This window comes from Arthrobacter sp. efr-133-R2A-120, assembly GCF_030209835.1.
Lineage (GTDB): Bacteria > Actinomycetota > Actinomycetes > Actinomycetales > Micrococcaceae > Arthrobacter.
The window spans coordinates 170,177-285,519 of record NZ_JARVRF010000003.1; the positions used below are offsets into that span (position 1 = coordinate 170,177).

The window sequence follows — 115,343 nt, forward strand, 5'->3', positions numbered from 1 at the left end:
CGCATGCGTTTTCCGAGACAAAGCATGTCTTCGGCGCGCGCTGGCACGTGATCGTGCCGGATTCAGCGTTCAAGCGCTACTTCTACTACCGCAACCGGGGCTATTTGATCCGCCGCTACCGGCGCGGCAAGTCGATGGTGGCCGACGTCGGAGGCTACTTGGGCTATTTCCTCCCCCGTGGTGACTTCCGCGGGCTCGCGGAGTGGTTCCGGGCATTCTCCGCCGGTTTGCGGGACAAGGGCTTCGGCCCGTTGGAGGATCAGAAGTTCTAGCGGTCCGCCGGGCGCGGCGTGCTTTTCCGGCCTGTGAGCCGACGGCGCAAAAGCAGGCCGAGGAGCACCCACGGCTCGCCGAAGACCCTGTAAGCGACGCGTCCCGGATGCAGGACGAGCCGCCACGCCCATTCGAGCCCGAGGCGGCCCAGCCAGCGTGGAGCGAGCTTCTGGAGGCCTGCCAGCTGCTCGATGGCCCCTCCGACGGTGCAGTAGACGGCGGGTGGAAGCTCATCCAGGCGACGGTGCAGCACCGATTCCTGCAACGGCATTCCAAGGCCAAGAAGCACCAGCTGGGGACGGAATTCCGCCAGCCAAGCAACGGTGGCCGCTTCGCTGGCATCGTTCCAATTCTCACCGGGCCGTCCGGAGACCTCGGCGCCGGGCACGATTTCGCGAAGGCGTTCCACCGTCTTGCTGTTGGCCTCGGGGCCGGCGCCGACGACGGCGATCCGGCGTAGTCCTTCGACGCCGCCGAGCGCCGGCACCCAGTCCGTGGATCCCAAACGGTATTCCATCAACCCCGCGCCATCGTCCCGCGGACCTCCGCGGCGTCCAAGCCCCCAGAGCATTGCGACCGGCGCACCATCCATGAGCACCACATCGCTGCGTTCATAGAGATGCCGGAAGTCGGAACTCGAATGAAACAACGTGACGCTGTGCAGATTGTGTCCGAGGACAACCTTGGTAGTGCCGTCCGAAACGTACCCGCTGATGGCTTCTATAAGTTGCTCGGCGCACAGGGCGGTGACGTCTACGTCCAGTAGTGGGACACGGTCCCGGACCAGGCTCATTCGGCCCTGGTCTCCGTGTGGACAGCGGTCTCGCCCGGTATCGGGGCCTCGCCGGGAGCAAGAGCCTCGCCGGCGACGGGGGCCTCCGACGCTGGCTCAGGCGCGGCTTCCCCGAGGGCCAGCACTCCGGGAACAACCTCGCGAAGTCGTTCCAGGGAAATGGCACCATCGCGAACCACACGGAGTGGCACGGTGGTGGCGTCAACAATCGTGGATGCCACGGACTCGGACCCCTCAAGGGGCCGGAACCCACCCTCAAGGTATACCTCGACCGATTCAGCAAGCTGGGTCCTCGCCTCGGCGGCTGTCTGCGCGGCCGGTTGACCGGTGCGATTAGCCGAGGACACTGCCAGTGGGCCGGTGCGGTTGAGCAGTTCAAGCGCAATATCGTCGTCGGGCATCCGCAGGGCCACGGTTCCGCGGGTCTCCCCCAGGTCCCAATCCAAGGACGGCTGGGCATGGAAGATGAGCGTCAGGCCGCCGGGCCAAAAGGTATCTGCCAGCTTACGGGCATCTTCCGATACATCAGTTGCCAGCCCGTCCAGCGCATTGGGCCGCGGGATCAGCACCGGGGGCGGCATATGGCGGCCGCGGCCCTTGGAGACAAGCAGCATGGTCACGGCTTGCGGCGAGAACGCGTCGGCGGCAATGCCGTAGACGGTGTCCGTCGGCATGACGACACACTTTTTCTCGCTGATGGCGCGCTGCGCATGCTCCAGGCCTTCGGCGCGTTGTTCCTCTGACGTGCAGTTGTAGCTTGTGGTCACAGCGCTATTCTTTCATTTCCCGGAGGCAGCGATTGCCAACACTGCGCTCGTGGCACGTTCCTTGCCGTTGAGATCGAGGTGGGTAGTGACCTGCGTCCAGCAGCCTGCAGCCTTCAGGTGTTCGGAAATCCACCCTGCCTGCACCTCCGCGTGCTCCATCACGAAGAACCCGCCGCTCTTGAGGAGGCGGGCAGCCGAGGCGGCAGCCGCCGTCGGAAGCTCCATTCCGTCCGCTCCCCCGCCGTACAATGCCTCCGGCGGATCGTGCAGTGCCACTTCGGGTTCGTTCGGAATGGCTTCAGCCGGAATGTACGGCGGATTGGAAACGACGACGTCGAACGTTCCGTCGTGTTCGGGCAAGGCATTGCGGAGGTCGCCCTGCACGAGCTTCACACCGAGTGGCTTCAGGTTCTTGGTGGCCCAGGCATGGGCGAAGGTGCTGAATTCGACTGCGTGGACCTCCGCCCCGGGCACTTCGTAGGCGATCGAAGCTGCAATGGCGCCGGAGCCTGTGCCAAGATCAACCACCTTGGGGTGCTGGAGTCCCTGGAGGTGGTCGATGACAAGCTGGACCACCGATTCCGTTTCCGGCCTCGGAATGAACACCCCCGGGCCGACAGCCAGCGTGAGGTATCGGAAGTGCGCGACGCCGGTAATGTGCTGGAGCGGAACGCGCTGTGCGCGCTCGGCCACCAAATCCGCGTAGCCTTCCGGGGCCTCGGAATCGCCTAGCAGCATGGCCCGCAGTCGGCCGAGGCCGACACCCAGGAGGTGTTCCGCGAGGAGTTCAGCGTCCACTCGCGGAGTGGGGACTCCGGCGTCGGACAGGACGGCTGTTGCCTCGCGGACGGCGTCGGCGAGGCTTTGGCCCGGAAAGAACGTCATGAAGATCCTTGCAGGCTGTTACTCGCCCAGGGCATCCAGGCGCGACTGTTCATCCATTTCGATGGCCGATTGGATGACCGGCTCCAGGTCGCCGTTCATGACGGCGTCGAGGTTGTAGGCCTTGTAACCGGTACGGTGGTCGGCAATCCGGTTTTCCGGGAAGTTGTACGTGCGGATGCGCTCCGAACGGTCCATGGTGCGGATCTGCGACTTGCGCTGGGCCGAGTTCTCGGCGTCGATCTGCTCCTGCTGGTGTGCCAGGATACGGGCACGAAGGACGCGCATGCCGGCTTCACGGTTCTGAAGCTGGGATTTTTCGTTCTGCATGGCCACCACGATGCCCGTAGGGAGGTGGGTAATGCGGACCGCCGAGTCCGTGGTGTTGACGGACTGGCCGCCAGGACCCGAGGACCTGTAGACGTCGATCTTGAGGTCGTTCTGGTTGATTTCGAGCTCTTCGGGCTCATCCACTTCCGGGAGCACCAGTACACCGGCTGCAGAAGTGTGGATGCGGCCCTGCGACTCCGTGACGGGAACACGCTGGACGCGGTGCACGCCGCCTTCGAACTTCAAGCGGGCATACACGCCTTCTGCGGGATCGTTCGAGTTGCCCTTGACGGCCATCTGGACGTCCTTGTAGCCGCCCAGGTCCGATTCCGTGGCCGAGATGAGTTCGGTCTTCCAGCCGCGGGACTCGGCGTAACGCATGTACATCCGCAGCAGGTCTCCGGCGAACAAGGCAGCTTCGTCGCCGCCTTCGCCGCCCTTGACCTCGAGGATGACGTTGCGGGCGTCGTCTGGATCGCGCGGGATCAGCAGCCTGCGCAACCTCTCCTGCGCTGCCGGAAGCTTCGCCTCGATTTCGTCGACCTCGGCGGCAAATTCGGCGTCCTCGGAAGCCATTTCCTTGGCTGCTTCGAGATCGTCCATGAGCCCGCGCCAACGGTTGTACGCCTCAACGATGCCCTGCAACTGGGCGGAGCGCCGCCCCAGCTTACGGGCCAAAGCCTGGTCGGCATAAACGGCAGGATCACTCAACTGCGCCTGGATAGCAGCATGCTCATCAAGCAATCCCTGTACGGACTCAAACATTTTCAGAACCTCTTTCGACTTCTACAAGTCTAATAACTGCAACGCGGGGTCACTTACGGCCCATGCCGAGGGCCAAGATGGGCCGTATCTGACCCCGCGTTGCAACGGGAAGGGGCGGGGCGGAACATCCGCGCGGCACCAACCGCACGAACGAACCAGCGCCCGCCCCTAAAACAGCTACTTGTCGTTATCCGACTTGGCTCCAAGAGTCGTCTTCTGTACCTGCATGAGGAACTCGACGTTGCTCCCGGTCTCCCGGATCTTGTTGGTCAGGAGTTCAAGGCTCTGCTGGGTCTCGAGTCCGGACAGGACACGGCGCAGCTTCCACATGATCTTGACCTCTTCGGCCGAAAGCAGGTTCTCTTCGCGACGGGTACCCGAAGCGTTGACGTCCACGGCCGGGAAGATGCGCTTGTCCGCCAGCTGGCGGGACAGGCGGAGCTCCATGTTGCCCGTGCCCTTGAACTCTTCGAAGATGACTTCGTCCATCTTGGAACCGGTCTCCACGAGCGCGGTTGCCAGGATGGTGAGCGAGCCACCGTTCTCGATGTTGCGGGCGGCACCGAAGAAGCGCTTCGGCGGGTAGAGCGCAGCGGAGTCGACACCACCGGACAGGATACGGCCGGAGGCCGGTGCTGCCAGGTTGTAGGCGCGGCCCAGGCGGGTCATGGAGTCCAGGAGGACCACCACGTCCATGCCCATTTCCACGAGGCGCTTGGCGCGTTCGATGGAAAGCTCGGCAACCGTGGTGTGGTCATCGGCGGGACGGTCGAAGGTGGAGGCAATGACCTCGCCCTTGACGGTGCGCTGCATGTCCGTGACTTCTTCGGGACGTTCGTCAACCAGCACCATCATGAGGTGGACCTCAGGGTTGTTGGTGGTGATCGCGTTGGCGATGGACTGCAGGATGAGCGTCTTGCCTGCCTTGGGCGGGGAGACGATCAGGCCGCGCTGGCCCTTGCCAATCGGGGCCACGAGGTCGATGACGCGCGGGCCGATCTTCTTGGGATCCGTTTCGAGGCGCAGGCGCTCCGAGGGGTAGAGCGGGACGAGCTTGGCGAATTCAACGCGGTCCTTGAGCTCTTCTGGCGTCTTGCCGTTGACCGACGTGACACGGACGAGCGCATTGAACTTCTGGCGCGCGGACTGCTGGTTGCGGTCCTCGCCGTCACGTGGGGCGCGGATTGCGCCGACCACGGCGTCGCCCTTGCGCAGGTTGTACTTCTTGACCTGGGCGAGGGACACGTACACGTCGTTGGCGCCGGGCAGGTACCCCGAGGTGCGGATGAACGCGTAGTTCTCCAGTACGTCCAGGATGCCGGCGACCGGCAGCAGGACGTCGTCCTCGGTGACCTCGACGTCGTCGACGTCCGGGCCTTGGCCACGGCCGCGGCGGCGTTCGTTGCGGTCGCGGAAGCGGTCGCTGCGGGTGTTTCCATCACGGTTGTCACGGTTGTCCTGAGGACCCGGACGATCGTTGCGGTCGCGGCGGTTGCGACGATTGCGGCGGTTGCCGGCGTCATCGCCTTCGGTAGTGTCTTCGCGACGCGTACGGGTGTTGTCGCGGCGTTCGCGCTGGGCGGGTTCGCCGGCCTCGACCGAGGCCTGCTCGCCCTGGCGCGGCTGTGCCTGGCGCTGCTCGGGCTGACGCTGCTCGGGCTGACGCTGCTCCGTCTGGCGCTGCTCAGCCTGACGCTGTTCTGCGCGGGGCTGTTCGGCCTGGGGCTGCTCCGGCGCGCGGGTCTCGGCGACTTCACCGGTCTCCACAGGAGCAACGGCCTCGCCACGACGACGGTTCCGCGTGCGCGGCTGGCGGCGTTCGCCGGCCGCCTCGCTTGCTTCGGCGGCGGGAGCGCCAGGAGCCTCGACGGCGACGGCGGGAGCCTCCGCGGTTTCCGCGGCGGCAGGAGTGGCAACAACGCCGTCGCTGGTGGCGCGGCGGCTTCGGCCACGGCCACGTGCCCGGGTGCCTTCCTGCGCGGGAGCTTCGGTGGACGCTGCGGCAGCGGTCTCAGCTTCCGGAGCTGCGGGCGCGGCCTTTGTTGCTACGGCCTTGGCCCCGGTGGGAGCCTTGCTGGTGGTTGCGCCGGCACGGTGGGCTGAAATGGCCGAGACCAAGTCCCCCTTGCGCATCCGGGATCCGCCCGAAATGCCCAGCTGACTGGCGAGAGCCTGGAGCTGCGCGAGCTTGAGGCCTGCAAGGCCGCTGCTCTTAGCGGTTGCGGCCGTTGATTCAGCTGCAGAAGATGTGGTGTCCACAGCTGAAGCCAGCTCAGTGGTTTCTGTCACGAAGGATCCTTCCCCCTCGACGGCGTCCAGACCTAGAGCTGGACGCGATGATTTGTTCTGGACTGCAGTTCAGATCTGCAGCCGTGATTTCGGTCTTGCCGGTTTAGTTTCAGCAGGGCCGGATACTAATACGTCTTCGATGCTCCGGCGGGCGGGGCGCGGGCTGACGGTTCGGGTAACAGAAAGGGTTCTGTGGCACCTGCGACAGGCCGATAAGGAGACGACACCGGCAGACTTCGACACAGTAGGAGACGGGAACGGCGTTAAGCCGGGATCCAATGTCAGGGAACTGCCCGCGGTTCTACCGCCGGTGCAAGTCCACTCTAGCACCTTCAACGTCCACTGCCAGTGTCATCACGCGCCAAGCCACGTCCGGAGTGTTGTCCGCAGTGAACGCAATGATCATTTCGGCAATCGTCTCGGCCTCGTCCGCGCCGTTGGCCAATGCGAGAACTGTGGGTCCTGCTCCCGAAACGACGGCTGCATGGCCCGAAGACCGCAGTGTCTTGATCAACGCCGCACTTGGCCGCATTGCCTCTGCACGGTAGCTCTGGTGCAGATAGTCCTCGGTTCCGGGAAGCAGGAAACGGGGGTCGGCCGTCAATGCGTGGATCAGGAGCGCGGCGCGTCCTGAGTTCATGGCCGCTGCGTGGTGGCCGATGGAAGCCGGCAGCAAGCCGCGTGCGGTTTCGGTGGACAGTTCGTAGTCAGGCACGGCGACGATCGGGATGACCGACGGGACCACTTCTGCGCGGGTGCTGCTGTACTGCTCGCTGTCCTGCCACGACAAGGCCAGTCCGCCGAAAATCGCGGGTGCGACGTTGTCCGGGTGACCTTCCATCTCGCTCGTGAGTTGCAGAATCCATTCGCGGTCGCGCTGTGCGGATTCGGGCACCAAGGCGTTGGCCGCGGTCACGGCCGCAACCACTGCCGAGGCCGAGGAGCCAAGCCCGCGGCCGTGCGGGTTGACGTTGTCCGCAGTGATCTTGAGGCCGCTGTGCCGGAAACCGAGGCGCTCCAAAGCCGTGCTTAGGGCACGCACGACGAGGTGGCTCGCATCGCGGGGAAGGGTATCGGCTCCCTCACCGGAGAGCTCGAACTCAAGCTCTCCGGTGGTGAGAGTTTCGACGGTCAGGGTGTCGTAGATCGACAATGCCAGGCCCAGGCTGTCATAGCCGGGGCCCAGGTTGGCGCTGGTGCCCGGGACCCTGACGGTCAGCTGCTGGCCTGCCGCGACGAGCTTAAGACCGGTCGCGGTGGGCTGCGTGGTTTCCACTCTTAGTTTTCTTCCAGTCCCAGTTCGGATGCCACGGTCACGACGTCGTTCGGCACCTTGACCGGCTGAACCTCGCTGCCGTCTTCGGTGCGGAGGGCCCACTGCGGGTCTTTGAGTCCGTGTCCGGTGACCGTGATGACGATCGTCTTGCCGGCGGGAACCTCGCCTGCGGCGTGCTTCTTGATGAGACCGGCAACGCCTGCCGCGGAACCGGGTTCCACGAAGACGCCTTCCTTGGCGGAGAGCCAGCGGTGGGCATCGAGGATTTCCTCGTCAGTTACGGCGTCGATGAATCCGCCGGATTCGTCACGTGCCGCGATGGCCGTGTCCCAGGACGCCGGGTTGCCGATGCGGATGGCCGTCGCGATCGTGTCCGGTTCGGTGATGGGGTGGCCTGCCACGAACGGTGCGGCGCCTGCTGCCTGGAATCCCCACATGGCCGGCGTCTTGGTGGAGACGGCGGGAAGGGTGCCCGCGGTTGCCGACTCGAAGGGCGCGGAATACTCCTTGTAGCCCTTCCAGTACGCGCTAATGTTGCCCGCGTTGCCCACCGGCAGGACGTGGATGTCCGGGGCGTCTCCGAGGGCGTCGACGATTTCGAAGGCACCCGTCTTCTGGCCCTGGATACGCGCCGGGTTGACGGAGTTCACAAGGAACACCGGGTAGGACTCGCCGAGTTTGCGGGCAATGTCCAGGCAGTTGTCGAAGTTGCCGTCCACCTGCAGGAGCGTGGCGCCGTGCGCGATGGCCTGGCTGAGCTTGCCCATGGAGATCTTGCCTTCGGGAACCAGCACGGCACACTTGAGCCCGGCGGCCGTGGCGTAGGCTGCTGCCGAGGCCGAAGTGTTGCCCGTGGAGGCGCAGACAACCGCCTTGGCGCCCGCTTCGACAGCTGCCGTCATGGCCATCGTCATACCGCGGTCCTTGAATGAACCGGTCGGGTTCATGCCCTCCACCTTCAGGTACACGGTGGATCCGGTGAGTTCGGAGAGCTTCTGCGCGTGGACGAGCGGGGTTCCGCCCTCGCCGAGGGTAATGACCTTCGTGGCTTCAGTTACAGGCAAACGATCAGCGTATTCGCGGATTACTCCGCGCCATTGGTGAGCCACTTAGACCCCTTCTACCCGCAGGACGGATGTCACAGAATTGATGACGTCCAGGCCCTTGACGGCCTCGACGGTTGCCGCGAGTGCGGCTTCGGATGCGCGGTGGGTGACGATCTTCAGTTCGGCCGACTCAACATTCGAGGCGGCATCGCGGTGGATCGTCTGGCGCATGATTTCGATCGATACGCCGTTCTCCGCAAAGATGTGGGTGATCCGGGCCAGCACGCCGGCCTGGTCGGCGACGTCGAGCCCGATGTAGTAGCTCGTGGTCGAGGCATCGATCGACAGCGCGGGCACGTAACCGGTGGTGGTCTCGGTACGACCGGGACCACCAAGCACCACACGGCGGGCCGCCGAAACGAGGTCGCCCAGGACGGCAGACGCCGTCGGGGTTCCGCCGGCGCCCTGGCCGTAGAACATCAGCTGGCCCGCGTTCTCGGCTTCGATGAAGACGGCGTTGAACGCACCGCGAACGGCTGCGAGCGGGTGTTCGCGGGGCAGGAGGGTGGGGTGGACGCGGACTGAAATGCCGCCGTCGCCGTTTGCGTTGGTGATCTTCTCGGCGATGGCAAGCAGCTTGATGACGAAGCCGGCTTCCTTCGCGGCGGCAATGTCGGCTGCGCTGACCTTCGTGATGCCTTCGCAGTAGACGTCTTCGAGGGCGAAGCGCGTGTGGAAGGACAACGACGCCAGGATGGCGGCCTTCGCCGCGGCGTCATGGCCTTCGACGTCGGCAGTCGGGTCGGCTTCCGCGTATCCAAGCCGCTGGGCCTCGGCCAGCGCGTCGGCGAACTGTGCACCGGTGCTGTCCATTTGGTCGAGGATGAAGTTGGTGGTGCCGTTGACAATGCCCAGGACCCGGGTGATGCGGTCGCCGGAGAGGCTGTCGCGGATGGGACGCAGGATCGGAATGGCTCCGGCGACGGCGGCCTCATACGAGAGCTGGACGCCGGCCTTGTCAGCCTCCTCGTAGAGGGTCGGGCCGTCCTGTGCCAGGAGCGCCTTGTTGCCGGTCACGACGCAGGCGCCGTTCTGCATGGCGGTCAGTATGAGCGAACGGGCCGGCTCGATGCCGCCCATGAGCTCGATCACCAGATCGGCGTCCTTGACCAGGGTGTCGGCGTCTGTGGTGAACAGATCGCGCGGCAGTTCGACGTCGCGCTCTGAATCAAGGTTTCGCACGGCGATGCCGGACAGCTGCAAGCGCGCGCCGGTGCGGGCCGCAAGGGCGTCGGCGTCGTCAAGGAGAATCCGCGCTACCTGGGCTCCCACGTTGCCACAGCCCAGCAGGGCCACCTTCAGGGTTCGCACTTCAGACATTCGCCACTCCCATGTCGCGGTTCAAGAGATCTTCTTCGGTTTCCCCGCGGACGATCAGCCGGGCGGATCCATTGCGCACAGCGACAACGCCAGGCCTGGCCAGATAGTTGTAGTTGCTTGAGAGGGCCCAGCAGTAAGCGCCGGTTCCCGGTACAGCGAGCAGATCACCGGCTGCCACGTCTTCGGGCAGATATACATCTCTAACAACTATGTCGCCGCTCTCGCAATGTTTGCCCACTACTCGGGACAGTTGCGGGGCAGCGTCCGAGCTCCGCGAGGCGAGAACGGCCGAATAATCCGCGTCGTACAGCACCGGACGGGGGTTGTCGCTCATGCCACCGTCCACCGACACATAGCGACGCGGGAACGTAACGTTTTGGTTGCCACCGGCATCTACAGGCGCTTCTGCAGGCGCGTCCACGCGGACCGTTTTCAGCGTCCCGACCTCGTACAAGGTGAAGGTGCTGGTGCCCACGATTGCACGGCCCGGTTCGATCGAAATGCGCGGCGGGGTGATGCCCAGTTCAGCGCACTTCGAGCGTACGACGGCGGCCATCGCCTGCGCGATTTCGGCCGGCGGGCGGGGGGTGTCCACCGGTGTGTAGGCGATGCCGTAGCCACCGCCCAGGTCCAGTTCCGGCAAGGCGATGGAGTACTTCGCTTGCATCGCGGCGAGGAATCCCAGAAGCTTCTCGGCTGCCAAGGCGAAGCCGTCAGGCTCGAAGATCTGGGAACCGATATGGCAGTGCAGGCCCAGGAGTTCCACATTGGAATACGAGGTGGCCGCAGCGACGGCTTCCTCCGCGGCCGAGAGGCCGGCGGACTCCGTGGAATCCCCGGCCATGGAGAGCCCGAATTTTTGGTCCTCGTGGGCCGTGGCGATGAATTCGTGCGTGTGGGCGTGGACACCGGGAGTCAGCCGCAGCATGACCTTCGCCGTCTCGCCGCGTCCGGAGGCGATCTTTGCAACCCGCTCAAGCTCGTCGAGGCTGTCCACCACGATGCGGCCGAGCTTCATGTCCAGTGCGCGGTTGATCTCGGCGTCGGACTTGTTGTTGCCGTGCAGCCCCAAATTGGCGCCGTCGATGCCGGCGCGGGCCGCGACGGCGAGTTCGCCGCCGGAGCAGGTGTCCAGGCGCAGGCCCTCCTCGGCCACCCAACTGGCCACGGCAGTACACAAGAAGGACTTTCCGGCGTAGTAGACGTCCACTCCCCCGCAGATGTCCTCGAAAGCTGCGTCAAAGGCATCCTTGAAGGAGCGGGCGCGGGCACGGAAATCACCCTCGCTCATGACGAACAGCGGTGTGCCGAACTGTGCCTTGAGCTCACTGACGGGAACCCCGTCAATGGCGAGCTGGCCGTCGTCGTTCCTCTGAACTCCTTCGGCCCACATCGGTGCGTGAAGCGCGTTCGTGTCCTCCGGCAGGGCGAGCCATTCGGGGGCAAGGGGCGAGGCTGCGGCGTTGTTTTGCACCCTGATCACATCCGTTCCGGAGCTGAAACGCCGAGGAGTTCAAGCCCGTTGGCCAGCACCTGGCTCGTGGCGTCGTTGAGCCACAGCCGCGTGCGGTTGACGTCCTGGACCGGTTCATCGCCAAGCGGCGAAACGCGGCAAGCGTCGTACCAGCGGTGGTAGGCACCGGCGATGACTTCGAGGTGGCGGGCCACGCGATGCGGTTCGCGGAGCTCCGCGGCCTTGGCAACGATGGACGGGTAGCTGCCGAGGTAGGACAGCAGCTCGTTCTCGGTGGCGTGGTCCAGCAGGGAGGCGTCGAAGGCGCTGTGGTCCACGCCGGCCTCGATCGCGTTGCGTGCCGTGCCGCGGGAGCGGGCATGCGCGTACTGCACGTAGAACACAGGGTTTTCGTTGCTGTTCTTCTTCAGCAGTTCCGGGTCCAGTGTCAGCGGCGAATCAGCGGGGAATCGCGCCAACGAGTAACGCACAGCGTCCTTACCGAGCCATTCGATAAGGTCCTTGAGCTCGATGATGTTGCCGGCACGCTTGGACAGCTTGGCGCCGTTGACGGAGACCAACTGTCCGATCAGGACCTCGATGTTGACCTCGGGGTCGTCGCCCGCACAGGCGGCGATGGCCTTGAGCCGGTTGATGTAGCCGTGGTGGTCGGCACCCAGCAGGTAGATCTTCTCCGTGAAGCCGCGGTCCTTCTTCGACAGGTAGTAGGCGGCGTCGGCGGCGAAATACGTGGGTTCGCCGTTGGCCCGGATCATGACGCGGTCCTTGTCATCGCCGAAGTCGGTGGTGCGCAGCCAGACCGCCCCGCCGTCGTCGAACACGTGGCCCTGCTCCCGGAGGCGGGCGACGGCGGACTCGATCGCACCGCCGTCGTGCAGTTCCTGCTCGGAGAAGAAGACATCGAAAGCCACGCCGAATTCGGCCAGGGTGTCCTTGATATCCTTCATCTGGGCCTGGTAAGCGGCGGAACGGATCACCGGCAGTGCTGCCTCGTCGGTCAACTCGCGGATTGCCGGATGAGCCTTGAGGACCTCGTCGCCGAGTTCCCGGATGTACTCACCGGGGTAGCCGCCCTCGGGAACGCCGCGTCCGTGCAGGCGGGACAGCACCGAGTTCGCGAAGACGTTCATCTGCGAGCCGGCGTCGTTGATGTAGTACTCAGCGGTGACGTCCGCACCGGAGGCGCGGAGTACGCGGGCAATCGAATCACCCAGGGCGGCCCAACGCGTGTGGCCAATGTGCAGCGGTCCAGTGGGGTTCGCCGACACGAATTCCATGTTGACCACGTGGCCTGCGAGCGCCTGGTTGGTTCCGTAGGAGCTTCCCGCCTCGACGATGGCCTTGGCCAGCGCGCCGGCGGCGGCTGCATCCACAGTGATGTTAAGGAAGCCCGGGCCCGCGATATCCACGGCGGTGACGCCGTCGATCGCCTCCAGTCGCTTACTCAGGATCGTGGCGAATTCACGGGGGTTGGTCCCGGCATGCTTGGCAAGCTGCAAGGCGATGTTGGTGGCCCAGTCTCCGTGCTCCCGGTTCTTGGGTCGCTCCACGCGCACGTCCTCGGGGAGGGCAGATTCGGAAAGCGCGAGCTCGCCGGCGGCGACAGCGTCTTTCAGGCAGGCGGATATGGCGGCGGAGAGTTCTTCGGGAGTCACCCGTCTAGCCTACCGGTGGGGCTTGCAACTGGTGGAATTCTTATGCTTAGTAATGCGCACACGCATGCACCAGCGCGCACCCAGCCGACGCCCAGCTTCGGCCAGTAGAGCTCCCAGACTGAACCGATAGGCTGAAATCCACGTCAATGGTGCGGGCGGCCACCGTCCGGAGCACTTTGCATTGACCATTTTTCTTGTCCAGTTGACGAGTCCAGTTGAAACGAGCAGAACCATGACTACGCCACTCCGCAAGGGCCTCCTGGTGGGCGCCGCCGGCCTCTCCCTGGCCAGTTCGGTGGCAGCTTGCGCCCCTTCGGCCCAAGGCAGCACGCCGCAAAAGACCTCCACAATTTCCGGCCCGTACAAGGACGGAACCTACAGTGCGGACGGTGACTACATCTCACCCAACGGCGGTGAAACCGTGGGCGTCCAGTTGACCTTGGCTGGTGGGACTATTTCCGCGGTGGACATCACCGTCCATGCCAACAACCCGAACACCAAGGAATTCCAGGGGCAGTTCAAGAACGGCATCGCCGCGCAGGTGGTCGGCAAGAAACTGGATGAGATCAACGTCTCAAAAGTAGCCGGCTCCTCCCTGACGAGCGAAGGATTCAACAAGGCCGTGGAAACCATCAAGGCCGAGGCCAAATAGGCGCATGACGCACACGGGCTGGAGCGTTTTCGGCTTCGACGGTATCGGGACCACGTGGGAAATCTCGACGCCGGAGGAACTCCCGGAGGACGTGCGCGCCGGCTTGCTCGACGTCGTGGAGGACTACGACCGAAGCTACTCGCGCTTCCGGGACGACTCCATGCTTGCCGCGCTCGCCCGTGAACCCGGCACCGTCACCCTCCCGGCCGGGGCCGGCGAACTGGAACAGCTTTTCAGGAAGCTGTACCGCCTCAGCAACGGCGCCATGACGCCCCTCATCGGCGGCAGCCTCGAGCGGCTGGGCTATGGGGCGGACTATGCCTTGCGGCCCGTCGGCCATCCGGTGCCGGCACCGCGCTGGGAAGACGTCCTCGTATGGAGCGGCACGGAGATGTCCGTTTCCGCTCCGGTGGTCCTGGACATCGGAGCCGCCGGGAAGGGCCAATTGGTGGACATTGTGGCTGCAGTCCTGCGAGGGGCCGGAATCACTGAGTTCCTGGTCGATGCCAGCGGCGACATGCTTCATTCCGGGGCGGAGCCGTTGGGCGTGGGCCTCGAACACCCTTACGACCCCACCCAGGCGATCGGCGTCGTCGAACTCCACGACGGCGCGCTCTGCGCTTCCGCCGCCAACCGCCGCGCGTGGGGCGACGGCCTCCACCATGTCCTCGACGGCGCCACCGGGCGCCCGGTGGAGACGGTGGTGGCCACGTGGACGATGGCTGCAACGGCAATGGAAGCCGATGCCCTGGCCACGGCGCTCTTCATGGTGGATCCGAAAGTGCTTGAGGGAGAATTCGAGTTCTCCTGGCTCAAGGTCTTTTCGGACGGACACGCCGCCTATTCGGCCGGCTTCGAAGGGACACTGTTCTCATGATTGCCATCAAAGCGCGAGTGGATGCCTGGCTCGGCCATTTCACGATGTACCGGCTGATCCTGTGGGTCCTTGCCGTGCTCGCGGCGTACAGCCTCGTGCTGAACGCCTTGGGCTGGCTGAGCTTCGGACTGCCCGAAATGCTTTTCCACCTTGTGCTGTGCCTGGGCCTGACATACGCATCCAACCGGCTCATGGCCATGCTCTTCAAGGTCCAGCCGCACTCGGAATCCTCGCTCATCACGGGCCTTTTGTTGTACTTCCTGTTCTGGCCCACCGCGCTGATTCCCGCGGTCCAGATCCCCGATCTCGCCGGAGTCGCCGTGGCATGCGTCCTGGCCTCGGCATCCAAATACGTCTTGGCCTTCCGCGGCCGGCACATTTTCAATCCCGCTGCGGCGGGCGCCTTCATCGCCGGGCTCACCGGCTTGAACATCGCCACGTGGTGGGCAGCGACTCCAGCCATGTTGTGGCTCTTGGTCCCTGGTGTGCTGCTGGTGCTGTACCGGACGCTGAAGGTGCTCATGGCCTGCGCTTTCCTCGTGGTGGCGCTGTCGGTGGTGTGCGCCGTGCTCCTGCGGGGCGGCATGACCTTCGGACCCGCTTTGTGGCAACCGATCGCGCAGCAGCCGCTTCTCTTTTTCGTCGGCTTCATGCTCACCGAGCCCCTCACCCTGCCTCCCCGCCGCTGGCAGCAAGTGGCACTGGCCGCCGTCGTGGCCTTGTTTTTTGCTGTGCCGTACAACGTGGCTGGCGTGGCCAATTCGCCGGAACTCGCTCTGCTGATCGGGAACCTCCTCGCATTCCTCGTGGGACAGCGGGGCGGAATCATGCTGATGTTCAAGGGTTCGCGTCCTCTGACGCCGTTCACTACCGAATTCCGCTTTGAACCACGACGGCCCGTCCGTTTCCTCCCCGGGCAGTTCATGGAACTCAACCTTCCGCACTCGCGCTCGGACGGTAAAGGGCGGCGACGGGTTTTCAGCATCACCAGCCCGCCCGACTCGCCCGAGATGACATTCGGCGTCGGCACGGCGGAACCAGTCTCCGCCGCCAAGCGCGCGTTGCTCGCGCTCGAGCCTGGAGAGTGCGTCAGCGGAACCGCGGTGGGTGGCGACTTTGTTCTGCCGCCCGACGCCGGCAAACCCGTGTTGCTCATCGCGGCGGGAATCGGGATTGCGCCTTTCCTTTCCCAGCTGGCGTCCGGCGACTCCGCGCGAAGGGACATCGTCGTGCTGTATCTCGCCCCCAGCGCCGCAGAACTCGCCGGGAGCGATGTCCTGGAGGCCTCGGGCGCACGGGTCATCGCCCGCCTTTCGGACGGTTCCCCGCCGCCGTCGTTCATGCACGACGCCGGGCGGAGCCGCATCGACGGCGACTCCCTGCGTGAGCTCATCCCCGATGTGGCCGAGCGGGACGTGTATATCTCAGGGTCTCCGGCAAACGTGGACACCCTTCGCTCCGCCGCCCGCCATGCCGGAGCCCGGCGAATCCACGTGGACGCTTTCGCGGGCTACTGACGGCTCGCCGCGCCCGTTTCCATTGCGGCGCGGTGACCTGCTAAGCTCGTGGACGTCCCTCCGGCAACGGACGGGAGCCCCGGATGCCCTCGTAGCTCAGGGGATAGAGCGTCTGCCTCCGGAGCAGAAGGCCGTAGGTTCGAATCCTATCGAGGGCACAACAGAAAACCCCGCCAGTTCAAGGAACCGGCGGGGTTTTTCTTTGCGTGGCCACGTTGCGCCTGGCAGGTTCCGTACCAGGCAACAAAAGGTGGAAAACTGCGTCACGTTTGGCCGTCTGCCAACACAAGGTTCTTGTGCAGACGACAAAAAGACTTGAGCAGACACCTCAAGAGGAGCCCGCGGCAGCGTTCCCCGAGCTCGATGCCACGGCCCCGGTCCTCGCCGGGAAACTCTCGCGGCTCCCAGCAGGGTAACTCGCAACCATCCTTTGCCCACAACCCGAGGACACCCATGCCTGAATGTGAAGCCGCCCGCCGCAACAAACAAGCCCTCCACGAAATCGAGCTGGCATGGGGCAATGGCATCGTGAACCTCGGCAAGCTGCAACGGATCCTGAAGGGCCCCGAAGGCGACGCGGAACCGTTGCCGGCATGCCCGCATGAGGCCTCATCGTCGTCGTGAAGCGGACATGCCGCGCCGGGCCGGCTATAAAGTCAGTGGCCGCTCCTAAGCTGTTCGTACCCGTCCAACAGGTACGAAAGGGTTCGCCGTGATCTGTTCCATCATTCCTCCCTACATGCTGCGAAGGCTGGCGGCACAGCACGAGCCCCGCCTGAGGGTGATTGCGCGCGCGGCCAAGGAGTCCCTGCTCCACATCAAGAACCTCCAGGCCGCCCGCTCGCTTCCGGTGCCGGTCCCGGTGCCCACAGCGCGCCAGGCCAAGCCCGGTCCGCCCAAGAGGACCATCTACGATGCCAACTCCACCGAAGCCTTGCCCGGCAAGCTCGTCCGCAAGGAGAAGGGTCCGGCGACGGGCGATGCGGCCGCGGATGAGGCCTACGACGGATTGGGCGAGACACACGCGCTTTATGCCGAGGCGTTCAGCTGGAATTCGATCGACGGCGCCGGGCTGAAACTCGATGCCACCGTCCACTACGGCGAGCTGTACGACAATGCCTTCTGGAACGGCAGCCAAATGGTCTTCGGTGACGGCGACGGCGAGATCTTCCAGAGATTCACGAAGTCGCTCAGCGTGATAGGGCACGAGCTCGCCCACGGCGTCACCCAGTACACGGCAGCCCTCGCCTACCGGAACCAGGCCGGAGCGCTCAACGAGTCCATGTCGGATGTTTTCGGGGCGCTCGTGGAGCAATATGCCAAAAAGCAATCTGCCGCCGAGGCGAGCTGGCTGATCGGCGAGGGCTTGTTCACCGACGCCGTCCAAGGCGCCGCGCTCCGGTCCATGAAAGCACCAGGGACCGCGTATGACGACGACGTGCTCGGCAAAGATCCGCAACCGGACTCCATGGACACCTACGTCCGCACCACCGCGGACAACGGCGGTGTCCACATCAACTCAGGCATCCCCAACCGGGCGTTCTCCCTTGTCGCCCTGGAGCTGGGTGGCAATGCGTGGGAGGCCCCGGGACAGATCTGGTACAACACGCTGACTAGCGGCTCACTGCCTGCCACGTGCACCTTCGGGCGCTTCGCCAAGGCCACAGTGGCGTCGGCAGAGGAACTCTTCGGCGCCGGCTCAAACGAGCATGACGCAGTCCGTAAGGCATGGGAAACTGTGAAGGTAAAGCTCTAGCAACACCTCTCAGAGCAGTGGAAGCCGCAGAACATGAAAATCACTGTCCAGCGCAGCGGTGGCGTCGCTGCGATCACACGCGTCTGGACCGTGGATGCCGCCACCTCCGAAGATAAACGGCGCTGGATGCCGATCGTGGAGGCCTGCCCTTGGGACCAGGTGCCATCCGGCGCGCAGGCCAAAGGGCAAACGCCCGCGCGGGCAGCCGGGAAAGCGTCCGGGCAAGCCGACCGGTTCATGTATTCGATCCGCGCCGGACAACACAGGGCCACCCTTCCCGAGACCGATGTCACCGGACCTTGGCACACCCTCGTTGAGAATGCCAAGGTAGAGGGCCGGGAGACCCTTCGCCGCTAGCCAACCTCCGCCAGCTGGCCGCGGAAAGCCCTCCTGTACGACTGCGGGCTCGTGTCCAGGACCTTGGCGAAGTGGTGCCGCAGCAGCACGGAATGTCCGAACCCGGCTTCGCGCGCGACCTCGTCGATATTCAACTCCGTGGTTTCAAGGAGCTCCTGCGCCCGGAGCACCCGTTGCGAGTTGAGCCACGCCGCCGGTGTGGCACCCGTTTCGGCCCGGAACCGGCGTGCGAAGGTCCGGGCTGACATGTGCAGCCGGGACGCCAACTCTCCGACGCTGTGTTCGTGCTCGAGGTTCTCCACCATCCAGCGAAGCAAGGCCTCCATGGGCGCGGAGCCGCACGTGGGCATGGGCCGGTCGATGAATTGGGCCTGGCCGCCGTCGCGGTGCGGCGGAACCACCATGTCGCGGGCGATGGCGGCGGCAACGTTGGCGCCGAGCTCGACGCGAATCAGATGCAGGCAGGCGTCAATGCCGGCCGCCGTGCCGGCACTTGAGATGATCGTTCCGTCCTGGACGTAGAGCACATTTTCGTCCACGTGAACCTTCGGATACCTACTGGCCAGGTCCTGTGAATAGTGCCAGTGCGTAGTGCAGCGGCGCCCGTCCAAGAGCCCTGCGCGCGCAAGCGCGTAGGCCCCGGAGCAAATCGACATGACCCAGGCACCCCGTTCATGCGCCGCCCGCAGCGCATCCAACACAGATTCCGGAACATCCTCATCCCGTCCGTACGGGGCCATGATGACCAGGTCGGCATCGGCCGTAGCCTCCAGCCCCAGGTCGACATACATCGACAGGCCGGACTTCATCTTCACGTCTCCCGGGACGGGAGTACAAACCCTGAAGTCAAAGCCGGGAACGCCGCTCCCCCGGTCCGCCCGGTCAATCCCGAACACCTCGTAGGCGGTTCCGAATTCGAAGATCGAGAAGTTGGGAACAACAATGATCGCCACCGTTTTCAACATAGATCCAGTGTGGCAGAAAATTGCCTAAATGGGTCGTTTCTGCCACTGTTTCTTGAAGGGGATGAGGAACACGATGGAGTCATGGAATTCATCGGAGTCTTACTCTTCATCATTCTCATCATCACTGCCGCCGCTTCCATCTCAGCGGTCCTTCGGGACGGCCCCGGCCGCCTTCCCGACCGTTCCGAGCCTTGGACCGCGAGGGACCTGCCTAACAACTCATGCTGGACACTGCGCGCCTTCTAAGCACAGTCTGCCCCTGAACACGGACGACTTTTGTCCGCATCGTGGGCTAGATTCAATGCATGATCCAAACGTCCGCCAGGCTGCTGCAATTGCTGTCCTTGTTGCAGGTCCGGCGCGAATGGACCGGCCCGGCATTGGCCAACCGGATGGGTGTCACGGAGCGCACCGTCCGCCGCGATATCGACAAGCTCCGGAACCTTGGCTATCCCATCCATGCTTCGCCGGGCATGGCCGGCGGCTACCAACTGGGCGCCGGAGCCCAGCTCCCGCCGTTGCTCCTCGACGACAATGAAGCTCTCGCCGTCGCCTTGGGGCTGAGCTCGGTGGCGGCGGGTCCCGTGGCCGGTATCGGCGAAGCATCGGTTCGCGCCCTCGCCAAACTTGAGCAGGTGCTGCCCTCACGTCTCCGCCCGAAGTTCGCGATGCTCAAGGCCGCGGTCACCACACTGCCCAGCAACGCGGCGTCGGTAGACCCTCAACAGCTCACGGTGGTCTCTGCGGCGATCGCGGACAAGCGACAACTCAGTTTCGACTACGTCAAGGCCGACGGCGACGCCGGGCGGCGCCTGGTGGAACCATACCGGCTCGTCGACACCGGGCGGCGCTGGTACCTCGTCGCGTGGGATGTGGACCGGGAAGACTGGCGCACGTTCCGCGCCGACCGCATCGCCTCGTTGCCGGCTGAACGGAAGAAGTACGTGCCGCGCCCCCTGCCCGCCAAGGACCTCGCGGACTACGTCCAGCGCTCCGTGACCCGCTCGCCTTACCGCTACGACGTCGTCGTGCGCCTTCACGCCCCCATCGGCGAGGTGGCCGCCGTCGTCGGCCCGCAGCTCGCGAGCTTGAGCGACGACGGCGGGAACGCCACCCTGCTCCGCGCCGGCTGGGACAGTCTGGCGCAGCCGGCGGCACACCTCGCAGCGCTCGACATGGACTTCGAGATCATCTCTCCGGAAGAGTTCAAGGAGTACGCCCGCACCATGGCCGGGCGATTGGAAAAAGCCGCGGGGAACCACGCAATGCAAGGCGACGCGCCGCCACAGTAGACTGTCAGCAGCCATGACACTTCATATTTCCTACCCCGCAGAGCTGCCCGTCTCCGAGCGCCGCGAGGACTTGATGGCGGCCATCGCCGCAAACCAAGTGACCATCATCGCCGGCGAAACCGGTTCCGGCAAGACCACGCAGATCCCCAAAATGTGCCTGGAGCTCGGCCTCGGGGACAAGGGCCTGATAGGCCACACCCAGCCGCGCCGCCTTGCCGCGCGTACCGTTGCCGAACGCATCGCCTTCGAGATGGGCGTGGAGATCGGGCAGGAAGTGGGCTTCCAGGTCCGTTTCACCGGCGAAGTCAGCAGGGCTACCAAAATCAAGCTGATGACCGACGGCATCCTGCTGGCCGAGATCCAGCGGGACAAGCTGCTACGGAAGTACAGCGCCATCATCATCGACGAGGCACATGAGCGCAGCCTCAACATCGACTTCATCCTCGGCTACCTCAAGCGGATCCTGCCGCAAAGGCCGGACCTGAAAGTCATCATCACCTCGGCCACCATCGACCCCGAACGTTTCGCGAAGCATTTCGGCAGCGAAGAAGAACCCGCGCCGATCATCGAGGTCTCGGGCCGCACCTACCCGGTGGAAATCCGTTACCGGCCGCTGTCCCAACCGGCCGGCGGTGCACCCGGTGAAGACGAAGACGCGTCCGACGACGAGCTTGAGGAAGACCGCGATCCCCTCGACGCCGTGTGCGACGCCGTCGACGAGCTTGCGCTTGAGGCTCCGGGAGACATCCTGGTGTTCTTCTCCGGCGAGCGCGAGATCCGCGACGCCGCGGAAGCCTTGAACGGCCGGATCCAAGCCAACCGCAGGTTGGCGGGCACGGAAGTCCTGCCGTTGTTTGCCCGTTTGAGCTTGCAGGAGCAGCACAGGGTCTTCAACCCGGGCGGCAAGAGGCGGATAATCCTTGCCACCAACGTCGCGGAAACGTCCTTGACCGTTCCCGGCATCAAGTACGTCATCGATACCGGCACGGCCCGCATCTCGCGCTACTCGCACCGCACCAAGGTGCAACGGCTGCCGATTGAACGTGTTTCACAGGCCTCGGCAAGCCAGCGCTCCGGCCGCTGCGGCCGCGTGTCCGAGGGTATCGCCATCCGGCTCTATTCCGAGGAAGACTTCGAGTCCCGCCCGCAGTTCACCGATCCGGAGATCCTGAGAACCAACCTTGCCGCCGTCATTCTGCAGATGACGGCCATGGGTGTAGCCCGCGGCCCCAAGGACGTCGAGAACTTCCCGTTTGTTGAGCCGCCGGACTCCCGTGCCATCAACGACGGCGTCACGCTGTTGCGCGAACTCGGCGCCTTGAGCGCTGCCCGCACGAGCGGCGCCGCCGACAACCTGGGCGGCCTGACCGCCGTCGGGCAGAAGTTGGCCCAGCTCCCGGTGGACCCCCGGCTCGGCCGGATGATCGTTGAGGCCGGAAAGCGCGGTTGTGTCAAGGAAGTCATGATCCTGGCAGCTGCTCTGACTATCCAGGACCCGCGCGAGCGCCCGACGGACAAGCAGCAGCTTGCCGCGGAGAAGCACGCACGCTTCCGGGACGAGAACTCGGACTTCACCGGATTCCTGAACCTGTGGAACTACATCCAGGAAAAGCAGCAGGAGCTCTCCTCCACGCAGTTCCGCCGGCTGTGCAGGAACGAGTTCATCAACTACCTGCGCGTCCGCGAATGGCAGGACCTCTTCCAACAATTGCGCCAGCTCGCCAAGCCGCTGGGCATCACTATCGACAACAAGCGCGAGGCCGACCCCGTAGGAAACAACGAGGGAATCCACATCAGCTTGCTCTCGGGACTGCTGAGCCACATCGGCATGCTGGACGAACGCAAGCGCGAATACGCCGGAGCACGCGGCAGCCGTTTCGCCATCTTCCCGGGCTCGGCGTTGTTCAAGAAGTCGCCCGCCTTCGTCATGGCCGCGGAATTGGTTGAAACAAGCCGGCTCTGGGCCCGGGTCGCGGCGAAGTTCGATCCCTTGTGGGCCGAGCAGGTTGCACCGGACCTCGTGAAGCGCTCCTACAGCGAGCCCCACTGGTCCAGCCGTACGGGCTCAGTCATGGCGCACGAGAAGGTGATGCTCTACGGAGTCCCCATCATCCCGAACCGCCGCATCAACTACGGCAGGATCGATCCGGAGCTCTCCCGCGAACTCTTCATCCGGCATGCCCTCGTAGAGGGAGACTGGAAGACCCACCACAAGTTCTTCCACCGCAACCGCGCCTTGCTCCTCGAAATCGAGGAACTCGAGACGCGCATGCGCCGCCGCGACATCCTGGTGGACGACCACACGCTTTTCGAGTTCTACGACTCCAGAATCGGCAAGGACGTGGTCTCCGAACGCCACTTCGACAAATGGTGGAAGGAAGCCCGCCAGCAGGAACCCACCTTGCTGGACTTCGACCAATCGCTGCTCATCAGCGAGGACGCGGAAGCCCTGGATGATTCCGCCTACCCGAAAACCTGGCTGCACAAGGGCTTTGAGCTGCCCCTGAGCTACGAGTTCCATCCAGTCGCCCCCGGCTCGCCGCCCAATCCCTCGGATGGTGTCACGGCCGAGGTTCCCGTTCTGTTCCTCAACCAGCTCGATGACGCCGCTTTCCGTTGGCAGATACCCGGCCAGCGGGTGGAGCTCGTCACGGCCTTGATCAAGTCGCTGCCAAAACACCTCCGCAAGAACTTCGTGCCGGCCCCGGATGTCGCCCGGCAAGCGGCGGCTGCCTTGGAGGCCGACTTCGATCCTGCCTCGGACGATCTTGAGGCCTCACTTGAGCTGGTGCTGCGCCGAATCCGGGGACACATCATTCCTCCGGGATCGTGGAATTGGGACGCCGTTCCGGCGCACCTGCGTGTCAGCTTCAAGGTAGTGGACAGCCGCGGCAAGGTGCTCGACGAAGGCAAGGACCTCGCCGCTCTCCAGGAGCAGCTGGCTCCGGTTACCCGCCGTGCCATCGCCGAATCCCTCGGGGCAACACCCGCGACGACGGCACGCGTCAACGGTCCGAAGGGCGCTGCACATGCCGGCGGTGCCGGATCCCCCAGTGGAAACGGCAGCGGCGGCGCGACCCCTCAGGCCACCGGTTTCCTCTCAGAGCAAACCGGGCTCACCGCGTGGACTTTCGGAGCTATCGAACGCCAAGTGACGCGCACGGTAAAGGGGCACGATGTCACGGGTTTTCCCGCTCTCGTGGACGAAGGCAAATCGGTAGCGTTGCGCGTGTTCCAGACCCGCGCGGAGCAGGAGTCTGCAATGCGGGGCGGGGTTATCCGGCTGCTCGCCCTGCGTGTTCCCGCCCCGGACCGCTACGTCCTCGAACATCTGAACAACACGGAGAAGTTGACGTTCAGCCAGAATCCCCATGGTTCGGTGAGCGCCTTGATCGCGGACTGCGTCCTGGCGGCCATCGACAAACTGACTCCAGCCGAACTTCCATGGGACAAGGAGGCGTTCGATGCCCTGTACGAGCTGGTCCGTGCGGAACTGATCGACACCGTCTTCACGGTGACCGCCGTCGTCGAACGCGTTTTGGGGAGCACCCGGCGGATCGAGAAGCAACTCAAGGGCAGCACGAGCCTCGCCTTGATCAGTGCACTCAACGACATGAAGAGCCAACTGGAGCAACTCGTGTTCCCCGGTTTTGTAGCACGGACGGGCTACGCCCAATTGAGCCAGTTGCCCCGGTATTTGGCCGGAATCGAGAAGCGCCTCGAAAAGCTCCCGAACAATGTCCAGCGCGACGGGCTGAACATGTCGGTGGTGCAGGCGCTGGAGGACGACTACGACGACGCCGTCTCCGCACTGTTGCCCGGCCGACGCGCAGGAGCGGAGTTAACACGGGTGCGCTGGATGATCGAGGAACTTCGCGTGAGCCTTTTCGCCGTCGAGCTCGGCACGGCCTACTCGGTCTCGGAAAAGCGCATCCGGACGGTCCTCAACCAGGCTCTGGCACCCGCGTAGCGCGGTGACGGGCGGAAAAATACCCGCCACCCCGCTCCGCTCCTCCCGGGATGCGTCGGGTTGCCACGAGGATACCGACGCTCGCTCACCTCTATGGCCAATTCCCCCGACGCTCGCTCACCTCTATGGCCAATTCCCCCGACGCTCGCTCACCTATACAGGCATTCCTTGCCAAAGGTAAGCGAGCGTTCGGGAAAACACCGCCAAAGGTGAGCGAGCGTTGCCCAGGAGCAAACCTCAGTCCGCCGGAACGAACTCTCCGTGTCCGGCGGCGACGAGGCCGGCGCGGAGTTTCGCCGCGTTCGCGTCGAGCCGGGCAGGGTCCGGGTTGTGCTCTACGGTTCCGAAGTCGAAGTCGGCCAGGGACGTTGCCGGGAAGACGTGGACGTGGAAGTGCTCCACTTCGAAGCCCACCACGGACAGTCCCGCCCGTGGTGCGCCAAACGCCTCCACTTGTGTCTTGCCGATTGTCTGCGCGACGGACATGACCTTGTTGAGGAGCTCGGGAGGGACGTCGGTCCAGCGGTCCACCTCTTCGCGCGGCACCACGAGCGTGTGGCCGTCGGTAAGCGGGGCGATGGTCAGGAAGGCCACCACGTCGTCGTCCTTCCAGACAAAGCGTCCGGGGATCTCGCCGTTGATGATCTTGGTAAACAGGGTGCTCATACGTCTGCCTTTTCCGAAGCGGGCTGAAGGGTCTTGGTATCGAGGACGAATCGGTATTTTACGTCGCCGGCAACCATGCGGTCGTAGGCTTCGTTGAGTTGCCGGGCAGTGACGACTTCCACATCGCTGACTACGCCGTGCTCGGCACAGAAGTCCAGCATTTCCTGGGTCTCGGCAATGCCGCCGATCAACGAGCCCGCGTAGGAGAGCCGGCGTCGGATCAGCACCCCGGGACTGACCGGAGGCATGGCGGTGGGAGGGAGTCCCAATTGGAAGAGGGCGCCGTTCAGCCGCAAGGTCCGGAAGTACGGGTTCAGGTCATGGGGCGCCGCGACGGTGTCGATAATGACGTCGATAGTGCGGTCGGCGCCTTCCATGGCTTCGGGGTCCTTCGAGAGGATCACGTCGTCCGCACCGAGCTCTATTGCCGCCTCGACCTTGGCATCCGAGGTGGTGAAGACCACCACCTGCGCCCCCATGGCCTTCGCGATCTTGACCGCCATGTGGCCGAGTCCGCCAAGTCCGACGACGCCCACAACGTCCCCCTCCTCGACGTCGAAGTAGCGAAGCGGCGAGTAGGTTGTGATGCCCGCGCACAGCAAGGGCGCCGCCGCGGCCGGGTCAAGGCCCTCGGGCACGCGCAACACGAAGCGGCGGTCAACCACCACCGACGTCGAATAACCGCCTTGGGTGATGGCGCCGCCGTTCCGGGCGTCTTTCACCCCATAGGTGCCGACGTTTCCGCGTTCGCAGTACTGCTCGAGGCCTTCGAGGCAGCTATCGCACTCGCGGCAGGAATCCACCAAGCAACCGACTCCCACGAGGTCTCCGGGCGCGAAGTCGTCGACGGCGGAGCCCACCCTGCTGACCCGGCCCACGATTTCGTGGCCTGGGACGAGCGGATAGTTCTGGGTCCCCCATTCGCCCCGTGTCGCGTGGACATCGGAGTGGCAGAGGCCGCAGAAATCGATCTCGATCTCGACGTCGTCTTCCTTGGGAACGCGGCGGGCCACCGTCAGCGGGACAAGCCCGCTGTCCGCAGAAGTGGCGCCGTATGCGGCCGCGAGTGTCGGAGTGCGCTGCGCGGCCACGCGTGTTGATGGCGTGGCAGGGGTGGGGTCCGCTGTCTCGTCACTCACGACGAGCGGCTTGCCAAGGGGCGGAGGAACGGGGCGTCCGGGAGTCATGCCTCGACGCTACCCCCGCGGGCTGATTTTTTGCCACTCTGCCCCGTGACGCCAGCCAGCTGCACCGCGGCCAAGTCTCAGTGGCCCGGAGTACCCAGCGGCGCTGCACCGGTGGCGACCGGGTTGGCGTCGAGCGAGGACCATTGCGAAAACGAGCCCGGGAACAGGGCTGCCCTGAATCCCGCGATTTCGAGGGCTGCGATTTCGTGGGCTGCCGTTACCCCCGAGCCACAGTAGACCGCTACCTTGCTGCCCTCGTCGATGCCCAGGGCCGCGAATCTGTTGCGGAGCTGCGCTGCGCGAAGGAATGTGCCGTCCGGTCCGAGGTTTCCGCTGGTGGGGGCGCTCAGCGCGCCCGGTATATGTCCCGCGCGGGGATCAATGGGTTCGAATTCGCCGCGGTAGCGCTCCCCCGCCCGGGCATCGAGAAGGATTCCCCTGCTGTGCCAATCAGCCGCATCCTCCATGCTGATGGCATCCATGTGGCCGTGTCCAAGCACGACGTCGCCCGGAACCGGCGGTTGTTCGTCCTGCGCCAGCGGGTAGCCGGCAGCGCGCCAGGCACCCAATCCGCCGTCGAGCAGGAAGACGGAATGGAAACCGGCGTCGCGGAGCAGCCACCACAACCGCGCCGCGGCGGTGCTGCCGCTGTCGTCGTACGCAACCACAGTGTCGCCGTCGTTGATTCCCCAGGCGCGGGCACTCCGCTGCAACGCAGCGGTCGGGGGCAACGGGTGCCTGCCTTGGCCCTCGGCCGTGGGATCGGCGAGCTCGTTATGCAAGTCCACGTAGACTGCCCCGGGAATGTGGGCTTGGCGGAAGTGCGAATGACCGTGCGGATCGCCCAACACCCACCGGACGTCGAGCAACACGGTCCGTTTGCCCGCATCCACGCGGTCCTTGAGCGCGGCTACGTCAATGAGGGTGGCCATCAAATCTCCTTCGTTTTGCTGCGTCTACCAAACCATTTCGAAGCTGCCGCCATGCAGCTGCCGACCGGCTACCAGCCTATCCTTGGGCGGCAGCCTCCGCCGGTAGGCTGGATCGGTGAGCACTCTACGCAACCAGGACCGGGCATGGGCCAGCGAGGCAATCCGACGCATCGAGGCCGAGAACAACCGATCGGCGGACACGCACCTCTACGCGGTGCCGCTCCCCGAGCATTGGGGTGTCCAGCTTTACCTCAAGGACGAGTCCACCCACCGCTCGGGCAGCCTCAAGCATCGCTTGGCCCGCTCGCTCTTCCTCTACGGCCTGGTCAATGGATGGATCACGGAAGGGACCACCATCGTGGAGGCTTCCAGCGGGAGCACAGCGGTGTCCGAGGCATATTTCGCCAGGCTGATCGGGCTTCCGTTCATTGCCGTGATGACCCGGACCACGAGCCCCGAAAAGATCGCGCTCATCGAAGAGTTCGGTGGCGCCTGCCTCCTCGTAGACCACGCCTCGGAGGTCTACGCGATGGCCGAGGAGGTTGCCCGGACGTCCGGCGGCTACTACATGGACCAATTCACTTTTGCTGAGCGCGCCACCGACTGGCGGGGCAACAACAACATCGCGGAATCGATCTTCGAGCAGCTCGCGCTTGAGGAGCATCCGGTGCCCGAGTGGATCGTGGTGGGCGCCGGCACCGGGGGAACCAGCGCCACCATCGGCCGGTACCTGCGGTACCACTGCCACTCAACCCGGCTGGCCGTGGTCGATCCGGAAAATTCCGCGTTTTATCCCGGCTGGCGCGACGGCGTATCGGACTACTCCACGGGCATGCCATCCAGGATCGAAGGCATCGGGCGGCCGCGCATGGAGCCCAGCTTTGTCCCGGCCGTCATCGACACCATGATCCAGGTTCCCGATGCCGCCTCGGTGGCTGCCATGCGGCACCTGCGCCGGCTGGCAGGGCTCCACGCCGGGCCCTCCACGGGAACCAACCTATGGGGTGTTTGCCAACTAATCGGCGAGATGGTGGCCCAGGGAAAGCGCGGCAGCGTTGTGTCACTTATGTGCGACGCCGGTGATCGCTACACGGGGAGCTACTACAACCCGGACTGGATCGCCGAGCGTGGCCTGGATCCTGCACCGTATGAGGCTGTCCTGGCCGACTTCTTCGAGACGGGCAAGTGGCCAAGCAGCATGTAGGCGGCGCAGCGGAGTGAGCTAGACCTCCACCGATTCGCGCGGCGACAACCTTGCATAGCTGGTCCCGTACTTCGCGCCGATCCGGGTTACGTGGCCTTCCACCAAACCGCGTCCGAGTTCGTTGAGCAGGCCATCGTGGACCGGGTAGGCCTTGGGTGCGCGGACCGCGATCACGAAGTCAACCACTTCGCCCACCTTTGACCACGGCGCGTGGATGGGCACCAGCAGGGTTTGCACGTCGATGCCATCGGGGACGACGAATGAGTCCCCGGGGTGGAAGACATTTTCGTCCACGAGGTAGCCGATGTTGGCCACCACCGGAATCTGCGGGTGGATGAGGGCATGCTGCCCTCCGAAGGAACGGATCGCGAAGCCCCCGGTTTCAAAGGAGCTGCCGGGTTCGACGGCGTGTACACGCTCGCCGTCGTCGCCCGCCTTCTCGGCAAGTTGGGACGCGACACCGGAGGGTGCGTGCACCTGCAGCACTGGGTTTCCCTTGAGGGCACCAACGACGGCGTCGGCGTCCACGTGGTCGGCGTGCTCGTGGGTGATCAGCACAGCATGGGCGCCCGCAAGGGCTTCCTCGGACTCCGAAAATGTCCCGGGATCAATCACGAGGACCTGGTCATCCTTTTGCAGACGGACACAAGCGTGGGTGAACTTGGTGAGCTTCATGGAGCCAGCCTAGGGGCGGGCCTCCGATGGTGTCCACGAACCGGCGTCCAAGCGTGGCCGGCTGGTAACGTTGGTGTTTGCGAACATCCACATCGAAATGAGTCCACGAATGTCACAGGGCGCCAATGCCGCCACGTCCGGGCCCTCAGCCGAGCCGCTTCCGGCCGCCAAGGATCCCGCCGTCAAAGAGCAGCGCGTCACCAAGCAACGCCTGGCCGTCAGCGCCGCCCTGGACGAACTCGACGACTTCGTGAGCACCCAGGAACTGTACCGGCTGCTCCAGAACCAGGGCGTCTCGGTATCCCTGGCCACGGCTTACCGCATTCTTCAGTCGCTTGCCGACGACGGCCTGATCGATGTCCTTCGAAATGCCGATGGTGAAGCCGTCTACCGCCGCTGTGCGGTCACGGGCCACCACCACCATTTGCTGTGCCGCAATTGCGGCAAGGCCGTTGAAGTGGAAGCTCCGGCAGTAGAGACGTGGGCGGCCCGCGTGGCTGCCGAGAACGGCTACACCGAAGTGGCGCACACGGTGGAGATTTTCGGGCTGTGCCCTGAGTGCACTGCCAAGAAGGCTGCGGGCCTGCTCTAGCCGGCTACCGGCTGGTCTTCCACTGCCTGGCCCATGGCAGCGTGGGGACGGACTACCCTGCCGTTGATTCCGCGTTTGGCGCGTACGTTGCCGATGATCCGGCACACCACATAAATCAGGAACGACAACGTGGTGACATACGGGCTGATGGGAATCCTGCTGCCGAGCGCCAGGAGAATGCCGCCTACAGTCGCGGTGATCGCAAAGACCACGCTCAACAAGACCACGAGCCGCGGCGAAGTGGTCACCCGCAGGGCAGCAGCCGCGGGCGTGATCAGCAGGGCCAGCACCAGAAGCGCGCCGACTATCTGGATGGACAAGGCAACGCTCACTCCGAGCAACACCATGAAGGCAATTGCCAAACCGCGGACAGGCACTCCCCTGGCTTCCGCCATCTCGGGATCCACGCTGGCGAAGCTGAGCGGGCGCCATATCGCGGCCAGGGCGAGCATGACCACCACGGCCGTGCCTGCCAGGACCTGGAGCTGGACGGTGTCCACCGAAACGATCTGGCCGGTCAGAAGCCCGAACTTGTTGGCCGCCCGGCCCTGGTAAAGGGCAAGGAACAAGATGCCTAGGCCTAGCCCGAACGGCATGATGACGCCGATGATCGAGTTCTTGTCCCGCGCCCGGACGCCCATGAGTCCCAGAAGCAGCGCAGCCGCGACGGATCCCGCGAGCGAACCGAAAATGATGTCCGCCCCGATGAGCAGGGCGAAGGAGGCGCCGGCGAAGGACAACTCCGAAATCCCGTGCACCGCGAAAGCGAGGTCCCGCTTCATGACAAAGGTGCCTATGAGCCCGCCGAGCAGGCCAAGGACCGCACCGGCCCAGATGGAATTCTGGACCAGCGCCAGCAGTTCGCCGTAGTTTTCAAAGTTGAAGATGGTGTGCAGGATGCTGCCGAGATCCATTTAGTGGCCTTCTTCCACACCGGCGTGGGCGTCATCGTGGTAGTGGGTAGTGGCGTCCGGGAGTCCGACGACGACGATCCTGCCGTTCGCGCGGATGACCTCAACGCGGCTGTTGTACAGCTCGGAGAGAACCTCGGTGGTCATGACCTCCTCCGGTGTTCCCACCCGGAACCTGCCGCCGGCAAGGTAGAGGACGCGGTCCACGTAGTCGATGACCGGGTTGATCTCGTGGGTCACGAAAACCACGGCGCTGTTCCGCTCATGGCATTGCTGGTTGATGAGGGCACTCACGGCCTGCTGGTGATGCAGGTCCAAGGACAGCAGCGGTTCGTCACAGAGCAGGAGTTCAGGCTCGGCGGCAAGGGCTTGCGCAACACGGAGCCGCTGTTGCTCTCCGCCGGACAATTGACCAAGAGGCACGCGGGCGTAATCACTCGCCCCCACTAAATCCAGGAGGGCGTCGACACGCTCATTGACGGCTTTGGCCTTGATCCGCAGGCCCCAGCGGTGGCCGTCGACGCCCAGGGCAACCAAGTCCCTGGCACGCAAGGGCGTATCCGGAGCAAAGGACTTCTGCTGCGGTATGTAGCCGATCTTCCGGCTGCCACGCTCCACGGGGTGTCCCGCCACAGTCACCGTCCCCGAGTGAAGCTGCTGCAAGCCGAGCAGGACCTTGAGGAAGCTCGTCTTGCCGCTGCCGTTGGGACCGAGCACAGCGAAGAACTCACCCGCCTGGATGTCCACGTCGAGGTCCTTCCAGAGGGCCCGTTGGCCGAACTGGAGGCCCGCGCCGCGAAGGCTCACTACCGGTGTCAAAAAGATTCCTCGATCCATGGGGTTCGCGAAGCTATGTTGCTGGTGGCCTGCACTTGGATGAACAGAGAGGGCCCCGCAGCCGCCCTGTACATCTTAGGACGATTGCGGGGCCCGTCTGTTCTTAACTTGTCGGCGCCGTCTACTTGCTCAGGGCAGCAGCAACGTGGCTCACGTTGTCCGTCATCCAGGCAACGTAGTCCTTGCCCTCGGGAAGTGTCTCGGTGAAACCGACCACCGGAACACCGGCAGCAGTTGCTGCGGCCTTCAGCTTTTCCGTCTCGGCGCTGGCGGTCTGCTCGTTGTACGCGAGGAAGCGAACGGACTTCGAGGAAATCAGATCGCTCGTTTCCTTGACCGCTGCCGGCGGAACGTCCGAGCCGACCTCAATGGCGTGGCTGAATTCCTCAGGCGTCTTGTTCTCCAAGCCGGCGGCTTGAAGCAAGTAGCCCGGGACGGGCTCGGTGATGGCGACCGGAGCGGAACCCTTGGATGACTTGATTTCAGCGACTTTGGCGCTGAGTCCGGTCAGCGAGGACTTGAACTTGTCAGCGTTGGCGGTAAAGGCCTTGGCATCGGCGGGGTTCAGGCTTCCGAGCTTCGCAGCGACAGCATCGGCCACTTTCGCCATCGCGTCGAAGTTGTACCAGACATGCTCGTTGAACCCTTCCGGCACCGCTGCGGGAGATGCGCCGGCCGTCGCCGTGGGAAGGAGCCCGGAAACATTGACCGCGGTGACGGTTTTGTCCGCCGCCACCTTGCTGTCATCGGCCAGCTTGCTGAAGAAGTCGTCGTAGCCCGCACCATTGTCGATCACCAGTTGGGCCTTGGAGACGGCCAGCTTGTCCTGGGTGCTTGCCTCGTAGGAGTGCGGATCCTGGCTGGTCTTGCTGATGATGGAAGTGACAGACACTTTGTCACCGCCGACGCTCTTGGCGATGTCGCCGTACACGCTGGTGGAGGCCACCACATCGATCACTCCGGAGGACGACGACGGCGCAGTCGCGGCGGGTGCCGCGCATGCGGAAAGCAGGACGGCTAGGCCGGCGGAAGCGGCAAGCGAAAGGCGGGTGGCAAGGGAAAGTCGGGCGGCTGTACGACGCACGGGAAACCTCGGATCTACCGAATCAAACACAACAGGGACTCAAATGAGTGTACCCACAAATGGGAATGATTCCTATTTAGAAAATCTGAGGGACTTGCTGGCCCCCTCGGGGGCCAGCAAGAGGTTACGCCGACTCGGTTCCGCCCAGCCGTCGGATTCCCCTGGCCTGGGTGGCGTCACGGATTTCACCCACAAGCTGCTCGATCACGTCTTCCAGGAACAACACACCGAGGGTCGCGCCGCCCGTCCCCACAACCCTGCCCAGGTGCGAGCCGGTCCGTTGCATCACGGACATGGCATCTTCAATCTCGTCCTCGGGTGCGAGGTTCACGAGGGACCGGATCCGGCTTTCCGCAATCGGATAGCGGCGTCCTTCTTCGGGGATCGAGAGCACGTCCTTGATGTGCAGGTAGCCTGTCAGCTCGCCGTCGTCGTCCAACACCGGGAAACGGGAGAAACCGGTACGGCTGACCGCTTTCTCCAGTTCGCGCGGCGTGGACCCGGGCTTGAGCATCACGAGCTTGTCGAGCGGCACCATGATGTGAGCCGCGGTGTGCTCGGAAAATTCGAGCGCGCCGCTCAGCAGGCCGGCGTCGTCATCCACCAACCCGTGGCGGGTCGATTCCTGGACGATCGATTGCACCTCTTCAAGCGTGAAGGAGGAGGTCACCTCGTCCTTCGGCTCGATCTTCATCAGGCGCAGAATGCGGTTGGCCAACCAGTTCAGCGTCCAGATAACTGGTTTCACGAAACGGGCGATGTGAACCAACGGCGGCGCCAGCAGCAAGGCGGCCTTGTCCGCCACGGAAACCGAGATGTTCTTGGGGACCATCTCGCCAAAGGTCACATGCAGAAACGTGACCGCCAGCAAGGCAACCGCAAAAGCGATGACGTCTGCCAATTCAACAGGGATGCCCACGGACTCCAGCGGCGCCCCCAGCAAATGGTGGATGGCAGGTTCGGCCACAAGGAGAATCAGCAAGGAACACACGGTAATGCCAAGCTGGGCGCACGCCAGCATCAGCGAGACGTGCTCCATCGCATACAGGGTGGTCTGCGCGCGCTTGGAACCGCCTTGGGCCAAAGGCTCTATCTGGCTGCGGCGCGCGGACATCACGGCAAACTCGGCGCCGACAAAGAAGGCATTGCCGATCAACAGCGCCACGAGCCACAGGATTCCTACCCAGTCGCTCATGCGGCACGTCCCTTGCGGTTGGTTTTGGCTACGGGGTTGCCAACGGCATCGCCTGCCGAACCGCCGGAGCCCCTACCCAGCCGCTTGCCGGCTTGCTTCCTGCTTTGCCATCCGCCCGAATCGCTTTCCGCTGTGCCATTTTCGCCGGTGCCGTCACCGTCGTCGCCGTCATCGTTGGTGTCGGGCGCCGTGGGGTGGAAACAAATGCGGTCGATCCGGCGGCCGTCCATCCGGGTGACGGCCAGCGTGCCGCCGCCCGCCTCGACGACGTCGCCGACCATCGCGATCCGTCCCAGTTGGCTCATGACGTAACCACCCACGGTTTCGTAGGCGGGGTCGTCGGGGACCGTGAGGCCCGGGATCTGTTCGCTAACCTCGTCCGGACGCAATAGTCCGGGGAAATACCAGTCGCCCGAGGCGCTCTGGAGCAATCCGGGCCGGACTCTGTCGTGTTCATCCGCCACTTCGCCGACGATTTCCTCCACCAAGTCCTCAAGCGTAGCGATTCCCGCGGTTCCTCCGTACTCATCGAGCACGACGGCGAGTTGCAGGTTGCCCTCGCGGAGTTCCAGGAGCAGGGCGTCAAGGTGGATGGTCTCAGGAACGCTCAGGACCTCGGACATGATGGCTCCGGCCTCGAGCCGGCTCCTGCGTTCGGACGGAACGGACACGGCTTTCTTGATGTGCACCACGCCCCGGATGTCATCGGCCGATTCGCCAATGACCGGGAAGCGCGAATACCCGGTCCGCCGGGCCGCTTCGATGATGTCCGATACCGGTTGGTCGGCATCGATGGTTTCCATGCGGATGCGCGGGGTCATGACATCGGCCGCCGTACGCGCCGAGAAGTTCAGGGTCCGGGCAACAAAGTTGGCCGTCCCGGCGTCGAGGGTTCCCAGCTCTGCCGAACGGCGCACCAGGGAGGCCAGTTCAGAAGGCGAGCGGGCACCGGAGATCTCTTCCTTGGCCTCGAGTCCCACGAGGTTGAGCATCTTGTTCGAGAAGCCATTGAGCACAACGATTGCGGGCTTGAACACGGCCGTGAACAGCAGTTGCGGGCGGGCCAGCGCCCGGCCCAGCGGGAATGCCAATGCCAGGGCCATGTTCTTGGGGACGAGTTCGCCGATCAGCATCGACAAGGCGGTGGCGAACGTCATGGCCAGGACGAGCGACAAGGACTGCGCAGCAGCCTCAGGCAGCCCGGCCCAGAGCAGCGGTCCGTGCAATAGGGAGCCAACGGACGGCTCCATGACGAAACCGGTCAGCAGGGTAGTGAGGGTGATCCCCAATTGGCAGCTTGAGAGCTGGGTGGAAAGGGATTTGAGGCATTTGAGCAACGCAGCGGCGGCGTGGTCGCCGCCGTCGACCGCTCTTTGGACGGTTGACTGGTCGAGTGCCACGAGCGAGAACTCGACGGCGACAAAGAAGCCGGTGCCCAGAATCAGGAGTATGCCGGCGAGAAGGAAAAGCCACTCCATTAGAGGCCGCCGGATAGCGCGGACGGCTGGAGCAGGGCACCAGGAGGGCTAAAGGCTTGTTGACCCGGCGGGGGTTGGTCGGACGCAGCGGATGAATGATCCGCCGACCGGCCGGCCAAGAGCTCCGGGGTGCGATGGGCATGTGTACGGGCATTGCCGGCTCTGCGGGTGCGTTGCGCGGAGATTGCCGAACGGCTTCCCCTGCAGCTCCCAGGCCGGCACCTAGAATTACTGTCCATAAGAATTCAAGTCTACAGTCCGGCCGGCGCACGACTTCACCGGCAGGGGCACGGTTCCCGACGCGTCAAACGGTAGGAAAAACCCGTGGAAGAAGACCCCTCCCAGGACGTAAAGGCCGGGCCATATCGCGATTGGCATGATTTAGGTCACCACTATTGGCAGATAGCCTCCGCTCGTCACTAGACTGGCTAGGGTCTGAGTTCGCGGGACCCAGACCCTGGCTCGCCTTTGCACCCCTTGCAGTTCCCCGGGCCAGCTGGAAATCAACACTCATGGAAGAGGCGTATTTCAAGTGCCAGAGCAGCCAAGCCACCGTCTACCCGAGGAATTTGGCGGAAACGAGTGGCTCGTTGACGAACTGTACGAGCGGTACCAGCAGGACAAGAATTCGGTCGACGCCAAGTGGTGGCCGCTTTTCGAGTCCTTCGACACCGCTGACGGCACTTCCTCCAACGGAACGTCCGCAGCCCCTGCAAACCCTCCCACTCGCGAACTTCCCCTCGTGGCACAGGCCGCGGCAACGGCAATGACGCCGGTTGCGCCCGCGGTTGCCCCGGCAGCTGCCCCTGCGGCACCGGCTCCGGCCGCACCTGCGGCACCGGTCAAGAAGGCTCCGGCCACTGTCGCCAAGGACGGCGCTCAGAAGCCATCCGACGGCAGCCAGTCCCAGCCGATCCCGGCACAGCTTCCCAAGAGCACCAAGGCTCCCACCCCGCCGGAAGAGGACGTCGTCTCCGTCCTCCGTGGCCCGGCCAAGGCCATCGCTTCCAACATGGTCCTGAGCCTCGAGGTTCCTACCGCCACGAGCGTCAGGGCCGTTCCCGCCAAACTCCTGATCGACAACCGCGTTGTCATCAATTCCAACCTTGCCCGCGCCCGTGGCGGCAAGGTCTCCTTCACCCACCTCATCGGCTACGCAGTGGTTCGCGCCCTGTCCCAGTTCCCGTCGATGAACGTCTACTACGACGAAGTAGATGGCAAGCCCGTTGCCGTGCAGCCCGCACACGTCAACTTCGGCATCGCCATTGACATGCCCAAGCCCGATGGCACGCGCCTCCTGATGGTTCCCAACATCAAGAAGGCCGAGACCATGAACTTCGCGGAGTTCTGGCACACCTACGAAGACCTCATCAAGCGCGCGCGCAACGGCAAGCTCACGGCGGACGACCACGCGGGCACCACCGTCTCCCTCACAAACCCGGGTGGCATCGGTACCGTGCACTCCGTGCCCCGGCTTTCGAAGGGCCAGGCCGCCATCATCGGCGTCGGAGCCCTCGACTACCCGGCTGAATGGCAAGGCGCGAGCGAGAAAATCATCGCCCAAAACGCCATCAGCAAGATCCTCACGCTGACGTCCACGTACGACCACCGCGTCATCCAAGGCGCCGGAAGCGGCGAGTTCCTCAAGCTCGTCCACCAGCTCCTCCTTGGTGCCCAGAACTTCTACGACGAAATCTTCGAAGCGCTGCGCATTCCCTACGAGCCCGTCCGTTGGAGCCCCGACCTCCAGGTGGACCCGGCCGACGAGATCAACAAGGTCGCCCGCATCCAGCAGTTGATCCACTCCTACCGGGTCCGCGGCCACCTCATGGCAGACACGAACCCACTCGAATATGTCCAGCGCAAGCACCCGGACCTTGACGTCCTGACCTACGGCCTCACGCTGTGGGACCTGGACCGCGAGTGGCCCACCGGCGGCTTCGGCGGCAAGCCGATGCTCAAGTTCCGCGACATCCTGGGCGTTCTCCGCGACGCCTACTGCCGCACCACGGGCATTGAGTACATGCACATCCAGGAGCCTGAAGAACGCAAGTGGTTCCAGGACCAGGTGGAGCACCCGTACTCCAAGCCGAGCCGCGAAGAACAGCTGCGCATCGTGTCCAAGCTCAACGCGGCAGAGGCTTTCGAAACCTTCCTGCAGACCAAGTTCGTGGGCCAGAAGCGATTCTCCCTCGAAGGCGGGGAATCCCTGATTCCGCTGCTGGACACCATCATTTCGGACGCCGCCGACGACGGACTCGACGAAGTCGCTATCGGCATGGCACACCGAGGCCGCCTCAACGTGCTCACCAACATCGCGGGCAAGACGTACGCCCAGGTGTTCCGCGAGTTCGAAGGAACCCAGGACCCGCGCTCCGTGCAGGGTTCGGGCGACGTCAAGTACCACCTCGGTACCGAGGGCACGTTCACCTCGGACAACGGCAACGAGACCAAGGTCTACCTCGCGGCCAACCCGTCCCACCTTGAAGCGGTGGACTCCGTGCTTGAAGGCATTGTCCGGGCCAAGCAGGACCGGCTGGACCAGGGCGAGGCGTTCCCCGTTTTGCCCATCATGGTTCACGGCGATGCCGCCTTTGCCGGCCAGGGCGTTGTGGCGGAAACGCTCAACTTGTCCCAGCTGCGCGGTTACCGTACCGGTGGAACCATCCACATCATCGTGAACAACCAGGTCGGTTTCACCACCGCACCGTCGTCATCGCGTTCTTCGACGTACTCCACCGACGTGGCCAAGATGATCCAGGCGCCGATCTTCCATGTGAACGGCGACGACCCCGAGGCCGTGGTGCGCATCGCCCAGTTGGCCTACGAGTTCCGCCAGCGCTTCCACAAGGACGTCATTGTGGACATGGTGTGCTACCGCCGCCGTGGACACAACGAGGGCGACGACCCCTCGATGACGCAGCCGCTCATGTACAACCTGATCGAAGCCAAGCGCTCCGTCCGCAAGCTCTACACGGAATCCCTCATCGGCCGTGGCGACATCACCGAGGACGAAGCCGAGCAGTTGCTGCGCGACTACCAGGAACGCCTCGAACGCGTCTTCGCGGAGACCCACGCCGCGCAGACTTCGCCCATCCCGATCATCACGGCGGACTCCGCCGCGGTTTCGGACATCGAGCGCCCCATCGCCCAGCAGGCGGACTTCGGTACCAACGCGCCCGCCACCACCGCCATTTCAGCCGAAATGCTCCAGCGGATCGGCCAGGCGCACCTCGATATTCCGGAAGGCTTCACGGTCCACTCCAAGCTCAAGCAACTCCTTGAGAAGCGCGAGCAGATGTCCCGCGAAGGCGGCATCGACTGGGGCTTCGGCGAGATCGCGGCCTTTGGTTCCCTCGTCATGGAGGGCGTACCCGTCCGCCTTGCCGGCCAGGACTCCCGCCGTGGCACTTTCGTGCAACGTCACGCCGTCTTCCACGACCGCGCCAACGGCAGCGAATGGATGCCGCTGGGCAACCTGAGCGAGAAGCAGGCCAAGCTGTGGATCTACGATTCCTTGTTGTCCGAATACGCAGCCATGGGCTTCGAATACGGCTACTCCGTGGAACGCCCGGACGCCTTGGTGTTGTGGGAAGCCCAGTTCGGTGACTTCGTCAACGGTGCGCAGACCATCATCGACGAATTCATCTCCTCGGCCGAGCAGAAGTGGGGCCAGCGCTCCTCGCTCGTGCTCATGCTGCCCCACGGCTACGAAGGCCAGGGACCGGACCACTCGTCCGCACGCATCGAGCGCTTCCTGCAGCTTTGTGCCGAGGACAACATGATCGTGGCGAACCCCACCACCGCCGCCTCGCACTTCCACTTGTTGCGCCGGCAGGCCTACAGCCGTCCCCGCAAGCCGCTCATCATCTTCACCCCGAAGCAGCTTTTGCGCCTCAAGGGTGCAGCCTCCGCGGTGGAGGACTTCACCACGGGCGGCTTCAAGCCGGTCATCGGCGAACACGAGCCCCTCCAGGCCCAGAGCGTTGACCGCGTGATCCTGGTTTCCGGCCGTCTCTACTACGATCTTCTGTCGAACCGCCAGAAGACCGGCGACACCTCGACGGCAATCATCCGACTGGAGCAGCTGTACCCGCTGCCCCAGGCCCAGATCGAGGCGGAACTGGCCAAGTACCCGAACGCCGACATCGTCTGGGCGCAGGACGAACCGGCCAACCAGGGTCCGTGGCCGTTCATCGGTTTGAACCTGCCGCAGGCACTGGACCGCAAGGTCCGACTCGTTTCGCGTCCGGCATCGGCTTCGACGGCAGCCGGTTCCATGAAGCGCCACAGCGCCGAGCAGGCCACGTTGCTCAAGCAGGCATTCGAACGCAAGTAGGCCCTAATATAAGAAGGCTGCCCGGCTGGAGGTTCAATACCCGCTTCCAGCCGGGCAATTCTGTTTAATGGAACAAGTGTCCGGTGATCAAGCCGCCCGGCCGGGCACAGTGCAAGGACCGCAACGTTTGGTGAAGAGGTAACTGTGGAAGACAGGAAGCTGCGCATCGCAGCTGTTGGTGATGAACTACTCGCCGGGCTCGGTGACCCCAGGGCTTTGGGCTGGCTCGGACGGGTTCTTGCGCGAACTCCCCAGGACTCCGTTCTTGTGGAGAGCTACTCTCTTCCCTGCCCCATGGAGGGCACAGAAGGCCTTGCGGGGCGCTGGCTCGACGAAGCCGGGAGGCGCTTCAGCAACGTCCACGAAAACCGCCTCGTGATCGGCTTGTCCGGCCGCGACATCGAATTCGGCGTCTCCACGGCACGCAGCCGCCTCAATCTGGCCAATATCCTGGACGGGGCGTCCCAAAGCAACATCGAAGTGTTCGTCGTCGGTCCGCCACCCACGCTGGACCCGGCCAAGAACCGCAGGATCGCCGAACTGAACGCAGCATTTGCGGACGTCACCACCCGCCGCAACCACCAATACGTCGACACGTTCTCGCCGTTGCTCAACCACGAACAATGGCGCACGGACCTCGCAGCGAATGGCGGCACACCGGGCCAGGCGGGCTACGGGCTCATGGCCTGGCTTGTGTTGCACCGCGGCTGGTTCCAGTGGCTGAGGATCGCCCAGCCGGAATAACCGGGGCAAAAGCCCCCTCTCCAAGCGGGACCCATTGCCAACTTCGATATCGAGATATATCGTGAATCCATCAACGCGATATATCGCATTGGCGATGACGCATCATTGGAGGGGTCATGTCAGAAGAAAACTGGACCGTTACCGGTCCGCAGACCATCGACGTCGACGGCGTCCGCTCACTCAAGCTGGGGATCGTCAAGGGCCGCTTCGACGTCGTCACCCACGACGAAGCAATCACCCGGATCGAAGTCTCGGAAATCGGCGGCGATCCGCTGAGCGTGAGCCTCATTGACGGCCGGCTCGAAGTCCGCCACCAGTTGCACGGCCCGCAGGGCTGGTTCCGCAACCTGATGGGGACCGTCAACAACACCAGCACCAACACGATCGTCATCAGCATTGCGCTGCCTGCCGGCGTCGACGTCGAAGCAGGAACCGTGGGCGGTGACGGCATGGTGTCCGGCGTCAGCGGCCACATCCGCCTCAACACGGTTTCCGGGTCCGTGCTCGCGGACGGCACGCGGGGCGATCTTCACGTCAACACCGTCAGCGGCGAAGTCATCGCCCGGAACCACGACGGCGTCATGACCGCCAAGAGCGTCTCGGGCGAAGTCACGGCTTCGGGCCGTTTCAAGAACATCCGGGCCAATACTGTCAGCGGCGACCTCAGCTTCGACCTTCACGGCTTTACCCAGGATCTCGGAGCCAATTCCGTTTCAGGCGACCTCACCATCCGCTTGCCGCATGACGTGGGCGTGGACATCGTGGCCAAAACGGCCGGTGGGACCGTGATGATCGATGACCAGCTTTACGCCCAGGCAGGCGGCAGGGTCCAGACCATCGTCGGCCCCGACGAACGGCTCATGGTGGCGCGCACCAATTCCGTGTCCGGAAAGACGTCCATCGTCCACGGTAGTGCGCCAGCACCGGGAACAACGCACCCAGTCCCCGGAGAAGAGGAAGCCTGATGCCGCCCGTCTTTGCCCACGGAGCCCTCCGGCTCTACCTGCTGGCACTCCTGGAATCAGGCCCCAAGCATGGCTACGAGCTCATCAAGGCCCTCGGCGAACGCTTCGGCGGGACCTACTCGCCCAGTGCCGGAACCATCTACCCGCGCCTTGGCAAGCTCGAGGAAGAAGGACTCGTAGCTACCAGCAGCGACGGGCGCCGCACCAACTACTCCATCACTGCGGCCGGACTGGCGGAGCTCAACAGCCGCCGGCAGGAACTGGCGGATGTCGAGGACAACATCTCTGCCTCCGTGCGGCGGCTGGCCGATAATCTCCGAGAAGACATCCGCAGCAATATGCGCGGCTTGCGCGCAGACCTGGCAGCAACCGCCGAGGCCGCGCGGGCCACAGCGAAGTCCGCGGAATTCCAGTCGTGGGCTGGAAGCTACTCGCCCGAGGGACACCGCATCCTGAAGGAAGCCGAGATGATGGTCCAGTCCTTCCGGGACGACATCCGCGTCGAGCTGCGAAAGCACGCCGGCTCGAAGGCCCTGACTCCGATGGCCCTTGAAACCGTGCGAACGGTCCTGGACCAGGCCAGGATCTCCATCCGGAATTCCCTTCGGGACTGAGCCGCCAGTTCCCTGCGGGGCTCAGTCCGGATTCCCTGCGGGGCTGAGTCCGGATTCCCTGCGGGGCTGGCCGGCACGGTTCGCGGGGCGGCCCCCGGATGTGGGAGACTGGAGGGCAGCTTTATTGAGTATCAAGAATCTAAGGAGGCCAGCTATGAGCAAGCGTGCACGTAAGCGTCGTGACCGTAAGCGCGGCGGCGCAAACCACGGCAAGCGTCCCAACACCTAAGCCAGCGGCTTAGCGTAAGACTTAATGCGGAGGGCCCCGGAAACCATCAGGTTTCCGGGGCCCTTGCCGTTCCAGGCTCTTAGACGTCCACGGACTTCATAGCGTGGATCCTGTCCAGGATCGAGTTCTTGAGATTCTCAGGAGCCGCTTCCGTACAGGAGCGCTTGACCACGGTGCGGATGACGCACTCAAGGTCGTATTGCTCGGTGCACTCCGGGCAGTCTTCCAGATGCACCTTGATCTCTGCGATGTCCTCGCGGGTCAACGCACCGTCCAGGTACTCGTAGATACGCTGCATCCGAGCATCGTCGCAGTCGCCCAATCCTTGGCAGCTCATTTCCTTTTCTCCTGTTTTTTGCTTGTGGCCGCGCCCACGGCCAATGCCTTTTCTTCCGCGCCGGCGCTGATTCCCCGTTCTGCGGCGTAGTCCGCCAGCAGATCGCGCAACATCTTCCTGCCGCGATGAAGCCGGGACATGACCGTCCCGATCGGGGTATTCATGATGTCTGATATTTCCTTGTATGCGAAGCCTTCGACGTCAGCGAAGTACACCGCGAGCCGGAATTCCTCCGGAATGGACTGCAGGGCGCTCTTCACGTCCGAGTCCGGTAGATGATCCAGTGCCTCCGCCTCCGCAGAGCGGAGCCCCGTGGACGTATGGGATTCCGCCCGCGCCAGCTGCCAGTCTTCGATGGAGTCCGAATTCGACTGGAGCGGTTCGCGCTGCCGCTTCCGGTAGAGGTTGATGTACGTGTTGGTCAGGATGCGGTACAGCCACGCCTTGAGGTTGGTACCCGGCTTGTACTGGTGGAACGCCGAGAAGGCCTTCGTGTAGGCCTCCTGGACCAAGTCCTCGGCGTCGGACGGATTCCTGGCCATGCGCATGGCAGCCGAATAGAGCTGGTCGACATACTGCATGGCGTCGCGCTCGAAGCGCGCCCTCCGTTGTTCGGGAGTCTCCTTCGCGAAGTCCACCGCAATCTCGACGCCGGCCTCAACAGTTGCGTCGCCGTCGGACGTTGCGTCCGCGACTTCCGTCGCTGCTTTGTACATGGCCGCTGCGGCCGGATCCATGGTGCTCATTGCATCCAAGTCTACTGTCACCCTCGGGGAGTCCCCTGGCAGCTTCCGCCCAAGCGCCAAGTGTCCCTCGCGGTCCTTAACCAAGGCCAAAAAACCATCTCCGCTCAAACGACGTGACAAAGCGCGGCACGACACACACGCCACAATCCAAGGTCCAGCCCATACCGCACCTTCTTCTGACAACGGCAAGCTCCGGGCAAATATTCCGCAAAGATGCAAGACTAGATCCGACTGCACCCCGTGAACACCGCACCACTTGAACGCAGCACCACCTGAACACTGTGGCACGCCATCCAGGAGGCAAAACATGTCCCTCGTCCGTTTTCTCGCCAGGCCAATGTTGGCTTCCAGTTTTGTCGTCGCAGGGCTGGACAAGCTCAAGAACGCGGATGACACTGCCAAGCAGCTCTCCCCGCTGCTCCGCCGCGCGTCCGAGTCGTTGCCTTTCCCGGCGGACGAGAAGATGCTGGCGCGGGTCATCGGCGGCACGCAGGTGGGCGCAGGCGCCTTGCTTGCCCTCGGCAAATGTTCACGGTTCTCGGCAACCCTGCTTGCCGGCATTTCGGTCCTGAACACCTTTGTTGAGTGGCGTTCTGCCGACATCAGCACCAAGGAAGGCCGGCTCGCCCGCCGCGCCCAGTTGCTCAAGAACATTTCCCTGACCGGCGGCGTCCTCCTAGCCGCCGTCGACACGGCCGGCAAACCGAGCCTCGCATGGCGCGCCGAACACCTCGCCATGGACGCCAAGAACGCCACGGGCAAGCAGATCAAGAAGACAGACCGGGCCGTCCGCAAGGCCGTAAACAACGCAGTTGGAGCATAAGGAAGCATGCCAGGAACCCCCGCCACGCAGACAGACGATTCAGGGAGCACCATAGCCTCCGCACTCCCCTTGTGGCCGGCGCCCTTCGCCAGCCGCCCTGTGGATGCCACGGTCACGGTTCCCGGCTCGAAGTCGCTGACCAACCGCTACCTGGTCCTGGCGGCATTGGCCGACGGCCCAAGCAGGCTGCGGGCACCCCTGCATTCGCGGGATTCCGCGTTGATGGTCGAGGCACTGCGCCAGCTTGGCGCCACCATCACCGAGGTTCCCGGCGATGGTCAGTACGGCCCGGATCTTGAAGTCACCCCCATCGACCCGGCGGCTGCCGCGTCGGAGACCGCCATCGACTGCGGCCTGGCTGGCACGGTCATGCGATTTGTGCCGCCGCTCGCGGCCCTCCGCAACGGTGCTTCGGTGTTCGACGGCGATCCGCACGCACGCCAACGTCCCATGGGCACCATCATCGAAGCGCTCCGGACACTCGGAGTGGACGTCAGCGCACTGGACGGGCAATCGGCGAGCTCCCTGCCGTTCAAGGTTTCCGGCACCGGCTCTGTCCGCGGTGGCCATTTGGTGATCGATGCGAGCGCTTCGTCGCAGTTCGTCTCCGCCCTGTTGCTCGTCGGTGCCCGGTTCAAAGAGGGCCTTCACCTGGAGCACGTCGGCAAGCCCGTGCCGAGCCTCGACCACATCAACATGACCGTTTCGGTCCTGCGCGGCGTCGGAGTGCAAGTGGATGACTCCGTTCCGAACCATTGGCGCGTCTCCCCAGGCACCATCCAGGCGTTCGACGTGAGGATCGAGCAGGATCTCTCCAACGCGGGTCCCTTCCTCGCTGCGGCACTCGCCACGAAGGGAACCGTCCGCATCCCCAACTGGCCGGTCAACACCACACAGGTCGGGGATCTCTGGCGGGACATCCTTGCCACCATGGGTGCCACTGTCACACTGGACAACGGCACGCTGACCGTCACTGGCGGTTCCGAGATCCTGGGCGCGGACTTCGACGAAACCAGCGAACTCGCCCCTACCGTAGCGGCATTGTGCGCCCTGGCTACCGGCCCTTCCCGGCTCACCGGCATCGCGCATTTGCGTGGACACGAAACAGACAGGCTGGCTGCGCTGGTCGCCGAAATCAACCGGCTCGGCGGCGACGCCGAGGAAACCAGCGACGGCTTGGTGATCCGGCCCGCAGCGCTGCACGCCGGCGTCGTGCACAGCTACGCGGACCACCGCATGGCCACCGCCGGCGCCATTCTGGGGCTCGCCGTCGAGGGAGTCCAGGTTGAAGACATCGCGACGACGTCCAAGACCATGCCCGAATTTCCGCAAATCTGGGCATCGATGCTCACTGCCGGCCCAGCGGCTGCGGACCCCGTTTCAACGGAGACAAGCAACTGACGATGGCTCGCGACGCACGCTCCTGGGATGAGTCCGATGTCCGGATCCGCCCCAACAAGAAGGGCACACGCCCCCGCACCAAGGACCGCCCCAGCCACGACGACGCCGTGATCGGGCGCATCATCACAGTCGACCGCGGCCGCTACACCGCGATAGTGGACGAAAGCTCGGACAACGAGCGCATCGTCATCGCGGCCCGCGCCCGGGAACTCAGGCGCTCCCCCGTGGTTCCCGGAGACTTCGTGGCCCTCGTCGGCGATGTATCCGGAGCCCCGGACACCCTCGCGCGCCTCGTGCGCGTCGAGGAGCGCAAGACGCTCCTGCGGCGAAGTGCCGATGACACGGATCCGATCGAACGGGCCGTCGTCGCCAACGCCGACCAGCTCGTGGTGGTGGTTGCGGCCGCCAACCCGGAGCCGCGGACAGGATTCATCGACCGCGCATTGGTGGCAGCGTACGACGCCGGAATCGAGCCGCTGCTGCTCGTCACCAAAGCGGATGTCAAGGATCCGACGGAACTGCTCGCCAACTATGTGAGCCTGGGTTTCCCGATCATCATCAGCCGCACGGCCGACGCGGGCGCCTCCGGCATCGACGCCCGTTCCGACGACGGCCTGTCCGCCCGCCTCGATGGTGACGCCGTCGGCCAGTTGCGGGACTACCTCGACGGCAAGGTCACCGTGCTCCTGGGCCATTCCGGCGTCGGGAAATCCACCATGGTGAACGCCCTGACCGGCGCCGAACGCGCCACGGGTGGAGTCAACGCAGTAACGGGCCGCGGACGCCACACCTCGTCCTCTGCCCTTGCGCTGAAGCTCAGCGACTCCCCGGGCGGAAGCTGGATCATCGATACGCCCGGCATCCGTTCCTTCGGCCTCGCCCACGTGAACCCTGACCGCATCCTGCATGCCTTCCCGGATCTGGAGCCCGGAACGGAAACGTGCGAGCGGGGCTGCAAGCACGATGCCTCCGCCGTTCGATGCGGACTGGATTCCTGGGTTGCCGATGGCCATGCCGGGGAGGCCGGCCCCGCCCGCCTCGCATCGCTGCGCAGGCTCCTTGGTGCCGACCCGCGCATGGAAGCCCAAGAGGCCAAGGAACTGGGTACGGTCAACTAACTCAGCGCATGCCGGGCTACGTCCCCGGCTCACCGGCGAATAGACGGTAGTTTGGAACCATGACCCAACCCGATTCGAGCTACAACGACGACCTGCGGCTGGCCCATGTCCTGGCCGACTCCGTCGATTCCCTGACAATGGAGCGGTTCAAGGCACTGGACCTTCAGGTGGAGACCAAACCCGACCTGAGCCCAGTCACCGATGCCGACAAAGCCGCCGAGGAAGCAATCCGCGGGCAGCTCTCCCGTTCCCGCCCCCGCGACGCCGTCCTCGGCGAAGAATTCGGCAGCACGGGCCACGGCTCAAGGCGTTGGATCATCGATCCCATCGACGGGACCAAGAACTTCGTGCGCGGCGTACCCGTCTGGGCAACGCTGATCGCCCTCGTGGACGAGGGCGAAGTAGTGGTGGGGCTCGTCAGCGCTCCGGCGCTCGGCAAGCGCTGGTGGGCGGCCAAGGGCTCAGGCGCATACATGGGCCGATCACTGGCCGCAGCCACCCGGCTGAAAGTCTCCAACGTGTCGCGGCTTGAGGATGCCTCGCTTTCCTACTCCGAGCTTTCCGAGTGGAAGCAGCACGATAAGCTCGACAACTTCCTGGGCCTGGAGAACGATGTCTGGCGCAGCCGCGCGTACGGCGATTTCTGGTCCTACTGCCTCGTGGCCGAAGGCGCCGTGGACATCGCGGCCGAGCCGGAGCTCCAGGTCTACGACATGGCCGCCTTGGTACCGATCGTGACGGAGGCCGGCGGACGCTTCACGTCCCTGGACGGCACGGATGGCCCCTTCGGCGGAAACGCCGTTGCGAGCAACTCGATCCTGCACTCCGAGGTCCTCAAGAGGCTCAACCCCGAGCTCGACGACCTCCTCTAGTCACCCTCTTCACTGAATAAACGACGGCGGGCGCCCCTTTTTGGGGGCGTCCGCCACTCTTTCTTCGGCAGAAGGCACATTTTTCCGGCCGTGTAACAATCCGCTTAACAATCCCGGTCACATTGGAACGAGCCTTACCGGTGTCCTAGTCTCTTTACAGGTCACGAGTGCCAGCGCGAAACCCCGGTTTGCTGGCCGGCAACCCTCCATCGCGGCGGGGTGCCCCGGGTGACGACCCGGCCGGTCCGGAACGGATGCGGCAAGCGCGGACCCCCTGTACGCAGGGGTCCCTCTTGAGTGAGGTCCCATGAGCACAGCCACATTTACTTCTCCTGTTCTCCCGCAGCACCACGAATCCGGGCATCAGCACGGTGAATCCCGGACACCGGCATCGCGCCCACTGGCCGCAGTCACCGGCGCGGAGTTGCAGGCACCCCTGATCCAGGGCGGCCACATCCGCTACGCCAACCTTGACTACGGCGCCTCCGCACCTGCCCTGACCGTGGTCTCCGCGTACCTCAACGAAATCCTGCCGTACTACGCGAGTGTGCACCGCGGCGCAGGCTATGCCTCCCAAATCAGCACCTCGGTCTACGAAAACGCGCGCAACATCGTCCGTGACTTCGTTGGCGGCAGGCCGGACGATTCCGTCATTTTCACCCGTAACACCACCGATTCCCTCAATCTCCTGGCCGGCTGCTTGCCGGTCGAGGACGGCAGGCACACCGCCGAAGTCCTTTACCTGGACATCGAGCACCACGCCAATCTGCTGCCGTGGCAAGGCGTCCCCCACCGAAGCATCGTTGCCGCGGGAACCTTGTCCGAGACCGTTGCCAACGTCCGCACGGCGCTCTCCCACGGTGGCGTCAGTCTCCTGGCGGTCACCGGTGCGTCGAACGTGACCGGCGAGATCCTGCCCATCAAGGAACTCGCTGCCTTGGCCCACGAATTCGGGGCGCGGATTGTGGTGGACGCGGCGCAACTCGCCCCGCATCGCCGCATCGATATCGCCGCCGCGGATGTTGACTACTTGGTCTTCTCGGGGCACAAGCTTTATGCACCGTTCGGCGCCGGTGTCCTGGTGGGCCGTCCCGACTGGCTCGACGCCGGCACGCCCCACCTTGCAGGTGGCGGCGCTGTCCGCGAGGCGCGCCTGGATTCCGTCAGCTGGGCCACGGGCCCGGCAAGGCACGAAGGCGGCTCACCGAACGTACTCGGCGCGGCCACCCTTGCCCGCGCCACCCAGGTCATCGCCAGCCTCGACCACGATGAATGGCACGCCCACGAGGCCGCCATCCGCTCGCACCTGGTCGAGGGCCTCAAGGAAATCGACGGCGTCACCGTGCACCAGATCTTCAGCGACACGGATCCCGAGGACACCATCGGCGTCGTGAACTTCTCGCTCCAGGGCTACGACGCCGGACTCGTTGCGGCCTATCTTGCGGCCGAACACGGCATTGGCCTGCGCGACGGACGCTTTTGCGCCCACCCGCTGCTCAAGCGCCTCGGCCTTCCCTCCGGTTCCCTGCGCGCCAGTTTCGGCGTTGGGTCGCGCTTGGAAGACGCCACCCGGCTCATCGCGGGCATCCGGGCGCTCAAGAGCAATGGCCTCGGCTGGGACTACGTGGTTGATGCCGGCCGCTGGGTGCCGGCGAACGACCATCGCAGCTACCCGGAGTGGGCGCCCAACACTCCCGGGACCGCGGGCGCCGCGCCCTGCAGCATCGACTGATTGCGGTAGATTCGTAGGGTATTTTTCCTGTCCTACGAAGGAGTTCCCGCGTGTCCCCGCGACCCAGAGGCACGTCAGCCGGCCCCAAGCTCTTCGAGGAACGGCGCCTTGAACTCGGTCAGAGTTTCCAGGACGGCGGGGAGCACTATGATCGCGTGCGGCCCGGCTACCCCGCGGATTCGGCCGACTGGCTGCTACCTGTAGGCGCGCGGGACGCGGCAGACATCGGCGCCGGCACCGGAAAGTTCACCGCTCTTCTCGTCGAGCGCGGGTTGGCGGTGTCCGCAGTGGACCCCTCCACGGACATGCTCATGCAGCTGCGCAAAACGTATCCGCATGTGATCGCCTTGGAGGGCACGGCCGAGGCAACTGGACTGGCGGACTCAGCATTCGACGTCGTCAGCGTTGCCCAGGCCTGGCACTGGTGCGATCCCCTCGCCGCCAGCACCGAGATCGCCCGGATCCTTCGACCGCAGGGCGTCATCGGCTTGATCTGGAACCAGCTGGACACTTCAGTGCCCTGGGTCCATCGCTTGTCCCGAATCATGCATGCCGGCGATGTCCACAAACCGGACTTCCGGCCTGTGGTGGGCCCGGAGTTCGCCGGCCTCGAAAGCCACCTGACGCGTTGGGAGGATCCCGTGACTCCGGCGGACATCCTCGAACTCGTGAAGTCGCGCAGCTACTACCTGAGGGCGAACGACGCCACCCGGGCCAAAGTCATGGGAAATCTCCGGTGGTACCTCTTCGAACATTTGGAACATGCCGAAGACGAGGCCATCCCCTTGCCCTATCTCACGCAGAGCTGGCGGGCGCGGAAAGTCTGATCCGGCCGGTTCACGATAGGCTTGGAACCGTGAAGACCAGTGCGCCCTCCTCCTCGATCGAGGACTACGTCAAGGTCATCTACTCCTTTACGGAGTGGCAGGACAAACCCATCACGTCCTCACAGCTCGCGCAGCGGCTCGGCGTCGCCAATTCGTCCGTCTCGGAGATGGTCCGCAAGCTCAAGGACCAAGGCCTGGTTGACCACCAGCCCTACAGCGCCATTACGTTGACCGCCCAGGGAATTCAGCTTGCCTTGGGCATGGTCCGCCGGCACCGCCTGATCGAGACATACCTCGTGAGGGAGTTGGGCTACAGCTGGGATGAAGTCCACGATGAAGCCGAGATGCTCGAACACGCCGTCTCGGACACCTTCATCGATCGCATGGCCGCAAAGCTGGGTAACCCCGGACGCGATCCCCACGGTGACCCCATCCCCGCAGCGGACGGCTCAGTGATCCTCCCGCAGGCGCACCGGATGATAGAGCTCGACGACGGCCATTCCGGCAAGATCACCCGGATCAGCGACGAAAACCCGGAGCTGCTGCGCTACCTGTCCGCCGAAGAAATCGACCTCGATGCCAGCATCCAGGTGATTGGACGCAAACCGTTCGGCGGTGCGCTGGTGGTCCGGATCGGAAAAGGCCCGGGCAGCCGCGACTACGATCTCGCCGATGAGGTCGCCTCGGCATTGTGGGTGGCCACCGACGTCGAACACGAAGGCTGCGTCCTCGCGGAACGCTGACGAATCCGTGTTTTAGAAGGCGCTGTTCAGGCGCGCTGGGCGGCCGTCCCGCCGTCGTCGGGAGCTGGGCCTTCCGGGGAGTCCACCACTGCAGCGCCCAGCACCGGGTTCCGAATCCCGACGGCGGATGCCGCCGCCCCGAGGAAGAACAGCACCGCGGTGACCACCACGGCATTCATGAGGCCTTGGCGGCTGAAGACGGGACCGATGATGAGCCCGGCAAAAGCGATGCAGATCAAGCCTGCGATACGGGCCACGGCGTTGTTCACCGCGGAGCCGATCCCGGCCTCCTCCGTGGGTACCGCGCCGAGGATAGCAGCGGTGAGGGGCGCCACCAAGGTGCTGAGGCCGATCCCGAAGACGATCTGCCCGGGCAGCACTTGCGTCCAGTAGTTCAGGGGCTCCTGGACGGCCAGGGTCATGAGAAAACCGATTCCGCAGATGAACGGTCCGGCCGTCATGAACCACCGCGGACCGTACTTTCCGGCCAGTCCACCGAAGAATGAGGCCGTGAGCATCAGGAGGACTGTCGCGGGAAGCAACGCGATCCCCGCAGTGGTCGCCTTCATTCCTCCCACTTGCTGCAAGTAGATGCCTACGGCGAAGAAGCCGAGCGACAAGGCGCCGTAAATGGCCAGTGTGGCGATGTTTCCCCAACCGAAATTGCGGATGCCGAAGAGCCGCAGGGGCAACATCGGTTCCTGGGTCCTGGCTTCGTGGACAAGGAAGAGGACCAGGCCGACGGCTCCGACAGCGAGCGGCATCCAGACCACCATGTTCCCCCAGCCCATGCGCCCTTGTTCAATGAACGCGTAGACCGGGCCACCGAGTCCCACCATGGCCAGGAACGCGCCGAGGTAGTCGATCTTCTTGCTCGTGTCCGTCGCGGCATCGGACTTCCGCAATCCGGCGAGGATCGGCCAGACGGCGACGGCCGGAATGACATTGATAAAGAAGATGACGCGCCAGGACAGCAGATCGACCGATGCGCCGCCGATCAGCGGGGCGACGATAGCGGCCGCGCTGGTCCAACCGGACCATTGGCCGATTGCCTTCGACTGCGCGGGCCCGGAGAAGAACGTGACGATCATCGCGAGCGAACTCGGGACAAGCAAGGCACCGGCGATCCCCTGCAGGGCCCGCGATACCACCAACACCTCCCCGTTCCAGGCAAGACCGCACGTGACGGAGGTGAGGGTGAAGCCGGCGAGTCCCCATTCCAGGATGCGCGCGCGGCCGAAGTGGTCGGACAAGGATCCGGCGACCAGGATCAGCGCGCCCAGGGTCAAAAGGTAGGCATCCACCACCCATTGCTGGATGACAAGGCCACCACCCAACTCGCGGCCAATTGCCGGGAGTGCGAGGTTCACCACGAAGCCATCCAAAATGGCGATGAAGGAAGCCACAATAGCCACAACAAGGACCCGCCTTTGCAGCGGAGTGCTTGGCAGCAGGGCCGCTGCGTCGGTCATGAGCACAGCCTACGCCTGCTAGAACCCTGTCGCCCGGATTCCTGCGGATCCTGTCACGGCGATAGTCCCGTATCGTTGAATGGTGATTAGCAGACGTGACGCCGCATTGGCCCTTGATATCTCGATGGAAATGGCCCAACGCCACGGCATCCCCTCCCGGCTTTCACAAGCCGAGCTGAACGAGCTGCAAGACAATCCACCTCAGTGGCTCGTCCAATCCCGCGCCAACCGCACCGGCAATCGTCCTGTGTGGGTGCACCTGAGCTGCGTCGTGTGCGGTTACACCGAAGCTGCGCGTCCCAAGAAATGGTGGCCGGAGTTCACCTACGTTTTCTGTGGTCACCACCGGAATAGCGAGGTCCCCGGAATCCTGCCCGGCGAGGTCCGCAGCGAGTACGAAGGAATCGGCTCGCGCTTCGTTGGCGTTGTGGACGTCCCGGCTTCCGAAGCCTAGTTCCTTGGGCGTTCAGCGGCCGGTTGCTTTCGCCTGAAACAGGCGTAGCTTACAAGGAGAGGGCCTTTCAGGACCCTCTTTGCAGGATCTGCAGGGAAGATCCGTAGTTAGGGAGCATGACATGCCTGACAAAGCGCCTCACCAGCACGAGACGAAGAAGAGTATCAAGTCCATCAAGGAGAAACGGGCAGTGAAGCGTGCCAAGCACGAATCCGATGCCGCTGTAGATCCCGTGGCCCATTTGAGGATGAGGAAGAAGTAGCAAAAAGCCGGAGCCTTGGCCCCGGCTTTTTAGCGGACTGGTTCCGTCATGGCTGCGGCTCCTCACGAATCCGCGTCGGTCATTTCGCTGGGCACGGCCACTATCGCGTGGATTTTGCCGTCGCGCAGGACCGTCAGGAGGAACGGCTCCCCTATGGCCTGCGAAAACAGGAGTTTCTGAAGGCTCTCGGCACTGGATACGGCCCGCGACTGTGCACTGAGGACCAGGTCGCCCGCGAGCAGTCCCGCCCGCTCCGCGGGAGATCCGGCGATGACTTCCACCACCCGGAGCGCTTCCTTCTGGCCTGTCCGGATCACCGCACTCGCGTCCAGCGGAATAGGGGTACTCACCAACCCAAGGTATGCCCGGCGGACACGGCCGTCCTTCAGCAGGGCGGCAATGATCCGTTGAGTGGTGGTGTTGATGGGCACTGCGAGTCCGAGCCCCAAACCTGCCACAGCGGTGTTGATTCCCACAATCCGCCCCCTGGTGTCGGCCAGGGCTCCCCCTGAATTGCCCGGGTTCAACGCTGCGTCGGTCTGGATGACGTCCTCGATGACCCTGCTGTGCCGGCCGGACCTGACCGGGATGGAACGTCCAAGTCCGCTGACGACGCCCGCGGTCACTGATCCTGCCAGCCCCAGCGGGTTACCGACGGCGATCACCAATTGGCCGACGTGCAGTGACTCCGCGTTGCCCAAGATGGCGGGCAGCGGCGTGTGGTGCCCGCGGACGATGGCGAGATCGGACAAGGGATCCGCACCGACGAGTTCGACGTCGGAATGGGTTCCGTCGGCGAATATTGCCCGCCCCGAGCGGAGGCCTGAGACCACATGGGCGTTGGTCAGCATATAGCCGTCGCCCGTGAACACCACGGCCGACCCACTTCCGATCCTGACCTGGCCGTTCCTGCGGGCGCTGCTCATCTCCAATGCTGCAACATGCGGCGTGACCGTCTCTGCGACGTGCATCACTGTCCGCGAGTAGGCGTCCAAGGCTTCGTCGTCCGACGGGGCGTCAGGGATGTCCTCGGGAAATGTCTGTTCCGGCAACGTACTCATCGTGCACCTCCTGTAACCGGTGGTGTCTATATCAACGAATACACTGCTCCGGTTAGTCCGTTCCGGCCTACGCCGTGGGTGAACTCTGTCACGGCACTAATGAATGGGAAACCGGCCCCTCAGCAGCTAACCCAACAACGCCTAACCCCATAACGCCTTTCGCAGCAGCGCCTTAAGCTGTGCGGCTTCCCGGTCGTCCAGCGCCGCCAGCACTTCGGATTCCGCGTGCCGGGCTGCAATGGCTGCTTGGGCGAGCAATTGGCTCCCCTTCGACGTTGCCGTCACTGTCTTGGCCCTTCGGTCCTGCTTGCCAGGGGCCCTGGCCACCAGTTTCCGCTTTTCAAGTTCGTCCACCAAGGCGACGATCTGGCTGGGGTCAAGGCTGAGGAAGTCCGCCAACTCCCGCTGGGTAGGCTCCAGCCCGCTGTCGGCCAGGATCAACACCGAATAGGACCTCTCCTTCAAGTCGAACTCAGCAAGCGCCCGGTTGTTCACGACCGAGCCGCTTGCATGGAGCTTGGCCAGCAGGAAACCCACATCCTGGCTGATAGGCGCGGCGACCAGCCGGTCCTTCGTGGCAGCCTGTTGCTCGTCCTGCGCCTCGATCGTCATAACAAACTCCAATAATCTTCAAAATCAATCGTTGACATTTTCAACTATACGTATTTTCATGGATACAGAACAGCATCCCACGCCGAAGGCCTGGATGCACAGGGATCGAGCAAAGGAGCAGCGATGAGCCTGTCAGGAAAAGTAGCAATTGTGACCGGAAGCGGACGCGGCCTGGGGCTCGCCTACGCCCGGGAACTCGCCCGCCAAGGCGCGGCGGTGGTCATCAACGACGTCGACGCCGAGGTGGCTGGCGAAGCGGTCCGGACCATCGAGGCCGACGGCGGCCGGGCAGTCGCCGTCGTCGCTCCCGTAGGCAGCACAGAAGCGGCGAAGCAGCTGGTGGAAGCGGCTGTCACGGAATTCGGCCGCCTGGATATCCTGGTCACCAACGCCGGCATCCTGCGGGACAAGAGCCTTCTGAAGATGACGGACGAAGACTTCGACCTGGTCATCAACGTCCACCTCCGCGGCACCTTCACGTGCGCCCGCGAGGCATTTGGCTACTTCAAGGAGAACGGGATCGCCGGCCGCATCATCGCCATCGGCTCCCCGACCGGGCAGCGCGGCAACTTCGGCCAGAGCAACTACGCCGCAGCGAAGGCCGGAATCGTGGGCATGGTCCGGACCTGGGCGCTGGAAATGAAGAAGGCCGGCGTCACTGCCAATGCCGTGATTCCGGTAGCCGCGACGGCGATGACCAAGACTATCCCGTACTTCCGGAAAGCAGTGGAGGCGGACGAACGCGGCGAGGCCATGCCGCACTTCTTCCGCCACGAGCTTGGCTTTGGAACGGCCGACGACGTCTCCGGGCTCATTGCCTTCCTCGCCTCCGACGAGGCGGCCGGCATTACCGGCCAGGCGATCGGCGCCGGTGGAGACCGCCTCCAGCTATGGACCCACCCCGAAGCCGCGGCGACCGCCTACCGCGAGGGCGGCTGGGGTTACCAGGACCTCGTGGAGAACTTCGGCCCGTTGTTCAGCGACAAGCTTCAGACCGTCGGCGAGGAATTCCTGGCGCTCCCCGCGGAACTGCAGCCTGAGGCCGCCGCCTCACAGGTCCGCTGACATGCCCGCACCCCAGCACTACGAACCCGGCATCGACGTCTCGAAACTTGAAGCGATCGATATGCACGTCCATCTCGAAGTGGACGGCCACGGCCACGAATCCCTGCCACCGGCCCTGACGGAGGCCTCTGCCAAGTACTTCAAGGCCGAGGACCGCACGCCCTCGCTGGACCGCATCGCCGAGGTCTACCGCGAACTGAACATGGCCGCCGTCGTCTTCACCGTGGACGCCCGCACCCAGCTCAAGCACGCGCCCAACAGCATTCCCGAACTGATCGCGGGAGCCGCAAGGAACAACGACGTGCTGATCCCGTTCGGCAGCGTGGATCCTCGCACCGGCACCGAGGCCATCCAGGGCGCCAAGTACCAGGCGATCGGCCTAGGCGCCCGCGGCTTCAAGTTCCACCCCAGCCTGCAGGGTTTCGACCCCTCCAACGAACAGTTCTACCCGCTCTGGGAGACATTGCAGGAACTGGGCCTGCCAGCCATCTTCCACACCGGCCAGAACGGCATGGGCGCCGGCCTGCCCGGCGGCTACGGCATCAAGCTGGCCTACTCCAACCCGCTCCTGCTCGACGCCGTAGCCGCCGACTTCCCGGGCCTGCAGATCATCATGGCCCACCCCTCGGTTCCCTGGCAGGATGAAGCCAACTCCATCGCCACGCACAAGTCGAACGTGTTCATCGATCTCTCCGGCTGGTCCCCCAAGTACTTCCCCGAGTCACTGGTGCGCATGTCCAACTCGGTGCTGCAGGACAAAGTCCTCTTCGGCACGGACTTCCCGCTCATCACGCCGCAGAAATGGCTGGCCGCCTTCGCTGACCTCCCGCTCAAGGACGAGGTCCGTCCCAAGATCCTCAAGCACAACGCCGTGCGCTTGCTCGGGCTGGGAGGCTGACTTGAGCTTTGACACCCCCGTGGAGACCGCGGTTGCGGAACGCCTCTACAACGACTGCGACTACTACGACGCGGAGTCCCTCCTCACCGAGGACGAGCGCCGGGTCCTGCACCGACTGCGGGATTTCCTGGACCGCGAAGCGAAGCCGCTGCTGGCCGACTACTGGGAGCGGGGCGAGTTCCCCGACAAGTTGGTCCAGCCGCTCATCGAACTGGACCTCATGGAACCGGCCGAACTCGCGGCTGACGGCCCGGCGCGCGGGATCTACCAGGGCTTCAGGATCTTCGAGCTCGCCCGCACGGATGCTTCGCTCGCTACCTGGTACACGGCCCAGGCCGGCCTCTTCCGCACCGCCATCCGCGTAGGTGCTTCGGCAGAACAACAAGCCGAGTGGATGCCGCGCGTGGTCGATTTCTCGCTCAAGGGCGTCTTCTCCTTGACCGAACCGGAATCCGGATCGGACATTGCCGGCGGGCTCTCCACAAGGGCCCACCGTGAGGGCGATACCTGGGTGCTCGATGGTGCCAAGCGCTGGATCGGGGGCGCTTCGACGGCGGATGTCCTCGCTGTGTTCGCACGGGACGTGGGCGACGGACAGGTCAAGGCGTTCCTCGTGGACCGCGAAGCCTCCGGGGTGGCCTTGGAGAAGATCCACCGGAAGACCTCCCTGCGGATGATGCAAAACTCCCACATCACCCTCGACGGCGTCAGGGTCCCCGAATCCATGCGCCTGCACAACGTGAATTCCTTCAGGGATGTAGCGGCGATGCTCCGGGCCATGCGCTCGGACGTCGCCTGGATTGCCACCGGCATCCAGGCCGGCGCCTTCGAAGCAGCCCACCGGTACGTCCGCGAGCGCCACCAGTTCGGCCGCCCTTTGGGTTCCTTCCAGCTGGTGCAGGAAAAGCTGGCCCGCATGCTCGGCAACCTCACGGCAAGCCTGTCCCTCGTGGTCAGGCTGACCGAACAGCAGGCCCGCGGGGTCTACCGCGACCAGGACTCCGCCTTGGCGAAAATGCAGAGCTGCCTGGCGATGCGGGAGACAGTCGCGCTTGCCCGGGAGCTGGCAGGCGGCAACGGAATCACGCTCGAGAGTGATGTTGCCCGGTTCCATGCCGACGCCGAAGCCGTCTACTCCTACGAAGGAACACACGAAATCAACGCCCTGATCGTCGGGCGCGCACTCACGGGCGAAAGCGCCTTCGCCCGCTAACCCCAAAACCACCACAGGAGGCAACCATGCCAAATCTCGTCGTCGACTTCGCCAAACTGCTCACCCTCGCCGGAACCAATCTCGGCGTCACCGAATACCGCGAAATCACCCAGGAACAAATCAACAAGTTCGCTGACGCCACCGGAGACGATCAGTGGATCCACGTCGATCCGGAACGCGCCAAAGACGGCCCGTTCGGCGCCCCGATCGCCCACGGCTTCCTCACGCTCTCGCTCATCATCCCGTTCTGGGGCGAGCTGTTCGACGTCGAAGGCGTCACCACCAAAGTGAACTACGGCCTGGACAAGGTCCGTTTCACGTCCCCTGTCAAGGTGGGCGCGCGGATCCGCATGCAAGCCACCATCGCCGAAGTCACCGAGGTCAAGGGCGGCGCCCAGATCAAGGTCTCCAACACCATCGAGATCGAAGGCCAGGAACGCCCCGCGGTCGTGGCCGAATTCCTCGCCCGCTTCTACAAATAGCCCGCTTCTACAAATAGCCCGCTGCTGCGGGCACTCCCCCACCCTCTGCTTTAAGGAACAACGATGTCCCAAATATCGCAGCTTCAATCCATGGACGTGGCCACCAAACGCAAGGAAGCACGCACCGTCATTGCTTCCAGCTACCTGGGCAGCACCATCGAATACTACGACTTCCTGCTCTATGCCACAGCCGCGGCCGTGGTCTTCCCCAAGGTCTTCTTTTCGGGAATGGACGACTGGGTTGGCGTCGTGGCAGCCTACGGAACTTTCGCCGCAGGATACGTAGCTCGCCCGTTGGGTGGAGTCATCTTCGGGCACTTCGGCGACAAGCTGGGTCGCAAGGGAATGCTCATCGTCTCCATGTTGGTCATGGGCTTGGCTTCGGCACTGATCGGCCTGGTCCCCGGCGCCTCGGTGGCCGGTCCGTGGGGGGCAGTGATGCTCGTTGTGCTCCGCGTTTTCCAGGGCATCGCCGTGGGCGGCGAGTGGGGCGGGGCCGCCTTGATGGCGTTGGAGCATTCGGAATCGGGGAAGCGCGGGTTCGCGGCCTCGTTCGTGAATGCCGGAGCTCCGTCGGGCGCCGTGCTCGGCACCCTCATCATGGGCGCCTTCTCTGCCCTGCCAAACTCCCAGTTCCTTGCCTGGGGCTGGCGTGTTCCATTCCTGCTCTCGTTTGTCCTGCTGGCAGTGGGCATGTTCGTCCGGCTAAAGGTTTCGGAGAGCCCCATCTTCCAAGCCGCCATTGAGCAGGAAAGGATCGCAGAGCAGGAGAGGGCGGCCCGGAACACTGACGACCGATCCATCGCGAAGCCCGTCATGCCGCTCCTCCAGGTGCTCCGCCGGCCCAAGACCTTGATCTTCACCATGCTCGCCGGGGCCGCCGGCTTTGCCCTCCAAGTAGTGCTGGCAACCTTCGCGGTCACCTTCGCCGTCTCGAAGGGCGCCGACCGCCAGGGGGTGCTGTACGCCTTCGCCGCCGCTTCTTTCATTTCCATCGCCTTCGTGGTCCTTGGCGGCAGGCTCTCCGACAAGCTGGGCCGGAGGCCCGTGATGATCGGCGGGCTCGTACTCTTCATCGCCTATCTGATCCCGATGTTCCAGTTGTTGTCCTCGAACAACATCCTCCTGGTCTTCGTCGCCTTCACCGTCGGCCTGATGATCCACTCAACGCTCTTCGGGCCACTGGCCGCATTCGTGTCCGAGCAGTTCGGCACCACCTCCCGCTACACGGGAGCCTCACTCGGTTACCAGCTCGCGACGCTACTCGGCGCGGGATTCACGCCGGGGATCGTGGCCCAGATCTTCAAGGACTCGGGCCAGAACACAGGCTCGGTGGTGTTCTACCTGGCTGCGATGTCCGTCGTCTCCATCATCTTCATCCTGTTGACCCGGGAACCGAAGAACAACGATTTGCAGGCCGTCCGGCCTTGACGCCGGGAAGGGTCTAGCTTGGGAATAAGAAAGGACAGCCATGGAGAATTTTGGCATCGGTTCGTGGTTGCAGCGTCGCCGCCCGAAGTCCGGAAGCAAGATTGCGCTGATCTCCGGAAACCGCCAACTCAGCTATGAGGAATTTGCCGAACGATCGGACAGGCTCGCCAACGCCCTCAAAGCGGGGGGCGCTACCAAAGGCGACAGGGTCGCATATCTCGGTGACAATCATCCCGCTTTCCTGGAAGCGCTTTTCGCTTGCGGGCAGCTCGGGGCGATCTTCGTACCCCTCAACACGCGGTTGGCGCCTCCGGAGATCAACTTCCAGCTTGAGGACTGCGGAGCCGTTGCGCTGATCCACTCAGCGAGCCTCAACGGCCTCGCGGCCAGCGGCGCGGAAGGCACCCGCGTGGGCCGGCGCGTCGTCGTCGACGATTCCTTCCCGGGCGACCGTAGCGCCGCTTCCGTAAGTGAGACCCCGACGTCGGCGGAAGACTACGAGGACGTCGTCGCCTCCGGGGCACCCCTGCATCTGGACGAGGAAGTCGAGCTCGATGACGGCGCCATGATCCTTTACACGTCCGGAACAACGGGACGCCCCAAGGGTGCGCTCCTGACCCACGGCAACATCACCTGGAACTGCATCAACGTGATTGTCGACTTCGATTTCTCCTCCAGCGACGTGGCCCTCATGATCTCGCCGATGTTCCACGTCGCTTCACTCGCCATGGGGGTATTGCCAACGCTCCTCAAGGGCGGAACTGTCGTCCTGGAGTCGAGGTTCGACCCCCAACGCACCCTGGAGCTCATCGAGCAGCACCGGGCCACCACCATCAGCGGGGTGCCCACCACCTACCAGATGCTGTGCGAGAATCCGGCCTGGCCGACGTCGGACCTTAGCTCCCTCAACAAGCTGACCTGCGGCGGATCGGCAGTTCCGACGCGCGTCCTGGAAGCGTACGAGGCGCGTGGACTGCGCTTCTCCAACGGCTACGGAATGACGGAGACGGCGCCCGGCGCCACCACGCTGCCGTCCGCCAGGTCCCGGGACAAGGCGGGCTCTTCCGGACTGCCGCATTTCTTCAGCGACGTCCGGATCGCCGACGTCGCCGGAGGCCTTGCCCAGCAGGGCACGGTGGGCGAAATCCAGATCAAAGGCCCCAACGTCATCCACGAATACTGGAACCGGCCCGACGCCACTGCCGAATCATATGAAGACGGCGGCTGGTTCAAGTCCGGAGACATGGGCTACAAGGACGCAGACGGATTCATCTTCGTCTCGGACAGGCTCAAGGACATGATCATCTCGGGCGGCGAGAACATCTACCCCGCCGAGGTGGAACAAGCAATCAGCGAACTCGACGCCGTGGGCAGCGTGGCAGTCATCGGCGTGCCGGATGAGAAGTGGGGAGAAGTGCCACGCGCCGTGGTGGTGCTCCGCGAGGGCGCCTTCTTGACCGAGGACGAACTCAAGGAACACCTGACCGGGAAACTGGCCCGTTACAAGATCCCGAAAACTGTGGTGTTCGTGGACGATATGCCGCGAACGGCCAGTGGAAAGATCCGCAAGAGCGAGCTCCGCCGGAGCACCGTTTCCTGAAGGATCCGCTGACAGGGTGCCTGGTACTTGTTAATAAGCACCCTCGGCGGCACGGCATGGTTGTCTCGCAGGAATATCCGAAAACGAGTAATAACTACTCAAGACAACAACGGCCCGGAGTCCTATCGTGTCGGAGAGCGTCCATGCCAAACAGATGGGCGGATCGCCACGACTGGGCTCAGACCGGCGAGGGGCCGCAGCCAAAAAGCAAGGGGGCTTGCTGAATGGACTACCCACATTCCAAAAACCGGGGTCGGTGTATCGCCTACGCAATCCATCAGGAGAAAGACTGACTCCTTACCGGGCCTGTCCTCCCAGCGTGGGCCGACGGAGCGAGGGCCTTTCGTAGCACAACGCAGCACCCAGCCAACGGGCTGAGATTGGGGCGAACGTGGACGGGCAACAATGGATTTGGGTCGTGATGGTCCTTGTCGGGGCCGCACTGGTAGCCGTCGTGATGGTCTTTGGACACCAGCGACGAAGGCTGGTTGATCGCAAACCCGGCACCAAACATCCCGGCGGGGAACCCGGAAGCCCCCCGAACGGCGTCGACAGCTCGGATGACGAGCCGGCAGCCCGGAGTCCGAACCACTGAGACCAGGTTGGAGTGGCGAAACCCCGCCCGGGACCACCAACCCAGACAAAGAAAAACACCCCGGTCAGAGACCGGGGTGTTACCGATGAGTCGAGTCACCCGTGAAGGATGTCTCGACTCATCACAAAAAGTGGAGATGGGGGGAATTGAACCCCCGTCCGATGTCGTGTTGTCAGGGCTTCTCCGGGCGCAGTTCGCGTCGGATTTTCTCGGCCCCAGCTATCCTGCGAACAAGTAGCTGATCCGGGCCCAGTCATCTAAGAGTCCCGCTCGCCTCGATGACGAAGGCAAGCAGCAGTGGCTATCTAAATGACGCCAGGATCCGGGGCAATAGCAACCTCGGGCTGACGGACTGTCTTACTGCTTAGGCAGCAAGAGCGAAGTCAGTGCGCTTAGAATTGGCACTTATTGGTTTGCAGACAGCGTTTACGAGATAATTCTGCATCCTCGGCCCGCTTCACCTGTCGCGACTAACATCGTCGAAACCGATCATCCCCGTATTTTGTTATCAATCCCCGCAGACGAAGCCCGCCCTAAAGCGACCGCCTAAAACCCGCCGGGTTAATCATCATAACGCATCGCGGCGCCCGGACATTCCGGGACACACTTCGACTGCCGACCGTATTCGCCGAACTCAGCGGCGGTTGCGCTCACGCAGTTCCCTCAGGGATTCGCGCTTGTCCTGCTGCTCGCGCAAGGTCTGGCGCTTGTCGTAATCCTTCTTGCCTCGAGCCAAGGCAATCTCTACTTTGGCTCGTCCGTCCAGGAAGTACAGCTGGAGCGGCACTACTGTCAGCCCGGTCTCGCGGATCTTGCCGGAGATCTTGTTGAGCTCCTCGCGGTGAAGCAGCAGCTTCCGACGGCGGCGCGCCGCGTGGTTGGTCCAGCTCCCCTGGTTGTACTCAGGGATATGGATGCCCTCCATCCACAACTCGTCATTGTAGAAGGTGCAGAAGCCATCGACCATGGACGCATGGCCTTCACGCAGGGACTTTACTTCGGTTCCCATGAGGGCAATGCCGGCCTCATAGGTATCCAATATGTGGTAGTCATGCCGAGCCTTGCGATTGGTGGCCACTACCTTACGGCCACTTTCCTTGGGCACGGTAGAACTCCTTGGTTGTCGAAGAATCACACTAGTCTACGCCAGCAGAACCTTGTCGTGTGGGCTATAGAAGGTTCATCGGGTCAACAGCCTGCCCGTTCACCCAGGTTTCAAAGTGCACATGGCAGCCGGTGGAGTTACCCGTGGTACCCGAATATGCAATGAGCTGGCCTTGACTCACCTGCTGCCCGGAAGAAACCACCACGCTGGTGTTGTGGTAGTAAACCGTAGTCAGGGAATCTCCATTGATGACTCCGTGCGATATCTTGACACGGTTGCCACCACCATCGTTGCCCCAGCCTGCCGAAAACACGGTGCCGGCTGCGGCTGCGTATACGGGCGTTCCGCAAGGGGCACCGAAGTCGATGCCCGTGTGCATGTAACCGCCCTGGCCGTAGAAATCGATGGTTCCGGGCGGCGTCGCGCGCCAACCGAACCCTGAAGTGATGGGAATGTTCCCAGGTACCGGGTGGATCAAGCCGAAGTTGCCGCGCGGATTGCTCACCGGCGGGACGTAGGGCTGCGGGGCCTGGCCCTGCGCCTGGGCGGCGGCTGCAGCGGCTGCGGCCAGCCGCTGTTGTTCGGCCAACCATGCTTCGCGCAGCTTGCGGTCCCGCTCCGAGATTTCCGCGGCGACGGCGTCCTGCATCGACTTCACTTGCTGGAGCTGGGCCTGGATTCCGGGCTTGGCCGCTTGAAGTTGGGCGTTGAGACGGGTGGTGTCGGAGATGAGCTTGTCCACCTGTGCCTTCTTGGCAGCGGCGTCATCGCGGGCTACCTTTTCACGCTCAAGTGCCGCGTCTGCTTTCGCCTTGAGATCGCGGATTTCCTGCTCGACGGCGGCGAGCCGGGCCTGCGAGTTCACGTTCGTCGCGCTCTGCTGCGTCAGTTTCGTCATCGCGGCGTTCTGGCTGCGCATCGCCTGGTTGGCGAGGTCCATGGTTTCCGTGAGGTTGCCGCCGTCGTTCGATCCGAACAACAAGGCAACGTTCGTGGGAACGCCGCCGGATTTATATGCCTGCGCCGCGATCTGACCGATGAGCTTCTTGGTATCCGTAATCTTTTGCTTGTCGTTTTCCAGCTGCTGGGTGATCTGGGCTTTACTCTGCTGAGCCAGATCCACGCGCGCCGCCAGGGCATCAGCTTCCTTCACCGCAGTAGCAACCCTGCCCTGGGCTTCGAGAAGTGCCTGCTGCGCTCCCGGAAGCTGTCCTTGGTACACCACAAGGTCGCCAGCCGCCTTGGCGATATTGGCATCAACGAATTCCAGCGACTGCTGCACGCGCGCCGATTCCGCGTTGAGGGCGGCCTGTTGGTCATCGAGGTCATCCGCGTGTGCCACGGGCGCTGTTCCAAAACTCGCAGCCAGCACGATGGCAAGCACAGAGCCGGCAACCTTGGCACGGCCACTAACCATGCGCATCCGCATGGCAGCGTGGTACTTCCGGGGCATCGGCTGTCCTGTTCGCTCGGGATCAGTGCTCTTCATGGCTACACCTTGAGATATCGACGGAGGGTCAGGAGTGAAGAGATCCCGGCCAGGCCGCCGCCCAACGCTATCAGGACCGGAGCAATCACGAGTACCTGGGTCGAGGAAATAAACGGAGTGTTCAGGAACTGCTGCGACAAGTCTCCATTGAGCCAGAACTGGGCCACCAGCCACAGGGTGCCGGAGGCCAGGACTGCGCCCACGACGGCGGCGATGACGCCTTCGAGGATGAACGGCAGTTGGATGACGGTCTTCGATGCACCAACGAGGCGCATGATGCCTGTCTCCCGCCGCCTGCTGAACGCGGACAATCTGATGGTTGTGGTGATGAGCAGGACGGCGCAGAAGATCATGACTCCGGCGACCACCATTGCCGCCACGGAGGCGCCGTTCATCCACTCAAAGATTCGTTCAAGGACCTGGCGCTGGTCGCTCACGGTCTCCACCCCGGCCTGGGACGAGAATGTCTCGCTGATGATCTGGTACTTCTGGGGGTCCTTCATATTAATCCGGAAAGACGAAGGAAGCTGGTCCTGGGTTACCGAATCAACAATCGGAGAGTTGGAGAACTGTTCCTTGAAGTGTTTGAACGCATCGGCTTGTGACTCGAACTGGTAATCGTTGATGTACTGCTTGACCGCCGGCGAATCGAGCATCTTCGCGAGGTTGTCCTGCTGCTCTTTGGTGACAGCGCCCGAAGCACATCCGGTCGATGTCGAGGAGTCGTTGCAGAGGAAGATGGCAACCTGGACTTTGTCGTACCAGTAACCCTTCATCTGGTTGATCTGCATCTGCAGCATGCCGGCCGCGCCGACGAAGGTGAGGGAGACAAAAGTCACCAGGACGACGGAAATCACCATGGACAGGTTCCGCCGCAGGCCGCTTCCGATCTCGCCCAGGATAAAAGCGAGCCTCACTGCTGGACCCCCTGCGCGCGGTCTATTTCCGCATCGCTCGCGTCCTTCATTCGCCGGGACTCTCCGACCACCGGAATCATCGAAGTGTAGAGGGCCTTTGCCTCATCACGGACCACTACTCCGTTCCGGAGCTCTACCACGCGCTTGCGCATCTCGTTCACAATGTCGTCGTCGTGCGTTGCCATGACCACAGTCGTGCCGTTCTGGTTGATCTTGTCGAGCACGCCCATGATGCCCATCGAAGTAATGGGGTCCAGGTTTCCGGTGGGTTCGTCTGCCAGCAGGATGCCTGGGCGGTTGACCACGGCGCGGGCGATGGCCACGCGCTGCTGCTCACCACCGGACAATTCATGGGGCATGCGGCGTTCCTTGCCCTCAAGCCCGACAGTCTTCAGCACTTCCGGAACTGTCTCCCGGATGATGCTCCGGCTTTTGCCGATCACCTGCATGGCGAAGGCCACGTTGGCGAAGACATTCTTCTGCGGCAGCAAGCGGAAGTCCTGGAAAACGACGCCGATTCCACGGCGAAGCTTGGGGACCCGCCAGCTTGAGATGTTGGCTACGTTCTGGCCTGCGACGTAGACCGAACCGGATGTTGCCCGGTCTTCCTTCAGAATGAGTCGTAGAAACGTCGACTTGCCGGAGCCCGAGGCCCCGACGAGGAAGGTGAATTCTCCACGGTCAATCTCAAGGTTGACAGCATCCAGCGCCGGACGGGCATTGGGGTCGTAGACCTTGGTGACATTCTCAAATCGGATCATGACTCTTCAGAACCCCGCCGGACATGCCACGTTCGGCCAGTCCAACCGCCAGCGCACGGGCTTTCGTTGGGGGAAGTTGAGCGCCGGCTCTTCGACTATACGCACGCTCTGCGATGGAATCGCGGGCTTGGTACGGTGTGTCGCTCAATCAGCGCAGGCGCCGTTACCCTTCGGCGTTCCGGTTTCCCGTGCGCCAACGAATGCCCGCGTCGATGAAGTCGTCGATGTCGCCGTCGAACACCGCTGACGTGTTGCCCACTTCGTGTTCAGTCCGCAAATCCTTGACCATCTGGTACGGATTGAGCACATACGAACGCATCTGGTCGCCCCACGATGCCTTCACGTCACCTGCGAATGCCTTCTTCTCAGCATCTTCCTGCTCCTTTTTCAGGAGCAGGAGCCGCGATTGCAGCACGCGCATTGCGGCTGCGCGGTTCTGCAGCTGGGACTTCTCATTCTGCATGGAGACGACGATCCCCGTGGGGATGTGGGTCAACCGTACTGCGGAGTCGGTCGTGTTGACGGATTGCCCGCCAGGACCGGAAGAACGGAAAACATCGACGCGGATCTCATTGTCCGGAATGTCGATCGAGTCGGTCTGCTCAATGAGCGGGATGACCTCGACGGCGGCAAAAGACGTTTGCCGGCGCCCTTGGTTGTCGAAAGGGCTGATGCGGACAAGCCGATGCGTCCCGGCTTCGACACTGAGGGTACCGAAAGCGTACGGCGCCTTGACCTCGAAAGTGGCCGATTTGAGGCCGGCCTCTTCGGCGTACGAGGTGTCCATCACGGTCGTCGGGTAGCCATGGCGTTCCGCCCAGCGCAAGTACATGCGCATGAGCATTTCGGCGAAGTCTGCCGCGTCAACACCGCCGGCGCCCGCACGAATCGTGACGACGGCTTCACGTTCGTCGTATTCGCCCGAGAGCAGGGTTACCACTTCAAGTTCCTTGAGGGCCTTGCGGATTGATTCGAGTTCCGTGGCGGCTTCGACCATGGAGTCGTCGTCGTCCTCGTCCTGGCCGAGTTCGACAAGAACCTCGAGATCGTCGATGCGGCCCGTCAGCCTGTTCAACCGTTCAAGTTCCGACTGCCGGTGGGACAACTTGGACGTAATGACCTGCGCGGAGGCTGGATCGTCCCAGAGATTCGGTTCACCAGCTTGCTCGCTCAGTTCTTCGATCTCTTCCTTGAGCTTCTCGACGTCGGAAACCTGTTCGATGGAGCGGTAGGTGGAGCGAAGCGCGCGAATTTCTGCGGGAAAGTCAATCTGAGCCATGGTTGTTCCAGAGTACGCCATCCGCTGGCGGCCTTGGCACGGGGCTGGACGTGTGACGCTTGGAATTCAGCGGGTCAGCCGGGAACGTGCGGTGGACCGCGCTTCGATCGGAACACCGCCGGGAAGCAGAAAGCTGACCACGGGCGGATGGGCAACCGCGCTCAGCACAACTTCGGCCGTGGTGCTGTCCGGACTACCAGTACCCGGTGCGACGGCAAGTTGATCGAACCGAGAATGGGCGCCGTTTTGGCTGAGGTATGACTCGGTAACGCTTCGCACCCGCCCGCTGTTCAGGACGGCCGAGGGCGTTTCACCGCTGCTGTCTACCTGGCCGAGGGAATAGCTGTCCGCGGCTGCGACCGAAGCTCCGTCGGCCATGGAGAGGAGCTTCTTATGTTCGATGTAGATGGCGGAGGCCGCAGCAACGACCGTTGACAGCAACAACGCAATCACGACATAACCGATGGTCAAGACCATCAAATGGCCGGCTTCCCGTTCCGATTTACCGGACCGCGTGCTCATGGGAAGGTCTGTCACCGGAACCGCCCGACGATTTGCGTAGCCGACGCACTCAGATTCGCGGCGTCCAGATTCAGAGTGTCTCCAAAGGGCACCATCGGCAACGGCACCGTGAGCCTGACGGTAACGGTGACCGCAGCACCGGCAGACCCGCAATCGCTGCGATCGCACGCGACGTCCACGGATGCCCGCTCCGCGGAATGGCCATAGTCGGCAAGGGTCAAAAGGACGGCCTGTTCAGCGGCGACCCGCCCCTGGGAGGTGTCATTCTGCATGACATAGACCTTCGCGGCTTGGTCCGCTGCCCCCACGACGGCGAACGAGCCGCCCTGGATTTGTCCAATAGTGACGATGAAATAGACCACGGGAACCATGAGCAGAAGGGACAGCAGGATGAACTCGACCACTGCGCTTCCCCGCTCAGAAGCACATGCCGGGCCGGTAGATTCCCGGTTCTCCGCGAGTGGCAGGCAGGCCGCCTCCCGGAAGCGGGCGAGCACGGCACGGCCAGGATCAGCCGGGAGTCGCAGCATGCCCGCTCACCTCCAGCGCCGCTCCGGGTCCTATCAGCCCGATGACGGGCAAGGGTGCCCGGACCGTCACTTCCAAGGTACGGATTCCTCGGAAACTAGCCTCCGACGTCGAGATGTCCCGGGCAAAGTCTGCGTTCAGCGCCGTTTCGATCAGGTCTGCGGTGCGCTCACGTGCATCGGCCGGTGTCCGGTCGGCGAGGGCGCCGTGACGGGCACCGGACGAGGCCGCGTCAATAAGGGTGTTGCGCACGTGCAACACGAGGGTCAGTTGGATGACGGCGAGGAAAAACATCGTCAACAGCCCGCCGACGAGCACAAAATCCACGACGGCGGAGCCACGTTCACCACCGCTGCCGGCACCGATGCCGCTGCCATCTTCCGCTCCCCTGGTGCGGAACGGCATGGACTACTTTCCGACCTTGCTCATGGCCTGGTTGAAGAGTCCCTCAAGAGCCGGGCCTGCCAGCGCCAGCAGCCCGGCTACAAGTGCGGCGGACATCAATGTGATCATGACCCATCCGGGTACGTCGCCTCGCGCGGGATGATCGTCGCCGGGGGCCGGCCTTTTGTCCGAAGGCGTTCCATCGGCTGATCTGGACGGCAGGAGAGTCCGCAGCTGCCACAGCAAAAGTCCTGAAGCGGGCAAGGCCCGACGTCCAAGCTTTTTCATTTTCCCCATTTAATTTTCCCCCATTTCGTTGTGCCGGAATCCGTTACGAATATCCGTGCAGTTCTTTGTTTTCGGCATTCAAGCGAATGCCGATGTGATGGACATGAAAAGGCTTGTTGGAAACCGCCATCAGAAGCCAAGATCCAGCGCGGCCAAACCGGGATAGACGGCGAAGATCACGGTGAGGGGCAGGACGCCGAAAACCAGCGGCACCATCATGGCGATTTCTTTGCGACCCGCCGATTCCATCAACTCTCGCTTGGCCGAATCGCGGACATCCGCAGCTTGGGCCCGCAAAACATCAGCCAAAGGAGTACCGCGTTCGACGGCAACGACGATTCCATCCACGAACCGAACAAGCGGGCCGAGCTCGGTTCGTCCCGAAAACTCGTGCAAGGCTTCGACCAGGGGCGTGCCGGCCCGCGTGGCCGCCAATACCAAGGCAAATTCCTTCGCCAATTCGCCGCGGGCCGTGCGACACACTCGATCGAGGGCACCGCTGGTGCTCTCCCCCGCGCCCACCGCGAGGGCCATCAGTTCGGCAAGGCTGGGGAATTCCGCCAGCATCCGCCTTTCCCTTCGTTTGATCCGCACCCCCAGCATGTAGTCCCGGAAAAGAAACCCTCCCAGTGCACAAACCAGGACCGAGACGACCGCAAGCCCCGGACTGAACCGGCCCGCGGTCGCACCCATGACCACCAGAACAATCGCTGTGGCAAAGCCCGCCGCCGCCCACAGCAACTGCTCCGCGCGGAAGTCCAGCGCGGACTTTCCAGAGCCGGCCCTTGCCAGCCTCCTGTTGAGGGAAGTGGTGCCCAGGTTGAACTTCGCCAAGTAGCGGAGGGCGTCCCGGAACACCGGCCGCAGAATGCGCTCCAAAGGGCCGAACGGTGCAACGTCCGGGGTTGTGGACAGCAGCCGCGATTCAATGTTCTGGGACCGGAGTTGCGGCTCGATGCGCCCCGCGAAGGGAATGGCCCGCATAAACGGCATGCGGACAAAGATGAGCCACAATCCGGCTCCCAGAAGAAGTCCGCAGAACACGGCCGGGGCAGTCAACGCAGCACCCTTTCATCTTCAGGAAGGGCGCCGATGCGCAGCATGACCCAATAGCAGAAGCCCGAGACCAACAATCCGCCTCCCAGCACACTGACTCCGGCCGCGGAGTTGTAGGCGGCGACAGCTTCCGGCCTGCTGGCCAGCAGCATCAGGACGATCCATGGGGCGGCAACGGCCAAGCGCGCTCCGTTGATGGTCCACGATTGTCGCGCCTCAAGCTCACTGCGGGTCCTCGCACTCTCACGGAGGAACTCGGCGAGAGTTCCCAGTAGTCGGCCGAGATCGGATCCACCCACGTCGCGCGTCAGTCTGAGCGCCTCAATGATCCGGTCGGCGACGGGATCGGCCAAGCGGTCCTTTAACTTGTTCAACGCCGAATCGAAATGGCCGCCGGAACGGTAATCCGCACCAAACTCTCGGAAAAGGGCACGCAACTCTTCTGGGCCCTTGTCACCGAGCTGGACAAGCGCCTCGGGCAGCGAAAGTCCCGCACGGATTGCCGAGCGCAAATGGTCGACCACATCGGGCCAGAGCTCCCGTAGCATGGCGGTCCGCTTGCGCGCCCGCCAGCTGACAACGGCCAAGGGAAGCCACGCACCGAACAGGCCGAAGCACGCCGCAATCGAAAAGGACGCCGTCACGACGTAGATCACCAAAGTGGTGAATACACCCAATCCGAGGCACGATGCGATGAATCCCCCGCCGCTCACCTTTTCGATCCCGGCCATGAGCAACAGAGACTCAAGGCGTTTCGGTTTTGGCTCCTTGACGGCGAGCGGGTGTTCCCATGCAGACCACCAGATGAGAAACACCCCCAGGCCACAGAGAACCCCCAGCAGCGGCGCCATCAGTAGTGCTCCAGGAGCGCGGCGACGTCAAAACCTGCCCGGGCGAATTTCTCTGCGGCCGGCATGGAATTCGACGTCGGTTGGAGTCTGCCATCCTGCATCGCGAATACCTTGGACGACTCAATGATGCCGTTCTCCACGCGTCGCCCCAGCGAAAGGACCTCCGTGACCTGCCGGCGACCGTCCGCGTGGCGGCTGCAATGGACCACGAGGTCGATGCAGGATGCCACCGTCGGAACGACGAACGCACTCGAAATGTTCCCGCCGGCCAGCAGAGGCAGAGTGCAAATCTTGGTCACGGCGTCATGGGCGGAATTCGCATGGACGGTGCACATGCCAGGCAGGCCCGAATTTAACGCAATAAGCATGTCCAGGCTTTCGGCTTCCCGGACCTCCCCCACCACGAGACGATCCGGCCGCATGCGAAGAGCCTCTTTGACGAGCCGGCGTAAGGGAATTTGGCCTTGACCCTCGAGGTTTGGCTGGCGGCACTGGAGGCCAACGACGTCACGCAGCGGGAAATGGAGTTCAAAGATCTCTTCGACGGTGATGACCCGTTCCCGGGAGCCGATATTGGCTGCCAGGCAGTTGAGCATGGTGGTCTTTCCGGCCTGGGTGGCTCCTGAGACGAGAATGTTCAGTCCGCTTGCCACCGCGGCTCCCAGGAATCGGGCTGACCCAGGCGTCAACGTCCCCAGCTCCACCAGATGCTCGAGCCGGGTCGCCTTGACCACGAATTTGCGGATATTGACAGCCCAATGGCGGCGGGTGACATCGGGAATGACTACGTGGAGCCGGGAGCCATCGGGCAGGGCCGCGTCCACGAAGGGTGACGAGAGGTCCAGCCTGCGCCCGGAACTCTTAAGCATCCGTTCAACGAGGTCGCGAACCTGCTGCTCCGTGAGGCTGATCGAGGTAAGTTCGGATTCGCCGTTCCGGGCAACGTAAACCTCGTTCGGCGCATTGAGCCAGACCTCTTCGATGGTGGGGTCATCCAGAAGCGGCTGGAGCGGGCCGAAGCCGGCAACGGCGTCGAACACGTACTTGCGCGCAATGTCCAAATGTCCCAAAGGAGGCAAGGGGCCGAGAAGCGCCCGCTCATCGTAGTCATTCACGGCGGCCTCGACGAGCCGGTGAACTTCGACTGCTTGGCTCAAAGGATCCAGTCCACGCCGACGAATCAGCTCGCGGACTTCATCCTCGACGATGCGCAAAGCCTCCATTTTCCCCCCAATGCAGCATGCGCCCACGCGCTGCGGAAAACCTTCAACAAGGTTAAAAGTAGGGGAGGTTACAAGCTGAGACCAAGTCATTTTGAGGGACCTGTGGATAATTGTCTTATCCGCAAGTCACACCAGAAACACGTGAATCTCTGGCCACTCCAGACCCCAATTATCAGGGCAAAAGAAGGATCTCATGCCGAAAACACCGCGCGGATATCCCCGCGGCCGCTGGTTCAGCAGGCCCCGCCTGGTGACCGGTGCCGCGGTACTGATGGTACTGATGGTACTGTCCGCGATTGTCACGCCTGCGCAAGCAGAAGAGAGTTCAAGCGACCCCCTTCCTGGAACATCGTCGGCATCAGTCTCGCCCCCTGACCCCACGCCGGCTGCCCAGGCCATGGCACGGTTGAAGGGGCACCGACATTCGCGGGTATGCGGCGACGCACCCCCGGGCTACGCATCATGCCATGCGGAAATCGACGACGAAGTCGCTGGTCCCCTGGCTGCCGGGCAGCTTCTCCCCGCCGGGTACGGGCCGGCAGACCTGCAGTCCGCCTATAAGCTGCCCTCACTCACCGCCGGCACCGGCAGGACCGTAGCGGTAGTCGATCCGTATGATGCCCCGACTGCCGAGGCGGATTTGGCTGTCTACCGGACGAGGTACGGGCAGCTTCCTTGTTCTTCAGCCTCGGGGTGCTTCCGGAAAGTAAACCAAAACGGCGGAACCTCCCTGCCGGCCCCCAACGCGGCGTGGGCCCAGGAAGCGTCCCTCGATGTCCAAATGGTCTCGGCGGCCTGTCCCAATTGCAACATCCTGCTCGTCGAGGCCACATCCAATTCCCTCACCGATCTGGGCACTGCGGTCAATACCGCGGTCAATCTGGGTGCCAGTGCTGTCTCAATGAGCTTCGGGGGGCCGGAGGTCAGCGGGATCACCCGGTTCGACGCCGCCTATTTCAATCACCCCGGGATCCCTCTCGTGGCCAGCTCCGGCGACAACGGCTACACGAACACCACCGCACCGCCTTCGGTGAACTATCCAGCCTCCTCCCCCAATGTCGTCGCGGTTGGGGGCACCACCCTGACCCTCGACACAAGCAAGGTGCGGGGCTGGACCGAGCGAGCTTGGGGGGCCACCGGATCCGGCGCGGCCGGTCCGGGCAGCGGGTGCTCGGCTTACGAGCCCAAGCCGGCCTGGCAGCACGACACGGGCTGTCCCAACCGCACCGTCGCCGATCTGGCCTCAGTTGCCGACCCGAGCACCGGCGTCGCTGTCTACGACAGCACCCCCAGCAACGGGATGAGCGGGTGGATGGTCTTTGGCGGAACCAGCGCTGCCGCCCCCGTCATCGCAGCCACGTACGCCCTCGCGGGCCCCACGCCTGCGGGAATCTCCCCTGCCCAGCTTGGCTACAGCTCACCGTGGGCGCTCAATGATGTTGCCAACGGTGCGAACGGGACGTGCACCGTGCCTTATCTGTGCACCGCCGGCTACGGATACGACGGGCCCACCGGGCTCGGCACCGCTCAAGGTTTGACAGCCTTCACTTCTTCTTCGAGCCCGCCTTCGTTCACCGATGTCCCCGGCAGCTACCCCTTCTATATAGAAGTGACGTGGATGGCATACAACGGCATCACCACGGGCTATCCCGACGGTACGTTCCGCCCCGTCCAACCCGTCACGCGCGAAGCAATGGCTGCTTTCCTCTATCGCCTCAGGGGAAGTCCCTTCTTCATCCCGCCGGTTATCTCTCCGTTCAGGGACATCGGACTACTTTCACCCTTCTACAAGGAAATCACCTGGCTGGCCTCCACCGGCATCACCACCGGATACCCCGACGGCACCTACCGCCCCTCGGAACCTGTCAATCGCGATGCCATGGCTGCATTCCTCTACCGGCTTGCCGGCAAACCCGCATACACCCCGCCCGGTGCCTCACCGTTCACCGATCTCACCCCGGCTACCCCGTTCTACCTCGAAATCACGTGGCTGGCCTCGACCGGCATCACGACCGGATACGCCGATGGCACCTTCCGGCCGCTGAACCCTGTCAACCGCGACGCCATGGCTGCGTTCATGTACCGCTACAACGCCAGAATCGGTCGTTGAGGACTACAGCCACAGGCGCCGGTTAGCCCATCCGGCGCTGTGAACCGACTAACTTTGAGGACCCCAGGTTCGGATGGACGCACAGTGGCGCCAATGTTGGTCCAGTCGTTGGATAACTGTTCAGCCACTAGTCACACCAGCACCACATAAAACTCTGGTCACTCCTGCCCCTGAATGCTATGGTGTCCCGGTTAGGAGCTGGCCTTATGGTGCACTGCAGAAGCGTTAGTTGCTGGAGCTGCAGTCGCAAGCTATCACCATGTGCCCTCAATTGAGCGGCACCTTGCCGGAATTGAAAATGAAACGAACAACCGCTGTAAAGGGACTTCGATTCCCCGTCGCGCGCACTGGCGTCGCACTAGGCATCGCGCTCGGCTTGACTCTCACCGTGGCCGGGGCCACTCCGTCGGAAAGCGCGATCTCCGCTGCTTCAGCACAGACGCAAGCCACGAAAGCAGAAACAACTGCGGGTACGAAACCGGGCCTATCTCCGACGGTTCCTGGCGGCTCCCCTGCTCCTAGGCCGCCTGCTCCAGCAAGTGCGCTAAGTCCGTTGACCGACTCCGCTGCAGAGACGACGGCGCCGGTCACCACACCTTCGCCGGTCGCAATGCCAGCGATGCCCGGCAGCACTCCGATCATCGGCGACGCGATGAAGCGCGCCATGCTCCAGGCGATTCCCAGCGGTGGAGCCGAAATGGGCCAGCGGTCGCCGCGAGTCTTGGCTGACAAGAACCAACCGGCAAGTGCAGCACCCATGGGGTCCCGTACCGTGGCAGGCACTCTCTCCATGGCACTAGACACCGGACACTGGTCTCCGTCGTTCGGCGTCGCTGGGCAGGATGTCAGCGCGTATCAAGGGAACGTCGATTGGGCATCCCAGTGGAACCAAGGCTCACGTTTCGCCTACGTGAAAGCCTCGGAGGGCAACTACTACGTCAATGGGAATTTCTCCCAGCAATACGCCGGCTCACGCAGCGTCGGAATGATCCGTGGCGCGTATCATTTCGCCATTCCGAACTGGTCCTCGGGGGCAGACCAGGCTAGGTACTTCGTAGCAAACGGTGGAGGGTGGAGCCCTGACGGCTACACACTCCCGCCGGTCCTGGACATCGAATACAACCCCTATGAGGGCCAAACCATCGGCGGCTTCTACTTCGGCGACGTTTGCTATGGCATGTCAGGTGCGCAAATGAGCAGCTGGATAGCGGATTTCGGGAACACCATACAAGCACTGACCGGCCGGTATCCCGTTATTTACAGCACTACCGATTGGTGGGCTCGATGCACGGGAAACTCGGCTTCCTTCAGTGCATATCCGCTGTGGATTGCTTCCTACCCCTCTTCCCCAGGCAATTCGCCGGGCGTTTTGCCGGCCAGCTGGAACCAATTCAGCATGTGGCAGTACAGCAGCACCGGCCCGTTCCAGGGGGATTCGAACGTGTGGAACGGCTCATACGCCTCGCTCGCAGTCTTTGCGGGCACGACGCCGCAAGGATCGTTTGATAGCCTCACCGCGGAGCGAACCGACACGGCCGCTTCTCTAAGAGTCAGGGGGTGGGCCGCGGACGCCGGATTACCGCAAAACACTACCGAAGCACACGCCTACGTCACCGCCCCGAACGGCTCGCAACAGCTCTACAAGATCCCGGCCACAACTTATAGACCGGATGTAAACCAAGCACTAGGTCTCGGAGACAACCACGGTTTCGACCAACAAATCCCCGTGACCGTATCGGGGAACTACCAAGTTTGCGTCTACGCCATTGGAAAATTCACCAACGTTGGGTTGGGATGCAAAACGATCTCAGTCGTAGGAGCGGAACCACCCATCGGCAACGTCGATGATGCCTACGAAGTCCGTACACCTGACAAGGTGAGCTTCAGGATTCGCGGCTGGGTAGTGGACATGAGCAACACATCGTCGACGGCGGCCGCCCACGCCTATGTTTCCGCACCCGACGGAACGACCACGGGTTACGTAGTGCCAGCCAATGCATCCCGTCCTGACGTGAATCAGGTCTTGGGCATTGGAGGCAACCACGGCTTCCAGCAGGACATCAACATCACAAAAGCCGGGACCTACCGCATTTGCTTCTACGCCGTGGGCCAGTACCTGCACTCGGACATGGGGTGTAAGTCTTTCACCATCGCTGCGGCAGCCCTGCCGGTCGGGTCCTTTGACTCCGTGGATCTCAAGACGACCAGCACCACGGCCTCGCTGACCACGCGCGGTTGGGCCCTGGATTACGGAGACACCACCAGGCAAATTGCGGTGCACGTCTACGTACAATCACCGGACGGAACCACCCAGCTCTACAAGATCACGGCTTCACAGCCGCGACCGGACGTGAACAAGGTTCTTCAGGTCCCCGGGGACCATGGATACCAGACGGACATACCACTTAGCGCACCGGGCACGTACCGGGTCTGTTCCTGGGCCATCGCCCTTAGCCCCGTCGCTCCAGGAAACGCCCTGCTCGGTTGCAAGTCCGTGACGGTCGGAGTCAGTGCCAAGCCCGTCGGATTTCTGGACTCGGTCAAGCTCTCGACAACGAACGGCGTCACGTCCCTTACCGCCTCCGGATGGGCCATGGACCCGACCACCGGCGCATCAATTGAGGTGCACGTCTACGTGACACAGCCAGACACCCAGCAAAAGTACTTCCCCATCATCGCCAACCTGCCAAGGCCCGATGTGAACGCGGCGATGAAGACCACGGGAGACCATGGCTTCTCGCTGTCGACAAACATCCTCCAACGGGGCACCTACAGGGTATGCGCGCATGGAATAGCTACGTCTCCCTTCTCGTTGGGAAACACGCTCCTGGGTTGCACGAACATCACGTTCTAGTGTGGTGGCGGCCCCACTGCGGGGCCGCCACCAAGCTTCGACAGTGCGTACGCTGTCGGTGAGGCCGGCATACCCAAGGTAAGATTCTGTTCGGCCAATGAGCCGCGCCGATCGGCCAAGTGCAAATACCGACACGAACGGGGAATATCCGTGGCTTCGAAGCCCGCTTCTGCTTTGCTGCGCCGATTCGGAGGCTTTGCAACGTCGCTCTTGTTTTCAACTGCCGTAAATCTCCTTGCCATTCCTTTTGTGATATCGACTTTGGGTCCAGGGATATGGGGCGAACTGGCAGTGGCGCAAGCGACGGCGGCAATATTCGGCGTCGTCGTCGCGTTCGGTTGGGGAACCGTCGGGGCAGCCATGGTCGCCTCCACCCCGGTAGCACGGCGGCCCCAAATGTTCTTGAATTCGGTGGTCAGCCGGCTCTACCTGTTCCTCTTCGCAGCGCCAGTGATGTTTTTCGTGCTCCTTCTGTTGACGCGGGTCGATCCCGTGGCGGCCGCGGTTGCCTCACTGGCCTATTTGATGCCATTCCTCGGCGCCTCCTGGTATTTCATCGGCCAGGCCAAGCCGTGGTTCCTTCTGTTCTTCGATGTGCTCCCCCAGGGACTAGGCGTCATCACCGGCGTGATTCTGCTGCAATTCTTCCCTTATGCAATCGTGTTTGCCGGCAGCCTGCTTGCGTTTAACGTCATCGCCGTCGCGGTCGGAGCTCTGGCGGCCACGAAGGGGGGACATGAAACACCGCTCACGATGAACTTGGGCTTTGTGCCCGCCATGCAACGGCTTCGGAACCAAAAATTTGGCGTCATCGCTGCAGGCACCGGAACCATCAACAGCAATCTGCCGATGATCGCAGTCTCGCTCGTAGTCCCGCCGGCGGTCCCCCTCTACGCCCTCACGGACAAGCTGTTCAGATTTGCCGTGGCAGGGTTTGGGCCGGTGCTGCAAGTTGTGCAGGGCTGGATTCCCGAATCTGGGCGAGCCCGCAGCATGGAACGCATCCAACTAGTGGCCAAGTTTGTCCCCGCTGTCGGGGCCCTGGGCGGGGTGCTTCTGGCGGTGTTGATCCCGTGGGCAAGCCCGATCTTCTCACGGGGCGAGATCACCGTCGGATACGCATTGAGCATTCCTTTTGGCTTGATCTTCGCGGCCGTGTTGGTAGCCCAAGTCGTCGGCCTGGCATGTCTCATACCGCTCGGCGAAGGCGCCATCCTGGCCAAATCGACGGCGCTGGGCGCCATTCTTAACGTTCCCCTGATGTTCGCCATGGGGGCACTGTACGGGGGTTCGGGCGTGGCGTGGGCCGTCGGTTTGTCCGAGGTTGTCGTGGCCGCCTATCAAGTGATGGCCGTACGGCGACACTTCAGGGAGCAGGCGTTGAAGCCGGTGCCTGAGTCCGTGGAGGATCCAGGCACCGGCCCAACCGCTCCTTAGTTAGCGGCTTCGAGCTCCTAAGCCGTTGACGAAGAGCTCCGCCGGAGCACCCGCTACGAATTCCAGCAGGCATGGCGGCGCGATGTCCCCACTGCGCAAGCCTGACCACAACACCCTCAGCGTCGGCCTCCACGCATGACCGCTGGAAAAGGCCGACAGACCGGTCTCCACGTCCGCGGAACTAATGGCAACCCGGGCCTTCAGACAGTCCATCATGGTCCGGCGCCACCCAAAGCTGAGATCGTTGGATGTGCGCAGCATCGCTAGCAGGCTCTTGCTGCCATGGTATTTCTTCGACATCGACGCAAGGTGCCGCCACGATGACAGGATGCCTCGGTGGTCTTCCACCTCCCCAAGGACATTTCCGCCGTGTTGGACGTAGTCCTGCAGCACGTCCTCTACCACCAGGGCACCACCGGTGGCCGCGGCGCACACTGCGAGCCAATGATCGTGGACCTGCGTGATGGTTTCCAGCCGCGGAAAGGGAAGCGCCAGATCGAGAAGTTCCCTGCGGAAGACGCAAAGGCTTCCGGTCACTTGGTTTTGGGCAACCAACGCGCTAAAGGGAACGTTCTTTCGGGCTGTGGAATCAGCCACAACCTCATGCCCGGGATTTCGGACCACCCTGGCCTGCCCCGAAACCAGCGCCACATCATTCAGCTGAGGAATAAGCGTGGCGAGTTTGGAGGGGTACCACCGATCATCCTGGTCCGCCAGCGCCACCCACTGCGCTTCAGGGGGAACAGCTTGAACAACCCTCTCGAAGTTACCGTAAAACCCCAGTCTTTCAGGGAATCCAAGGACCCGAAACCGGCTATCGTCGTTGAGCTCCGCCCTGACAAATTCGGCGATTTCCTGGTCGCCCCCATCGGCGGAGATCAGGCAGACAAAATCGGTGTGGCTTTGATCCTGGATAGACCGGAGCTGGGCACGGAAAAGGTCCCAGTCAGGACGGTATGCGGCGAGGGCCACCACACCGAATGAGGAAGAGTCATAAGCCATCTCGGTCAGCCGCTAGCCGATCGCGGGACTGGTGGCGAGGTAGGCGTCAAGAGCTTCCCGGGCGGACCGCGGCTCAAATCCCGCTTCCCGGATCTTGCTCAAGTCCAGGACGCTGTTGAGCGGGCGTGGAGCGGCGGCTTTGCCACGGAAGTACTCTTCGGTGGTGACGCCTGTGACGGAATCCCGTGCCGCGCCGCTGAGCTCGTAGACGTCGGCGGCGATGTCAGCCCATGACTGCGGCTCACCGGCGTTGCTGAGGTTGTACGTGCCGTAGCTGGCTTTGGAGTCGAGCAAGTGTTTGATTCCCGCGGCGATATCCTCGGTGAAGGTCAAGCGGCCGATCTGGTCGTTGACCACGGAGGGTTCAATCCCGCGCGCTGCGAGGGACGCCATGGTGCGGACGAAATTGTTGCCTTCACCAATGACCCAGCTGGTGCGCACGATGTAGTGCTTTGGAACGACGCTGACCACGGCGTCGCCGGCGGCCTTCGTCTGCCCGTACACGCCCAGCGGCGAGACTGGCTCGTCTTCCCCATGGGTGTCAGCAGCGCCATCGAACACGTAGTCGGAGGAGACATGCACGAGCGTCAGGTCGTGCTCGACGGCGGCCCGTGCCAGACGAGCGACGGCAGCGACGTTGGTCTCCCAGGCGGCCTGGCGGCCTTCCGGGGTTTCGGCCGCGTCGACGGCGGTGTAAGCGGCCGCGTTGATGACGGCGGAGTAGTTCTTCCAGTTCCTTTGCTCGATCGCATCCGGGGAACTGAGGTCGAACTCGGCGCGGCCGGCAAACTCAACGGAGGCATCGCCGTCGTACAGTTCCCGAAGGGCTTTGCCGAGCTGGCCGTTGGCACCCAGAACCAGCGTCTTCTTAGGGCCCATCGGCCGCACATCCGCCAGGCGCGGATGGGCCTTGTCCTTGTCAGAAAGCTCGGCCCGCTCGAGCTGGATGGGCCAGTCGATGGCCGCTGTCTCGTCGGCCAGGTTCAGGAAGGTGTACTGGCCCTGGGCGTCAGCGCTCCAATGGTCGTTGACCAAGTAGGTGTAAGCAGTGTTGTCTTCCAGGGTCTGGAAAGCGTTGCCCACACCCCTGGGGATGAAAATTGCCTGGCTCGGATCCAGCTCGGCGGTGAATACGGCACCAAACGATGGCCCTTCGCGCAAGTCCACCCAGGCGCCGAAGATCTTGCCCGTGGCCACAGAGATGAATTTGTCCCAAGGTTCGGCGTGGATGCCGCGGGTGGTACCGGCTTTTTCGTTGAAAGAGATGTTGTTCTGAACCGGCTTGAAGTCAGGAAGGCCCAGGGCCAGCATCTTCTCGCGCTGCCAGTTCTCCTTGAACCAACCGCGGTTGTCGCCGTGGACGGGAAGCTCGTAAAGAACGACGCCGGGAATCGGTGTTTCGCGGGCACTGAGCTGCTTGGAAAACTCGATCGACATCGTCTATTGGCCCTGTTCCTTGTACTTGGCTTCGGTTTCGGCCTTCTGCGGGCGCCACCATGCTTCGTTGTCGCGGTACCACTTGATGGTGTCTTCGATGCCGGCCTCGAAGTTGGAGAACTCGGGCTTCCAGTCCAGCTCGGTGCGCAGCTTCGTGGAGTCGATCGCGTAGCGCAGGTCATGGCCCGGGCGGTCCACGACGTGGTCGTAGGCGTCGTTGTCCTGGCCCATGTGCGAGAGGATCAGCTCCACGACGTCCTTGTTGTTCTTCTCGCCGTCCGCGCCGATCAGGTAGGTTTCCCCGATCCGGCCCTTGTCGATGATCGCCAGCACGGCGGAGGAGTGGTCGTTCGCGTGGATCCAGTCGCGGACGTTCTCGCCCTTGCCGTAGAGCTTCGGGCGGATCCCGTCGATCACGTTGGTGATCTGGCGCGGGATGAACTTTTCCACGTGCTGGTACGGGCCGTAGTTGTTCGAGCAGTTGCTGATCGTGGCCTGCAGCCCGAAGGAGCGCACCCATGCCCGGACCAGCAGGTCCGAACCGGCCTTCGTCGAGGAGTACGGGCTGGAGGGGTTGTAGGGGGTGTTCTCGGTGAACCGTTCCGGGTCATCGAGCTCCAGGTCGCCGTAGACCTCGTCGGTGGAGATGTGGTGGAAACGCTTGCCGTGCTTCCGGGCGGCCTCGATCAGCGTGTACGTGCCGATGATGTTGGTGTCCAGGAACGGGCGCGGGTCATGCAGGGAGTTGTCATTGTGCGATTCCGCGGCGTAGTGGACCACGACGTCGCTCGCCGCGACGAGGGGCTCGACGACGGACGGGTCCGCAATGTCCCCGTGCACGAAGGTGAGCCGCTCGCTCGGCAGGTGCGTGATCGACTCCAGGTTCCCGGCATAGGTGAGCTTGTCCAGCACCGTGACATGGTGGTCCGTGTTGGCGATGACGTAGTGGACAAAGTTTGAACCGATGAAGCCGGCGCCGCCGGTGACAAGGAGTTTCTGCATGGAACCAGCCTACCGAACGTGGGGATCGTGCCTAGAACCGTCGCCGCGTCCTTCGGAAGGCTTCAAGCATTAGCCTGGCCAGCATGAACCGCGCCTTGACGATCTTCGACAAAGATCGCCAGCCCGCAGGGGTCTGGTTTTCGTCGTGGAGCCGCCGATAGACCGTGGAATCGTCGAGGTGGGCTATGGAGCCTGCGACGTTGCCACATATAGCCAGCCACAGGTCGTGCGACTCGCGGACATAGCTGGGGATGGGTGTGAAGAGCCCGACGGCGTCCCGGCGGAATCCCATCGCGCAACCGTAATATGCGCGATAGCCGACAAGCACGGCGAACAGGTTCGCCAGATGACGGCCAGAATCAGTGGAGCGCAACCGTGGAATCCAAGGCCGGGGTCCCCCGCCAAGAACGTCAAAGTTACTGGCCACGACTTTATGGGTATCAAGTGCCTGCAACATCTTGGTGAGACGACCGGGAATCCAGACATCGTCTTGATCCGAAAGGAAGACGAATTTTCCGACACTCAGGCCCACGGCTTCTTCAAACGTTCGGACGTAGCCCTTGTTCGAGGATGCCCTCACAAGGCGGACGCGCGGATCCTTGATGCTCCCGATAACGTCGGCTGTGTCATCGGGCGACGCGTCATCGACGACGACCACCTCGTCGTTGGGCCCGAGTTCGCTGAGAATCGAGGCGATCTGCTCTCCAACAAAACTTGTTCCCTTATACGTGGCCATGCAGATACTTGCACGGATTTCGCGCCCGTCCGCCATCGTCGCATCGTTCATGCACAACACTCTATGGGACTCCGGTGTTCGCAAGGATCCCGTCTTCGTCATGCCTCTCGATAAGGACTGCCGGCCCTCATGATCGGCGCAGGACGTAACGACCGCGAAAATGAAAGATAGGATCATCGACTAAGGCAACTGGCGCGGACCAGCCAGGATCCCGCGAAGCAATTCGCAGGCCGTTGATATATTGGAGACCTATGGAAACTCATGACTCGACGCGGGTCCTCGTCATCATGCCCGCTTGGAACGAAGCCGAGTCTGTGGGCGATACCGTTCGAGAAGTGCTGGGAGTGGGACGCGCATACGACGTCCTGGTTGTCAACGACGGCTCCACGGACGACACAGCGGAGCTCGCAGCAGCTGCGGGCGCCACTGTCCTTAACCTTCCCTTCAATCTCGGCGTCGGCGGGGCAATGCGGGCCGGCTTCAAGTACGCCCAGCGCACTGGCTACCGCCGGGTTATCCAGGTCGACGCGGACGGCCAGCACGATCCAGAGCACATCGAAGAGGTACTGGCAGGGCTAAACCATGCCGACATCTCAATCGGAGCGCGGTTCGCGGACAAGGGAGCGTACAAAGTCAGCGGTCCGCGCAAATGGGCCATGCAGTTCCTCGCAAAGGTCATATCAGGACTCGCCAAGACGAGGCTAACGGATGTGACATCGGGTTTCCGCGCAGCGAATGAACGTGCCATCAGCCAATACCTCGACCACTATCCGGCCGAATACCTGGGCGACACCATCGACTCACTCGTCGTCGCCATTCGCTCAGGCTGTAGCGTGACCCAGATCCCCGTGGCTATGCGTCCCCGCCAAGGCGGAACACCCAGCCACAACCCGCTCAAAGCCGCAATCTACCTCGGGCGATCTGTGTTTGCCCTCTTGTTCGCATTGACCCGCAAAAGGTCACACATCACATCGGGTCACATTGCCGTTGAGGGGACTTCGTAAATGGGCAACCTAGCCGCATTCATTCTCTCCCTGGCAATTGTCGGCGTCGTCGTGGAGATGCTCCGGCGTAAGAAACTTCGTGAAAAGTACGCCGCGTTATGGCTGGTCGTGGGCACAGGCACCCTCATACTGGCCGCCTTCCCCAGCCTGCTGACAATCGTGACGCAGTTCGTCGGAGTGCAACTGCCCTCCAACCTCCTGTTCATCATCAGCATCTTGCTCCTATTGGGTGTCTGTCTGCACCTGTCATGGGAAATATCCGTCGTCGAAGACGAGACGCGCACACTCGCCGAAGAGGTCGCGATACTGCGAGCCCTCGTAGAGCAGCAAGCCGCCGCTAACCCCGCGAATGGCGACACCTCAAATACCACCACCTCGAAATAAGGACGCGAACAGCTCCCCATGGCACTGGACATTTTCATCCCATACTGGGGCGATGCAGCTTTGATGAAACAGGCTGTCGACAGCGTCCTGGCGCAAAACTCAAGCGACTGGTTTCTGACTGTCGTGGATGATGCATATCCGGATGACGAGGTGCGACGCTACGTTGAAGGCCTTGGCGACGCGAGGATCAAATACATCCGCAAGGACGTGAATGAGGGCATCACCGAGAACTTCAGGACTTGTGTGTCGCTCGCGACGCAGGACGTCCTAGTGGTCATGGGATGCGACGACAAGCTTCTTCCGAATTTCGTGGATGTTGTCCTCGGGGCCCACGAGTCGTTCCCTGAGGCTTGGATCATCCAGCCTGGTGTAACTGTCATCGATGAGAATGGGCAGACTGCCGAACCTCTCGCCGACGTCGTCAAGCAGCGCTTGGTCAAACCAAAGGGCACCGGCCAACGAATTGTCAGGGGCGAGCCTTTGGCGGTTAGCCTCCTGCACGGCGACTGGCTCTACTGGCCTTCACTGGCATTTCGCCGGGACAGGATCCAGGACTTCGACTTCCGGAACGGGTTGGCTGTCATACAGGATCTGGCGCTCGTCATGGATATGGTGTTGGCAGGCGCCGAATTGCTCATCGAGCCGGAGGTCTGTTTCGCCTATCGTCGACACATCCACAGCGCCTCGTCGGCCAAACTCGTGGACGGTACAAGATTTGACGGTGAGCGCACCTACTTCGGGCTCGCAGGTCGACTTTGCAGGGACAAAGGCTGGCCCGCTGCTGCCCGTGCCGCGGCTTTCCGGTTGACATCGCGGGCCCACGCCCTGTTGCTTTTGCCCCGGGCCGCTTCGCATGGCGGTGTGGAGCCCGTCACCTCCCTGCTCCGCCATGCATTTGGAAAGTGAGAATCGGATATGACTCCTGAGCTGGACCAATCCCTTCGGCTTGCCAACGTCGCAGCAGTAGTCACCGCTTTCCGTCCGACACCGCGGTTGGTGGACAACGTGGCCTCACTCCTGAAGCAGCTATCCACAGTCGTCGTCGTCGACGACGGAGGAGGCTGCGGGTTCGACCACATCTTTGCGGCGGTTGCCGAGGCAGGTGCAGTGGTCCTCCGGTTGGAGTCGAACTCAGGGATCGCCGCTGCATTGAACGCCGGAATCGCCCGTGCGCGGGATCACGAGGACGTCGAACACATCGTCACGGTGGATCAAGACTCGCTTCTACCAGCCGGGTACGTCCAACAGCTGCTGGCCGCAGCGGCATCTGCCAGCTCTGCCGGGGTCCAGCCAGGGCTGGTTTCACCGGCGCGCATTCACGGAAACCCGGTGAAACGGGCAGGCACTAGGCGTGGTGTGGTGCTGGGCAAGGAACCCATCCAATCAGGACTGCTGATCCCGATCTCGACATTGGATGTCATCGGCCAATTCTGGGACGGACTGTTTATCGATCTGGTGGACACTGAATACTATTTCCGTGCGCTGGACGCAGGCCTGCCGACAGTACTTGCCGACACGGAATTCGATCATTCGCTTGGAACGATGGTTGATGCCAAGCTGTTCGGGCGAGCGGTTCGCCTCGGCGGCCGAAAGTTGCAGGTCCGGATCGCCGCAACGTGGCGCTACTACTACATTTTCCGAAACAGGATCCTCGTGGGCACGCGCTACGCACGTCGCCATCCGGTTTGGGTCATCGGCGGCATTTTGACCGATCTCCGGCACTTGGCGTACGTCAGTGTTCTCGCCCCCGGAAGGACAGCCCGGCTGGCATCAGCCGTCAGTGGCATAGTCGACGGCGTCCGCGGCAACAGCGGCCGAAAGCACCGGTAATCCGGGCTTGACGGTAGTCCGACGATATCGGCCCCGTTTTGCTGGGGACTGACGCGTAAGGAAAGATGTAGAGCATGCGTGGAATCATTCTTGCCGGTGGTACCGGATCTCGTCTGCACCCGATCACACACGGCATCAGCAAGCAGCTCGTGCCGGTGTACGACAAGCCAATGATCTACTACCCCCTGTCGACTCTCATTCTGGCGGGGATCCGCGACATCCTCATCATCACCACCCCCCACGACGCCGATCAGTTCCAGCGCCTCCTCGGGGACGGCTCGCAGTTCGGCATCAACCTCAGCTACGTTCAGCAGCCGTCCCCCGACGGCCTTGCCCAGGCATTCATCCTTGGTGCGGACCACATCGGAAGCGATACCGTCGCCCTCGTCCTCGGTGACAACATCTTCTACGGCCAAGGTATGGGGACGCAGTTGCGCCGACACGCCAACATCGACGGTGGCGCGGTCTTCGGTTACTGGGTTGGCGACCCCAAAGCGTACGGTGTCGTGGAATTTGATGAGACCGGGAAGGCTATTTCCCTTGAGGAGAAGCCCGCCAAGCCCAAGTCCCATTACGCCGTTCCGGGTCTGTACTTCTATGACAACGACGTCGTCGACATTGCCAAGAACCTGCAGCCCTCAGCACGCGGAGAACTCGAAATCACGGATGTGAACCGCACGTACCTCGAGAAGGAAAAGCTTCACGTCGAAATCCTTCCCCGCGGCACTGCGTGGCTGGATACAGGAACATTCAACGACCTCAACGACGCCTCCAACTTCATCCGTACTGTCGAGAACCGTCAGGGCCTGAAGATTGGCGCGCCCGAAGAAATCGCGTGGCGCCAAGGCTTCCTGACCGACGACGAACTCCGCCAACGCGCCGAGCCTCTGGTAAAAAGCGGCTACGGCCAGTATTTGCTCGGGCTCCTCGACGACTAGGGCTCAACATTCGCCCGTCGTCGCACGTCCTTAAGTTACAGGTGGGGTCCAATTGAGTTGGTATTCAACGCTTCCCGTTTTTCTTGCCAGCTTGGCAGTGCTCTTTATACCCGGGAGCTTGATTGCAGCGTCGCTGCGCCTCCGTGGCCTGACCTTCCTTGCGGTGGCACCGGTGCTCAGTGTCTTTACCGTCGCCGCTACTGCCATTGTCCTTCCCTACATGGGTCTCTCGTGGTCCCTGGCACCAGCCGTCGTCGCTGCCTTGGTCTTGGCGGCTCTTCTCTTCGCAGCGAGCTACCTCACCCGCGACCGACTCGCCGCACCATCACGGCTCCAATTCAAGCGGCCCACACCCGCTGTATATGTCGCGGTAACCGGCTTCCTCGTCGGCAGCCTTTCTATCGCAAGCGAACTCCACCAGGCTTTCGGCCGGCCGGACAACATATCGCAGACGTTTGACAACGTGTTCCACCTCAACGCGGTCCGCTACATCCTTGACACCGGCAACGGTTCGTCCTTGACCCTCACGAGCATGACAAACGGGGACAATCCGCCGTACTTCTACCCTGCGGCTTGGCATGACTTGGCGTCCCTCGTTGTGCAAATCACCGGAGCTCCGATCAGCGTTGCGGCAAACGTCCTAAACATCTGCATTGCAGCCGTAGTGTGGCCCCTCGGCTGCATGTTCCTGACGCAAGTCGTCACCAAAGGAAACGGCTACGTTGTTGGTGCCGCCGGTCTTCTCGCGGCAGGGTTTAGTGCTTTCCCCCTGCTGTTGTTGGATTTTGGCGTCCTCTACCCGAACTTCCTCGCGCTGAGTATGCTGCCGACGGCGTTGGCTGCCGTGGCCGTGTTTTTCGCGGCCGGCGACATCAGGAGGATACCGGCCCTCGCCCGTTTCGCCCTAGCACCCAGCCTTGCAGCAGGACTCGCGATTGCGCATCCAAACGGGCTCATGTCTCTCGTGGCCCTGTCAGCGCCGATTTTGCTCTTCAGCTATGTTCGATACTGCGTTCGACAACGTAGGCGAGCTCTCGGTTACCGGGGCATCATCGTCTTCGGCGTGGGATTGGTGGTCGCTTTTGCAGTCATGGCGGTCATGTGGAAGCTGATCCGGCCGCCGGCGGAGGCGTCCGGCTGGAAGCCGGTCCAGACTGTTGGCCAGGCGGTCGGAGAAGTCATGACAAACTCGCCGATGCATCACGCTCCTGCGTGGGCAGTGAGCGGCTTAATGCTTTTGGGAATCGCCGTCCTTGCGCGGAGACGGCATAACTTGTGGTTCTTGGTGTCGTTTCTCGTCTCTGCCGTGTTGTTTGTGGTCGTCTCCGCCGGTCCAGACCCGTGGTTCCGGAATGTGCTGACCGGTGTCTGGTACAACGACAGCTACCGCCTGGCGGCCTTGCTGCCGATTGTGGCAGTACCCCTATCAGCGATCGGTCTAGCCTGGCTGATCAAAAGGTGCCAGCTCTGGTGGTTCTCTAGCCGGGAGACTCGAAGTAAGTGGTTCGGAACACGGGACCGAGTGCAGGTTGTTGGTGCGATCGTCCTGCCTGTAGTGCTGCTCGCCATGGCCCTTGTGTTTCAAACGCTTCCTTTGGGTAGTTCCATAACCTCTGCTCGCAACATCTACTCGACGACTCCAAGCGCTCCCCTAGTGAATCAAGACGAAATGGCTCTTCTTGACGAGCTCGACAAGTACGTGCCACAAAATGCCACAATTGCGGTCAATCCTTGGAATGGCTCGGCAATGGCCTTCGCCCTTGCCGACAGAAACACAACATCCAAGCACACCCTTACGACGTACACGCCCGCGGTCCTCGTGGTGAACGATCGCCTCCGTGACGCTGTCAGCGACCCTGAGGTGTGCAAGGCAGTCCATGCGACCGGCGTCGGCTATGCTTTGAATTTTGGAACCCAAGAGGTTCATGGAGAGGACCACGGATTCAAGGGACTCTTGATTGAGAAAGCGACTCCAGGTTTCCAGCTACTAGCGCAGGTCGGTGAGGCGAAGCTCTTCAAAGTAACCGCGTGCGGTTAGTTTGAAGAGGCAGCTTCCTCCGAGGCCGAGCTCCGCAGGCCTCTGAGGAAGCCCGCGCCCGGATGATTCGTGACCACCTCAACGCCAAGACGCCCCGCCATAGGCGGGGCGTCTTGGACTCTCTCACGCGCGCTTAGACTTGGCTGCGTAGCTGCGCCACAGCCTCATCGATGGCTCCGTCAAACACGACATTTCCGTGTTTGAGCACCACACCTCGATCGCAAATGCGGGACACGAGTTCGAGGTCGTGGCTGACCACGACGAGGGTCTTCCCTGCCGCGGAAAGCTCCTTGATCCTGGCGAGGCACTTGCGCTGAAACGGCTCGTCTCCAACTGCCAGTATCTCGTCCACGAGGAAAACCTCTGGATCTGTGTGAACGGCGACTGAGAACGCCAGGCGAAGGTACATTCCAGATGAATAGAACCTGACCTCCGTGTCGATGAACTCGCCGATCTCGGAAAATTCCACGATGGAGTCGAATTGTTCGTCGATCTGAGCTTCAGTCATCCCCAAGATCGCGCCGTTCAGGTAGACGTTCTCCCGGCCCGACAGGTCATGATGGAACCCGGCGCCTACCTCGATAAGGCCGGCAACTCTGCCCCGCGTGCGCACAGATCCACTATCGGGCAACATGACACCTGAAATGTGCTTGAGCAGCGTGGACTTGCCGGACCCATTCAAGCCCAACAACGCCACAGTCTCACCTTGTTGGATTTCAAGATCGACATTGTGAAGAGCGTGGAACTTCTTCGAGATGTCGCCCTTACGGCCGGTGACAAGCCAGACAATTGCTTCCTTGAGGGAGCGCGTATGCCTCAGCACGAACTGCTTATTCAGTTTCTGGACTTCGATTGCAACAGACATCGTCACAGCTCCTGCGCGAATCGGCCCTCAAGCCTGCGGAATACCCACTGGCCGAGAACGAGAACTGCAAGGGAAACCACGATTCCCACAGGGACCCAAAGGGGCAGAAGATTCGGCGGCATGGGGGCCGTTTCATCGGTGGTTGGAAGCCAGAAGGCATAATGAAACGCCTCCACGCCGATCGTAATGGGATTGACTTGGTAAACGGCGTACCAGCTCGCGCCGAGTTTGCTCTGCACCATGGTCCACGAGTACATGATGGGAGAGGTCCACGTCGCAACCATCAGCAGCATGTCCACGATGTTCTCGGAGTCCCTGAAATAGACATTCGCAGAGCCAAAGAGGAGGCCTAAACCGGTAGCCAACATAGCTACGATCACGAAACCCGCGACGGCTGCGACGAGCTGCAGCAGGCTCGGGTGCCACCCTGCGAAGACACAGGCGACAACCAGGACAATCAACTGCGGAATGAAATGTACGGCCGAAACCCAGACAGAGGCAACGGGGAATAGCTCACGCGGCAGGTAGATCTTCTTGATGAGGCCACCGTTGCCCACTATGGAACGTGCAGCGTTGCTGAGCGCCTCCGTGAAAAAGTTGATCAGGACGATTCCGGAGAACAAGTACACTGCGTAGTTGGCCAGGCCGTCCGGGTTTCGAGCGCTCTTCTCAAGTCCTAGAAATACGCCCAAGGCAATGTAAAAGACGAGGAACTGAACGCCCGGCTTTACGTATGACCAAAGCAGCCCAAGAACCGAGCCCTTGTAGCGGATCTGCAGTTCTTTCCGAACAAGGAGTTTGAGCAGGAATCGCTGTCTGAACACGTCCGCGAGCCCGCCCCCGACGCCCGGACGGACGAGAGGGGCGGTCTCGCTGAAGCCACTCGCAGTTGTCACCCGTTGGCCTTTTCCTGCGGAGTCGTGGTGGTCACCGCGTCGAAAGTCTCGCGCCACGCCTGCTGCGACGTGAACTCGGGCAGGCTCCGGGAATACTCCTCGGAAAGCTTTTCCCAGTCCTGGAGAAGTTGCTGGTGGAGCTTGATGCTGCGGGCCATCATATTGCGGAAATGCTCAGGATGGCGCTTGTACCAAGATGCACCGGTTCCGTCCGCGGACGAGACAATTGCCGAGTCCAGCTGGGACAGTCGCCACCAGCGGGCATCCATTGCCGGAACGAGGGCCTCTGGGTGCTCCAGGGCTCCCGGCCTTACGCTTTGCACCTGACGAACCCCTGCTGATGCAGCTGTCGCGAGGGCAGCGAAAATTGACTTCGGGGAAGACGGCTTCTTTCCACGCTTGGGTGGCTTCACGCGCCTTACTTGCGGGAAGGTTGCTACCTCTTTTGTGATCCGGGCATCATCGAAGTCCGCACGTCGCGCACGAATTTCGGGGAGCTTGGTCCGAATTGTCTGGTGCAAGTGCGAAGGTCCCTTGAGCAGGTCCTCAAGGGCGTCCAAGCGAAGCTCGACCGCCGAGTACTGCATCGACAACAAGTGCTTGACATCCACCATGAAACTCTGGCGCGGCAGGAATCCGCCCTTCTTGTAGGGCGAGTAGACCAGGGCGGCAAGCCAGCGGTTTCGCTGGTGGAAGTAGGCCTGCCAGTCGATGGTGTCATCCTTTTCAGTCCACGGCATGTGCCAGACAGCGGCCCCCGGGAGGGTGACTGTCGGGTAGCCGTGGCGGCGGGCCCGGATGCCGTATTCGGCGTCGTCCCACTTGATGAATACCGGAAGAGACAGTCCGATGTCGCGGAGAACACTGGTCGGGATCAAACACATCCACCAGCCGTTGAAGTCCACGTCGATCCGGCGATGCATCCACGGCGTGGTGCGAAGGTTGCTCGCGGAAAAGTCATGCGCTTCTTTTGTGCTCTCGACCGCGCCCCATTGGAACTTGTACTCGTTCACTTCCTCGCCGAAGCTGTGCATCACCGAGCGTTCGTACAAGTTGAACATGTGACCGCCCACGATCGACGGCTTCCGCGTGAAGTCAGCGAAGTTGATAGCGCGCAACACGCCCTCTGTTTCGATGATCACGTCATCGTCCAACAGCAGGACGTACTTGCTCCGGCCGTCTTCAACCGTCTCGTGCATGCCGCGCGCAAAACCACCCGAACCACCGAGGTTGCCCTGCTCAATGAGTCCGAACTTGTCCCCGAGTCGAGCGGCTGCCTCTTCGAAGCCTTCCTGGTCCCGTACCTTCTGCGTACCTTGGTCCGTGATCAGGAGCCGGTCCATCACCTCGAGAAGCTCGGGGGAATCGGCAAATGTCGATAGGTGCTTGACGCAGAAATCGGGGCGGTTGAAAGTGGTTACCGCTACCGTGGCGGTGCCGGCCTCGAATCCTTCAGGCTTCTTTACGGACCATTCGGCGCCAAGGAGTTTGACCTGCTCAGATGAAGCCACGAGGTCAAACCAGTACCAGCCGCCGTCGCCGAAGTTGGCCAACGGCAGGACGACGTCTACCGGCCGTCCTGCGTCTACGCTGATGCTTTCAACCCTGTTGGAAGTACCCCTCGCACTGGACCGAAGAATGACAACGGTTGCCGGTGCGTCGACCGCGACCGTGAGGCGCACGCTGGTGATATCCGTGTGCGCCCGCCAGTAGCTCGCGGGGAACGCATTGAAGTACGTTCCGAAGGAAAGCCGCCGATAGGCCGGCAAGTGCAGCTGGCGCCGGTTCTCGATGAAGTCTGAGCGGATCTTTGCCCCGCTCGACGTAACGGCAGTGACGCCCGAACCGGATTTGGATGTCTGCGATTCTTCAGACACAACTCGCTGGGCTGCGTTAAAGTCCAGGTACAGCGGAAGGGTGTCGGTGTCGCCGTCCGTCGGAAAGACAACACGATGGACGGTCTGCCAATCTTCGCCCAGTCCGGGCGTAGCGCCCTGGTTCATGGGCTCTGTTGAAACGCTCATGCGTCCACTCCTCCGCTTTCAATTTCTGCGCCGCTTTCGAAGTGCGGACGGATCTTGTTGTCAAACATGGACAGGGCAGAACCGATGGCCATGTGCATATCGAGGTACTTGTAGGTGCCGAGGCGTCCGCCGAACAACACGTCCTTTTCAGCGGCTGCGAGATCGCGGTACTTCAGCAGCTTTTCGCGGTCATCCGGGGTGTTGATCGGGTAGTACGGCTCATCGCCGCTTTCGGCGAACCGGGAAAATTCGCGCATGATGACGGTTTTCTCCGTCTGGTAGCCACGCTCCGGGTGGAAATGGCGCGGCTCGATGATCCTGGTGAACGGGACGTCGTCGTCGTTGTAGTTGACAACGGACGTTCCCTGGAAGTCGCCCATGTCCAGGACTTCTTCTTCGAAATCGATGGTGCGCCAGGACAGATCTCCAGCGACAAAGTCGAAGTAGCGGTCCACAGGTCCTGTGTAGACGACCGGAATTTTGCCGACAACTTTGTTCTTTGAATACTCATGTGATTCGTCAAAGAAGTCCGTGTTCAGGCGAACTTCGATGTTCGGGTGCTCGGCCATCTTCTCGATCCACGCCGTGTACCCGTTGGTCGGCAGGCCCTCGTACTTGTCGTTGAAGTACCGGTTGTCGTAGTTGTACCTGACAGGAAGACGCGAAATGATGCCCGCCGGGAGATCCTTGGGGTCCGTCTGCCACTGCTTGCCGGTGTAGTGCTTGATGAATGCCTCGTACAGCGGGCGGCCGATCAGCTGGATGCCCTTGTCGTTGAGATTCTGAGGATCGGTTCCCGCGAGTTCGCCAGCCTGCTCCCTGATCAGGTCTTGCGCCTGGCCCGGAGTCAGGTTGGCACGGAAGAACTGGTTGATTGTGGCCAGGTTGATGGGAAGGGAGTAGACCTCGCCCTTGTGCACGCCGTACACCTTGTGCACGTAGTTTGTGAAGGTCGTGAACCGGTTGACATACTCCCACACTCGCTCGTTTGAAGTGTGGAAGAGATGCGCGCCATAGCGGTGCACTTCGATTCCTGTCTGCTCTTCCGTTTCGCTGTAGGCGTTGCCACCGATGTGGTGCCGGCGGTCAATGACAACAACCTTCAAGCCCAGCTCAGTGGCGGCCTGTTCTGCGATTGTCAGGCCAAAAAAGCCCGACCCGACGATGACGAGGTCAGCGGTCACAAATACTCCTGGTTCGAATGCGGGCAGCCTAATGATCTGCATTGGCTGCAGGTCAAGCCTACCTGAGATGCCGCATCCAATTGCCGCCGCGGCCGTTCGCTGCCCCGCGAGCACGGCGTTTTCCACATAGGCCAACTGCCCAAGAACACCCGGCCCACATCCCAAATATCGTGGATGAACAGCAGTCGCGCGAGCCGAAGGAGCGGACACAGTGACACTCCATTGCACCCTCGTCCGGGCCCCAGGGGCCTTACGGCAAGGTGAACCCGTCGAGCTCGCCATAGCCGTGGGCAACGGCACCCCCGGCGCCGTCGTCGAGGCCGCCGTGGCGGCCGAGTTCGGAACTGCGAGACTGACGGTCGATGGGCTACCGCTCGGCGGTCTCGCCGTTGGCTCGGCGCCGCTCATGTCCGGAGCTGTGTTGGTCGACGGGGCCGATCCGGAGGCACGGGATACCCCTAACAGCAAACGCGGTCCCGCGGCCCTGTCCTTGCTCGTGCACGCCGGACCTGCCGCGGGCCTGGTGATTCCACTGGAACGTGGCAGTTACAGGATCGGCAGGAGCGGCGCGGACATTTGCCTCCCGGATCCTGATGTTTCACGGGTTCACGCCGTGCTGACGATCTCCGAGACAGCAGTCACAATAAGGGACAACAACAGCGCTAACGGAACAATGGTCGATGGACGCAAAGTCCGCTCCTCTTCTCTCTCAACCGCTTCCACGATCCGTTGTGGCGGCTCCGTCATGTCAGTGGTCTTCGGCAACGAAGAATTCGGAGCGGATTCCCTGGGGGCAGCTGGCCTGGGCGTCGCCGAGCCGATTGTGGTTCTTCGGCGCCACGATGCCGGCAACCGCACGCAACTTCTCCTCACGGCCGGACTTCCGTTCCTGCTGGGAGTTGGAATGGCACTCGCCACTGGCATGTGGATGTTCCTTGGATTCACCGCAATTTCTGCCATCGCGGTCCTTGCCCCGGCAATATCGGGAAGACGTGAGCGCCGCCTTCTGGCTGCCGCGATCGCGGCGGCCGTCGAACAAGACCGAGCCCGACGACGGCGATGCTCACCGTCCGCTGCGGAGCTCGCCTATGCCGTCAGCTCAACTGCTTCCTCCTCAGGAGAACTCGGGCGAATGCAGTTTACGCCCCCAAAAACCAGTACAACGGAAGGAACGGTGGTCCGCCGCGATATCTGGCTCCGGCTCGGAACCAGTGTGCAGAACGCCTTGGTTGCACTCGATCCCGCGGATCCAAGCTTCGAGCCACCTCAGTTGGGCCCGGTGCCGGTGGCCCTGGATCCCTCTATCCAAGCAGTTTCACTCACGGGACCTGACGCCATCGTGGAAGGAATGTTCAGCTTTCTGCTCATGCAGCTGGCGGCCTTTCCCAGCGCGACCAACGTTCCTGTCCTCATACACGGACCGATTGCCTTCTTGCCGTTCAGCGCCCGTTTCCTCCCCCGCGTTACCTTGACCACGGACGCCTCTTCAGCAGCAGCTGTTCTTTCGGCGCCCGCGGAAAGATCAGGAGCACTGTTTCTGGTGGGGCCCGAACAGGATCCCGCCGTCGGCCCACTCCGGCTAGCGGCGATCGAGTCTGGCTGGAGAATCTTCCAACGCTCGGCGAGCGGCGATGAAAGCGATTACGTAGTCGATCTGTGGAACAGGCGCGCAGTCCTCCGCTCGTGTCTTTCAGAGACGGAATTCGATCCTGACCTTGTCCCGCGCTCGGTCTTTGACCTCTACTGTCGCTCCTTGGCAAGAGCGCCCGGCCTTACGGCAGAAAGGGCGCCGCTTGTCCCGTCTACCTGCCAGCTGGCTGACCTGCTTCCCTTTGAGCCCTCTGACATCGCAACCCGCTGGCACGCTTCTTCAGCACGCAGAGGGCTTTCAGCGGTCATCGGACGAGGAGCCGACGGTCCCCGGTCCCTGGACCTGGTTTCGGATGGCCCGCATCTCCTCGTTGCTGGAACAACGGGATCGGGCAAGTCCGAACTTCTGCGCACAATAGTGTCGGCGATCTCGCTGACCCACAGCCCGGACCGGGTCAACTTCCTGTTTGTTGATTTCAAGGGAGGTTCGGGACTCGGGCCATTGGTCGACCTCCCGCAATGCGTCGGAATGCTCACGGACCTCAGTGAACACGAGCTCGAACGTACCCTCACGTCCCTCCGTGCCGAGGTTCGGATGCGGGAGGGGATCCTCACGAAGGCCGGTGTCCCTGATTTGCCCGCATACTGGGCCAACGTCGGGGGAACCGGGAGTGGGGCAGCAACGGGACGAAGAACCCAATTTCCAGTGCTGCCCCGTCTGGTCCTTGTGATCGACGAATTCAGGATGCTCATTGAAGACGCCCCTGATGCCTTGGCCGAATTGATGCGGATCGCCACCCTGGGCCGGTCTCTGGGCATCCACCTGATCATGGCAACCCAACGTCCACAGGGTGCACTGAGTGCGGACATCCGGGCGAACGTCACCACCAGCATTGCTCTTCGCGTCCAATCGGAAATGGAATCCCGGGACGTCATCAACTCGGCCGCAGCGGCATCGATTCCCGTGTCCCTGCCTGGCCGCGCGTACATGGTCCGCGGAGTGGAAGATGCCGAGCCCTTTCAGTCAGCGACTCTCTCCGGTAGCGAAAAGGCCCCGTCACTCACGAAGACCATTGCCCGGCCGGCGGCAGGGTCGCTCCGCTTCAGCGGTTGGTTCGAAAGCGCCGAGGCAGAGACTCAGGCTGTGGAGGCAACGCCCGCGGAAGCCGCCCGCCCCATCATCAAAGCAATCAACCGGGTTTGGGACGTCCACGGGGGTAGACCGCTCCGGACACCTGTTGCACATCCCCTTCCTGAGTCCATCCCGTTTCCCGAATCCCTTGGCAGGACGGCAACGACAAGCAAGCACGCGGCAAGCAGAACGAGGGCAGGCCCGACGGCCTACCTTGGCTTGGCCGACTTCCCCACGCAGCAACGAGTGGCCGGCCTGTGCTGGAGTCCGCTCGTCCACGGGCATCTTGGACTCGTTGGCCCTCCTGGAAGCGGAATTGAAGATGCCTGTCGGGCAACAGCGGCGCAACTTGTTGGAGGTGCGGAGGACCTCCATCTCTACGTCCTTGACGGAGACGGCTTATTCGCTGATGTGGGAGCCCAGGGACGCGTGGGTGCGGTTGCCACCGTCAACGACATCAGAAGGGGCGTCCGCATCCTGGAGAGGCTCGCGGCCGAAATGTCGGCGCGGCAATCCCTAGGGACCGTCGTCGGGCAAGTCCCTCTTTTCCTCGTCATATCAAGCTGGGGTTCGTGGGTCTCTGAGTTGCGCGCAGGGCCCCTGGCCTGGGCCGAAGACCTTGTCCATGCAATCGTCCGCGATGGACCGAAGTCAGGACTGGCCGTTCTTGTCACGGGCGACCGCGAACTGACGGCGTCGCGCATGTTCGCGTCAATCCCCAACCGCGCATACTTTCCCGCCGGAACCACAGAAGAAGGGCGGTTGGCGTGGCCCCGTTTCGCGGCAATGAAGGCCCTGAGGGGTCGGGCCGTCGTGGGCGGCAACTTCATAGAAGTTGACACTGCAGTCGCCCAGCTAGTGGCACCCCTGCCAAATGCGGCCTGGCCGTACTGTGTGCCCTGTCAGCCTGGTCGGCACCCATTCCGGGTGGATCCCTTGCCGCAACTCATCCGCGCTTCGGATCTCGCGGCGGACAACCGAACAGAAGCCGTCGCCCATTCCCCCGCTCGCGGGCCGGGATCGGTGCTCATCGGCGTGGGAGGGGACGAAAACGAACCTGTTTGGATCACACTGCCGCGATCAGCCGTCCTCCTCGCCCTCGGTACCCCGGGTTCAGGCAAGTCGTCCTTGCTCACCTCATTGGCTCAGCTCAATCCAGGCCGTGAATGGCGGACGCTACCCCAAGGTGCCGATCCTGATGCCTTTTGGGCCGAATTCCACCGGGACGCCAGCCGCAAGCTCGTGGGTCCGGAAGTCGTCCCCCTCGTGGACGACGCCGAACGCCTCAGCATCGAAACCGGTATTCTCCTGGCCGAACTTCCCGGTATGGGTTTCTCCGTCGTCGCAACTGCGGGTCACAGCCCGGCCCTTCTGCACCGGACGCCCCTTGCCTCCCTGGCCAGAAACCACGGAAGCGGAATTCTTCTGGGCAATGGCTCGCCTACAGCCGGGGACTTCTTCGGCGTGCGCCTCGACATTGAACACGCGGCACCGCCGGGTCGTGCTGTTCTCATCGAGAACGGACAAACACGTGCCCTCCAGGTCGCCGCTCCGGACTCGGAAGTAGCACCGGACTCGGAAGCCGCACCAAAGTGAAAACGGTCAGAGGGCGGCGCGGGATCCGCCCGCTCGGGACGCGAAGGCAATGACCCGCTTGTCGAACAAGAAGACAATCCCGGCCAAAGCCGGCACCACCATGGCAAGACCGGCGAGAACCAGCCCTCCAGTCAAAGTGGGAAAGCCGATCGTCAGGGCGAACAGTTGGGCAACCAACGCTGGCGCCCGGGTCCAGCGGTAGCCACGGAACAGGAAATGTCCCACGGCAAACAGCAACGCAGAAAAGGCCAGCAGGAGGCCCAGGGTGAACACGGCTCCCCAGAATGAGGCCACCGGAGCACCAGTCACCAACTCGTATATATACAGCACCCCGGCGGTCAATAGTGCGAGGGCTTCCAGCACAACCACGATCGAAATAACAACGATTCCTACGGGACGCGTTCCTCCGCCGGATGTCCGGCCAAAGTTGTCGCGGCCGGTCCCTCGGCTGTCGTCGCCGGGCGCTGCTGGGTCATGGTTAGGGTTCAGAGGGGGTCTTGACACACTGGCACACTACCGGACATAGTCGAATACCTGTGAGTAGCCCGGCGGCCAGTGTGATGCATCGCTCACGGTTTCAAAGGCTTGAACCCCTTGTTTACATGGCGTTAACATGACACGCTTGACTCAGACGACCAAGGGGGCCCAATGGGTCCCCTTTCCTATGAAGCCTCTCGTGAATATTTTCACAAAAGGCTTAACTAGTACTCACGAATGGAGTGACTGATCAGCATGGATTGGCGTAACCGCGCAGCCTGCCTTGACAAGGACCCGGAGCTTTTCTTCCCAGTAGGCAACACCGGCCCTGCGCTTCTCCAGATCGAGGAAGCGAAGAGTGTCTGCCGCCGCTGTCCCGTCGTGGACACATGCCTTCAGTGGGCGCTTGAATCGGGCCAGGACGCTGGCGTCTGGGGCGGTATGAGCGAGGACGAGCGACGCGCGCTCAAGCGCCGCGCCGCCCGCGCCCGCCGCGCTTCCTAAGCGTCTGGGACCCACAAAGCACAGCGCCTGAGGCAAAGAGAACATACGAAGATGGCCCGGACCGAAAGGTCCGGGCCATCTTCGTATGTCTGTCGCGTCTACCGACAGAGCGCGTCGCGAGCGGCCGGCATTAGCTTCGCACCAGGTTCAGGACGATCTCGACGGCGGTGCCACCGCCGTCGCGCGGCATCCACTGGATGCTGCCACCCAACTCGCTCGTGACAAGTGTCCGCACAATCTGAAGGCCGAGGCCCTCCGTGTAGGACCCCTCGGGCAGACCGACCCCATCATCGGCAATCGTCACCGTCAGGAGTTCATCGCCGCGCTCCCCCGTGGAACGATCGGCCATCAGCCATACTGTTCCGGCCCGTCCTTCAAGACCGTGCTCCACGGCATTTGTCACGAGCTCATTGATAACCAACGCAAGAGGCGTGGCGAAGTCGCTCGGCAATTCCCCGAACAGGCCGGCGCGCTCGGTCCGGACGTGCTGCGAAGGGGACGCTACTTCCGCCGAAAGCCGGAACTGACGTCCGATGAGTTCGTCGAAATCAACGCTCTGAGTGAGCCCCTGCGAAAGCGTCTCGTGCACCAGCGCAATCGTCGCCACTCGCCGCATTGCCTGCTCCAGGCCCTGCTTCGCCTCATCGCTGACCATCCGCCGCGACTGCATGCGCAGCAAAGCAGCCACTGTCTGCAGGTTGTTCTTGACACGGTGGTGGATTTCACGAATCGTCGCGTCCTTCGTCACCAGCTCGAGCTCGCGGCGTCGCAGCTCGGAGACGTCGCGGCACAAAACCAGAGCACCGAAGCGATGCTTTTCATCGCGCAACGGAATCGCGCGCAGTGACAAGCTGACTCCGCGGGACTCGATTTCGCTTCTCCACGGCATCCGACCGGTCACGACCAGCGGCAACGTCTCGTCCACCATCCGCCGGTCCTTGAGGAGTCCTGCGGTTACTTCCGCGAGGGACCGCCCTTCCAAGGTTTCCACCTCGCCGAGGCGGCGGAACGCGGAGACGCCGTTCGGACTCGCATACTGCACGATGCCGTCGGCGTCGAGCCTGATGAGGCCGTCACCCACGCGGGGAGCGCCGCGGCGGGAACCCGTCGGCGAAGCGAAGTCCGGCCACAGTCCCAGCGTTCCCATGCGGAGCAGATCGTAGGCGCATTGCCTGTACGTGAGTTCCAGGCGTGAAGGCATCCGTGAACTGGAAAGGTCCATATGGGATGTGACGACCGCAAGGGTCCGTCCGTTCCTGACCATGGGCACCGCTTCTACCCGCAAGGCCATCTCGCTGCTCCAGCTTGTTTCGCTGGATCGTTCGATGGAGCGGCTGGACCACGCCTTGTCGACTATCGGTCGCAGATCCGAGCGGATGCCTTCCCCGACGAAGTCCGCATGAAACACGGTGTGGCTCGTCGACGGCCTGACGTGGGCAAGCGCGATGTAACCGAATTCAGGGTGCGGAAACCATAGGGCCAAGTCCGCGAACGCCAGGTCGGCGACCATCTGCCAGTCGCCGACCAGGAGGTGCAGCCATTCGGCATCTCCAGGCCCGAAATCAGCGTGCTCCCTGATGGGGTCTGTAAAGATTGCCACTGCACCTCCATATAACGCCGGGGCTTGTCCCTAGCGTCGAACGATTGACCTCAAGAGCCTCAATGCTACCGACAGAGAGGCCATGTCGTCGGCCTCCAACGCGTTGACCTCGTCAAACATGCTCTTCGCGCGTCCCAACTGCTCGGCGTTGAGATCCTCCCAAGCCCGCAAACGAGCCTCGGCGTCCAGTCCGGCGTCGGTCGATTCGAGCACTGAGGTCGTCATGTCCGCCACGGTCGAGTAGAGGTCGTCGCGCAGGGCTGCACGGGCAAGAGCTTGCCACCTGTCATCGCGCGGCAGTGCTGTGATTCGCTCCAGCAATGAATCGACGTGGAAGCGGTCGAACACCGTGTAGTAGACGTGGCTGACTTCTTCCACACGGGCTTCGCGGCTTTGCGCGATCTTGGCGATGTCCAGGAGCACGAAGCTCTCGAAAAGCTCGGCCCAGCGATGGGCAAGCTCATCCGGCAGGCCCCACGCACGCGCCTTTTCAAGCCAAGCGGTGACGCGCTCTTTGTCGCTGCCGCGTAGGTAGTCGAGTACCCTGGCCCGCATTGGGTCCATCATCGGCTTGAATTCGGCGACGATCTCCGAGATCGGCTTCGACGCGTTACCTTGGCTGAGCAACCAGCGAACGGCGCGGTCCAGGAGCCTTCGGATGTCGAGGTGGACGGTGCTCCAGTGTTCCGTGGGGAACGAAGCAGGCAAGGCATTGAGCTCCCGCACCATCGAGTCGAGTTCGTAGATCTCTCGAAGGGCCACGAACGCCTTCGCGACGGCGACCTCGGTAGCCGAAGTCTCCTCCATGGTGCGGAAGGCGAAGGTGATGCCGCCCAGGTTGATCATGTCGTTGGCCACCACGGTCGCGACGATTTCACGACGCAAGGGATGGGTGTCCAGTTCGGCGTCGAAACGTTCGCGGAGCTGCTTCGGGAAGTAGGAGCGAATCGTCTTACGGAACCAGGGATCATCCGCCAGATCGCTTTCGCGCAAGGCCGAGCCCAATTCGATCTTGGCATATGCGGCGAGGACAGACAGTTCCGGGGACGTCAGGCCCTGGCCCTGTTCCAGCCGCTCACGAAGAGTGTCGGTGGTCGGTAGCGCTTCAAGGTCCCGCTTGAGGTCGGCGGACTTCTCCAACCAGTCCATGAGGCGCTCGTAGCTCGGGCTCCATTCGGCGACGCGTGTGCGGTCGTTGAGCAACAGGATGTTTTGATCGATGTTGTCTTCGAGCACAAGGCGCCCGACCTCGTCGGTCATGTCGGCGAGGAACGATGTGCGCTCGGAAACGTCCAGCTTCCCGGCGGCAACCATCCGGTCCACGAAGATCTTGATGTTGACCTCATGGTCGGAACAATCCACGCCGGCAGAGTTGTCGATCGCATCGGTATTGAGGATGACGCCTTGCAATGCGGCCTCGATGCGTCCGCGCTGCGTCATTCCGAGGTTGCCGCCTTCGCCGACAACCTTGACCCGAAGCTCGCGCCCGTTGACGCGGATGACGTCGTTTGCCTTGTCTCCCACCTCGGCGTGGGACTCGGTGCTGGCCTTGACGTACGTTCCGATCCCGCCGTTGTACAGGAGATCGGCCGGAGCCAGGAGTATTGCACGCAGAAGTTCCGGAGGACTCAGCTGGACCGTTCCGTCCGGCAGGCCGAGGGACCTGCCGACCTCCGGCGAGATCGGGATGACCTTGGCCTGGCGGGGGAAGACCCCGCCACCTGCGCTGATGAGCGAGCGGTCGTAGTCATCCCAGGAAGAACGGGGCAGCTCGAAGAGACGCCGCCGTTCGGCGAAGGACGAAGCCGCATCCGGCGTCGGGTCGAGGAAAATGTGGCGGTGGTCGAAGGCGGCCAGCAGGCGGATGTGCTTGGAGAGCAGCATCCCGTTGCCGAACACGTCGCCGGACATGTCGCCGACGCCAACCACGGTGAATTCCTCAGTCTGGGTGTCAAGGTCCAGCTCGCTGAAGTGTCGCTTGACCGACTCCCATGCACCTCGGGCCGTAATGGCCATGGCCTTGTGGTCGTATCCGATGGAACCACCGGAAGCGAATGCGTCCCCCAGCCAGAAGCCATACTCGGCGGCCAGGCCGTTGGCAGTGTCCGAGAAGGTTGCCGTGCCCTTGTCCGCGGCCACCACCAGGTACGAATCGTCGTCATCCTGACGGACGACGTCCGACGGCGGCACGATCTTCTCGCCGTCCGCTGTGGTCACCAGGTTGTCGGTGAGGTCGAGGAGGCCGCGGATGAAGGTCTTGTAGCTTTCGATGCCTTCCGCCATCCACGCGGCGCGGTCAAGTGCCGGATCCGGAAGTTGCTTCGCGAAGAATCCGCCCTTGGCGCCGGTCGGCACAATCACGGCGTTCTTGACCGTCTGTGCTTTGACCAGCCCGAGGATCTCGGTCCGGAAGTCTTCACGGCGGTCGGACCAGCGCAAGCCGCCACGGGCTACCTTGCCGAAGCGCAAGTGAACGCCTTCAACGCGGGGCGAGTAAACCCAGATCTCGTACTTGGGCCTCGGGAACGGCAGGCCGTCGATCGCGGTGGGATCGAGCTTGAAGCTGACGTACGACTTGCCCTGGAAGTAGTTCGTGCGCAGCGTCGACTCAATGAGGTTGACGAACGTCCGCAGGACCCGGTCGGCGTCGAGCGTAGCCACCTGGTCAATTGCTTCGGCCAATGTGGCGCGGGCGCTCTCTTGGCGGGCCGGACGCGCGGCGTCAGGCGAAGAAGGATCAAAGCGGGCCCCGAACAGGTCAATCAGGCCGCGTGCAACCTCCGGGTTCGCAAGAAGGGTATCCGCAATGAACTCGAAGGAGTTGGTGTTCCCCATCTGGCGCATGTACTTCGCATAGGCGCGAAGCATGACAACCTGCCGCCAGTGGATACCTTCCCGGAGTACGAGCCGGTCGAAACTGTCGGATTCCACCGCACCCGTCACTGCGGCACTGAAGGAGTCCGCCAAGAGCTGGCCCGTGGCCACGGGATCGACACCGGCGGGGTACTTTAGGCCAAGGTCGTAGAGGAAGAAGTCGCGGTGGTCGGCAGTCTCAATCTCGAATGGTCGTTCGTCGAGAACCTCGAGGCCAAGATTGTGGAAGTACGGCAGGATCTGGCTCAGGCTCTTGGGTTCCAAGAGGTAGAGCTTGACGCGCGCATCCTCTTCGAGGAGTTCGCCGGCGCCGTTGGGCAAATAGACATGCACTCCGGGGACCGCCTGGACAGCGACGGCGTCGCGGTCGGTTGTGGCGGCATACTTCTCGAAACGCTCAATGTCCTTGAGTGCGTCTTCGACTTCGTAGTCGACCCGGTAGCCGGCGGGGAACGCATCAGCCCACAGGGCGGACAGCCGCTCGGCATCCAAACCGCTTGTGTTTTCGCGGAGCACCTCGGCAATTCCTTCAGCCCAGGACCGAGAAGCCCGGACAAGCCGCTTTTCGAGTTCACCGGCGTCGACGTCGCGAAGCTCAGCCTCCCGCGGCAGCCGGATACGGAAGAACACCCTCGAGAGTGCGGACTCCGTGATCCGGGCCTCGTAGTCGATGCTCTCGGCTTCGAAAGTCTCGCGGAGCTCCTGCTCAATCCGCTGCCGGACGTTGGTGGTGTAGCGGTCACGGGGCAGGTAGACCAGTGCCGACATGAACCGTCCGTAGATATCCGGGCGCAGGAAGAGCTTGGTGCGGCGCCGCTCCTGCAGACGCTGGATACCCAAAGCCGTTGCGGCCAGATCCTCGGTCTCGATCTGGAAGAGTTCATCACGCGGGTAGGTCTCGAGAATACCGACGAGGTCCTTGCCGGAATGGGAGTCCTGCGGGAATCCGGCTGAGCGGAGCACGGCGTCGACCTTTTCCCGAACGATGGGGATGTTTCTTACGGAACCGGTGTACGCGCTCGTGGCGAAGAGGCCGATGAAGCGGCGCTCACCGTTGACGTTGCCTGCAACATCGAAGCTCTTGACACCGATGTAGTCCAGGTATGCGGGACGGTGCACGGTGGACCGCGAGTTGGCTTTGGTGATGACCAAGGCACGCTTCTCGCGCGCCTTCCTGCGTCCGGCGTCGGTGAGGTGCTGGATTTGGTGCGGGTGGTCCCCTGCCCTCAGGAGTCCCAAGCCGCTCTCTTCGCGCAACTCAAGGACGTCTTCACCGTTCTCGGTGATGAGGTCGTATTCCCTGTAACCGAGGAACGTGAAGTTGCCGTTGTCCAACCAACGCAGAAGGTCCTGCGCTTGCCTGAGCTCCGCGATGTCTTCCGGGTGGGCCACCTTGTCCAGGGATGATGCCAGCTCAAGCGCCTTCGTGCGCATCTTGGGCCAGTCTTCGACGGCGGCGCGGACGTCGTTCAGGACGCGGTGGATTCCGTCCACGAGTTCCTTCTGGAAGTCGTCGGCCACCCTGTCAACCTCGACGGCGATCCACGACTCCATGTGGGAGACGTTGTCGCCTTGGGCGATCAGATGGGCGATATTCGGCATTGCCGCGGTGTCACCGCTTGAGATGCCAATGTTCGACGGCACCCGGGCAATGTCGGACAGGTCGCCCGTGAGGTGGTCACGCGAAACCACGAAGAGTGGGTGCATGACAAGCCGGATAGCGCAGTTCTGGCGGACGAGTTCGGCGTTCACCGAGTCCACCAGGAACGGCATGTCATCTGTGACGATGTACAGAATGCTGCGATCACCCTCGTTGGCAATCTTGACCTTGGCGGTGCCCGGCTTTCGGCTCTGTCCCGCTTCCCGGTGGGCCGCTGCCCTGGAGGTCAATTGCTCGGCAGCGTATCCGCGGGCGTCCTCCTCTGCGAGATGCTCGTAGTAGTCTCCGAAGAACCCTTCCCGGACTACTGCAGGTTTAGAACGATCCTCCACGCTGGATCCTGACGACATCGACAAACGCCTCCATCACATCTCGATTGCTGCGTCCTTGCAGCCCACATGGCGAGCCTAACGCTTTAGGCGTTGCCTTGCTCTGGAATATGCGACAGAGGATTTGCCATTTTGCTGGACAGGTGCACAGACCATTTTTGCGATTGCTAGCCGCAAGGCAGATTCGGGGGCAGATTCGAAGAGCACGGCACCGGACAACAACGCCGCGTCGCAGGCTTCCGGATCGGATGGAAGGAATACCTCGATGCCATGGCCGGGGCCGTACCGTTCCCATGCTTCGCGGAGCTCACGCTCGGGCGACCGGCCCGCGGATGCTGCCCGAACTTTGTTCAGGACCACCCGTGGAGCCGCGTGCGGGACTGCCCGTTCAAGTTCCGCGAGCCCACGCACGAGTCGCGGAACCCCGACGGCGTCGGCCGCGCCCACGGCGTAAACGGTGTCCGCCAGTTCGATACTGCGTAGTGTTGCGGCATTGCGTCGAGGGGCCATGGTGTCGAAGCTGAGTTCCTCGTCGGCTTCAAGGCAGAAACCTGCGTCGACCACGACGACGTCCGCGATCTCCTTGGCGAGTTCAAGTACGGAGGAGAGCGCGCCAGCCCGGAGCTCCGTCCACCGGTCCGCGCGCGTAATGCCGGTAAGAACCCGGAAACTAGTAGCTTTGGCGAAGACAGGCGCGGCGATCCGCTTGAGCGATTCGGCGTCCAACAATCCTTGATCCGCCAGTCGACAAGACTGTGCCAGTCCGGCGGATTCGTCCAGTAAGCCCAGCGATGCCGCGACACTGGCCCCGTAGCTGTCTGCATCGAGAAGGATCACTGACTTGCCTTCAGCCGCCAGCTCTGCAGCAATGTTGACAGCCATAAGAGTCCTGCCCGGCGCCCCGGTGGGCCCCCAGACCGCGATGATCCGGCCAGCACCTGCCCGTGCCCGTTCCGGTTCTTCCGCCGCTTCGGTGGGACGGAGTTCTGCGGCGGTGTCGGCAAACCCGGAATCCCGAGGCTCCGCGCGTCGCCTTCCTTGTCCGGGCAGCTGGCCTACGGCATCGGAGATCCTGGAAGCCAGAGTTGCCGAATCAACATCCAGCGACGCTGTCACGACGCCGATGCTCCGCAGGCGGCTCTCCTCCCCTGCGTCGTCGCTCAGGGCAACGATGGACACTCCGACAGCCGCCAGCCGGTCGACCAACGATGCCGTCAGTTCCTCAGCGCCTTCGGCTATGACCGCGGCACGCGCGAGACCGCTTTGGCAAACAGCCAGAAGTTCCGCGAGTTCGCCGCACCGGCGCACTACCGTGACCGGCCCATGGAGCCGCTCTAGTCCCCCGACCAAGTCCTCCCGGGACTGCCCGACTGTGACAACGGGGATGCTCACGTGCCGGTACCGCCCGGATTCCAAACCACAGCTATCTTCGCTTTGTTCGCCTGCGCTCCAAGAAGTTTCGGCATGTGCTCATCGGTCACTAGGACCAGAACCACTTTCTCCTTGGACGCCCCGAGCGTGGAGGCGCCTTCCGTGATCTGGGCGATCTCCGCACCGGGCAACAGCAACTGTGGCGTGCCGAAACCGTTGCGCGCATCGGGGAGGGCTACCCAAACGTCAACGCGGGATCCTGCCACCGCTTGGGAAGGCAGTGACTCCTGGATCGCGATCGCCACAGGTTTGCGGTTCAGGGAGTCCGCGGCCCCCAGACTCTCCTGCGGAACGAGTTGGTTCTTGGCAATTCTTTGAACGGCAACTTTTCCTTCGGGCAGGCCATCCGCGAGAGTCACGTAACTGGACTCAACGTCGTCGAGCCGGACTTTGACTATCGCAAGATCGTCCTTGCTGACTCTCTGGCCCACGGCAATCGACTCGCGCGCCGCATACACCTGGATGGTACGGTCCGCGCTTCCAACGAGGGCGATGACTCCAGCCAGTGATGCCAAGACCAGGAGAACCCCCACCAAAAGTCGCGGATCCCTCCATGACGGTTTCCTGAGCCGCGCTGCAGCGGCCGCGGTAGTTACACCCATCCTGCTTCCCCCATTGCATAGTTAGTCGGCGACGACCTCCAGTGGCCCCTATTCTGACCGCATGTTGGTCCCTTTCGAAAGCCAAAAGCCTCAAATTACGTCAACTGTGGAAAACCCCGGCAAGTGGGTCGAACAGTGGCAAAATGGATGCATGCCCCGATTCCTCACCCTGGCTGATGTCGCCGAACAGCTTCAGATCAACTCTCCGCAGGCATACGCCTTGGTGCGCAGCGGAGAACTCAAGGCCATCCAAGTGGGTGGCCGTGGCCAGTGGCGCGTCGAAGAGAAGATGCTGGAGCAGTACATCGAGGAACGCTACGCCGAGGCCAGCAGGATAATCCAAGAGGCCAAATCCAAGTCCTCCTGATCTCCGTCCAGCGCCCCAGGACGGCGGCGGGGAGGCTGGCCGGGCTAGAAGTCCTGGCCCCGCAATGAACGCAGCGCGGCAAGCGACTGGAATGGAACTGTCGCCACAGACACGACGTTGCCGGACCGGCGGACTTCGCCCGGCAGCATGACGGCGAGATCAAAGTGGTCCTTGCCCACGCGATCAATGACGCCCCGCATCGTCCGCTCATCACGCGCCAACTCAAGCAAATGAACCGCCAGTTCCGCCCTGTCGCGGGCCAGCATTCGCAATGCGCTGGCCAAGCCAAGCCGCTGTGACGCCTTAGATCGGCCTGCCCGAACCTGCCGGCCCAGGCCCTGATACGCCAATGCGGCCGTTACAGGCACCAACCACTGGTGGCGACCATCGTCAAGGACCAACGATTCGCTTCCGACATGACTAAGCGTCCCGGACACCTGCGTCCCGGACCGGAGCTTCACATCAATCTTCTGGCCGATTGCTCCATGCAGCCTGTCTGAGACCTCGATTCCGGCCATCTCCACCCGTGCCCGCTCTGAAATTTCGGATTCAAGTCCCAGCAATCGTTCAGAGGCCAGTTGTGCCTCCATGTCTTCAAACAGAGCATCCCAACGCATTGCGTCAGCGTAAGCGGGCACCCCTCGATGGTCAATCTTTCTTCATCGACAACCAACTCCTAGACAAATCTATCATTTTGGGACCAAAATAAGTCAAACATCATCAAACTGCATCAAACAGCATCAACTGGGTAGGGGGAACCCATGGAACAGGCCAGCAGACCCGTTCGGCACGACGTCGCAATGGCGATGACCATCCTGGCGCTCGCTCTTTTGCTCGCCGCCACCGGATTGATCTTGATTGACCGATGGCACTCCGCGGCACGCCGACTCCAGGCACCCACGTTCGAAGACCTCCTGGGACTTGTCGCAACTGCCGCCGGTCTGGGGATCGGGGTCTGGTGGATCGGCACGTTCCTTCTGGCAATAGCCGCCGCGCTCCTCCAGCAAGCCGGCAAGGACCGCTGCGCGAGCGCCACCGCCAAACTCAGCCCAGCCTTCATGCGCAGGCTTGCTGTTGCAATTCTGGGCCTGAATCTCGCGGGAATTCCCCTGGCGAATGCGTCATCGGCACAGCTTGAACGAGCGTGGGGCCCGGCAAACGGCTCAACACCGTCCAGCGGAATCTCGGCCCAATGGACACCCGGCTCCAATCCTTCTCCGAATCGCCCAGTCGTGCCCTCGCTCGAGTCCGGCTCATCGGAGATCGACCCCTATTGGCAACCGCGCGCGCCTGCTGCCGAGCCAAGGCTTCTGGGAACCAGGCCACAGCGGGCCGCGGAACAGTCTGCCTCGCCAAATCAAGGCGAAGTGGTGGTGAGGCGGGGAGATTCACTGTGGTCAATTGCCGCCCGGCAGCTGGGCCCGATGGCCAGTGACGTCGACATTGCCCTTCGCTGGCCGAAGTGGTATGCCGCAAACCGACATGTCATCGGAGACGACCCGGGTCTCCTTGTCCCAGGTCAGATCCTGCAACCACCGCCCAGGTAGCCCAGCAGCCGGACCCCACGAGCCCCGAACCACCACCATCCGCCATCCGCCATCCGCCATCCGCCATCGACTCGTAGCCGAGGAAGTCCATGAGTGCATCACCAGCCATCCGCACTGTGCCCAATGCAGTCCGGACACCTCCTCCACCCATTGCCTCGCGTTCAATCGTGGTTTCGCCGCGCGCCAAAGCCCGGGCGGGAGGTCCGTCCGACAAGGGGCCTTCCTCTGCCAGCAAAGCGGCTCGGCTCCTTAGCCTCGACGGTGAAATCCGCGCGCTGGCCCGCAGTATCGCGCAAGCCGCGGTGGAGGTCCTTGCCGGGACCCGGCCGGTGCAACAACTCTCACGCACGTTGGATCCCGGATGCCTTAGCGCACTGCAACACCGGGCCGCACTGACGCGAGCCCACGCTGCCAGCACCCAGGGCGGGCAGTCCAGACTTCACCGAAGTCCGATGGTCCGCTCCGTGCATGTCTGCGCGGTGAAGGACGGAGTGTACGAGGCCAGCTTGGTTGTCTCGGAAGAACTCCGCTCCCGCGCCGTAGCCATGAGGCTTGAAGGGAGCAATGGCACGTGGAGGGTCACCGCCCTGGAAATCGGCTGACGGCGGGTTCATCTGAAATGGCAGCACAACGGAGAAGGACCAGAACGGGGTGTTCTGGTCCTTCTCCGTTTTCACGGCAAGCATCCGCTTGTTGGATACGTATGGCAGTTGCGAGCGTCCCTCAGCTCTATGCGTCAGGCACCACGGCGTCAGCGGCGCTTCTTCTTGTTGGATCCGCGCTGCTTGTCATCGGCGGCGGCCTTGGCGGGGTTGCCTGAGCGTCCCGAGGCCCGCCCCTCAACACGGGTCTGGCTCGCACCGTCTTCACCGGGTGCCGTGTACTGGAGCTGAACAGGCTTCTCCGGGGCTTCGAGGCCGGCCGCGCGAATCTGCGGATCGTGGTGTTCCACATGACCGCCCTCCGGGCTGCCGTCCACTACCACCACGTCTTCGGCGGGCGTTACTTCCACTTCCAGGTTGTAGAGGAAGCCAACGCTCTCCTCGCGGATGGCCTCCATCATGCTCTGGAACATCGTGAATCCTTCGCGCTGGTACTCGACCAGGGGATCCCTTTGGGCCATGGCGCGCAGGCCAATGCCCTCTTTGAGGTAGTCCATCTCATAGAGGTGTTCCTGCCATTTGCGGCCAAGGACCGAGAGGACAACCCGGCGCTCAAGCTCGCGCATGTTCTCGGCGCCAATGACTTCTTCCCGCTCCTTGTAAACGAGCTGCGCATCCGAAAGGATCTCGTTCTTGAGGAATTCAACGGACACGCGGGCCTTGCCACCGGCTTCGTCAATGATGTCCTGGGACGACACAGTTACCGGGTACAGCGTCTTGAGGTTGGTCCACAGTTGGTGGAAGTCCCAGTCATCTCCGGTTCCCTCCGCCGTCGCGGCATCGATCAGGGCGTTGATGGTGTCTTCCAGGAAGAACTGGACCTTCTCGTGCAGGTCGTCGCCTTCCAGGATCCTGCGACGGTCACCATAGATGGCTTCACGCTGGCGGTTCAGGACGTCGTCGTACTTAAGGACGTTCTTGCGCTGCTCGGCATTCCGCCCTTCAACCTGGCCCTGGGCCGAAGCGATCGCACGGGACACGAGCTTGGATTCGAGGGCAACGTCGTCCGGCACGGAGCTGTTCATGAGGCGCTCGGCGGCACCGGAGTTGAAGAGCCTCATGAGGTCATCGGTCAGCGAGAGGTAGAAGCGGGACTCGCCCGGGTCACCCTGGCGCCCGGAGCGGCCACGGAGCTGATTGTCGATTCGACGGGATTCGTGGCGTTCCGTGCCCAGTACATACAGCCCGCCCAGTTCAAGCACTTCCTCATGCTCGTCCTTGACTGCCTGCTTGGCTGCTTCGAGTGCTTCCGGCCACTCGGCCTCGTACTCCTCGGAGTTTTCTTCAGGATCCAGGCCCCGCTTTGCCAACTCGGCGATGGCCGTGAACTCGGCGTTTCCGCCCAGCATGATGTCAGTACCACGGCCGGCCATGTTGGTAGCGACCGTGACAGCACCCTTGCGTCCGGCCTGGGCGACAATGGCCGCCTCGCGCGCGTGGTTCTTCGCATTCAGGACCTCGTGCCGGATGCCTTCCTTGGCCAACAGCTTGGCAAGGTATTCGCTCTTCTCCACGCTGGTGGTACCGACGAGCACGGGTTGGCCTTTTTCGTGCCGTTCCGCGATGTCCTTCACGACGGCTTCGAACTTCACGATTTCGTTCTTGTACACGAGGTCCGACTGGTCGATGCGCTGCATGTCCCGGTTGGTGGGAATGGGCACCACGCCAAGCTTGTACGTGCTCATGAACTCAGCGGCTTCGGTTTCAGCCGTGCCGGTCATGCCCGAGAGCTTGGAGTACATGCGGAAGTAGTTCTGCAGGGTCACGGTGGCGAGAGTCTGGTTCTCGGCCTTGATCTCGACGTTTTCCTTGGCCTCGATCGCCTGGTGCATGCCTTCGTTATAACGCCGTCCGGCAAGGATACGGCCAGTGTGTTCGTCAACAATGAGGACTTCGCCGTCCAGGATGACGTAGTCCTTGTCCCGTTTGAAGAGCTCTTTGGCTTTGATGGCATTGTTCAAGAAGCCGATGAGCGGGGTGTTGGCGGATTCGTAGAGGTTCTGGATGCCGAGGTAGTCCTCGACCTTCTCGATGCCGGCTTCGAGAACACCGACGGTGCGCTTCTTTTCATCGACCTCGTAGTCGATTTCAGGCTGGAGACGCTGCACGACCTTGGCGAATTCGCTGTACCAGCGGTTGGTGTCACCCTGGGCCGGACCGGAGATAATGAGCGGGGTACGGGCCTCGTCGATGAGGATGGAGTCCACTTCGTCGACAATCGCGAAGTGGTGGCCGCGCTGCACAAGCTCGGATTTGTCCCACGCCATGTTGTCGCGCAGGTAGTCGAAGCCGAATTCGTTGTTGGTGCCGTAAGTGATGTCTGCCGCGTACATTTGGCGGCGCACTTCGGGATCCTGGTTGGACAGGATGCACCCGCTGCTGAGGCCAAGGAATCGGTAGACACGGCCCATGAGCTCGGACTGGTATTCGGCGAGGTAGTCGTTGACTGTCACGACGTGCACGCCCTTGCCGGTGAGCGCATTGAGGAAGGCCGGAGCAGTGGCCACGAGGGTCTTTCCTTCACCGGTCTTCATCTCGGCGATATTGCCGAGGTGGAGAGCGGCCCCGCCCATGAGCTGGACATCGAAGTGGCGCATTCCCAAGGTGCGGGAGGAAGCTTCCCGCACAGCCGCGAAAGCCTCCGGCAAGAGATCGTCCAGCTTCTCGCCGTCCTCATGACGGGCGCGCAGCCTGTCCGTCTCCTCGCGCAATTCGGCGTCGGAGAAGGTCTTGAAGGAGTCTTCGAGGGCGTTGATGGAATCGGCATAGGTCCGCAGTTGCCTCAGGGTTTTTTTGTCACCCGTGCGGAGAAGTTTTTCGATAAGTGATGCCACGTAAAGTTGCTCCCAGTCTCAAGCTGCCGAATTCTGGCGGTTTCAGTCTACGGGAGAGACCAACGCCGCGCGGCCCCGTTTCCCTGAGAGCGGAGCGCAGCGCGCCCATAGGCCGCTGCCGGAGCCCTCCGGGTCTCAGCCGCGGGCCATTGCCGAGGCAAGCGTCGACGAGAGATCCCCCGTCGGTGACACGACGACGTCGTCGAGCCCCAGCCACCCGGCCATAAGCCGCAGCTCCGCGGAAAGCTCGACGGCGGTGTCCGCCGGGGCGTCCGGCTCGGCGTGGGCGGCACGCACCAGAAGTTGCTTGGCTGCGCGGTCCGCCTTGAGGTCTACGCGCGCGACCACGGCGTCACGGAGGAGGAAAGGCAGTACGTAGTAGCCGAACTTGCGCTTCTCCGCCGGCGTATAGATTTCGATCCGGTAGTGAAAACCGAACAACTCCTCGAGCCTTCTACGCTCGAAGACCAGCGAATCGAACGGACTGAGGAGTGCGCGGCCCGTCGCGGCCCGGGGAAGCCGGGCGTCCACATGCCGGTACAAAGCCCGGTCCCAGCCACGCACCGTGACCGGTTCCAGACGCCCGGCGGCAACGAGCCTGTCGATCGATGCTGCTGCAGCCTTCACCGGAGTCCGGAAGTAATCCGCGAAGCAGCGGATTGTTCCGATGCCATGGGCCTGGGCTGCGGCGTCGATCAGCCGGTCCATGGCCGCCGTCGACACGTCGGAGCCAGCGTCCGGGAGCGCTCCTGCGCGAGCGATGACGGCAGGCAATCCTGGCGGTAGAACCCGCGATGTCAGCGTGTACCGCCGCTCGAACTGCTCAGTCCGCGACGCAGCCGTCACGAGTCCCTCTTCAAACAAGTGTTCCAAAACCCTCTTGACCAGGTTCCAGTTCCAACCCCAGTTGTCGTGCTGCCGGTCTTCCTGGTGCCCCAGGTGCGCGGTCAATTGAGCGGCAGTCATGGGGCGTCCGGTTGCGAGCGTTTCGAGGATCCGGTTGGCCATGTCCTCCCGGATTCCACGTTCCAAGTGGGACGCGCCTACCCAGGCGCGGTTTTGCCAGAGCAGCAGATCTTGAAAGTGTTCCGGGCGGATGAAGCTCGCCTCGTGCGCCCAGTACTCCATCATGCGCCGCGGACTTCGCCCGGCCATCGCATGAAGGATGCTTCGGTCGTAGTTGCCAAGCCTTGAGAAGAAAGGAAGGTAGTGACTGCGCGAGAGGACGTTGACGGAGTCGATCTGCACCACCTGGAGGCGGGCAAAGGTGCGGCCCACCGTCCGTGAAGTCACGGGGCCGGTGGGCCGTTCCTTGTCCAGTCCTTGGGCTGCCAATGCAATCCGCCGTGCCTGCAACAGGCTCAGCGAAGCGGCCATGCCAGTCCTTTCATGGGAAAAACGAATGCGGCCTAGGCTGTAGCGGCCTGGTCATTCGAACGGTAAGCGTGGATCTTTTCCTCCACGGGTTCGTCTCCTGGCTCGCATGTGGAATCCAGAGTGATTACTCCATATGTCCAGCCACGGCGACGGTAGACAACCGACGGCGTGTTGGTTTCCTTGTCCACGAACAGGTAGAAATTGTGGCCCACCAATTCCATGTTGTCCACCGCGTCATCAAGGGTGAGCGAAGCGGCGGGGAAAACCTTGCGACGAATCAGGACCGGGGAATCACCGGCCGGAATGTCGTTGTCGACGTCGTAGGGCGAGGTCTCCACCGGTGGCGTCGTTGGCTCCTGGTGGTTGCTGGCCTCTACGTAAATGGGTTCGCTTGCGCTGGCAGGCTCAAGCGTCGCAGTAGCCTCACGGACGGCTTTGGGGGTGTGGCGGCCGTGGTGGACCTTCTTGCGGTCCTTGGCCCTGCGGAGTCTTTCCAGCAGCTTGCTGTAGGCGAGATCAAAGGCGGCAAACTTGTCAGCGGCGCTCGCTTCGGCCCGGATCACAGGGCCCCGGCCCAGAACTGTCACTTCCACCGTGAGCTGGCCCGGTGTCTGGCGCGGGTTGGTTTCCTTTGAAACCTTCGCGTCAACCCTCTGGACCTTGTCCCCAAGCGATTCAATCTTTGAAATCTTCTCGCCGGCATACTCGCGGAAGCGATCCGAAACGGTCAGATTACGGCCGCTGATCATGAACTCCATGGTGCCCTCCAAACAACTCAGGTGACACGATAAGGGCGCTTCTCGGGGCTGATCTGACGGACAGTCGAGCCCCTTTCCGAGCCGCTATCGACAGGTACATCTGTTCTTGGTACCCATAACCGACGTTAGTTCATCGCCACGGGTAAT

At 62.9% G+C, this 115,343-nt stretch carries 100 protein-coding genes, 1 tRNA gene, 1 other RNA gene and 1 riboswitch (1 of these 103 cut by a window edge); of the genes, 47 read left to right on the forward strand and 55 right to left on the reverse strand.

Annotated elements, in window-relative coordinates; genetic code table 11:
* Positions 1-272, forward strand: partial view of a glycosyltransferase gene (locus QRN52_RS02680; RefSeq protein WP_284751227.1) — the 3' end only. Its footprint begins 625 nt before the window's first position; 272 of the gene's 897 nt are visible here — the last part of the coding sequence; its start codon lies beyond the left edge, outside the window; it ends in the stop codon at positions 270-272.
* Here QRN52_RS02680 and QRN52_RS02685 read toward each other — a convergent pair.
* The 10 genes from QRN52_RS02685 to argS form a co-directional block, all read right to left on the reverse strand.
* The gene (locus QRN52_RS02685; protein ID WP_284751228.1) at positions 269-1,066 is read right to left on the reverse strand and encodes a WecB/TagA/CpsF family glycosyltransferase; all 798 of its coding nucleotides are present in this window, start codon (positions 1,064-1,066) and stop codon (positions 269-271) included. The genes QRN52_RS02680 and QRN52_RS02685 overlap by 4 nt on opposite strands.
* Entirely contained in the window at positions 1,063-1,833 is a 771-nt protein-coding gene (locus tag QRN52_RS02690; RefSeq protein ID WP_284751229.1) for an L-threonylcarbamoyladenylate synthase, read from the reverse strand. The genes QRN52_RS02685 and QRN52_RS02690 overlap by 4 nt, the downstream gene beginning before the upstream one ends.
* A 12-nt stretch (positions 1,834-1,845) precedes the next feature.
* Positions 1,846-2,718 (reverse strand): peptide chain release factor N(5)-glutamine methyltransferase, encoded by an 873-nt coding sequence (gene prmC / locus QRN52_RS02695; protein ID WP_284751230.1) that lies wholly within the window; start codon positions 2,716-2,718, stop codon positions 1,846-1,848.
* A gap of 18 nt (positions 2,719-2,736) precedes the next feature.
* On the reverse strand, positions 2,737-3,810 hold the full coding sequence (prfA, locus tag QRN52_RS02700) for a peptide chain release factor 1 (protein WP_284751231.1): 1,074 nt from the start codon (positions 3,808-3,810) through the stop codon (positions 2,737-2,739).
* A gap of 177 nt (positions 3,811-3,987) precedes the next feature.
* Entirely contained in the window at positions 3,988-6,099 is a 2,112-nt protein-coding gene (gene rho / locus QRN52_RS02705) for a transcription termination factor Rho (protein ID WP_284751232.1), read from the reverse strand.
* A gap of 301 nt (positions 6,100-6,400) precedes the next feature.
* Positions 6,401-7,375 (reverse strand): homoserine kinase, encoded by a 975-nt coding sequence (gene thrB, locus QRN52_RS02710; RefSeq protein WP_284751233.1) that lies wholly within the window; start codon positions 7,373-7,375, stop codon positions 6,401-6,403.
* A gap of 2 nt (positions 7,376-7,377) precedes the next feature.
* Complete coding sequence (gene thrC / locus QRN52_RS02715; RefSeq protein WP_284751234.1) at positions 7,378-8,484, reverse strand: threonine synthase; 1,107 nt, start codon at positions 8,482-8,484, stop codon at positions 7,378-7,380.
* Positions 8,485-9,801, reverse strand: a complete 1,317-nt coding sequence (locus QRN52_RS02720; protein WP_284751235.1) for a homoserine dehydrogenase — start codon at positions 9,799-9,801, stop codon at positions 8,485-8,487.
* Positions 9,794-11,275, reverse strand: coding sequence for a diaminopimelate decarboxylase (gene lysA / locus QRN52_RS02725; protein ID WP_284751236.1), 1,482 nt, complete (start codon positions 11,273-11,275; stop codon positions 9,794-9,796). Before lysA ends, QRN52_RS02720 begins: the two co-directional genes overlap by 8 nt.
* A 5-nt stretch (positions 11,276-11,280) precedes the next feature.
* The gene (gene argS / locus QRN52_RS02730) at positions 11,281-12,930 is read right to left on the reverse strand and encodes an arginine--tRNA ligase (RefSeq protein WP_284751237.1); all 1,650 of its coding nucleotides are present in this window, start codon (positions 12,928-12,930) and stop codon (positions 11,281-11,283) included.
* Between the two features lie 232 nt (positions 12,931-13,162).
* Between argS and QRN52_RS02735 the strand changes: the two genes are divergently transcribed.
* The 7 genes from QRN52_RS02735 (at position 13,163) to QRN52_RS02765 (ending at position 18,089) form a co-directional block, all read left to right on the forward strand.
* Entirely contained in the window at positions 13,163-13,582 is a 420-nt protein-coding gene (locus QRN52_RS02735) for an FMN-binding protein (RefSeq protein WP_284751238.1), read from the forward strand.
* 4 nt (positions 13,583-13,586) lie between these two features.
* Positions 13,587-14,459, forward strand: coding sequence for an FAD:protein FMN transferase (locus QRN52_RS02740; RefSeq protein ID WP_284751239.1), 873 nt, complete (start codon positions 13,587-13,589; stop codon positions 14,457-14,459).
* Entirely contained in the window at positions 14,456-15,976 is a 1,521-nt protein-coding gene (locus QRN52_RS02745) for an FAD-dependent oxidoreductase (RefSeq protein ID WP_284751240.1), read from the forward strand. Before QRN52_RS02740 ends, QRN52_RS02745 begins: the two co-directional genes overlap by 4 nt.
* An 85-nt stretch (positions 15,977-16,061) precedes the next feature.
* Positions 16,062-16,134, forward strand: a tRNA-Arg gene (locus QRN52_RS02750).
* A gap of 295 nt (positions 16,135-16,429) precedes the next feature.
* Positions 16,430-16,600 carry a hypothetical protein gene (locus QRN52_RS02755; RefSeq protein ID WP_284751241.1) on the forward strand — a complete coding sequence of 57 codons (171 nt, stop codon included), beginning with the start codon at positions 16,430-16,432 and terminating at the stop codon, positions 16,598-16,600.
* 115 nt (positions 16,601-16,715) lie between these two features.
* Positions 16,716-17,732, forward strand: coding sequence for a M4 family metallopeptidase (locus QRN52_RS02760; RefSeq protein WP_284751242.1), 1,017 nt, complete (start codon positions 16,716-16,718; stop codon positions 17,730-17,732).
* A gap of 33 nt (positions 17,733-17,765) precedes the next feature.
* Positions 17,766-18,089 carry a protealysin inhibitor emfourin gene (locus QRN52_RS02765; protein WP_284751243.1) on the forward strand — a complete coding sequence of 108 codons (324 nt, stop codon included), beginning with the start codon at positions 17,766-17,768 and terminating at the stop codon, positions 18,087-18,089.
* Here QRN52_RS02765 and QRN52_RS02770 read toward each other — a convergent pair.
* Positions 18,086-19,054 carry a GlxA family transcriptional regulator gene (locus QRN52_RS02770; RefSeq protein ID WP_284751244.1) on the reverse strand — a complete coding sequence of 323 codons (969 nt, stop codon included), beginning with the start codon at positions 19,052-19,054 and terminating at the stop codon, positions 18,086-18,088. The two genes, QRN52_RS02765 and QRN52_RS02770, sit on opposite strands and share 4 nt — an antisense overlap.
* 81 nt (positions 19,055-19,135) lie before the next feature.
* Between QRN52_RS02770 and QRN52_RS02775 the strand changes: the two genes are divergently transcribed.
* Genes QRN52_RS02775 through hrpA form a run of 3 tightly spaced genes read left to right on the forward strand, consistent with a single transcriptional unit; the run spans position 19,136 to position 24,316 of the window.
* Positions 19,136-19,300 carry a hypothetical protein gene (locus QRN52_RS02775; RefSeq protein WP_284751245.1) on the forward strand — a complete coding sequence of 55 codons (165 nt, stop codon included), beginning with the start codon at positions 19,136-19,138 and terminating at the stop codon, positions 19,298-19,300.
* A gap of 59 nt (positions 19,301-19,359) precedes the next feature.
* Positions 19,360-20,346: a helix-turn-helix transcriptional regulator gene (locus QRN52_RS02780; protein WP_284751246.1), complete on the forward strand. Its 987-nt coding sequence runs from the start codon at positions 19,360-19,362 to the stop codon at positions 20,344-20,346.
* 13 nt (positions 20,347-20,359) lie between these two features.
* A complete protein-coding gene (hrpA, locus tag QRN52_RS02785) occupies positions 20,360-24,316 on the forward strand; it encodes an ATP-dependent RNA helicase HrpA (RefSeq protein WP_284751247.1) in 3,957 nt (1,318 codons plus the stop codon).
* Between the two features lie 237 nt (positions 24,317-24,553).
* Here the strand turns inward: hrpA and QRN52_RS02790 are convergent, their stop codons facing one another.
* From QRN52_RS02790 to QRN52_RS02800, 3 genes are all read right to left on the reverse strand, one after another.
* Positions 24,554-24,982 (reverse strand): HIT family protein, encoded by a 429-nt coding sequence (locus QRN52_RS02790; protein WP_284751248.1) that lies wholly within the window; start codon positions 24,980-24,982, stop codon positions 24,554-24,556.
* Positions 24,979-26,169: an NAD(P)-dependent alcohol dehydrogenase gene (locus QRN52_RS02795; RefSeq protein ID WP_284751249.1), complete on the reverse strand. Its 1,191-nt coding sequence runs from the start codon at positions 26,167-26,169 to the stop codon at positions 24,979-24,981. Before QRN52_RS02795 ends, QRN52_RS02790 begins: the two co-directional genes overlap by 4 nt.
* Positions 26,170-26,246: 77 nt before the next feature.
* Positions 26,247-27,101 carry a sulfurtransferase gene (locus tag QRN52_RS02800; protein WP_284751250.1) on the reverse strand — a complete coding sequence of 285 codons (855 nt, stop codon included), beginning with the start codon at positions 27,099-27,101 and terminating at the stop codon, positions 26,247-26,249.
* 115 nt (positions 27,102-27,216) lie between these two features.
* On the opposite strand from QRN52_RS02800, the gene cds1 reads away from it, so the two are divergent.
* Positions 27,217-28,305 carry an L-cysteine desulfhydrase Cds1 gene (gene cds1 / locus QRN52_RS02805; RefSeq protein ID WP_284751251.1) on the forward strand — a complete coding sequence of 363 codons (1,089 nt, stop codon included), beginning with the start codon at positions 27,217-27,219 and terminating at the stop codon, positions 28,303-28,305.
* Positions 28,306-28,323: 18 nt separating this feature from the next.
* Here cds1 and QRN52_RS02810 read toward each other — a convergent pair whose 3' ends face one another.
* Positions 28,324-28,980, reverse strand: a complete 657-nt coding sequence (locus QRN52_RS02810; protein WP_284751252.1) for an MBL fold metallo-hydrolase — start codon at positions 28,978-28,980, stop codon at positions 28,324-28,326.
* A 109-nt stretch (positions 28,981-29,089) separates the two neighbouring features.
* Between QRN52_RS02810 and QRN52_RS02815 the strand changes: the two genes are divergently transcribed.
* Positions 29,090-29,572 (forward strand): Fur family transcriptional regulator, encoded by a 483-nt coding sequence (locus QRN52_RS02815; protein WP_284751253.1) that lies wholly within the window; start codon positions 29,090-29,092, stop codon positions 29,570-29,572.
* On the opposite strand, the gene QRN52_RS02820 is transcribed toward QRN52_RS02815, so the two are convergent.
* The 5 genes from QRN52_RS02820 to QRN52_RS02840 all read right to left on the reverse strand — a co-directional run bounded on the left by QRN52_RS02820 (position 29,569) and on the right by QRN52_RS02840 (position 35,077).
* On the reverse strand, positions 29,569-30,486 hold the full coding sequence (locus tag QRN52_RS02820) for a metal ABC transporter permease (RefSeq protein ID WP_284751254.1): 918 nt from the start codon (positions 30,484-30,486) through the stop codon (positions 29,569-29,571). The genes QRN52_RS02815 and QRN52_RS02820 overlap by 4 nt on opposite strands.
* Entirely contained in the window at positions 30,487-31,320 is an 834-nt protein-coding gene (locus QRN52_RS02825; RefSeq protein ID WP_459341271.1) for a metal ABC transporter ATP-binding protein, read from the reverse strand.
* A gap of 121 nt (positions 31,321-31,441) precedes the next feature.
* Positions 31,442-32,404 (reverse strand): metal ABC transporter solute-binding protein, Zn/Mn family, encoded by a 963-nt coding sequence (locus QRN52_RS02830; protein ID WP_284751256.1) that lies wholly within the window; start codon positions 32,402-32,404, stop codon positions 31,442-31,444.
* Positions 32,405-32,528: 124 nt separating this feature from the next.
* Complete coding sequence (locus QRN52_RS02835; RefSeq protein ID WP_284751257.1) at positions 32,529-33,599, reverse strand: hemolysin family protein; 1,071 nt, start codon at positions 33,597-33,599, stop codon at positions 32,529-32,531.
* Positions 33,596-35,077: a hemolysin family protein gene (locus QRN52_RS02840; RefSeq protein ID WP_284751258.1), complete on the reverse strand. Its 1,482-nt coding sequence runs from the start codon at positions 35,075-35,077 to the stop codon at positions 33,596-33,598. The genes QRN52_RS02835 and QRN52_RS02840 overlap by 4 nt, the downstream gene beginning before the upstream one ends.
* A gap of 532 nt (positions 35,078-35,609) precedes the next feature.
* On the opposite strand from QRN52_RS02840, the gene QRN52_RS02845 reads away from it, so the two are divergent.
* The 5 genes from QRN52_RS02845 to QRN52_RS23990 all read left to right on the forward strand — a co-directional run bounded on the left by QRN52_RS02845 (position 35,610) and on the right by QRN52_RS23990 (position 41,968).
* A complete protein-coding gene (locus QRN52_RS02845; RefSeq protein ID WP_284751259.1) occupies positions 35,610-39,416 on the forward strand; it encodes a multifunctional oxoglutarate decarboxylase/oxoglutarate dehydrogenase thiamine pyrophosphate-binding subunit/dihydrolipoyllysine-residue succinyltransferase subunit in 3,807 nt (1,268 codons plus the stop codon).
* A 144-nt stretch (positions 39,417-39,560) separates the two neighbouring features.
* Positions 39,561-40,160: a GDSL-type esterase/lipase family protein gene (locus QRN52_RS02850; protein ID WP_284751260.1), complete on the forward strand. Its 600-nt coding sequence runs from the start codon at positions 39,561-39,563 to the stop codon at positions 40,158-40,160.
* A gap of 116 nt (positions 40,161-40,276) precedes the next feature.
* On the forward strand, positions 40,277-41,125 hold the full coding sequence (locus QRN52_RS02855) for a DUF4097 family beta strand repeat-containing protein (protein ID WP_284751261.1): 849 nt from the start codon (positions 40,277-40,279) through the stop codon (positions 41,123-41,125).
* A complete protein-coding gene (locus tag QRN52_RS02860; RefSeq protein WP_284751262.1) occupies positions 41,125-41,739 on the forward strand; it encodes a PadR family transcriptional regulator in 615 nt (204 codons plus the stop codon). Before QRN52_RS02855 ends, QRN52_RS02860 begins: the two co-directional genes overlap by 1 nt.
* A 154-nt stretch (positions 41,740-41,893) precedes the next feature.
* The gene (locus tag QRN52_RS23990; protein WP_369299106.1) at positions 41,894-41,968 is read left to right on the forward strand and encodes a 50S ribosomal protein bL37; all 75 of its coding nucleotides are present in this window, start codon (positions 41,894-41,896) and stop codon (positions 41,966-41,968) included.
* 79 nt (positions 41,969-42,047) lie between these two features.
* On the opposite strand, the gene rsrA is transcribed toward QRN52_RS23990, so the two are convergent.
* Both rsrA and QRN52_RS02870 read right to left on the reverse strand, forming a co-directional pair.
* A complete protein-coding gene (rsrA, locus tag QRN52_RS02865; RefSeq protein ID WP_028264789.1) occupies positions 42,048-42,305 on the reverse strand; it encodes a mycothiol system anti-sigma-R factor in 258 nt (85 codons plus the stop codon).
* On the reverse strand, positions 42,302-43,051 hold the full coding sequence (locus QRN52_RS02870) for a sigma-70 family RNA polymerase sigma factor (protein WP_284751263.1): 750 nt from the start codon (positions 43,049-43,051) through the stop codon (positions 42,302-42,304). Before QRN52_RS02870 ends, rsrA begins: the two co-directional genes overlap by 4 nt.
* Positions 43,052-43,358: 307 nt before the next feature.
* Here QRN52_RS02870 and QRN52_RS02875 point away from each other — a divergent pair, with 307 nt between their 5' ends.
* The 7 genes from QRN52_RS02875 to QRN52_RS02905 all read left to right on the forward strand — a co-directional run bounded on the left by QRN52_RS02875 (position 43,359) and on the right by QRN52_RS02905 (position 50,567).
* Positions 43,359-43,874 (forward strand): DoxX family protein, encoded by a 516-nt coding sequence (locus QRN52_RS02875; protein WP_284751264.1) that lies wholly within the window; start codon positions 43,359-43,361, stop codon positions 43,872-43,874.
* A 6-nt stretch (positions 43,875-43,880) separates the two neighbouring features.
* Complete coding sequence (gene aroA, locus QRN52_RS02880) at positions 43,881-45,275, forward strand: 3-phosphoshikimate 1-carboxyvinyltransferase (RefSeq protein WP_284751265.1); 1,395 nt, start codon at positions 43,881-43,883, stop codon at positions 45,273-45,275.
* Between the two features lie 2 nt (positions 45,276-45,277).
* Positions 45,278-46,393: a ribosome small subunit-dependent GTPase A gene (gene rsgA, locus QRN52_RS02885; RefSeq protein ID WP_284751266.1), complete on the forward strand. Its 1,116-nt coding sequence runs from the start codon at positions 45,278-45,280 to the stop codon at positions 46,391-46,393.
* A 59-nt stretch (positions 46,394-46,452) separates the two neighbouring features.
* Positions 46,453-47,265 (forward strand): histidinol-phosphatase, encoded by an 813-nt coding sequence (gene hisN / locus QRN52_RS02890; protein WP_284751267.1) that lies wholly within the window; start codon positions 46,453-46,455, stop codon positions 47,263-47,265.
* Positions 47,266-47,424: 159 nt separating this feature from the next.
* Positions 47,425-47,537, forward strand: a riboswitch (SAM riboswitch).
* 35 nt (positions 47,538-47,572) lie between these two features.
* Entirely contained in the window at positions 47,573-48,997 is a 1,425-nt protein-coding gene (locus QRN52_RS02895) for an aminotransferase class V-fold PLP-dependent enzyme (RefSeq protein ID WP_284751268.1), read from the forward strand.
* Positions 48,998-49,047: 50 nt separating this feature from the next.
* On the forward strand, positions 49,048-49,824 hold the full coding sequence (locus QRN52_RS02900; protein ID WP_284751269.1) for a class I SAM-dependent methyltransferase: 777 nt from the start codon (positions 49,048-49,050) through the stop codon (positions 49,822-49,824).
* 29 nt (positions 49,825-49,853) lie between these two features.
* Entirely contained in the window at positions 49,854-50,567 is a 714-nt protein-coding gene (locus QRN52_RS02905; protein ID WP_284751270.1) for a metal-dependent transcriptional regulator, read from the forward strand.
* 26 nt (positions 50,568-50,593) lie between these two features.
* Here the strand turns inward: QRN52_RS02905 and QRN52_RS02910 are convergent, their stop codons facing one another.
* The gene (locus tag QRN52_RS02910) at positions 50,594-52,045 is read right to left on the reverse strand and encodes an MFS transporter (RefSeq protein ID WP_390279100.1); all 1,452 of its coding nucleotides are present in this window, start codon (positions 52,043-52,045) and stop codon (positions 50,594-50,596) included.
* A gap of 73 nt (positions 52,046-52,118) precedes the next feature.
* Between QRN52_RS02910 and QRN52_RS02915 the strand changes: the two genes are divergently transcribed.
* Positions 52,119-52,493, forward strand: coding sequence for a DUF5997 family protein (locus tag QRN52_RS02915; RefSeq protein WP_284751272.1), 375 nt, complete (start codon positions 52,119-52,121; stop codon positions 52,491-52,493).
* A 121-nt stretch (positions 52,494-52,614) separates the two neighbouring features.
* Positions 52,615-52,755, forward strand: coding sequence for a hypothetical protein (locus QRN52_RS02920; protein WP_172465476.1), 141 nt, complete (start codon positions 52,615-52,617; stop codon positions 52,753-52,755).
* 62 nt (positions 52,756-52,817) lie between these two features.
* On the opposite strand, the gene QRN52_RS02925 is transcribed toward QRN52_RS02920, so the two are convergent.
* Together QRN52_RS02925 and QRN52_RS02930 are read right to left on the reverse strand one after the other, a co-directional pair.
* Positions 52,818-53,816, reverse strand: a complete 999-nt coding sequence (locus QRN52_RS02925) for a S1C family serine protease (RefSeq protein WP_284751273.1) — start codon at positions 53,814-53,816, stop codon at positions 52,818-52,820.
* Positions 53,817-53,957: 141 nt separating this feature from the next.
* Positions 53,958-54,428 carry a MarR family winged helix-turn-helix transcriptional regulator gene (locus QRN52_RS02930; protein WP_284751274.1) on the reverse strand — a complete coding sequence of 157 codons (471 nt, stop codon included), beginning with the start codon at positions 54,426-54,428 and terminating at the stop codon, positions 53,958-53,960.
* A 123-nt stretch (positions 54,429-54,551) separates the two neighbouring features.
* Here QRN52_RS02930 and QRN52_RS02935 point away from each other — a divergent pair, with 123 nt between their 5' ends.
* The 6 genes from QRN52_RS02935 (at position 54,552) to menE (ending at position 61,117) form a co-directional block, all read left to right on the forward strand.
* Complete coding sequence (locus QRN52_RS02935) at positions 54,552-55,493, forward strand: SDR family NAD(P)-dependent oxidoreductase (RefSeq protein WP_284751275.1); 942 nt, start codon at positions 54,552-54,554, stop codon at positions 55,491-55,493.
* Position 55,494: 1 nt separating this feature from the next.
* Positions 55,495-56,391 (forward strand): amidohydrolase family protein, encoded by an 897-nt coding sequence (locus tag QRN52_RS02940; protein WP_284751276.1) that lies wholly within the window; start codon positions 55,495-55,497, stop codon positions 56,389-56,391.
* 1 nt (position 56,392) lies between these two features.
* A complete protein-coding gene (locus QRN52_RS02945) occupies positions 56,393-57,604 on the forward strand; it encodes an acyl-CoA dehydrogenase family protein (RefSeq protein ID WP_284751277.1) in 1,212 nt (403 codons plus the stop codon).
* A gap of 26 nt (positions 57,605-57,630) precedes the next feature.
* A complete protein-coding gene (locus QRN52_RS02950) occupies positions 57,631-58,086 on the forward strand; it encodes a MaoC family dehydratase (RefSeq protein ID WP_284751278.1) in 456 nt (151 codons plus the stop codon).
* 63 nt (positions 58,087-58,149) lie between these two features.
* Entirely contained in the window at positions 58,150-59,517 is a 1,368-nt protein-coding gene (locus QRN52_RS02955) for an MFS transporter (RefSeq protein ID WP_284751279.1), read from the forward strand.
* A 40-nt stretch (positions 59,518-59,557) separates the two neighbouring features.
* Positions 59,558-61,117: an o-succinylbenzoate--CoA ligase gene (gene menE / locus QRN52_RS02960; RefSeq protein ID WP_284751280.1), complete on the forward strand. Its 1,560-nt coding sequence runs from the start codon at positions 59,558-59,560 to the stop codon at positions 61,115-61,117.
* Positions 61,118-61,840: 723 nt separating this feature from the next.
* Here menE and ssrA read toward each other — a convergent pair.
* From ssrA to QRN52_RS03025, 13 genes are all read right to left on the reverse strand, one after another.
* Positions 61,841-62,209: a transfer-messenger RNA gene (gene ssrA, locus QRN52_RS02965) on the reverse strand.
* 137 nt (positions 62,210-62,346) lie between these two features.
* Complete coding sequence (smpB, locus tag QRN52_RS02970; protein WP_028264808.1) at positions 62,347-62,817, reverse strand: SsrA-binding protein SmpB; 471 nt, start codon at positions 62,815-62,817, stop codon at positions 62,347-62,349.
* 64 nt (positions 62,818-62,881) lie between these two features.
* Complete coding sequence (locus QRN52_RS02975) at positions 62,882-64,306, reverse strand: peptidoglycan DD-metalloendopeptidase family protein (protein ID WP_390279117.1); 1,425 nt, start codon at positions 64,304-64,306, stop codon at positions 62,882-62,884.
* A gap of 2 nt (positions 64,307-64,308) precedes the next feature.
* On the reverse strand, positions 64,309-65,223 hold the full coding sequence (gene ftsX, locus QRN52_RS02980; protein WP_284751281.1) for a permease-like cell division protein FtsX: 915 nt from the start codon (positions 65,221-65,223) through the stop codon (positions 64,309-64,311).
* Complete coding sequence (gene ftsE / locus QRN52_RS02985; RefSeq protein ID WP_284751282.1) at positions 65,220-65,984, reverse strand: cell division ATP-binding protein FtsE; 765 nt, start codon at positions 65,982-65,984, stop codon at positions 65,220-65,222. Before ftsE ends, ftsX begins: the two co-directional genes overlap by 4 nt.
* A gap of 163 nt (positions 65,985-66,147) precedes the next feature.
* Entirely contained in the window at positions 66,148-67,263 is a 1,116-nt protein-coding gene (gene prfB / locus QRN52_RS02990; RefSeq protein WP_284751283.1) for a peptide chain release factor 2, read from the reverse strand.
* A 66-nt stretch (positions 67,264-67,329) separates the two neighbouring features.
* Complete coding sequence (locus tag QRN52_RS02995; protein WP_284751284.1) at positions 67,330-67,785, reverse strand: hypothetical protein; 456 nt, start codon at positions 67,783-67,785, stop codon at positions 67,330-67,332.
* An 11-nt stretch (positions 67,786-67,796) separates the two neighbouring features.
* Complete coding sequence (locus QRN52_RS03000; RefSeq protein ID WP_284751285.1) at positions 67,797-68,315, reverse strand: hypothetical protein; 519 nt, start codon at positions 68,313-68,315, stop codon at positions 67,797-67,799.
* Positions 68,296-68,718 carry a TadE family protein gene (locus tag QRN52_RS03005; protein ID WP_284751286.1) on the reverse strand — a complete coding sequence of 141 codons (423 nt, stop codon included), beginning with the start codon at positions 68,716-68,718 and terminating at the stop codon, positions 68,296-68,298. Before QRN52_RS03005 ends, QRN52_RS03000 begins: the two co-directional genes overlap by 20 nt.
* 3 nt (positions 68,719-68,721) lie before the next feature.
* Positions 68,722-68,985, reverse strand: a complete 264-nt coding sequence (locus QRN52_RS03010) for a hypothetical protein (RefSeq protein WP_284751287.1) — start codon at positions 68,983-68,985, stop codon at positions 68,722-68,724.
* A gap of 129 nt (positions 68,986-69,114) precedes the next feature.
* Positions 69,115-70,044, reverse strand: coding sequence for a type II secretion system F family protein (locus QRN52_RS03015; RefSeq protein WP_284751288.1), 930 nt, complete (start codon positions 70,042-70,044; stop codon positions 69,115-69,117).
* Positions 70,041-70,892, reverse strand: a complete 852-nt coding sequence (locus QRN52_RS03020) for a type II secretion system F family protein (RefSeq protein ID WP_284751289.1) — start codon at positions 70,890-70,892, stop codon at positions 70,041-70,043. The genes QRN52_RS03015 and QRN52_RS03020 overlap by 4 nt, the downstream gene beginning before the upstream one ends.
* Complete coding sequence (locus tag QRN52_RS03025) at positions 70,892-72,115, reverse strand: TadA family conjugal transfer-associated ATPase (RefSeq protein ID WP_284751290.1); 1,224 nt, start codon at positions 72,113-72,115, stop codon at positions 70,892-70,894. The genes QRN52_RS03020 and QRN52_RS03025 overlap by 1 nt, the downstream gene beginning before the upstream one ends.
* A 193-nt stretch (positions 72,116-72,308) precedes the next feature.
* Here QRN52_RS03025 and QRN52_RS03030 point away from each other — a divergent pair, with 193 nt between their 5' ends.
* The 3 genes from QRN52_RS03030 to QRN52_RS03040 all read left to right on the forward strand — a co-directional run bounded on the left by QRN52_RS03030 (position 72,309) and on the right by QRN52_RS03040 (position 78,516).
* Entirely contained in the window at positions 72,309-74,225 is a 1,917-nt protein-coding gene (locus QRN52_RS03030; RefSeq protein WP_284751291.1) for an S-layer homology domain-containing protein, read from the forward strand.
* Positions 74,226-74,778: 553 nt separating this feature from the next.
* Complete coding sequence (locus QRN52_RS03035) at positions 74,779-77,079, forward strand: lysozyme (protein WP_284751292.1); 2,301 nt, start codon at positions 74,779-74,781, stop codon at positions 77,077-77,079.
* A 249-nt stretch (positions 77,080-77,328) separates the two neighbouring features.
* On the forward strand, positions 77,329-78,516 hold the full coding sequence (locus tag QRN52_RS03040; protein WP_284751293.1) for a lipopolysaccharide biosynthesis protein: 1,188 nt from the start codon (positions 77,329-77,331) through the stop codon (positions 78,514-78,516).
* On the opposite strand, the gene QRN52_RS03045 is transcribed toward QRN52_RS03040, so the two are convergent.
* The 4 genes from QRN52_RS03045 to QRN52_RS03060 are packed head-to-tail and all read right to left on the reverse strand — an operon-like array spanning position 78,517 to position 82,744.
* The gene (locus QRN52_RS03045) at positions 78,517-79,518 is read right to left on the reverse strand and encodes a glycosyltransferase (protein WP_284751294.1); all 1,002 of its coding nucleotides are present in this window, start codon (positions 79,516-79,518) and stop codon (positions 78,517-78,519) included. It abuts the gene before it with no gap.
* 12 nt (positions 79,519-79,530) lie between these two features.
* Positions 79,531-80,955 carry a sugar nucleotide-binding protein gene (locus tag QRN52_RS03050; RefSeq protein WP_284751295.1) on the reverse strand — a complete coding sequence of 475 codons (1,425 nt, stop codon included), beginning with the start codon at positions 80,953-80,955 and terminating at the stop codon, positions 79,531-79,533.
* A gap of 3 nt (positions 80,956-80,958) precedes the next feature.
* Positions 80,959-81,957: a dTDP-glucose 4,6-dehydratase gene (gene rfbB / locus QRN52_RS03055; RefSeq protein ID WP_284751296.1), complete on the reverse strand. Its 999-nt coding sequence runs from the start codon at positions 81,955-81,957 to the stop codon at positions 80,959-80,961.
* A gap of 31 nt (positions 81,958-81,988) precedes the next feature.
* Positions 81,989-82,744 (reverse strand): glycosyltransferase, encoded by a 756-nt coding sequence (locus tag QRN52_RS03060; protein ID WP_284751297.1) that lies wholly within the window; start codon positions 82,742-82,744, stop codon positions 81,989-81,991.
* Between the two features lie 200 nt (positions 82,745-82,944).
* Here QRN52_RS03060 and QRN52_RS03065 point away from each other — a divergent pair, with 200 nt between their 5' ends.
* The 6 genes from QRN52_RS03065 (at position 82,945) to QRN52_RS03090 (ending at position 88,887) form a co-directional block, all read left to right on the forward strand.
* A complete protein-coding gene (locus tag QRN52_RS03065) occupies positions 82,945-83,697 on the forward strand; it encodes a glycosyltransferase family 2 protein (protein WP_284751298.1) in 753 nt (250 codons plus the stop codon).
* Positions 83,698-84,081, forward strand: a complete 384-nt coding sequence (locus QRN52_RS03070) for a DUF2304 domain-containing protein (protein WP_284751299.1) — start codon at positions 83,698-83,700, stop codon at positions 84,079-84,081.
* A gap of 18 nt (positions 84,082-84,099) precedes the next feature.
* Positions 84,100-84,987 (forward strand): glycosyltransferase family 2 protein, encoded by an 888-nt coding sequence (locus tag QRN52_RS03075; protein ID WP_284751300.1) that lies wholly within the window; start codon positions 84,100-84,102, stop codon positions 84,985-84,987.
* Positions 84,988-84,996: 9 nt separating this feature from the next.
* Entirely contained in the window at positions 84,997-85,911 is a 915-nt protein-coding gene (locus tag QRN52_RS03080) for a glycosyltransferase (protein WP_284751301.1), read from the forward strand.
* Between the two features lie 74 nt (positions 85,912-85,985).
* On the forward strand, positions 85,986-86,849 hold the full coding sequence (rfbA, locus tag QRN52_RS03085; RefSeq protein WP_284751302.1) for a glucose-1-phosphate thymidylyltransferase RfbA: 864 nt from the start codon (positions 85,986-85,988) through the stop codon (positions 86,847-86,849).
* A 97-nt stretch (positions 86,850-86,946) separates the two neighbouring features.
* Positions 86,947-88,887: a DUF6541 family protein gene (locus QRN52_RS03090; RefSeq protein WP_350225121.1), complete on the forward strand. Its 1,941-nt coding sequence runs from the start codon at positions 86,947-86,949 to the stop codon at positions 88,885-88,887.
* A gap of 133 nt (positions 88,888-89,020) precedes the next feature.
* On the opposite strand, the gene QRN52_RS03095 is transcribed toward QRN52_RS03090, so the two are convergent.
* Genes QRN52_RS03095 through glf form a run of 4 tightly spaced genes read right to left on the reverse strand, consistent with a single transcriptional unit; the run spans position 89,021 to position 93,856 of the window.
* Positions 89,021-89,752: an ABC transporter ATP-binding protein gene (locus QRN52_RS03095; protein WP_284751304.1), complete on the reverse strand. Its 732-nt coding sequence runs from the start codon at positions 89,750-89,752 to the stop codon at positions 89,021-89,023.
* Between the two features lie 2 nt (positions 89,753-89,754).
* The gene (locus tag QRN52_RS03100) at positions 89,755-90,648 is read right to left on the reverse strand and encodes an ABC transporter permease (protein ID WP_284751305.1); all 894 of its coding nucleotides are present in this window, start codon (positions 90,646-90,648) and stop codon (positions 89,755-89,757) included.
* Positions 90,645-92,672: a glycosyltransferase gene (locus tag QRN52_RS03105; RefSeq protein WP_284751306.1), complete on the reverse strand. Its 2,028-nt coding sequence runs from the start codon at positions 92,670-92,672 to the stop codon at positions 90,645-90,647. The genes QRN52_RS03100 and QRN52_RS03105 overlap by 4 nt, the downstream gene beginning before the upstream one ends.
* Positions 92,669-93,856 (reverse strand): UDP-galactopyranose mutase, encoded by a 1,188-nt coding sequence (gene glf / locus QRN52_RS03110; RefSeq protein ID WP_284751307.1) that lies wholly within the window; start codon positions 93,854-93,856, stop codon positions 92,669-92,671. The genes QRN52_RS03105 and glf overlap by 4 nt, the downstream gene beginning before the upstream one ends.
* A gap of 211 nt (positions 93,857-94,067) precedes the next feature.
* Here glf and QRN52_RS03115 point away from each other — a divergent pair, with 211 nt between their 5' ends.
* Entirely contained in the window at positions 94,068-98,174 is a 4,107-nt protein-coding gene (locus QRN52_RS03115; RefSeq protein ID WP_284751308.1) for a type VII secretion EssC family protein, read from the forward strand.
* Between the two features lie 6 nt (positions 98,175-98,180).
* Here QRN52_RS03115 and QRN52_RS03120 read toward each other — a convergent pair whose 3' ends face one another.
* Complete coding sequence (locus QRN52_RS03120; protein WP_390279195.1) at positions 98,181-98,678, reverse strand: hypothetical protein; 498 nt, start codon at positions 98,676-98,678, stop codon at positions 98,181-98,183.
* Positions 98,679-98,906: 228 nt separating this feature from the next.
* Between QRN52_RS03120 and QRN52_RS03125 the strand changes: the two genes are divergently transcribed.
* Positions 98,907-99,155, forward strand: coding sequence for a WhiB family transcriptional regulator (locus QRN52_RS03125; protein WP_003804966.1), 249 nt, complete (start codon positions 98,907-98,909; stop codon positions 99,153-99,155).
* 130 nt (positions 99,156-99,285) lie between these two features.
* On the opposite strand, the gene QRN52_RS03130 is transcribed toward QRN52_RS03125, so the two are convergent.
* Genes QRN52_RS03130 through QRN52_RS03145 form a run of 4 tightly spaced genes read right to left on the reverse strand, consistent with a single transcriptional unit; the run spans position 99,286 to position 107,651 of the window.
* Positions 99,286-100,755, reverse strand: coding sequence for a sensor histidine kinase (locus QRN52_RS03130; protein WP_284751309.1), 1,470 nt, complete (start codon positions 100,753-100,755; stop codon positions 99,286-99,288).
* A gap of 30 nt (positions 100,756-100,785) precedes the next feature.
* A complete protein-coding gene (locus QRN52_RS03135) occupies positions 100,786-105,639 on the reverse strand; it encodes an NAD-glutamate dehydrogenase (RefSeq protein ID WP_284751310.1) in 4,854 nt (1,617 codons plus the stop codon).
* A gap of 57 nt (positions 105,640-105,696) precedes the next feature.
* Positions 105,697-107,010: a CpaE/TadZ family protein gene (locus tag QRN52_RS03140; RefSeq protein ID WP_284751311.1), complete on the reverse strand. Its 1,314-nt coding sequence runs from the start codon at positions 107,008-107,010 to the stop codon at positions 105,697-105,699.
* The gene (locus QRN52_RS03145; RefSeq protein WP_284751312.1) at positions 107,007-107,651 is read right to left on the reverse strand and encodes a CpaB family protein; all 645 of its coding nucleotides are present in this window, start codon (positions 107,649-107,651) and stop codon (positions 107,007-107,009) included. Before QRN52_RS03145 ends, QRN52_RS03140 begins: the two co-directional genes overlap by 4 nt.
* Positions 107,652-107,802: 151 nt before the next feature.
* Here QRN52_RS03145 and QRN52_RS03150 point away from each other — a divergent pair, with 151 nt between their 5' ends.
* Complete coding sequence (locus tag QRN52_RS03150; protein ID WP_059387549.1) at positions 107,803-108,018, forward strand: helix-turn-helix domain-containing protein; 216 nt, start codon at positions 107,803-107,805, stop codon at positions 108,016-108,018.
* Between the two features lie 44 nt (positions 108,019-108,062).
* Here QRN52_RS03150 and QRN52_RS03155 read toward each other — a convergent pair whose 3' ends face one another.
* Positions 108,063-108,635, reverse strand: coding sequence for a hypothetical protein (locus tag QRN52_RS03155; RefSeq protein ID WP_284751313.1), 573 nt, complete (start codon positions 108,633-108,635; stop codon positions 108,063-108,065).
* A gap of 144 nt (positions 108,636-108,779) precedes the next feature.
* On the opposite strand from QRN52_RS03155, the gene QRN52_RS03160 reads away from it, so the two are divergent.
* Both QRN52_RS03160 and QRN52_RS03165 read left to right on the forward strand, forming a co-directional pair.
* Positions 108,780-109,565, forward strand: coding sequence for a LysM peptidoglycan-binding domain-containing protein (locus tag QRN52_RS03160; protein WP_284751314.1), 786 nt, complete (start codon positions 108,780-108,782; stop codon positions 109,563-109,565).
* A gap of 89 nt (positions 109,566-109,654) precedes the next feature.
* Entirely contained in the window at positions 109,655-110,167 is a 513-nt protein-coding gene (locus QRN52_RS03165; protein WP_284751315.1) for an Rv3235 family protein, read from the forward strand.
* 149 nt (positions 110,168-110,316) lie between these two features.
* Here QRN52_RS03165 and secA read toward each other — a convergent pair whose 3' ends face one another.
* The 3 genes from secA to hpf all read right to left on the reverse strand — a co-directional run bounded on the left by secA (position 110,317) and on the right by hpf (position 115,196).
* On the reverse strand, positions 110,317-113,061 hold the full coding sequence (gene secA, locus QRN52_RS03170) for a preprotein translocase subunit SecA (protein WP_284751316.1): 2,745 nt from the start codon (positions 113,059-113,061) through the stop codon (positions 110,317-110,319).
* Positions 113,062-113,196: 135 nt separating this feature from the next.
* Positions 113,197-114,438, reverse strand: a complete 1,242-nt coding sequence (locus tag QRN52_RS03175) for a winged helix-turn-helix domain-containing protein (protein ID WP_284751317.1) — start codon at positions 114,436-114,438, stop codon at positions 113,197-113,199.
* Between the two features lie 32 nt (positions 114,439-114,470).
* Positions 114,471-115,196: a ribosome hibernation-promoting factor, HPF/YfiA family gene (gene hpf, locus QRN52_RS03180; RefSeq protein WP_234748144.1), complete on the reverse strand. Its 726-nt coding sequence runs from the start codon at positions 115,194-115,196 to the stop codon at positions 114,471-114,473.
* Positions 115,197-115,343 lie beyond the last annotated feature (147 nt).

Excerpts from the sequence above, each read along its gene's own strand:
- QRN52_RS02955 (WP_284751279.1), top strand. The coding sequence starts at position 58,150 with ATGTCCCAAATATCGCAGCTTCAATCCATGGACGTGGCCACCAAACGC.
- QRN52_RS02825 (WP_459341271.1), bottom strand. The coding sequence starts at position 31,320 with ATGGATCGAGGAATCTTTTTGACACCGGTAGTGAGCCTTCGCGGCGCG.
- QRN52_RS03135 (WP_284751310.1), bottom strand. The coding sequence starts at position 105,639 with ATGTCGTCAGGATCCAGCGTGGAGGATCGTTCTAAACCTGCAGTAGTC.
- QRN52_RS02780 (WP_284751246.1), top strand. The coding sequence starts at position 19,360 with ATGATCCAAACGTCCGCCAGGCTGCTGCAATTGCTGTCCTTGTTGCAG.
- QRN52_RS02925 (WP_284751273.1), bottom strand. The coding sequence starts at position 53,816 with ATGAGTACGTTGCCGGAACAGACATTTCCCGAGGACATCCCTGACGCC.
- QRN52_RS02815 (WP_284751253.1), top strand. The coding sequence starts at position 29,090 with ATGTCACAGGGCGCCAATGCCGCCACGTCCGGGCCCTCAGCCGAGCCG.
- prmC (WP_284751230.1), bottom strand. The coding sequence starts at position 2,718 with ATGACGTTCTTTCCGGGCCAAAGCCTCGCCGACGCCGTCCGCGAGGCA.
- QRN52_RS03050 (WP_284751295.1), bottom strand. The coding sequence starts at position 80,955 with ATGTCGATCGAGTTTTCCAAGCAGCTCAGTGCCCGCGAAACACCGATT.
- QRN52_RS02930 (WP_284751274.1), bottom strand. The coding sequence starts at position 54,428 with ATGACGATCGAGGCGCAGGACGAGCAACAGGCTGCCACGAAGGACCGG.
- rsgA (WP_284751266.1), top strand. The coding sequence starts at position 45,278 with ATGGCTCGCGACGCACGCTCCTGGGATGAGTCCGATGTCCGGATCCGC.
- QRN52_RS03020 (WP_284751289.1), bottom strand. The coding sequence starts at position 70,892 with ATGGCGCCGCTGCTGGGGGTTCTCTGTGGCCTGGGGGTGTTTCTCATC.
- QRN52_RS02835 (WP_284751257.1), bottom strand. The coding sequence starts at position 33,599 with ATGAGCGACTGGGTAGGAATCCTGTGGCTCGTGGCGCTGTTGATCGGC.
- QRN52_RS03155 (WP_284751313.1), bottom strand. The coding sequence starts at position 108,635 with ATGCGTTGGGATGCTCTGTTTGAAGACATGGAGGCACAACTGGCCTCT.
- QRN52_RS02855 (WP_284751261.1), top strand. The coding sequence starts at position 40,277 with ATGTCAGAAGAAAACTGGACCGTTACCGGTCCGCAGACCATCGACGTC.
- prfA (WP_284751231.1), bottom strand. The coding sequence starts at position 3,810 with ATGTTTGAGTCCGTACAGGGATTGCTTGATGAGCATGCTGCTATCCAG.
- QRN52_RS02735 (WP_284751238.1), top strand. The coding sequence starts at position 13,163 with ATGACTACGCCACTCCGCAAGGGCCTCCTGGTGGGCGCCGCCGGCCTC.
- QRN52_RS02765 (WP_284751243.1), top strand. The coding sequence starts at position 17,766 with ATGAAAATCACTGTCCAGCGCAGCGGTGGCGTCGCTGCGATCACACGC.
- QRN52_RS02915 (WP_284751272.1), top strand. The coding sequence starts at position 52,119 with ATGGTGATTAGCAGACGTGACGCCGCATTGGCCCTTGATATCTCGATG.
- QRN52_RS02875 (WP_284751264.1), top strand. The coding sequence starts at position 43,359 with ATGTCCCTCGTCCGTTTTCTCGCCAGGCCAATGTTGGCTTCCAGTTTT.
- QRN52_RS02940 (WP_284751276.1), top strand. The coding sequence starts at position 55,495 with ATGCCCGCACCCCAGCACTACGAACCCGGCATCGACGTCTCGAAACTT.
- menE (WP_284751280.1), top strand. The coding sequence starts at position 59,558 with ATGGAGAATTTTGGCATCGGTTCGTGGTTGCAGCGTCGCCGCCCGAAG.
- QRN52_RS03160 (WP_284751314.1), top strand. The coding sequence starts at position 108,780 with ATGGAACAGGCCAGCAGACCCGTTCGGCACGACGTCGCAATGGCGATG.
- QRN52_RS02800 (WP_284751250.1), bottom strand. The coding sequence starts at position 27,101 with ATGGCCACCCTCATTGACGTAGCCGCGCTCAAGGACCGCGTGGATGCG.
- QRN52_RS02820 (WP_284751254.1), bottom strand. The coding sequence starts at position 30,486 with ATGGATCTCGGCAGCATCCTGCACACCATCTTCAACTTTGAAAACTAC.
- QRN52_RS02995 (WP_284751284.1), bottom strand. The coding sequence starts at position 67,785 with ATGAGCACGCGGTCCGGTAAATCGGAACGGGAAGCCGGCCATTTGATG.
- QRN52_RS03000 (WP_284751285.1), bottom strand. The coding sequence starts at position 68,315 with ATGCTGCGACTCCCGGCTGATCCTGGCCGTGCCGTGCTCGCCCGCTTC.
- QRN52_RS03080 (WP_284751301.1), top strand. The coding sequence starts at position 84,997 with ATGACTCCTGAGCTGGACCAATCCCTTCGGCTTGCCAACGTCGCAGCA.
- QRN52_RS02760 (WP_284751242.1), top strand. The coding sequence starts at position 16,716 with ATGCTGCGAAGGCTGGCGGCACAGCACGAGCCCCGCCTGAGGGTGATT.
- QRN52_RS03060 (WP_284751297.1), bottom strand. The coding sequence starts at position 82,744 with ATGAACGATGCGACGATGGCGGACGGGCGCGAAATCCGTGCAAGTATC.
- QRN52_RS02740 (WP_284751239.1), top strand. The coding sequence starts at position 13,587 with ATGACGCACACGGGCTGGAGCGTTTTCGGCTTCGACGGTATCGGGACC.
- QRN52_RS02975 (WP_390279117.1), bottom strand. The coding sequence starts at position 64,306 with ATGAAGAGCACTGATCCCGAGCGAACAGGACAGCCGATGCCCCGGAAG.
- rfbA (WP_284751302.1), top strand. The coding sequence starts at position 85,986 with ATGCGTGGAATCATTCTTGCCGGTGGTACCGGATCTCGTCTGCACCCG.
- QRN52_RS03075 (WP_284751300.1), top strand. The coding sequence starts at position 84,100 with ATGGCACTGGACATTTTCATCCCATACTGGGGCGATGCAGCTTTGATG.
- ftsE (WP_284751282.1), bottom strand. The coding sequence starts at position 65,984 with ATGATCCGATTTGAGAATGTCACCAAGGTCTACGACCCCAATGCCCGT.
- QRN52_RS03175 (WP_284751317.1), bottom strand. The coding sequence starts at position 114,438 with ATGGCCGCTTCGCTGAGCCTGTTGCAGGCACGGCGGATTGCATTGGCA.
- QRN52_RS03005 (WP_284751286.1), bottom strand. The coding sequence starts at position 68,718 with ATGCCGTTCCGCACCAGGGGAGCGGAAGATGGCAGCGGCATCGGTGCC.
- QRN52_RS03095 (WP_284751304.1), bottom strand. The coding sequence starts at position 89,752 with ATGTCTGTTGCAATCGAAGTCCAGAAACTGAATAAGCAGTTCGTGCTG.
- QRN52_RS02720 (WP_284751235.1), bottom strand. The coding sequence starts at position 9,801 with ATGTCTGAAGTGCGAACCCTGAAGGTGGCCCTGCTGGGCTGTGGCAAC.
- QRN52_RS03065 (WP_284751298.1), top strand. The coding sequence starts at position 82,945 with ATGGAAACTCATGACTCGACGCGGGTCCTCGTCATCATGCCCGCTTGG.
- rsrA (WP_028264789.1), bottom strand. The coding sequence starts at position 42,305 with ATGAGCTGCCAAGGATTGGGCGACTGCGACGATGCTCGGATGCAGCGT.
- QRN52_RS02775 (WP_284751245.1), top strand. The coding sequence starts at position 19,136 with ATGGAATTCATCGGAGTCTTACTCTTCATCATTCTCATCATCACTGCC.
- QRN52_RS03025 (WP_284751290.1), bottom strand. The coding sequence starts at position 72,115 with ATGGAGGCTTTGCGCATCGTCGAGGATGAAGTCCGCGAGCTGATTCGT.
- QRN52_RS02755 (WP_284751241.1), top strand. The coding sequence starts at position 16,430 with ATGCCTGAATGTGAAGCCGCCCGCCGCAACAAACAAGCCCTCCACGAA.
- QRN52_RS03030 (WP_284751291.1), top strand. The coding sequence starts at position 72,309 with ATGCCGAAAACACCGCGCGGATATCCCCGCGGCCGCTGGTTCAGCAGG.
- QRN52_RS03150 (WP_059387549.1), top strand. The coding sequence starts at position 107,803 with ATGCCCCGATTCCTCACCCTGGCTGATGTCGCCGAACAGCTTCAGATC.
- QRN52_RS03165 (WP_284751315.1), top strand. The coding sequence starts at position 109,655 with ATGAGTGCATCACCAGCCATCCGCACTGTGCCCAATGCAGTCCGGACA.
- QRN52_RS02795 (WP_284751249.1), bottom strand. The coding sequence starts at position 26,169 with ATGACTCCCGGACGCCCCGTTCCTCCGCCCCTTGGCAAGCCGCTCGTC.
- QRN52_RS02950 (WP_284751278.1), top strand. The coding sequence starts at position 57,631 with ATGCCAAATCTCGTCGTCGACTTCGCCAAACTGCTCACCCTCGCCGGA.
- QRN52_RS02685 (WP_284751228.1), bottom strand. The coding sequence starts at position 1,066 with ATGAGCCTGGTCCGGGACCGTGTCCCACTACTGGACGTAGACGTCACC.
- QRN52_RS02895 (WP_284751268.1), top strand. The coding sequence starts at position 47,573 with ATGAGCACAGCCACATTTACTTCTCCTGTTCTCCCGCAGCACCACGAA.
- QRN52_RS03070 (WP_284751299.1), top strand. The coding sequence starts at position 83,698 with ATGGGCAACCTAGCCGCATTCATTCTCTCCCTGGCAATTGTCGGCGTC.
- aroA (WP_284751265.1), top strand. The coding sequence starts at position 43,881 with ATGCCAGGAACCCCCGCCACGCAGACAGACGATTCAGGGAGCACCATA.
- QRN52_RS03105 (WP_284751306.1), bottom strand. The coding sequence starts at position 92,672 with ATGAGCGTTTCAACAGAGCCCATGAACCAGGGCGCTACGCCCGGACTG.
- hisN (WP_284751267.1), top strand. The coding sequence starts at position 46,453 with ATGACCCAACCCGATTCGAGCTACAACGACGACCTGCGGCTGGCCCAT.
- hrpA (WP_284751247.1), top strand. The coding sequence starts at position 20,360 with ATGACACTTCATATTTCCTACCCCGCAGAGCTGCCCGTCTCCGAGCGC.
- prfB (WP_284751283.1), bottom strand. The coding sequence starts at position 67,263 with ATGGCTCAGATTGACTTTCCCGCAGAAATTCGCGCGCTTCGCTCCACC.
- QRN52_RS02920 (WP_172465476.1), top strand. The coding sequence starts at position 52,615 with ATGCCTGACAAAGCGCCTCACCAGCACGAGACGAAGAAGAGTATCAAG.
- rfbB (WP_284751296.1), bottom strand. The coding sequence starts at position 81,957 with ATGCAGAAACTCCTTGTCACCGGCGGCGCCGGCTTCATCGGTTCAAAC.
- QRN52_RS03045 (WP_284751294.1), bottom strand. The coding sequence starts at position 79,518 with ATGGCTTATGACTCTTCCTCATTCGGTGTGGTGGCCCTCGCCGCATAC.
- hpf (WP_234748144.1), bottom strand. The coding sequence starts at position 115,196 with ATGGAGTTCATGATCAGCGGCCGTAATCTGACCGTTTCGGATCGCTTC.
- QRN52_RS02790 (WP_284751248.1), bottom strand. The coding sequence starts at position 24,982 with ATGAGCACCCTGTTTACCAAGATCATCAACGGCGAGATCCCCGGACGC.
- QRN52_RS02810 (WP_284751252.1), bottom strand. The coding sequence starts at position 28,980 with ATGAAGCTCACCAAGTTCACCCACGCTTGTGTCCGTCTGCAAAAGGAT.
- QRN52_RS02870 (WP_284751263.1), bottom strand. The coding sequence starts at position 43,051 with ATGAGCACCATGGATCCGGCCGCAGCGGCCATGTACAAAGCAGCGACG.
- QRN52_RS03145 (WP_284751312.1), bottom strand. The coding sequence starts at position 107,651 with ATGGGTGTAACTACCGCGGCCGCTGCAGCGCGGCTCAGGAAACCGTCA.
- QRN52_RS02860 (WP_284751262.1), top strand. The coding sequence starts at position 41,125 with ATGCCGCCCGTCTTTGCCCACGGAGCCCTCCGGCTCTACCTGCTGGCA.
- QRN52_RS02935 (WP_284751275.1), top strand. The coding sequence starts at position 54,552 with ATGAGCCTGTCAGGAAAAGTAGCAATTGTGACCGGAAGCGGACGCGGC.
- QRN52_RS02770 (WP_284751244.1), bottom strand. The coding sequence starts at position 19,054 with ATGTTGAAAACGGTGGCGATCATTGTTGTTCCCAACTTCTCGATCTTC.
- QRN52_RS03125 (WP_003804966.1), top strand. The coding sequence starts at position 98,907 with ATGGATTGGCGTAACCGCGCAGCCTGCCTTGACAAGGACCCGGAGCTT.
- QRN52_RS02840 (WP_284751258.1), bottom strand. The coding sequence starts at position 35,077 with ATGGAGTGGCTTTTCCTTCTCGCCGGCATACTCCTGATTCTGGGCACC.
- QRN52_RS02745 (WP_284751240.1), top strand. The coding sequence starts at position 14,456 with ATGATTGCCATCAAAGCGCGAGTGGATGCCTGGCTCGGCCATTTCACG.
- QRN52_RS03010 (WP_284751287.1), bottom strand. The coding sequence starts at position 68,985 with ATGAAAAAGCTTGGACGTCGGGCCTTGCCCGCTTCAGGACTTTTGCTG.